This window comes from Sphaerotilus uruguayifluvii (assembly GCF_013294065.1).
In the GTDB taxonomy this organism is placed as follows: domain Bacteria; phylum Pseudomonadota; class Gammaproteobacteria; order Burkholderiales; family Burkholderiaceae_C; genus Sphaerotilus; species Sphaerotilus uruguayifluvii.
In genome coordinates this window covers 1-88217 of record NZ_JABSNM010000021.1, presented here as the reverse complement: position 1 = coordinate 88217, position 88217 = coordinate 1, and the positions used below count along the sequence as shown (strand labels likewise).

Below are 88217 nucleotides of genomic sequence, written 5' to 3'. Positions count from 1 at the left end.
TGAGCCCTGACAGCCGCGCGCGCGAGGCGCTGGCCTGTCGTGGGGTGCAAATCTGCACTCCATCCCCCCCCTGCCCGTGCGCGCGAGGCGCTGGCGGAAGGAGGTAGCGAATCACGCCCCCCCCTTTCACGACGTGCCCGCAAAACCCCGACGCTCCGGGGATTCCCGGAGCCGGCGCCGATGGCGATGGGGTGGCGATTCACCACCCCACGCACTGACAGCCGTACCCGAGGTGCAAAAAAGCACCTTTCCCGATTGATTCACCCGTTCTGGCGAATCAACGCAGCCGCCGCGCGCGAGGTGCTGGCGGGGGCTGCTCGCCGGTTTTGGTGAGCAGGTAGCCGACAGCCGTGCGCGCGAGGCGCTGGCCTGAGAAGTCAGGCGAGGCGCTGGCGAGCGGCATCACCGGCCCGGCATTGGCGGAAAAGTCCGCCGATGTCGTGCCATCGGGTCGAGGCGCTGGCGACTTCCTCAGCCTTAGGAAGTGTCCGCCGCCCCTGCGCGCGAGGCGCTGGCCTGTCGTGGGGTGCAAATGCTGCACCCCATCCCCCCCCCTGCCCGTGCGCGCGAGACGCCTGCCGAGAACAGCGCCAACCGGCGCAAGGTGCGCACGGATGCAGGCGAGGGGTACGCATACCCGGGGGTGCGCTACGTCGGCGACACGTCGCCCGCGATGCGCTGGCGCGTTCGGCACCACCTGCGCGGGCGGAGCGTCATCCGCCACGCTGCAACGCTGCTTGATGCTGTCGCGCTGAAGATGCGCCTACAGATGGGCGCAGAGCCGCCGCAGAGGCGACCCAGACGGGTGCCGTCTTTGCTGCCCGCACTGCTGTAGGGTCTTGCATCTTCGGGCGCTATCGGTCTACCATCCGTCCGCCGCTGCACATCAGCGGTGCGGGCGTAGCGGTCCGGCAAGCTTCGGCGCAGTAGCCGCGCCCGTCGCGGCTTTGTCCTTCCTGGACCTGCGCGCATGGTCACGTCTGTCTATGGCGGGCCGTGCAGGGAGGGGGAAACCCCTGCCGGTCCCGAAGCCCGGTCCGCTACCCCGCACGGTCTGCCACCCCTTTCGTAGCGGGGAGGGATGGCAGGTTCAAGACCTGTTGCTTCGGAGCCGTCATGGCTGACACCCTCATTGCGCCCGCATCGGGCCGCACCATCCTGCGCCTGCCTGCGCGCACCGATTCCCGTCCCTCTGCCCCTGTGGCCGACTACTGCCGCGCCTTCGTGCTGCGCCGTGCCCGCGAGCGTGCCGCCGTCAATGCCGCGCGCCGAGCCCTGCGCCGCGCCGCACTGCGCGCCAAGGCCACCGAGCTGGCCGCCGCCGACCGCCTCGCCATCGTCGGGGAGGTCTGAGCATGTCCGCCACCAACACCACCAGCCCCGCGCCGGCTGAGGCTGCGGCATGGCCTGCCCGCTCCAGTGTCGCGGCCCCGCGCAACCTGCGGCGGCTGGCCGCGCTGCTGGAAGATGACTGCCTGAAGCCCGACGCAGGCGACCACATCGCGGAAGCCGCTGAGGCGCTGCGTGAGCTGTCCGAGCCGCATGACACTGCGCCGGATGGCACGCTGGCCGCGCTGGCCCATCTGCTGCGGGTGCTGGAGTCCGACGCCCTCAGCATGCGCGAGACGCTGGCGAAGGCGACCCCTACCGCGCTGACCGATGTTGTCGGTGATGCCCTTGCTCTCATGTCCTGGCGCCTGGACTTCGCGGCGAAGCTGGCAGGAGGACCAGACCTGCACCAGATGCCCGACGAGGAGCGCTTGCTGCCTGGCTCGGCCCTGGCGCTTCTGGATGCCTCTGCGGCAGCAGCAGGGGGTGCAGCGTGAGCGCTCCCACCTTCCACGACCCGGACCACCCGGGGCGCCTGCTGGCGCTGGTGGCCGCCGTTCCCGGCCTTCCTGGCTGGGTGCTGGTGCGACCTGTCGGCGATGACCGGCCCGCCGCTGCGTTTCGTGCGCTGCTGGCCGACCTGACGCCGGCCACGTCGCCACCGTGACCCCTGCCCGGCGCTGACCGGGCACCCCTACCGACGACCGCCCGGCACCGACCGGGCACGCAGGCAGCGCCATCCATCGGCGCCGCTTGCCCGCGCAAGGCTTGCACGTCAGGCGCGGGGGGTCTTTGGACTTGTGACCCCCTGCCCAGCCTCCCGGCTCGGCCTGCGCGGTTCTGAAGGCGCCAGAGCGGACACCCTCCAAAGCGCCACCCAAAGGCGAAAGCTCGAACGGGGGAGGGCCGGCACCATGCGCCGGGAATCGAGCCGCTGCACGCTGCTGGCAGGCGTGCGGCCCGGATAAGCGTCCCATCCTGTCCCAGTGGCAAGAGCGACCGACCCGGCAAGCCCCGACCTGCTGCACTGCGGGTTAGGGGAAAGGCTTGCCGGAGTCACGAACCCTCCGAACCCGTAGCAATCCCGGCCGAAGGCACGGAATCAAGTCACCCGATGCGCAAGCGAGGGGAGGGGGTGTTGTCCTGGCTGAGAGATGGGGCCGAGTGGTCCAGACCTGAGGAAACCTGATTCCATCCGCGAGCGCAGCGAGCCTCCCCCGCCACGCCCCCGCGCGCCAACCTGGGCAGGTCACGGCATCCGGGGGACTCGCCGGCCTCAATGGATTCAAGGGCTTGGGGTCAAGAACAACCGTGACTCACGGATGTGCAACGGTGCGCCACGGATGCGCAGCGGTGCGGCTTTCAATCGAATGGCTCCGCGGTTCCTGCGGTGTAGATGCCATGAGCGCGCGAGCAGATGAGGCGCAGACCTGACCAGCGCGGACGGCTGCGGACAGTGAGCGGGGCTGGTGTGTCCTGGCCGCGCTTCCTCGGAACTCTCTTACATCCGCCGTTACATCGCCGGGAGCCGGGCAAGAAAAAAGCCCGGACTTGCCGGGCTTCTTTGCATCGCCAAGTGATTGATTCACAAGGCATTTTTGGCGGAGAAGGAGGGATTCGAACCCTCGATACGGGGGTACCGTATACCGGATTTCGAGTCCGGCGCATTCGACCACTCTGCCACCTCTCCTGGTAGCTTGCTGCTGAACCGTGGTCTGTTCAGCGAAGAATTCGATTATAGACGATCAGCAGCCCAGCTTGTCAAGGCCTCCGAGGTAGGGGCGCAGCACCTCCGGCACGGTGATGCTGCCGTCGGCGTTCTGGAAGTTCTCGAGCACCGCCACCAGCGTGCGGCCGACCGCCAGGCCCGAGCCGTTGAGCGTGTGGACGAACTCGTTCTTGCCCTGCGCGTTCTTGAAGCGCGCCTGCATGCGCCGCGCCTGGAAGGCCTCGCAGTTCGAGCAGGAGCTGATCTCGCGGTAGGTGCCCTGCGCCGGCACCCACACTTCCAGGTCGTAGGTCCGGGTCGAGCCGAAGCCCATGTCGCCGGTGCACAGCAGCATGACGCGGTAGGGCAGGCCGAGCTTCTGCAGGATCGCCTCGGCGTGGCCGGTCATTTCCTCGAGCGCGGCGTTGCTCTGCTCCGGGTGGGTGATCTGCACCATTTCGACCTTGTCGAACTGGTGCTGGCGGATCAGGCCGCGGGTGTCGCGTCCGGCCGAACCGGCCTCCGAGCGGAAGCAGGGGCTGTGCGCGGTGAGCTTGATCGGCAGCGCCTCGGCCGGCACGATCGTGTCGGCGGCGACGTTGGTGAGCGTGACCTCCGAGGTCGGGATCAGGTACCACTTGCTGCCGGCCGCCTCGCCGTCGCCCGAGGTGACGTGGAAGAGGTCCTGCTCGAACTTGGGCAGCTGGCCGGTGCCGCGCAGCGCGTCGCCCTGCACCAGATAGGGCGTGTAGCACTCGGTGTAGCCGTGCTCCTGGGTCTGAACGTCCAGCATGAACTGGGCGAGCGCGCGGTGCAGCCGCGCGACCGGGCCCTTCATGAAGGTGAAGCGCGAGCCCGAGAGCTTGGCGCCGGTCTCGAAGTCCAGGCCCAGAGGCGCGCCCAGGTCCACATGGTCCTTGACGGGGAAGTCGAAGGCCCGCGGCGTGCCCCAGCGGCGCACCTCGACATTGCCGGTCTCGTCCGGGCCGACCGGCACGTCGGCCTGCGGCAGGTTGGGCACCGACAGCACCAGCGCCTCGAGCCGGGTCTGGATCTGCCCCAGGCGCTCGGCGCAGCTCTTGAGCTCGTCGCCGATGCCGGCGACCTCGGCCATCAGTGCGCTGGTGTCCTCGCCCTTGCCGCGCAGGGCGCCGATCTGCTTCGAGAGGCGGTTGCGGGTGGCCTGCAGCTCCTCGGTGCGGGTCTGGACGGTCTTGCGCTCGGCCTCCAGCGCGCGGAAGGCGTCGGCGTCGAGAAAGGGCTGCGGGTTCTTGCGCGTCTGCAGCCGGGCGATCACCGCGTCGAGATCGCGGCGCAGCAGGTTGATGTCAAGCATGGGGATGGGAAGACTGGAGCTGTAAAGCGGGAAGGTTCAATTCTGGCGCTGCGTCGCGGCCTCGGCCATCGACTTGTCGCCCAGGCCCTTCGGCAGCGGGAATTCGATGTGTTCCTCGACGCCCGGCATCTTGCGCACCGCCAGCGCGCCGAGTTCGCGCAGCCGCGCGATGACCTGGTCGACCAGCAGCTCAGGGGCCGAGGCGCCGGCGGTCAGGCCCACGCGCGGGCGGCCCTCGAACCACTCGGGGCGCAGCTCGGCGGCGCTGTCGATCATGAAGCCGGGCGTGCCCAGGCGTTCGGCCAGCTCGCGCAGGCGGTTGCTGTTCGAGCTGGTCGGGCTGCCGACGACGATGACGATGTCGACCTCGGCCGAGAGCACCTTCACCGCGTCCTGACGGTTCTGGGTGGCATAGCAGATGTCCTGCTTCTTGGGTTCGCGCACCTGCGGGAAGCGGCGCTTGACGGCGGCGAGGATCTCCGCGGCGTCGTCCACGCTCAGCGTGGTCTGCGTGACCACCGCCAGCCGGCTCTCGTCGGGCACGACGACCCGGTCCACGTCCTCGACGTCCTCGACCAGGTGGATGCCGCCGTCGAGCTGGCCCATCGTGCCCTCGACCTCCGGGTGGCCCTTGTGGCCGATCATGATGAAGTCGTAGCCCTCGCGGCGCAGCTTGGCGACCTCGACGTGGACCTTGGTGACGAGCGGGCAGGTGGCGTCGAAGACCTCGAAGCCGCGCGCGGCCGCCTCGCGGCGCACCGCCTGGCTCACGCCGTGGGCGCTGAAGATCAGCGTGGCGCCCGCGGGCACCTCGGCGAGGTCCTCGATGAAGATCGCGCCCTTGGCCTTCAGGTCGTTGACGACGTAGGTGTTGTGGACGATCTCGTGGCGCACGTAGATCGGCGCGCCGAACTTCGTGATCGCGCGCTCGACGATCTCGATGGCGCGGTCGACGCCGGCGCAGAAGCCGCGCGGCTGCGCCAGCACCACTTCCTGCACCGGGCCGGTCGATGTCGTTGCGGTCGTCATCACAGCACCCCGATCAGCTGCACCTCGAAGCTCACCGGCTGGCCGGCGAGCGGGTGGTTGAAGTCGAACAGCGCCCAGTCCTTGCCGGTCGGTCCCAGCTCGCGCAGCACGCCCGCGAAGGCGCCGCGGCCGTCGGGCGTGGGGAACTGCACCACGTCGCCGACCTGGTACTGCTCGTCCGGATCGCCCATCTGGCGCAGCTCCGAGAAGGCGAGCTTCTGCACCATGTCCGGGTTGCGCGGACCGAAGGCCTCGCCGGCGGCCAGCTCGATCACGGTGCGCGTGCCTTCCTCCAGGCCGATCAGGCGCGCCTCGATGGCGGGGGCGAGCTCGCCGCTGCCGATCGTTAGCGTCGCGGGCTTGTCGTTGAAGGTGTTGACGATGTCGCCGCCGTCCGGGCCGGCGAGGCGATAGTGAAGCGTCAGGAATGAACCCGCTTGGACCTGTGGCACGTCAGTGATCCTGTTCTCGATAGACTGTCCGCGATTTTAGGTGTCCCCCGATGAAAGACCTGCCGCCCGAGCTGAGACCCCGCGAGAAGCTGCTGAGCCACGGCCCGGCCGCGCTGCAGGATGCCGAGCTGCTGGCGATCCTTCTGCGCACCGGCACGGCGGGCAACGGCGTGCTGCAGATGGCGCAGCAGCTGCTGGATCGCTTCCAGGGTCTGGGCGGGCTGCTGCGGGCCGACGGCGCGGCGCTGGCGGGCGTGAAGGGCCTGGGGCCGGCCAAGCGCGCCGAGCTGCTGGCGGTGCTGGAGCTGGCGCGGCGCACGCTGGCGGCCGAGATGGCGCGCCGGCCGGTCTTCGATTCGCCGCAGGCGGTGCGCGACTTCCTGCGGCTGGAGCTGGCCGAACTGGGCCACGAGGTCTTCGCGGTGCTGTTCCTGGACGCCCAGCACCGGCTGATCCGCTTCGAGCCGATGTTCCGCGGCACGCTGACGCAGACCAGCGTCTATCCGCGCGAGGTGCTCAGGCGCGCGCTGGCGCTGGAGGCGGCGGCGGTCATCCTGGCGCACAACCATCCCTCCGGCGTGGCCGAGCCGTCGAAGGCGGACGAGTTCCTGACGCAGTCGCTGAAGACGGCGCTGCAGATGATCGACGTGCGGGTGCTCGACCACTTCGTCGTCGGGCGCGGGCCGGTGGTGTCCTTTGCCGAGCGGGGGCTGCTGTGACGACCACGATGAAGGTGAATTCGCTGGGCGGCCTGGCCGCGGTGCAGCGGGTGCTGCGCGAGCGCCGTCGCCAGGCCGAGGAGGAGGCCGCGCGCCGCGCCGCCGAGGAGGCCGCGCGCCGGCGCGAGCACGAGCTGTTCGAGCGCACGGTGGGGCCGGTGGTGCGGCTGCGCCTGCAGGGGCGCGCCGAGCTGATGCGCCCGCGCCCGGGACCGCATCCACGCCAGCGCGAGCTCGACGAGGCCGAGGTGATGCGGGTGGCGCTGTCCGACGAGTTCGACCCCGAGTCGCTGATGGAGACCGACGACCAGCTCTCCTACCGCCAGTCCGGCATCGGCGACGACGTGCTGAAGAAGCTGCGCCGCGGCGTCTGGGTCACGCAGGGCCAGATCGACCTGCACGGCCTGACGCGCGATGCCGCGCGCGAGGCGCTGGCCGGCTTCCTGATCGATGCGGGCAAGCGCGGCTGGCGCTGCGTGCGCGTCGTCCACGGCAAGGGCCTGGGCTCGCCGGGGCGCCAGCCGGTGCTCAAGGGCAAGGTGCGCTCGTGGCTGGTGCAGCGCCAGGAGGTGCTGGCGTTCACGCAGGCACGCGGGCCCGATGGCGGCGCCGGCGCGCTGATCGTGCTGCTGGACTCGTCGCGGCGACCCGACGGCCGGCTGCGCTGACGGGTCAGCGGTTGCGCATCCAGTCGGCGGTGCCGAAGAAGCTCTCGGTCAGGCGCTCGATCAGCACCGGGTCGAGCTGCACCTCGTGCATCGCCTGGTGCATGCAGGCCACCCACTGGTCGCGCTCCCTGATGCCGATCGGGAAGGGCAGGTGGCGCGCGCGCAGCCGGGGGTGGCCGAAGCGCTCGATGTAGTGGTTCGGGCCGCCGAGCCAGCCGCTCAGGAACCAGTAGAGCTTGTCGCGCGCGTCGTCGAGCGTGGTGCCGTGCGCTGCGCGCAGCTCGCGGTAGGCGGGCTCCAGGTCCATCAGGTCGTAGAAGCGGTCGACCATCTCGCGCACGCGTGCGTCGCCGCCGACCCATTCGTAGGGCGTGGCCGGCGTGCCGGGCGCGGCATCGTTCGGGGTGGGGTTGTCGGTGTCGGTGCTCATGGCGGGGCACTGTAGCCGAGCCCGCCGGCGCGGGGGATGCGCGCGATCAGTCCGCCGGGCGTCAGGACGTGCTGCCGGCGGTCGTCTCGCCGGGGACGGCCGCGCCGGCCGCGTCCGGTCCGGGCGACGGCGTCTCGGTCGCCTCGCCGGGCGGCACGTCCGGCGCCGCCGGCGCAGGGGTCGGCGGCGCGACCAGCGTCATCTGCATGCCGGGGGGCATGGGCTGGCGTCCGGCCGGCGGGTGCAGCGTGGCCAGCCGCATCGCGATCGCGGCGATGCCCTGCGCCGCGTCCGAGCCGGGATAGGCCAGCGTCACGAGCTGGCGGCGCTGCACCGCCTGCCGCACCGCGGTGTCGCTGACGATCTCGCCGAGCGGGCTGAGCCGGATCGAGCCGCCGGCGGGCAGCGTGACGAAGCGGTCGATGACCGACTGCAGCTGCGCCGCGACATGGCGGCCCTCGCCGTGGCGATGGGTCTGGTTGACCACCAGCATCATCGAGGCGCGGCCCTGCTGCAGGCCCAGCACCTTGACGGTGGCATAGGCGTCGGCCAGCGCGGTCGGCTCGGGCGTGGCGATGACCAGCGTCTCGTCGGCCATCGAGATCGCGTACAGCACCACGTCGGAGATGCCCGCGCCGGTGTCGATCAGCACCCGGTCGTAGTGCGGGCGCACCGTGTCGATCAGCCGCGCGAACTGCTCGCGCACCGTCGGCGTCAGCCGCGAGTACTCGATCAGGCCGGAGCCGGCCAGCAGCACCTGGAAGTCGCCCGGCGCGGTCAGCAGCGCCTGCTCGAGCGTGCCGCGGCCGGTGAAGACGTCGTGCAGCGTGTGGCGTGGCTGCAGGTTCAGCACCACGTCGAGGTTGGCCAGGCCGAGGTCGGCGTCGATGACCAGCACCCGCTCGCCGCGGCGGGCCAGCGCGGCGGCGAGGTTGGCGGCGAGCATCGTCTTGCCGACGCCGCCCTTGCCGCTGGTGATCGCGAACACGCGCGGACGCTCGGCGCGGCCGGTCGCGGTCGGCTCGGGGCCGGGCGAGGTCGTCGGGGTCGTCGTGCTCATCGGGTGGAATCCAGTGTGTCGGGCATGAACGCCGACATGGTGCTGAACAGCATGTCGCGCTCCTCGTTGCTGACCTCCGAATGCGGCGGCAGCTCCATGCAGGTTCGGTTGCGGCCGGCGGCCTTGGCGCGGTAGAGCTGCTGGTCGGCGCGCTCCATCCACAGCCGGGCCGACGAGCGCACCCAGCGCGGCGCGAAGGCCCCGCCGACGCTTGCGGTCACGCTCAGGTGCACGCGGCGCGCGACCTCGATGCGGCAGGACTCGATGGCCAGGCGGATGCGGTCGGCCACCGCCTCGCCGAAGCTGGCCGGGCAGTTCGGCAGCACCGCGGCGAACTCCTCGCCGCCGATGCGCGCCACCGTGTCCATCGGGCGCACGCAGTCCTGCAGCGTGCGTCCGACGGCGCGGATCACCGCGTCGCCGGCGCCGTGGCCGTAGGTGTCGTTGACGCGCTTGAAATGGTCGATGTCGATCAGCAGCAGCATCGCCGACTCGCCCGAGCGCGCCACCCGGTCGATCTCGCCGTCGAGGCTGGCCTCGAACTGGCGGCGGTTGACCAGGCCGGTCATCGGATCGCAGCTCGACAGCATGCACAGGCCGTCGATCAGCGCCTGCAGCCATTCCGGCGAGCCGATCTCGTGGCCCGCCAGCGCGTGCAGCCCCTCGCGCTCGAGAAGCTGCAAGGCCAGATCGACCTGCAGCGGGCGGCCGCCGACGATCACGGTGCCCATCGCGGGGCGGGCCTCGGTCGGTGCGGCCATGGTGGGGCGTCGAAGTTGGAGGGCATGGGGCGGGGCGATGATTTTGCAGTCTAAGGCAGCCACCGCCGGCCGGCCGGGGGAAGAAGGGCGGGGATTGGCGGTTTTCTCGTGCCGTGGCGGCGATGACCTGCACGGCACAGTCCGACACAGTCAGGGAATCCGTCATGACCAACGCCCAGCGAGCCTCCTCCTCCACGACCGCCGATGCCCGCCGCCCCGCCGGGGCCAGGAACTCCGATGCTTCCTCGTCCGAAGCCCGCGTCGTGCCCGGCCGGATCGAGCGCATGCGCGCCGAGCGGCGGGCCTCCGGCGAGGCCTCGTTCTTCTATCGCGAGGTCGCCTTCAACGCCGATGCGGTCAAGGTCATGCCGGGCGAGTACTTCGTGCACAGCGAGGACCTGGTCATCACCACGACGCTGGGTTCGTGCATCGCCGCCTGCCTGTGGGACCGCCAGGCGGCGGTCGGCGGCATCAACCACTTCATGCTGCCGGGCGACGGCTCCTCCGACGACGGCGGCCGCTACGGCTCCTGCGCGATGGAGCTGCTGATCAACGCGCTGATCAAGCGCGGCGCGACCCGGCGCACGATGGAGGCCAAGGTCTTCGGCGGTGCGGCGCTGATCGCCGGCAACGGCGCGCTCAACGTCGGCCAGCGCAACACCAGCTTCGTGCTCGACTATCTGCGCACCGAGGAGATCCCGCTGGTGTCGCAGGACGTGCTCGGCCCCTATCCGCGCAAGGTCTGCTTCTTCCCGAAGACGGGGCGCGCGATGGTGCGCCGCCTGCCGCCGGCGCAGCGCGAGGCCGCGATCGCGCTGGACCAGGACGCGCGCCGCCGCGCCTCGGCCTCCGCCGCCGGCAGCATCGACCTGTTCTGATCCGCTTCCCGTGTCCTCCCGAGCCATGCCCGTGCCTTTCCTGCCCTCGCGCCCGCCGGCCGCACCGATCCGCATCATCGTCGTCGACGATTCCGCGGTGATGCGTGGCCTGATGTCGGGCATCATCGCCCGCCAGGCCGACATGGAGTGCATCGGCGCCGCCTGCGACGCGCTGCAGGCGCGCGAGATGATCCGCGAGCTCGATCCCGACGTGATCACGCTCGACATGGCGATGCCGAAGATGGATGGCCTCGACTTTCTCGAGCGCCTGATGCGGCTGCGGCCGACGCCGACGATCATGGTCACCTCGGCGGCGCAGCGCCAGCCCGACATCGTCAGCCGCGCGCTGGGCCTGGGGGCGGCCGCGGTGATCGACAAGGCCGCGGTCGGCGTGCCCGGGGCCTTCGAGATCTTCGAGCGCGAGCTGCTGACGGCGTTGCGCCAGGCGGCTCAGGGCCGGCCGGTGGCGCGTCGTGCGCCGGTGTCCGCCCCGGTCGTCACGCCATCGAGCGTCTTGGCCACGCCTGCGCCGGCGGCCCTGTCGCAGCCGGTGTCCGCGCCGCCCGCTGTCGTGCCCGGGGCTCCGGGCTCGGCGGCGGCGGAGGTCGGCGAGCGGCGCATCCGGCTGATCGCCATCGGTGCCTCCACCGGCGGCCCGGAGGCCACGCCGCACGTGATCCGCGCACTGTCGCCGCAGGTGCCGCCGGTGGTGATCGTTCAGCACATTCCCGGGGGCTTTTCCGCGCGCTATGCCGCACGGCTCGACACGCTGGGCACGCTGCGGGTCTGCGAGGCCCGCGACGAGATGGTGCTGCAGCAGGGCCACGGCTATGTGGCGCCGGGCGGACGGCATCTGTCGGTGGTCAAGGTCGGCGCCAGCCTGGTCGCGCGGGTCACCGACACCGAGCCGGTCAACCGGCATCGGCCCAGCGTCGACGTGCTGTTCCGTTCGGTCGCGCAGGTGGTGGGCGACCGAGCGCTGGGCGTGATGCTGACCGGCATGGGCGGCGACGGCGCCGAGGGCATGCGCCGCATGCGCGACGCCGGCGCCTGGAACATCGCCCAGGACGAGGCCACCAGCGCGATCTTCGGCATGCCCAAGGAGGCCATCCGTGCCGGCGCCTGCCAGGAGGTGCTGGCGCTGCAGGCCATCGGCCCGCGGCTGATGGCGATGCTGGGCCTGGTCGGCAGCGGCGCGGCCGGCGCGCTCAGGTCAGAAACATCGACTGCAGGTCGCTGAGGAAGTCGAAGCCGCGCGCGCTCGGGCGCACGATGCCGGCGCTGCGGTCGTGTTCGAGCAGGCCGCGCCGCTCGGCCTCGGCCAGCCCGGCCGCGACGGCCGAGGGCGGCAGCCCGGTGCGCTCGCCGAACAGCGCCAGCTCGAAGCCGTCCTTCAGCCGCAGCGTGTTGAGCATGAACTCGAAGGGCAGGGCCTTGCGCCCGACCTCCTCGTCGTTCGAGATCGCCCGGCCGGCCAGCGCGTGCTCCATGTACATCGCCGGGTCGCGCCATCGCACCTGGCGCACGACGCGGTTCGGGAAGCTCAGCTTGGTGTGCGCCCCCGCGCCGATGCCCAGGTAGTCGCCGAACTGCCAGTAGTTCAGGTTGTGCGCGCAGCGGTGGCCGGGCCGCGCGTAGGCCGAGACCTCGTAGCGCGCGAGTCCCGCCTCGCCGGTCAGCGCGGTGATCTGGTCGAGCATCTCGCTGGCAAGATCGTCGTCGGGCAGCGCCGCGGGCGGGCGGCTGGCGAAGACGGTGTTGGGCTCGATCGTCAGGTGGTAGACCGACAGGTGCGGCGGCGCCAGCGCCAGCGCGGTGCGCAGGTCGGCCTCGGCCTCGGCCAGCGTCTGGCCGGGCAGCGCATACATCAGGTCGAGGTTGAAGGTGTCGAAGGCCGCATGGGCCTCTTCGGCTGCGGCCAGCGCCTGCGCGCGGCTGTGCACCCGGCCGAGCGTCTGCAGCCGAGCGTCGTCGAAGGTCTGCACCCCGATCGAGAGCCGGGTCACGCCGGCCTGCCGGAAGGCGCGGAAGCGCTCGCGCTCGAAGGTGCCGGGATTGGCCTCCAGCGTGATCTCGCAGCCCGGCGTGAGCGGCAGCAGCGCGCGCACGTCGGCCAGCAGCCGCTCGATGCCCTCGGGCGAGAACAGGCTGGGCGTGCCGCCGCCGATGAAGATGGTCTGCACATGGCGGCCCCAGACCATCGGCAGCGCCCGCTCCAGGTCGGCGCGCAGCGCGTCCAGGTAGCGCGCCTCGGGATGGCCGCCGGCGGCCGCCTCGTGCGAGTTGAAGTCGCAGTACGGGCACTTGCGCAGGCACCACGGCAGGTGGATGTACAGGCCCAGCGGGGGCGGCGCGCCCAGCTGCAGCGTGCCCGGGCGCAGGTAGCGCGCCAGCAGCGCCTGGTGGTCGGACAGGTCGGCCGCGGGCGGCGGCGAGCGCTGATCCAGCGGCGAGAGAGGGATGCCTTCAGCCACGCTGCCAGACCTCCCGCATCAGCGCGAGCATCTGCGCGCAGGCGATCGCGCGGTGGCTGAGCCGGTTCTTCGTGTCGGCCGGCATCGCCGCGGCGGTGCAGCCCTCGGACGGGATGAACATCAGCGGGTCGTAGCCGAAGCCGCCCGCGCCCTCGGGCGCGGCGAGGATCTCGCCGTTCCAGCGGCCGAAGGCGATCAGCGGCTCCGGGTCGTCGGCCGAGCGCACCGCGACCAGCGCGCAGACGAAGCGCGCGCGCCGGGTCGAGGCGCCGTCGAGCGCGGCGAGCAGCTTGGCGTTGTTGGCCGCGTCCTGTCGGGCGCGCAGCGCCTCGCGGTCGGCGTCGGCCGCCGGCTCCAGCGCGGCGTAGTGCGCCGAGTAGACGCCCGGCGCGCCGCCGAGCGCGTCCACGCACAGGCCGGAGTCGTCTGCGATCGCGGCCAGGCCGGTGGCGGCCGCGGCGTGGCGCGCCTTGGCCAGCGCGTTCTCGATGAAGGTGTGGTGCGGCTCCTCGGCCTCGGCGACGCCGAGCGCGCCTTGCGTCACCAGCTCGACGCCGGCCGGCGCCAGCAGCGCGCCCAGCTCCTTGAGCTTCTTGGCGTTGTTCGACGCCAGCACCAGTCGCAGCGTGTCCATCGTGCGTGTCCCGTGTCCTGGCGGTTCAGTTCGCGGCCAGCGCCGCGCGCTGCAGCGCGATCAGCTCGCGGATGCCCTTGTCGGCCAGGCCGATCAGGCGGTCCATCTCCTCGCGGCTGAAGGGCACGCCCTCGGCGGTGCCCTGCACCTCGACGAAGCCGCCCGAGCCGGTCATCACCACGTTCATGTCGGTGTCGCAGGCCGAGTCCTCGACGTATTCGAGGTCGAGCAGCGCCGCGCCGTCGAGCAGGCCGACCGAGATCGCGGCCACATGGTCGCGGATCGGCGTCTCGGCCAGCAGGCCCTGCGCCAGCAGCTTCGACACCGCGTCATGCGCGGCGACGAAGGCGCCGGTGATCGAGGCGGTGCGGGTGCCGCCGTCGGCCTGCAGCACGTCGCAGTCGATGGTGATGGTGCGCTCGCCGAGCATCTTCAGGTCGAAGACGCTGCGCAGCGAGCGGCCGATCAGGCGCTGGATCTCCTGCGTGCGGCCGGTCTGCTTGCCCTTGGCGGCCTCGCGGCTGGAGCGGGTGTGGGTGGCGCGCGGCAGCATGCCGTACTCGGCGGTGACCCAGCCCTCGCCCGAGCCCTTCTTGTGCGGCGGCACCCGCTCCTCGACCGAGGCGGTGCACAGCACGCGGGTGTCGCCGAACTCGATCAGCACCGAGCCTTCGGCGTGCTTGGTGTAGCCGCGGGTCAGGCGGACGGGGCGCAGCGCGTCGGGCGCGCGGTCGAGGGGGCGGGAAGTGGTCATGTGCGGTCCTGGCCAAGCCGGGCGGTGCGTGGCGGCCCGCCTGCGCGGGCAGCACGGACGCCGGGAAGATGAAAAGGAAGGGAGAGAAGGAAAGCGGGGAGGGCGCCGGCCGCTAGCTGCGCTTCTGCGCGGTGCGGCGGATCGCCTCGTTGATCTCGCGGATCGAGCGCTCGATCTCCTCGTCGTCGAGCTGCCCGTCGTCGAGCCCGGGACCGCCGGCCTGGATGGTCGACTCGAACATGTCGTCGCCGAGCGCGGCGGTCTCGATGCCGGCCAGCGTGTCCTCGTCCTCGGCGGCCTCCCACTCGACGGCGATGACGGTGACGTTGTCGCTCTTGTCGCCGGCGGTGCGCAGCGCCAGCTCCACCAGCTCGGGCACCGCCTCGCCGATCGGCGCGGCGGCCAGCTCGCGGGTGATGGTCTCGTCGTCGATGACGCCCCACAGGCCGTCCGAGCACAGCAGCACCCGGTCGCCGGCCTGCAGCTGCACCGGGCCGACCAGGTCGACCACCGGCTTGCCCGGGCTGCCCAGGCAGGTGAACAGCACGTTGCGGTTGACCTTGTCGCCCAGCGGCACGACGCCGTTGAGCGTCTCCTGCAGCTCGGAGTAGGAATGGTCGCGGGTGCGCGCGATCAGCCGGCCGCCGCGCACCAGATACAGGCGCGAGTCGCCGCAGTGCGCCCACCAGGCCTCGCGGCCCTGCAGGATGCAGGCCACCAGCGTCGTGCGCGGCGTGTCGAGCAGCGCGCGCTCGACCGCGTAGCGCAGCAGCTGGTGGTGGCCGGCGAGAATGCCCTCGCTGAGAAAGCGCCGCGGCTCCTTCAGCATCGGCCGCGCCTCGGCCTGGTACAGCGAGGCCAGCGTCTGCAGCGACATCTGCGAGGCGACCTCGCCCTCCGGGTGTCCGCCCATGCCGTCGGCCAGCGCGAACAGGCCCGAGTCCCGCGTGTAGCAGTAGCCCATGCGGTCCTCGTTCTTCTCGCGGCCGCCGCGGCGGCTGATCTGGTAGACGGAAAAGCGCATGGACGGGGGTTCCGGGCTGGCGTCGGGCGGGTCTGCGGGCGGCGAAGCCGGGCTCACGCCTTCGCGCCCGACTTGATGTTCTCGAGCTGCAGCTTGAGCCGCTCGCTGAAGCTCAGCTTGGTGTAGCGCCGCTCGGTCTCGCGCGAGAGCTCCTTCTGCAGCGCGAACACGCTCTGCGGCCGCGCCAGCGGATCGAGCGACATGCACCACTCGGTCACCTCGATGAGGTTGTCCGAGTAGACGTTGCGCAGCCGGGACAGGCTCAGGCCGAGGCGGTCCTTCTCGATGCGCTGCGGCGCGTCGTTGGGCGGATAGCCCTGCATGCAGGCGTAGATGCACGCGCCGATGGCGTAGATGTCGGTCCAGGGCCCGAGGCTGCCGTCGCGGCGGTACATCTCGGGCGCGGCAAAGCCCGGCGTGTACATCGGCCGGATGAAGTTGCCTTCCTTGCTCAGCACCTCGCGCGCGGCGCCGAAGTCCAGCATCACCGCCTTGTTGTCGTTGGTGATGAAGATGTTGGCCGGCTTGATGTCCAGGTGCAGCATCTTGTGCTGGTGCACGATGCGCAGGCCGCGCAGGATCTCGTCGAAGAGGCTGCGGATCGTGGATTCGCGGAAGACCTTGTCGCGCTTGAGATCGCGCGCGGTGACGATGAAGTCCTGCAGCGTGTCGCCCTGCAGGTAGTTCATCACCATGTAGACGGTCTCGTTCTCGCGGAAGAAGTTCAGCACCGAGACCACGCTCGGATGGCTGATCTGGGCCAGCGAGCGGCCCTCCTCGAAGAAGCTCTTCAGGCCCAGGCGATAGAGCGGCTGCTTGTCCGGCTTGACGCGCGGGATCAGCTCGCCCGGCGCACGCTCGGCGAGCGACGACGGCAGGTACTCCTTCAGGGCCACCAGCCGGCGTTCCGCATCCTCCGCCAGATAGACCACCCCGAAACCACCCGCCGCCAGCTTTCGAATGACCTGGTAGCCTCCGACCACCGTGCCAGGGGGCAGCGGGGCGGGTTTCTGAGGCTTTGACATAATCGTGTTTTGCTTGGGCGAAGTCCGCGATGCCAGTTTACAGCATGACCGGTTATGCCAGTGCCAGTGCCGGCACCGGTAATCCGACCGGGGAAAACACCGAATCGGGCGCAGCCGGCGCCGGGGCCGTGACCGTCGAGCTGCGCTCGGTCAACAGCCGTTTCCTCGACCTGACGCTGCGCCTGCCCGACGAGCTGCGCGCGCTCGAGCCGGGCCTGCGCGAGCAGCTCACGCAGGCCTTCAAGCGCGGCAAGATCGAGCTGCGCCTGCATGGCGAGCGCGCCGACGCCGAGGTGCGCGCGCCCGCGGCCGGGCAGCTGGCCCGGCTGGGCGCGCTGCAGGCGGCGGTGCTGGCGGCGCTGCCGCAGTCCGCGCCGATGAGCGTGCAGGAAGCGCTGCAGTGGTGCCGCTCGACCGCACCGGCGCCGGTGCTCGACGAGGCGGCCACCGAGGCCGCGAAGCAGTGCGTGGTGCGCCTGCGCGAGGCCCGCGCCCGCGAGGGCGAGCGCCTGGTCGCCATCCTGATGGAGCGGGTCGAGGCGCTGCGCCAGCTCGCCGCGCAGGCCGCGCCGCTGGTGCCGCAGGTGGTCGAGCGTCAGCGCCAGCGCTTCCTCGAGCGCTGGAACGAGGCGCTGGTCGCCGCCGGGGCCTCGCAGGGCGTGCCGGCCGAGGCGCTGGCCGAGCGGGCGATGTCGGAGGCCGCGGCCTTCGCGATCCGCATCGACGTCGCCGAGGAGCTGGGCCGGCTGCAGGCCCACCTCGACGAGATCGCCCGGCTGCTGCGCCAGGGCGGCGAGCTGGGCAAGCGGCTCGACTTCCTGATCCAGGAGCTGCACCGTGAGGCCAACACGCTGGGCTCGAAGTCCGCCGCGCTCGAGCTCACCCGCATCTCGGTCGAGATGAAGGTCGCCATCGAGCAGATGCGCGAACAGGTCCAGAACATCGAATGAGTGCCGACAACTCCGCCATGAACACGCCGAATCCCGCCGCCGTGCAGCCTGACTATCCGGGCAACCTTTATGTCGTCTCCGCTCCGAGCGGCGCCGGCAAGTCCAGCCTGGTCAAGGCGCTGCTCGAGCTCGACGCCCGGCTGATGGTGTCGGTCTCGCACACCACGCGCGCGCCGCGCGGCCAGGAGCAGCACGGCCGCGAGTACTGGTTCGTCGGCCAGGACGAGTTCCAGTCGATGATCGACCGCGGCGACTTCTTCGAGTGGGCCCAGGTCCATGGCAACCGCTACGGCACCTCGCGCGCCGCCATCGAGCGCCGCCTGCAGGCCGGCGAGGACGTGGTGCTGGAGATCGACTTCCAGGGCGCGCTGCAGATCAAGCAGATCTTCCCGGCCGCGGTGCTGATCTTCATCCTGCCGCCGTCGTGGGAGGAGCTGCTGCAGCGCCTGCGCCGGCGCGGCGAGGACGCCGCCGAGGTCATCGAGCAGCGCATGATCAACGCCCGGCACGAGGTCGCGCAGGCGCGCCACTTTGACTACATCGTCGTCAACGCGCTGTTCGACACCGCGCTGTTCGACCTCAAGACCATCGTGCATGCCCAGCGGCTAAAATACTCGACCCAGCGTCGCAGCCGTCCGGCCGTGTTCGACGCCCTCCAACTCTCCTGAACTGCGGAAGAAAAGACCCACCATGGCACGCATCACCGTCGAAGACTGTCTGCAGAAGATTCCCAACCGCTTCCAGCTGGTGCTGGCCGCGACCTATCGCGCCCGCATGCTCAGCCAGGGCCATGCCCCGAAGGTCGAGACCAAGAACAAGCCCGGCGTGACCGCGCTGCGCGAGATCGCCGCCGGCCAGGTCGGCGTCGAGATGCTGCGCAAGGTCCCGACCTGAGCGCCGGTCCGGCCTGCTGCCCTTGATTCCCGTTCCGGCCCGGGACACGCTAGAGTGAAGCATGGTGTCCCGCACTGCTGATGTCCTGCGTCGCATGTTCTTCCCGTCGTGGCGACGGACGGGAGGCAAGGCCGGAGCGGCCGATCACGAGCTGTTCCCCGAGACCCAGCTGCCCGAGTCCGACGCGATCCCGATCGCCGAGGACACGCGGCTCGAGCTGGCCGGTCGCCAGCGCCTGCGCGAGCGTGTCGGCAAGCCGGTGGCACCGGTGATCGACGCCGTGCCGGGCGCGCATGGCGCCAGCACCGCCTCCTTCGCGGTGCTGACCGCCAAGCTCGACTACCTCGACGAGCACGACATCCGCCGCGTGCGCGAGGCCTACCGCTTCGCCGACGAGGCGCACCTGGGCCAGTTCCGCGCCAGCGGCGAGCCCTACATCACGCATCCCATCGCCGTCGCCGGCCTGTGCGCCGACTGGAAGCTCGATGCGCAGGCCATCATGGCCGCGCTGATGCACGACACGATGGAGGACTGCGGCATCACCAAGGCCGAGATGGTCGAGCGCTTCGGCGCGGCCACCGCCGACATCGTCGACGGCCTGACCAAGCTCGACAAGCTGCAGTTCTCGACCCGCGAGGAGTCGCAGGCCGAGTCCTTCCGCAAGATGCTGCTGGCGATGGCGCGCGACGTGCGCGTCATCCTGATCAAGCTCGCCGACCGCATGCACAACATGCGCACGATGGAGGCGATGGCCGCGAACAAGCGCGCCCGCATCGCGCGCGAGACGCTCGAGATCTACGCGCCCATCGCGCACCGGCTCGGCCTGAACCAGTGCTACCGCGAGCTGCAGGAGGCGTCGTTCCGCTTCCTGAGCCCGTGGCGCCACGCGGCGCTGTCCAAGGCCGTGGCGAAGGCGCGCGGCCACCGGCGCGACCTGGTCGAGCGGGTGCGCCAGGAGGTGGAGCTCGCGCTGACGCAGGCCGAGGTGCCCGCGCAGGTCTACGGCCGCGAGAAGACCGTCCACTCGATCTACACGAAGATGCGCGAAAAGCACCTGAGCTTCGCGCAGGTCAGCGACATCTTCGGCTTCCGCCTGGTGGTGGCCTCGCTGCCGGAGTGCTATCTGGCGCTGGGCGTGCTGCACCAGCTCTACAAGCCGGTGCCGGGGCGCTTCAAGGACTACATCGCCATCCCGAAGGCCAACGGCTACCAGTCGCTGCACACCACCGTCGTCAGCCCGCTGGGCACGGCGATCGAGTTCCAGATCCGCACCGCCGCGATGCACGCGGTGGCCGAGGCCGGCATCGCCGCGCACTGGATGTACAAGACCAGCCACGGCAGCGAGGCGCCCGACAACCGGCCCGACACCAAGCATCTGGGCACGATGTGGCTGCAGTCGCTGGTCGACATCCAGAGCGAGACGCGCGACTCGGCCGAGTTCCTCGAGCACGTCAAGATCGACCTCTTCCCGGATTCGATCTACGTCTTCACGCCGAAGAGCAAGATCCTGGCGCTGCCGCGCGGCGCCACGCCGGTCGACTTCGCCTATGCGATCCACTCGCGCGTGGGCGACCACTGCGTGGCTGCGCGCGTCAACGGCGAGCCGGTGGCGCTGCGCACCGCGCTGTCCTCGGGCGACGTGGTCGAGATCATCACCGCCCCGTCGGCCCGGCCCAATCCGGCCTGGCTCAACTTCGTGCGCACCGGCAAGGCCCGCTCGAAGATCCGCCATCACCTGAAGAACATGGAGGCCGAGGAGTCCTACGACCTCGGCCTGAAGCTGCTCGCGCAGGCGCTGCGCACCGAGGGCCTGCCGCTGCCCGGCGTCGACGACAGCGACCTCAGCGAGGCCGACGCGCAGCTCTGGCAGTCGCTGGTGCGCTGGAGCGGCAACCGCAACCGGCGCGAGCTGCTGGTCGACATCGGCCTGGGCCGCAAGATCGCCGTCATCGTCGCAAAGCGCCTGGCACGCCAGATGGTCGAGCAGGGCCGCCGGCCCGATGCGGTCACGCTGTCGATGGGCCGCTACGCGGTCGACAGCGAGGCGCCGACCCAGGGCACGATCGTCATCGACGGCAGCGAGAACGCGACGATCCAGCTCGCCACCTGCTGCCAGCCCATTCCCGGCGATCACATCGTCGGCTACCTCGGCCGCGGCGAGGGCCTGACGGTGCACACCGCCGAGTGCTCGGTCGGCAAGCGGCTGTTCGAGCGCGATCCGGAGCGCTGGCTCGGCGTCGAGTGGTCGGATCAGCCGGTGCGCGCCTTCCGCACCGCGGTCGGCGTCCTGGTGCGCAACGGCACCGGGGTGCTGGCCGAGGTGGCCCAGGCGGTGAGCCTGGCCGAGGCCGACATCGCCCACATCGACATGGATCCGACGCGCGCCGGCGAGACCTCCGAGCTGAAGCTGACGCTGGCGGTGCGCGATCGCCAGCATCTGGCCGACGTGCTGCGCGTGGTGCGGCGCAGCCCGTCGGTGATGCGCGTGGCGCGCATCCGGCCCTGAGCTTCAGCCCGCCTCGCCCGGGGCGGGATAGCGCACCTCCAGCACCTCGATGCGCTGCAGTCCGGCCGGGGTCATCAGCGTCACCTCGTCGCCCTCGCGGGCCTTCAGGAGCGCCCGCGCGATCGGCGCGATCCAGCTGACCTCGCCGTGCAGGCTGTCGGCCTCGTCGATGCCCTTGATCGTGATGGTGTGCTCGGTCCCTTGCGGGTCGGCATAGGTGACGGTCGCGCCGAAGAAGATCTGGTCCTTGCCGTGGTGCGCCGACGGATCGGCGACCTCGGCGATGTCGAGCCGGCGCGTCAGGTAGCGGATGCGCCGGTCGATCTCGCGCAGGCGCTTCTTGCCGTAGAGGTAGTCGCCGTTCTCCGAGCGGTCGCCGTTCTTCGCCGCCCAGGACACCGTGTCGACGACCTTCGGCCGCTCCACGTCGAGCAGCGTCATCAGCTCGGCGCGCAGCTGCCGCCACCCTTGCGGCGTCATGTAATTTCGTGTACCGGCAGGCAGGGGCGGCAGGCCTTGAAAATCGTCTTCGTCGTCGTCAGATGCCTGATTGCTGATGAATGCCTTGCTCATGTCGCGTCCCGGGGCGATTTTTCGCGCTTTTTTGGTACGATCCGTACCCGCAAATCAGGGGGTTTGTTGCAAATATTCATCATATTGGGTGCGCATAATTCGTAATTGAGCCGCGAAATACGTCACACTTTGAAACTTCCAGTCCTACAGCAGGGGAAGCGCGCTGCCGATGACCCGGGCAAGCCGCAAAAAGATGAGCTGGAGACTCGCGAACTCGGTCAGACGAGCTCGCCCGATCTGTGTTTTAGAGGGCCCCTGCCATGTCCCGTCCCCATTTTGCTCAAGATCCTCTGGATCCGTTGCTGACGACCCGCGAAGCCGCGCTGCGGCTCGGCGTGTCGCTGCGCACGGTCCAGCTGTGGGTCGAGGCCGGCACGCTGCCGGCCGGTCGAACCCCGGGTGGTCACCGCCGCATCCGCCTGTCCGCCGTCGAGGCGCTGGCGCAGCGCAGCGGTCTGCGTCCGGCGGCTCCGACCTCGCTGTCCTCGCCCTCGTCGGCCAACGCGCCGCTCGATGTCCTGCTGATCGCCTCCAGCGTCGATCAGCTGCAGCTCTGGCAGGAGGTGCTGCAGCCGCTCGGCCCGAGCGTGGCGCTGCGCGGAGCCAACAACGGCTACACCGGCCTGCTGCAGCTCGGCCGCAAGTCGCCGGACCTGCTGGTGACCGATCTGGCCATGCCTGACATCGACGGCTACGCGATGCTGCTGACGCTCTCCAGCCTGAACGAGTACGGCTCGCTGCGGGTGCTGGCGATCACCAGCCAGACGCCGCACCAGATCGCCGAGCGCGGCGGCCTGCCCGAGCGCGTGCGCGTGATCCACCAGCCGGCGCCGGCGATCGCGGTGCGTGCCTGGGTGGAATCGGAGATGATCCGCATGGGACGCAGCGTGCACGCCGAAGGCGTGCAGTGAGTCCGGTGCGCTGAGTCCGATCCGCATCCAGGGCCGGCACCGCCGGCCCTTCGTCCATCCAGTGACTGCAACGCTTCATCGCGCCACGAGGAAGAGATCCGGGCATGAGCATCCGCCGCATCCTGATCGTCGAGGACCAGATCGACATTCGCCGGTTCATCCGGATGACGCTGGAGATGGGCGAGCACGAGCTGCACGAGGCGGCCGACGGCGAGTCGGCGCTGGCGCAGGCGCAGGCGCTCCGGCCTGATCTGGTGCTGCTCGACGTGATGATGCCCGGCGCGCTCGACGGGCTGGAGGTCTGCCGACGTCTGCGCGCCGATCCGCGGCACGCCGGGCTGAAGGTGCTGCTGCTGAGCGCTCGCGGACGCAGCGAGGATCTGGAGGCCGGCCGTCAGGCCGGGGCCGATGCCTGTCTCGTCAAGCCGTTCAGTCCGATCGACCTGCTCGGCCGGGTCGAGGCGATGCTGGAGGCGGGCGGCTGAGGCGTGCCGGCCGGCACATCTTCTTTACAGCGGCTGCACGACCGGATGACGTCGGCGATCGACGATACTGCATGCTCCCCGAGACAGCCCGTTCCTCCGATTCCCCCATGAGCGCCCGAGTCCTCCTGATCGACGACGATGCCCGGCTGACCGGCATGGTCAGTTCCTACCTGAGTTCGGCCGGTCTGCAGGTGTCCGTGGCTGGCGATCTCGCGCAGGGGCGCGCACGGCTGCAGCGCGAGCTCTTCGACGTGCTGGTGCTCGACCTGATGCTGCCCGACGGCGACGGCTTGGACCTGACGCGCGAGCTGCGCGCCGATCCGCGCCTGCGCAGCCTGCCGCTGCTGATGCTGACCGCGCGCGGCGAGCCGATGGACCGCATCATCGGTCTGGAGCTCGGCGCCGACGACTACCTGCCCAAGCCCTTCGAGCCGCGCGAGCTGCTCGCGCGCATCAAGGCGCTGCTGCGCCGCGCCACGCCGCTGGGCGATGATGCGGTGCTGCGCTTCGGCCGGCTCGAGGTCGACGTCAACGCCCGCCAGGTGCGGGTCGATGGCCGCATCTGCGAGCTGACCAGCTACCAGTTCGACATCCTGCAGGTGATGGCGCGCAGCCCCGGCCGGGTCCTCTCGCGCGACCAGATCATGGATGCGCTCAAGGGCCACCCGATCGAGGCCTTCGACCGCAGCATCGACGTGCATGTCTCGCGCATCCGCGCCGCGATCGAGGACGATCCGAAGAACCCGCGCCGCATCCTGACGGTGCGCGGCTCCGGCTACGTCTTCGCGCGCAAGCAGGACGCCGACGCGGCCTGAGCGGCCGTCTCGCCGCCGCCTCCAGGAAGGTCTGTCCGTCATGCGCTGGCGCTGGCGTCGCGACACGGGGGTGCGCAGCCTCTATCTGAGCATCTACTTCACCGTCGTTGCGGTGCTGCTGGTGTTCGCGCTGATCGCCGCGGTGCTGTTCCGTCGCCATGCCGCGGCCGAGGAAGGGCGCATCGAGGCCGCGGTGCTCGACCGCACCCGGGCGATGTCCGCGCTGATCGAGAAGAGCCTGCCGGCGGCCGGTGCGCCCGAGGACGAGCAGCGCGATGCGCTGCTGGACTGGTCGCACCAGCTCAAGCTGCCGCTGGCGCTCGACGACGCCGGCGGGCGCCGCATCGCCGAATCCCCGGTCTACCGACGCATCGTCGACGAGCGCGGCCGGCCCGAGTCCGAGGTGGCGCTGGCCTCGCGCCTGCCCGACGGCCGGGTGCTGTGGACGCTGAAGATCAAGCTCAAGGGGGACAAGGGCGGCCGTCATGGCCCGGGGCATGGCCACGGTCCGCCCGGACCCGGTGGACCTGGCGGATCCGGCGGGCCGGACCAGGACGGTCGGCCGCCGGGCGGACGCCCCTTCGATCTCGGTCCGCCGCTGGGCGGGCCGGGGCCGCTCGACCGGCTCGGCCTGGGCGGGCCGGGCCTGCTCGACGAGGCCACCGGCGTGCTGCTGCTGCTCGGGGCACTGTTCGTCGCGGTGACCGCCGGGGCCTATCCGGTGGTGCGCCGGCTGACGCGCCGGCTCGAGATCCTGCAGCGTGGCGTCGAGCTCTTCGGCAGCGGCCGGCTGTCGCACCGCGTCGATGCCCGCGGGCGCGACGAGGTCGCTGCCGTGGCCGCGAGCTTCAACCAGGCGGCGCAGCGCATCGAGGACCTGGTGCGTTCGAACCGCTCGCTGCTGGCCAACGCCAGCCATGAGCTGCGCTCGCCGCTGGCGCGGCTGAAGATGGCCGTGTCGATGTTCGACCATGCCGATCCGGCCCAGCACGAGGAACTGCGCCGCGAGATCGACCGCGACATCCGCGAGCTCGACGAGCTGGTCGAGGAGGTGCTGCTGGCCAGCCGGCTCGATGCGCGCTCGGACATGCAGCCCGAGCTGGTCGATCTGCTCGGCCTGCTGGTCGAGGAGGCCGCGCGGGTCGGGGCCGAGGCCGGCGGCGAGGAGGTGCAGGTGCTCGGCGAGGAGCGGCTGCTGCGCCGCGCGCTGCGCAACCTGCTGGAGAACGCGCGCCGCTACGGCGGCGACGAGGTCTCGGCCGACGTCGGCACGCTGCCGGACGGCCGCATCGAGATCAGCATCCGCGATCGCGGCCCCGGCGTGCCGGCGGAGTTCCGCGAGCGCATCTTCGAGCCCTTCTACCGCCTGCCCGGCCATGCCGAGCGCGCGGGCGGCGTCGGCCTCGGGCTGTCGCTGGTGCGCCAGATCGCCGAGCGCCACGGCGGCAGGGTGCGCTGCGAGGGCCGCGAGGGCGGCGGCACCTGCTTCGTCATCACGCTGCCGAGTCCGATGCTGGGCGACGACGCTCCGGCGCTCGGTCGGCATAGCGGTTGAAGCGCCAGGCGCTGCCCTCGGCGATGATGCGGCGCCAGATGACGCGCTTCTCGCCCGGGCTCATCGCCGGCCAGTGCCGGACCTCCTCAAAGCTGCGCCCGCAGCCCTTGCAGACCGCGTCGCCCTGGGCAGTCGAGCAGATCGCGATGCAGGGCGCGTCGGGCGTGCTGTCGTACCAGGCCAGCCAGGCCTCGCGGGCCGGCGGCGGCAGCGTGTCCTCGTCGTGCGCGGTCTCGCGGAAGTAGCTCATCCGCGCGTAGACCTCGGCCAGCGCGCGCAGCGGCGCGCCGAGCTCGACGCCGTCGGGCGAGGGGCTGCGCCGGCGCCACCAGTTGATGGCGTTCTCGATGTCGGTGATGTGGATGTCGGCCATGGCCACGCGAGCATAGCGGCCGACGCCCGCCCCCGGCATCGTCAGGGGCGGGCCGGGCTCAGCGGCGGCTCAGCGCGCGCCGCCGAGCAGGCCGCCGAGGATCTGCGGCAGCATCGCGCCCAGGTCGGTGCCCTGCTGCGGCAGGCGGCCGTCCGGCGTCATCGCGTCGACCACCTGCGGCAGGATCTGCGCCAGCGCGCCACCGGCTGCGCCGCTGTCCATGCCGGCGCTGCGCGCGAGCTGGCCCAGCACGTCCGGGCCGAGCACCTGGCCGATCTGCTCGGCCGAGACCGGCAGGTTCTGGCCGGTCGACACCCAGGAAGAGGCCACGTCGCCCAGGCCGCTGCGCTGGAACTGCTCCAGCAGTCCGCCCAGGCCGCCGGCCGGCGCGCCGGCCTGGGCCGCGCCGCCGCCACCGAGGCCGCCGTTCATCAGCATGCCGATCAGTGCCTGGATCAGGGCGGCCTGGCCACCCTGCTGCGAGCCACCGAGCGCCTGGCTCACCACCGAGCCGACCAGAGAGTCGAGCAGTCCCATCTGTGTTCTCCTGTTGGAATCGAAACGAAGAAAGAAGATCGTGAATCGCGACAAGGTTCACGCTGCGCCGGGGGCGCGGGGGCTACTGTGACCGGTTTCCATGACCTTGTCATGCGACCAATGGCCGGGTCCTCTGCCGGGCGCCGATTACACTCCCGCACCCATGAAACGCATCGTGATCCTGATTTCCGGCCGGGGCTCCAACATGGAGGCCATCCAGAAGGCCTGCATGGCCGAGGGCTGGCCCGCCTCCGTCGTCGCCGTCATCAGCAACCGGCCGCAGGCCGGGGGGCTGGCCTGGGCCCGGGCGCAGGGCATCGCCGCGGTCGGCCTGGACCACCGCGCGCATGCCGACCGCGCCGCCTTCGACGCCGCGCTGGCCGAGGAGATCGACCGGCACCAGCCCGACCTGGTGGTGCTGGCCGGCTTCATGCGCATCCTGACGCCCGAGTTCGTCGCGCGCTACGCCGGCCGGCTGCTGAACATCCACCCGTCGCTGCTGCCGTCCTTCGGCGGGCTGCACACGCACGAGCGTGCGCTGCAGGCGGGCTGCAAGTTCGCCGGGGCCACGGTGCATTTCGTGACGCCCGAGCTGGATCATGGTCCGATCGTCGTGCAGGCGGCGGTGCCGGTGCGCCAGGGCGACACGCCCGACACGCTGGCCGAGCGCATCCTGCGCTGCGAGCATGTGATCTACCCGCGCGCGGTGCGCTGGTTCGTCGAGGACCGCCTCGCGGTCGATGAGTCGGGCGTCGTGCGCCATCTTGACGGCGCCGAGCAGTGGCTGTTCGATCCGCGCTGAGCCGTCCTTTCCTGTCCGATCTTCCGATTCCGTTCCCGAGGAGCCCTCGATGACCCCCAAGGCCCTGTTCGCCCTGTGCGACGAGCTGCTGCACGAGGTGCTGCGCTTCACCACGCCCGCCGATGCGGTGGTGTCGTCCTTCTTCCGCCAGAACCGTGCGCTGGGCGCCCGCGAGCGCCAGACGCTGGCCGAGACGGTCTACGAGGTGCTGCGCCGGCGCGCCAAGTACCAGTACCTGGCGCGCTCGGGCCACGGCTCGATCGAGCGCCGGCTGATCCTGCTGGCCTGGCAGGGCTCGGAGGCCTACCTCAACGCCGCGATCACCGAGGGCGAGCGCACCTGGCTGGACAACTGCCGCCAGTTCGACCCGATGAAGGCCTCCAAGGGCCACAACGCCGCGCTGGTGCACAACCTGCCCGAGTGGCTGGTCGAGCCGCTGAAGGCGCAGGTCGGCGAGGAGTTCGACGCGCTGGCCGAGGCGCTGCTGCAGCCCGCCGGGCTGGACCTGCGCGTCAACGCGATCAAGGTCAAGCGCGAGGCCGCGCAGGAGGCGCTGGCCGCCGAGGGCATCCGTGCGCAGCCGACGCCGTTCTCGCCGCTGGGCCTGCGCGTCGACGGCAAGCCGGCGCTCAACCGCACCGAGGTCTTCAACCGCGGCGAGGTCGAGGTGCAGGACGAGGGCAGCCAGCTGCTGGCGCTGCTGACCGAGGCCAGGCGCGGCGAGATGGTGGTGGACTTCTGCGCCGGCGCCGGCGGCAAGACGCTGGCGCTGGGCGCGATGATGCGCAACACCGGCCGGCTCTACGCCTTCGACGTGTCGGCGCACCGGCTGGCGGCGCTCAAGCCGCGCCTGGCGCGCAGCGGGCTGTCGAACGTCTATCCGGCGGGCATCACCCACGAGCGCGACGACCGCGTCAAGCGCCTGGCGGGCAAGATCGACCGGGTGCTGGTCGACGCGCCGTGCTCCGGCCTGGGCACGCTGCGCCGCAATCCCGACCTGAAGTGGCGCCAGAGCGAGAAGTCGGTGGCCGAGCTGACCGCCAAGCAGGGGTCCATCCTGGACAGCGCCGCTCGCCTGGTGAAGTCCGGCGGCCAGCTGGTCTACGCGACCTGCAGCGTGCTCGAGGCCGAGAACGAGGCCATCGTGCGTGCATTCACCGAGGCTCATCCGGATTTCGAGATGCTTGATGCCGCCGAGGTGCTCGAGCGCCAGAAGGTCGAGCAGGCCGCCTCGCTGTGCCACGACGGCATGCTGCGGCTGTGGCCGCACCGCCACGGCACCGACGGCTTCTTCGCCGCGGTCTGGCGCCGGCGCTGAACTGCCGCGGCCGGCCCGGGCTTGGCCCGGCCGCAGTGTGCGCATTCGGAGCGATGCCGGGGGCTTCAATGTCCCGTCTCGGGACTTGCCCTTGTCCCTGCGCACGACGGGGCGAATAGAATCCACGTCCCGCCTGTGCCTCGGACTTCCTCGTCGCGGATCTTCCGGAACGCTGGCGCCCCCCGCCTGCGCCCATGCCTGTCGCAGGCTCCGTTCCCCGCGTCTCCTGGAAGTCTCCGATGTCCGACCTTTCGACGATCTGGGCAGTCCTGCTGGACTGGCTGGCTCACGGCCTGCTGCATGCCTCATGGTGGCAGGTGCTGCTGTTCACGCTCGTGGTGACCCACATCACGATCGTCTCGATCACCGTCTTCCTGCACCGCAGCCAGGCGCATCGCTCGCTGGACCTCGGGCCGATCGCCTCGCATTTCTTCCGTTTCTGGCTGTGGATGACCTCCGGCATGGTGACGAAGGAATGGGTCGCGGTCCATCGCAAGCACCACGCCAAGTGCGAGACGGTCGATGACCCGCACAGCCCGGTCGCGCATGGCCTGAAGACGGTGCTGCTGCGCGGCAGCGAGCTCTATCGCGCCGAGGCCAAGGTGCCCGAGACGCTGAAGAAGTACGGCCACAACACGCCCGACGACTGGGTCGAGCGCCATCTCTACACCGGCCGTTCGGCGCTGGGCGTGTCGCTGATGCTGATCATCGACGTGGCGCTGTTCGGTGCGCTCGGCCTGACGGTCTGGGCGGTGCAGATGCTGTGGAGCCCGATCCATGCGGCCGGCATCATCAACGGCCTGGGTCACCACTGGGGATACCGCAACTTCGAGGCGGCCGACGCCTCGACCAACATCTCGCCCTGGGGCCTCTGGATCGGCGGCGAGGAACTGCACAACAACCACCACACCTTCCCGACCTCGGCCAAGCTGTCGGTCAAGCCCTTCGAGTTCGACATCGGCTGGGGCTACATCCGCCTGCTGGAAATGCTTGGCCAGGCCAAGGTGCGCAAGACCGCGCCGCAGCTCAAGCTGGGCGAGATGAAGGCGGTGGCCGACAGCCAGACGCTGGAGGCGCTGATCGCCAACCGCTACGAGATGATGGCGCAGTACGCCAACGGCCTGCGTCGCGCCTGCAACGAGGAGCTCGAGCGGCTGAAGCAGCAGGGCGCTCAGAATACCGAGCGCTGGGCGCAGATGCGCCTGGCGCAGCGCTGGCTGCACCGCGACGAGCAGAAGATCCCGGCCGAATTCAAGGCCAGCGTCGCGCAGGCCTGCGACCAGAGCCCGGCACTGGCGAAGCTGGTGACGATGCGCGAGGAGCTGCGTCAGCTCTGGACCCGCACCAACGTGTCGGGCGAGCAGCTGGTCAACGACCTGCAGGCCTGGTGCCAGCGCGCCGAGGCCAGCGGCATCGTCGCACTGCAGGACTTCGCCCGCACGCTGCGCTCGGTGCGCGCCTGAGCCCGGGTCAGGCCGCAAGCTCCCAGGCGGCCGCCCGATGCTGCGACACGCTGCCGCGGCGCAGCAGCAGCTCGTGCAGCATCAGCAGCTCCTCGAAGGCCGGAAGGTCGAGCTCCTCGACCGCGGTCGGCCTCAGCAGCAGCGTTTCCACGGCCGGTCCGGCCTGGTCCTCGTGTGACCACGCCGCGGTGACGCGCTCCAGCGTTTCCGGCTGCTCCTCGAGCGAGCGCCCGCCACCGGCCTGCACGGCGCCGTCCATCGGCGGCACCCGCACGTTGTAGAGCGCCTCCAGCTGGGCGGCGACGCGCTCGTGGTTCCAGGGCTGCTCCAGCTGTCGGTACAGCGCCAGCAGCCGCAGCAGCAGCCTTGGGCAGCGCCCCGGGCCCTCGAGCAGGCGCTGCTCGAGAATGACCACGCAGCCGAGCGGACAGTCGTCGCCCTGCGTCTCCAGTTCGCCCAGCAGGTCCCGGCTGGCCAGACAGCCCAGGTCCGGGCTGCCGAAGTTGCTGTCGCGCCAGCTGACACGGTCCTCGTCGCCGGCCGGCGCCGCCGGTGCGGGCGGGCTGGCGGCCTGGTGGGCGGCCTGATCCGGCGTGGCACGCAGGGCCTCGGACGTCGGATCGGCCATCCGTTCCGGCGAGGGCGTGAAGTCCGGCAGGATCGGCTCCATGATGCCGAGCGGGTCAGGTGCCTCGCGCGTCGTCGCGACCTCCCGTGTCCGTCGGCGTCGGCGCGACCGGGCGGACCGTGCCGGATCGGGGCCGGTGCTCCAGCGCGGCAGCAGCACCTCGGTGATCAGCCGCACCAGCAGCAGTCCGACCGCCAGCCCGGCCAGCGTCGAGCCGACCAGGACCGCGTCATGCCAGGTGGTGCGCTCGCTGCGCTCGATGCGCGCCTGCAGCGCAGCCAGCGTGGCGCGGGTCTGCTGCTGTTCCTCGTTCCATCCGGCCATCCAGGCGGGCCGCAGCCGCTCGTCCTCCGGGCGTTCGCGGGCGGCGGGCAGCATCGCTGCGACAGCCGCGGCGATGCGCAGCACGCGGGCCTCGTCGTCGTCGGCCGAGCGCGTGATCGGCGAGGGCCGTGCCGCGGTCACGGCCGGCTCGCGCGCCGGCGCCAGGGGCGCGCCTGCGGGATCGTGCCGAGGGGGTGCGATCCGGGCGGAGCGGGGCGTCGGTGGGGCGTGGCGCAGGCCGGCGCGGGCGCGCGGCGGGTCGGCCAGCACGGTGAACTCGCGGCCGTAGCGCGCGCCGCAGAGCAGCTCGATGCGGCCCTGTAGCACCGGCTCGCGCACGATCTCGTCGCTGCTGATGCGCACCTGCACCTGGTTGTCCTGGCCGGTCGCGACCAGGGCCAGATGCAGCGGAGCCAGCGGCTCGCCGCTGTCCGCGTGCTGCAGCCTCACCGTCAGGCAGTCGCCGAGCAGGTGCGAGGCCGGCCAGTCGAAGGCGCGCACCAGCAGCGTCATCGCGACCGGCTCCCCGATCACCGCGCCGGCCATCGAGGTGTCGATGGACTGGGCCGGTGCAGGGCGCACCAGCGCGGTCGCCAGCATCAGGCCGGCCAGCAGGCGACGAGGCAGCGTCGGCAGCATCGGGCATCCTCCCCGTTTTCCTGGCGCCGCGCACCGGAAGGCGGGAGCGGCGTGCTGCGGACTCTAGGCAGGGCAGGGGCGGGCGACCATCACCCGTCGGTGGGCCGCCTTTCGGGGGATGCGCAGGGTGTGTCGCCCACGGAGAGGCCACGAAGAAAAACCGCCGGGACAGTCGTCCGGGCGGGCTTGTCGCGAAGTCCGGTGGCGACCTCGAGGGCCGCCATCCTGACCGATCAGCGCAGCTTGACTTCCTTGTACAGGACGTGCTTGCGCGCCTTCGGGTCGAACTTCATGAATTCCAGCTTCTGAGGCGTGGTCTTCTTGTTCTTGCTGGTGGTGTAGAAGTGGCCGGTACCCGCGGTGGATTCCAGCTTGATCTTTTCGCGTCCGCCTTTGGCTGCCATGGTGTCGGTCTCCGATTACAGTTCGCCGCGAGCACGCAGGTCCGCCAGGACCACGTCGATGCCCTTCTTGTCGATCAGGCGCAGCGCAGCGTTCGAGATGCGCAGGCGGACCCAGCGGTTCTCGCTCTCGACCCAGAAGCGGCGGTACTGCAGGTTGGGCAGCCAGCGGCGCTTGGTTTTGTTGTTGGCGTGGGAAACATTGTTCCCGGTCATCGGGCCCTTGCCCGTGACTTGACAGACGCGTGCCATGACGCTTCTCCGATCTATGGTTACAGCAGCCAGCGCAGACCCGCCCGCCGGGAACTTGCGGCACTTGTGGTGCCTGGTCTGATGACTACCCCTCCGATGGCACCGTCCGGTGCCTCGGGTCTCTTTTGGCGGCAAAACGTCGATTGTAGCCTGAAAACGGGCAAAGCCCCAGGCGACGAGCTTCAGCCGTGGTTTTGTTCCAGGAAGCGCTGCGCGTCGAGCGCGGCCATGCAGCCGGTGCCGGCGCTGGTGATGGCCTGGCGGTAGACATGGTCCTGCACGTCGCCGGCGGCGAAGATGCCGGGAACGCTGGTCATCGTCGCGAAGCCTTCCGAGCCCGAGCGGGTGACGATGTAGCCGTCCTTCATCTCGAGCTGGCCCTGGAAGATGTCGGTGTTCGGGTGGTGGCCGATCGCGATGAAGCAGCCCTTGACCGCGAGGTCGCGGGTGCTGCCGTCCTCGGTGCTCTTCAGGCGAACGCCGGTCACGCCGCTCGAGTCGCCGAGGACTTCGTCCAGAGTCTGAAACAGATGTAACTCCATTTTTCCGGCGGCAACCTTCTCGTGCAGCTTGTCGACCATGATCGCCTCGGCGCGGAACTTGTCGCGGCGGTGGATCAGGTGGACCTTGCTGGCGATGTTCGACAGGTAGAGCGCTTCCTCGACCGCGGTGTTGCCGCCGCCGACGACGCAGACCTCGTCGCCGCGGTAGAAGAAGCCGTCGCAGGTCGCGCAGCCGCTGACGCCGCGGCCCATGAAGGCCTGCTCGGAGGGCAGGCCCAGGTACTTCGCGCTGGCGCCGGTGGCGATGATCAGCGTGTCGCAGGTGTAGGTGCCGCTGTCGCCCTTGAGCGTGAAGGGGCGCTGGCTGAAGTCGACCTCGTTGACGTGGTCGTAGACGAACTGCGTGCTGAAGCGCTCGGCGTGCTTCTGGAAGCGCTCCATCAGCTCCGGACCCTGCACGCCCATCACGTCGGCCGGCCAGTTGTCGACTTCGGTGGTGGTCATCAGCTGGCCGCCCTGGGCCATGCCGGTGACCAGCATCGGCTTCAGGTTGGCGCGTGCGGCGTAGATGGCGGCGGTGTAGCCGGCCGGGCCGGAGCCGAGGATGAGGACTTGGGCGTGCTGGACGGTGCTGGTCATGGCGTTCGGATCGGGTTCCGCAGGGCGCGCCGGGGGAGCGGCGCGCGGTTTCATTTCCGGGTCGGATCGCTGTTCAACGACGGGACGCATCGGTTAGAGTCGCGTCGCATCGGGCGTGTCGTGACGCGGTGCGATTCGAGAGCTTAGCGGTTCCCGATCGTCCCCGGTCGCCAGGGGCTGCCGACGCACACCATGCCCGGATCCCGATCTCAACGACAGAAACCAAACAAGGACAGGAGTGGCCCCCACATGGCGATGCTCTCGAATCTCGATCTGATCCGGCGCGTGCCGCTGTTCTCGATGCTGACCGTCGAGCAGGCCCAGACGATCGCCGATGGCGTGGTCAAGCGCCGCTACCGTCGCGGCGAGATCATCGTCGAGCAGGGGCGCAAGTCGGACGCGCTGTTCATCCTGCTGAGCGGCCGCGCCCGCGTGATCACCTCGGACGCGCGTGGCCGCGAGGTCATCCTGGCGGTGCTCGAGGCGGGCGACTATCTCGGCGAGATGAGCCTGATCGACAACGAGCCGCATTCGGCCACCGTGCGCGCCGAGGTCCAGACCGACGTGCTGGTGCTGGGCCGCAACGAGTTCGCGGTCTGCCTGCCCGACAACTCCAGCCTGTCCTACGCGATCCTGCGCGGCCTGGTCGCACGCCTGCGCAATGCCGACCGCCAGATCGAGTCGCTCGCGCTGCTCGACGTCTACGGCCGGGTGGCGCGCGCGCTGCTCGACATGGCCGAGGACGACGAGGGCCGCCGCGTCATCCGCTCCAAGGTCTCGCGCCAGGATCTGGCCAAGGTCGTCGGCGCCTCGCGCGAGATGGTCAGCCGCGTCATGAAGGACCTCGAGGAGCGCGGCCTGATCGAGACGCAGGAGAACGGCTGGGTCGTTCTGACCGAGCGCCTGGCCTCGCAGTGAGGTCCTGACCGGCGCGAGCCGGATCGGCGGGACGACACGACGCCGCGCACCCTTCCGGGGCGCGGCGTCGCCGTCTGTGCACCTGCCGGTGCGTCTGCTTGATCGAATCGGGCGGTTCGCGCCCCGGTTGTCGTTGCAAGGGCGTCCATGGCGATCGCGGACAATGCCGGCATGACTTACCCGCTCGGTTCGCTGCGCGGCGCGGCCGCCGCTCCGGCTCCCGCCCCATCCGCCCGTCCTTCCGCCCCCCGTCCGGTCTCGCGCTGGCGGCTGCAGCTCGGCATCACGCTCGGCGGCACGCTGCTGGTGCTGTGGCTGATCGCGATGCTCAGCCATCACCCCGGCGACGCCGCCTTCTCCACCTCCGGCGACGGCCATGCGCTGCGCAACCAGGCCGGCGTGATCGGTGCCTGGCTGTCCGACCTGTCCTTCGTGCTGTTCGGCCTGTCGTCGTGGTGGGTGCTGCTGTTCGGCGTGCGCGCCTGGCTGTCGGCGGTGGCGAAGCTGCTGCGCGCCGACCTGGCGCCGATGGAGCTGACCGGTCCGGTGCACTGGCGGCCGTGGTGGCTGGCCTGGGCCGGGCTGGCGATGCTGCTGCTGTCGAGCACCGCGCTCGAGTGGACGCGGCTGTATCAGCACGAGGGCCTGGTCGCCGGAGCCCATGCCGGCGGCGTCTTCGGCGCGATGCTCGGACCGCTGAGCATGCGCCTGCTCGGCTTCGTCGGCAGCGGCGTGCTGTGGATCATCGTGATGCTGCTGGCGCTGGCCTGGGCCTTCCGCTTCTCGTGGGTGGGGCTGTCCGAGCGCATCGGGGCGCTGTTCGACATCTGGCGCGAGCGCCGCGTCGAGCGCCGCGCCGAGGCCGAGGACAAGCGCATCGGCGAGCAGGCGCTGCGCGCCCGCGAGCGCGAGGTGACCGGCCATGGCGCGCTCGACGAGGTGGCGGTGCCGCCGCCGGTCGCCCCGGCCGCGGCGGCCGCCGCGCCGCGCCGCGCCCGCAAGGAGCGCGCCGCGGCGGCGGAGCCGGCGGTCTCGCCGGTCGAGCCGGTCTTCGGCGACATCGACGCGCTGGCCGCCGTGCCGCGACCGGCCGCGGCGGTGGCCGCGCCGGCGATGCACGAGCCGGACTTCGTCGACACGGTGCCGCAGGCCCCGGTCTTCCTGGCCGAGCCGGACGAGGCGCCGGTCTCGCGGCCGGTGCCGTTCAGCGTCGAGCCGGTAGCCGAGCTGCAGCCGGTGGCGCGGCGGCCGGCGCCGGTCGCCCCGCCCCCCTCGGTCACCCCGGCTGCGGCGACCGTCGCACCGGTCGCTGCCGCAGCGGCCCGTCCGGTTCCGCCCTGGGAAGACGAGGACGAGCCGCCGGCGCGTCCGCAGCCTGCGGCGATGCCGGCCGTGCCGGTGGCCGCGCCGCCGGTCTTCGTCGCGCCGCCGGTGCCGGCCCGTCCGGTCGCCGCGGCGGCCGTCGCCGGGGGAGAGCACGGTCTGCCGGCGGTCGAGCTGCTCGACGCCGCGCCGCCGCAGGCCGAATCCGCCACGCCCGAGGAGCTCGAGACCACCAGCCGGATGATCGAGCGCCACCTGAAGAACTTCGGCGTCGAGGTCACGGTGATCGCGGCGATGCCGGGTCCGGTGGTGACGCGCTACGAGATCGAGCCGGCGGTGGGCGTGAAGGGCTCGCAGATCGTCAACCTCGCCAAGGACCTGGCGCGCTCGCTGAGCCTGGTGTCGATCCGCGTCGTCGAGACGATCCCCGGGCGCAACTGCATGGCGCTGGAGCTGCCCAACCGCAAGCGCCAGATGATCCGCCTGTCCGAAGTGCTGGGCGCGCCGGTCTACCGCAACGCCGCCTCGCTGCTGACCATGGGCCTGGGCAAGGACATCGTCGGCCAGCCGGTGGTGGCCGACCTGGGCAAGATGCCGCACTGCCTGGTCGCCGGCACCACCGGCTCGGGCAAGTCGGTGGGCATCAACGGCATGATCCTGTCGCTGCTCTACAAGGCCGAGCCGGAGGACGTGCGCCTGATCCTGATCGATCCGAAGATGCTCGAGATGAGCGTCTACGAGGGCATCCCGCACCTGCTCGCGCCGGTGGTCACCGACATGAAGCAGGCCTCGAACGCGCTCAACTGGTGCGTGGCCGAGATGGAGCGGCGCTACCGGATCATGAGCCGGCTGGGCGTGCGCAACCTGGCCGGCTACAACGCTAAGATCCGCGAGGCCCATGAGCGCGAGGAGCTGATCCCCAATCCGTTCAGCCTGACGCCGGAGGAGCCCGAGCCGCTCGACCGCCTGCCGCACATCGTCGTCGTCATCGACGAGCTGGCCGACCTGATGATGGTCGTCGGCAAGAAGATCGAGGAGCTCATCGCCCGCCTGGCGCAGAAGGCGCGCGCGGCCGGCATCCACCTGATCCTGGCCACGCAGCGCCCGTCGGTCGACGTGATCACCGGCCTGATCAAGGCCAACATCCCGACCCGGCTGAGCTTCCAGGTCTCGAGCAAGATCGACAGCCGCACCATCCTCGACCAGATGGGCGCCGAGGCGCTGCTGGGCATGGGCGACATGCTCTTCCTGGCGCCGGGCACCGGCGTGCCGGTGCGGGTGCACGGCGCCTTCGTCAGCGACGACGAGGTGCACCGCGTCGTCGAGTACCTGAAGAGCCAGGGCGAGCCCAACTACATCGAGGGCATCCTGGAAGGCGGCACGCTCGAGGGCGAGGGCGGCGCGAACGACACCAACGCCGAGGGCGGCGGCGGCGACCCCGAGGCCGATCCGATGTACGACCAGGCGGTGGCCATCGTGCTGCAGAACCGCAAGGCCTCGATCTCGCTGGTGCAGCGCCATCTGCGCATCGGCTACAACCGTGCGGCACGGCTCCTGGAACAAATGGAGAAGTCCGGACTCGTATCGAGCATGTCCACCAACGGCAACCGCGACATCCTCGTCCCGGCGCGCAAGGAAGAATGAAGCTGCTCTCTCCTGAATCCTTCTCCGCCCTCTCGAGGAGGCTCTCCCGCCGTCATGTGCTGCCGGTGCTGGCGCTGGCCGCGGTGGCCGGTGCGTTGCCCGCACGTGCCGCCGACGCGGTCGACACGCTGCGCGGCTTCGTGCAGACGGTGCAGTCGGGCCGCGCGGCCTTCACGCAGGTCGCCACCTCGCCCGACGGCGCGAAGAAGAAGACCTCCAGCGGCGAGTTCGAGTTCCAGCGCCCGAACCGCTTCCGCTTCGACTATGCCAAACCCTACGAGCAGCAGATCGTCGCCGACGGGCAGAAGGTCTGGCTCTTCGACGTCGACCTGAACCAGGTGACGGTGCGTCCGTTCGATCAGGCGCTGGGCGCCACGCCTGCGGCGCTGCTGGCCGGCGGCAGCCTGGAGCGCGACTTCACGCTGTCGGCCGAGCCCGACCAGGGCGGCCTGCAGTGGGTCGCCGCCCAGCCCAAGGCGAAGGAGAGCCAGATCCGCCAGCTGCGGGTGGGCTTCCGCGGCAAGGACCTGGCGGCCATCGAGCTGACCGATGCGCTGGGCCAGCGCTCGCGGCTGGACTTCGCGCGCTTCGAGGCCAACCTGAAGCTGCCGGCCGAGCGCTTCCGCTTCAGCGCGCCGGCCGGCGCCGACGTGCTGCAGCAGTGAGCGACCTCTTCGGCGACCTGCCGGACGGAAATCCGTCGACCGTCGATCCGGGCGCTGCCGGGGATCTGTCGACGCCGGAAGCTCCGCTGGCCGAGCGGCTGCGCCCGCGCCACATCGACGAGGTGATCGGCCAGACCCACCTGCTGGGGCCGGGCAAGCCGCTGCGCGCGGCCTTCGTGTCGCGCCGGCCGCATTCGATGATCCTGTGGGGTCCGCCGGGCGTGGGCAAGACGACGCTGGCGCGGCTGACCGCCGAGGCCTTCGACGCCGACTTCGTGCCGATCTCGGCGGTGCTGGGCGGCGTGAAGGACATCCGCGAGGCGGTCGAGCGCGCGCAGCGCTCGCAGGCCCGGGGGCGGCGCTGCATCGTCTTCGTCGACGAGGTGCACCGCTTCAACAAGGCGCAGCAGGATGCCTTCCTGCCGCATGTCGAGTCGGGCCTGTTCACCTTCATCGGCGCGACGACCGAGAACCCGTCCTTCGAGGTCAACTCGGCGCTGCTGTCGCGCGCGACGGTGCATGTGCTGGAGCCGCTGGGCGAGGCCGAGCTGCTCGCGCTGCTGGTGCGCGCCGGCGAGGCGCTGCCCGCGCCCGCCCCGGAGCCCGCCGCGGCGCAGCGCCTGGTCGCCTACGCCGACGGCGACGCGCGCCGGCTGCTCAACACCTTCGAGAACGTGGTGCGCATGGCCGGCACCGAGCGGCCGCTGGACGAGGCGGCGCTGGAGCGCTGCCTGGGCGCGCAGCTGCGCCGCTACGACAAGGGCGGCGACCAGTTCTATGACGCCATCTCCGCGCTGCACAAGGCGGTGCGCGGCAGCAGTCCGGACGGCGCGCTGTACTGGTTCGCGCGCATGGTCGACGGCGGCGTCGATCCGCGCTACATCGCCCGGCGCCTGGTGCGCATGGCCAGCGAGGACATCGGCCTGGCCGATCCGCGCGCGCTGCGCATCGCGCTGGATGCCTCGGAGACCTACGAGCGGCTCGGCTCGCCCGAGGGCGAGCTGACGCTGGCGCAGGCGGTGCTCTACCTGGCCGTCGCGCCGAAGTCCAACGCCGCCTATGTCGCCTGGAAGGCGGCGCAGGCCTTCGTGAAGCAGGACGGCTCGCGGCCGGTGCCGGCGCACCTGCGCAATGCGCCGACCCGGCTGATGAAGGACCTGGGGCACGGACGGAATTACCGGTATGCCCACGACGAGCCGGACGGATATCCGTCCGGCGAGAACTATTTCCCGGACGGGCTGGCGCCGGCCCCGCGCTTCTACCAGCCGGTCGACCGGGGACTCGAGATCCGCATCGGCGAGAAGCTCGAGAGATTGCGTGAACTGGACGAAGAGGCGAGAAAGAATCGCTGATCGGGCGTGACGGCCGCATCTCTTGCGGCAGGGGTGGCGTGGCGCCGGATCCGATCCGGCCGGGCCGGGCGCATGGCCGCGAGGGCGGCCTGCCGCGGCAGGATGTCACGATCCGGGAATCCCCTGGCGGGGGCCGGGTTTGCGGAAGTCTGGCAAGGCTGGCACGGGCCTTGCGATTTCCGACCCAGCCACAGGAGATCTTGGAATGGACATCTTTGTACAGCAGATCATCAACGGTCTGGTGCTCGGGAGCATGTATGCCCTCGTCGCGCTGGGCTACACGATGGTCTACGGCATCATCAGCCTGATCAACTTCGCGCACGGCGAGGTGCTCATGGTCGGCGCCATGGTCAGCTGGACCGTCGCGACCGCCTTCCAGGAGGCGGGGTCGACCCTGCCGGGCTGGCTCATCATGCTGATCTCGGCGATCGCCGCGATCGTCGCGTGCGCCGCCCTCAACTACTCGATCGAGAAGATCGCCTACCGCCCGCTGCGCAACGCGCCGCGCCTGGCCCCGCTGATCACCGCGATGGGCATGAGCCTGCTGCTGCAGACGCTGGCGATGATCATCTGGAAGCCGAACCCGAAGCCGTACCCGCAGCTGCTGCCGGTCGAGGTGTTCTTCCTGTGGGAGGACGGCCCGGTCATCACGCTGACCCAGGTGCTGATCCTGGTGATCACCGCGGTGGTGCTGACCGGCCTGCTGTGGCTGGTCAACAAGACCAAGCTCGGCCGCGCGATGCGCGCCACCGCCGAGAACCCGCGCGTGGCCGGCCTGATGGGCGTGCGCCCCGACCACATCATCAGCGCCACCTTCGTGATCGGCGCGGCGCTGGCGGCCATCGCCGGCATCATGTGGGCGGCCAACTACGGCACGCTGCAGCACAGCATGGGCTTCATGCCCGGCCTGAAGGCCTTCACCGCGGCCGTGTTCGGCGGCATCGGCAACCTGACCGGCGCGATGGTCGGCGGCGTGCTGCTGGGCCTGATCGAGGCCATCGGCGCCGGCTACCTCGGCGACCTGACCGGCGGCCTGTTCGGCAGCCACTATGTCGAGATCTTCGCCTTCCTGGTGCTGATCCTGGTCCTCACGCTGCGCCCGAGCGGCCTGATGGGCGAACGTGTCGCCGACCGCGCCTGACGCCGCCCGAGGAGAGACTCTCATGCAACACATGGACAAGACCAAGCAGATCGTCGTCTTCGTGCTGGCGGCGGTCGCGCTGCTGGCGCTGCCGCTGGTGGCGGCGCAGTTCGGACAGGGCTGGGTGCGCATCATGGCGCTGGCGCTGCTGTACGTGATGCTGGCCCTCGGCCTGAACATCGTCGTCGGCTACGCCGGCCTGCTCGACCTGGGCTATGTCGCCTTCTACGCCGTCGGCGCCTACCTGTACGCGCTGGTGGCCTCGCCCCACCTGATGGAGAACTTCGAGTCCATCCGGGCGGCCTATCCGAACGGGATGCATTTCCCGATCTGGGCGGTCGTGCCGATCGCCGCGGCGGTCGCGGCGCTGTGCGGCATGCTGCTGGGCGCGCCGACGCTGAAGCTGCGCGGCGACTACCTGGCGATCGTGACGCTGGGCTTCGGCGAGATCATCCGGGTGTTCATGAACAACCTGGAGCACCCGCTCAACATCACCAACGGCCCGCGCGGCATCAGCCAGATCGACCCGATCAGCATCGGCGGCCTGAACTTCGGCAAGCCGCTGGAGCTCTTCGGCCACAGCTTCCCGTCGGTGACGCTGTACTACTACCTGTTCCTGATCCTGGTGGTCTTCACCGTCATCATCTGCCATCGCATCGAGCTGTCGCGCATCGGCCGCGCCTGGATGGCCATCCGCGAGGACGAGATCGCCGCCAAGGCGATGGGCCTGAACACCCGCAACCTGAAGCTGCTGGCCTTCGGCATGGGCGCCACCTTCGGCGGCGTGTCGGGCGCGATGTTCGCGTCCTTCCAGGGCTTCATCTCGCCGGAGTCGTTCACGCTGGCCGAGTCGGTGATGATCGTCGCGATGGTGGTGCTGGGCGGCATCGGCCACATTCCCGGCGTGATCCTGGGCGCGGTGATGCTGGCGGCGCTGCCGGAAGTGCTGCGTTATGTCGCCGGCGACATCCAGGCGATGACGGGCGGCCGCCTCGACGCCGCGATCCTGCGTCAGCTGCTGATCGCGCTGGCGATGATCGTCGTGATGCTGATGCGCCCGCGCGGTCTGTGGCCGGCGCCCGAGCACGGCAAGGCCGCCCCGGCCGCGAAGTGATCCCCAGGAGAAGCACCTCATGAGCAACAGCACGCAATCCGAGATCGTCCTCGAGGTCAAGGGCGTCTCCAAGCGCTTCGGCGGCCTGCAGGCCCTCTCCGACGTCGGCATCACCATCCGCAAGGGTCAGGTCTACGGCCTGATCGGACCGAACGGCGCCGGCAAGACGACCTTCTTCAACGTCATCACCGGCCTGTACACGCCCGACGGCGGCACCTTCCAGCTCGGCGGCGCGCCCTACACGCCCACCGCCGTGCACGAGGTGGCGGCCGCCGGCATCGCCCGCACCTTCCAGAACATCCGTCTCTTCCCCGAGATGACCGCGCTGGAGAACGTGATGGTCGGCCGCCATGTGCGCACCTCCAGCGGCCTGATCGGCGCGATCTTCCGCACCCCCGGCTTCAAGGCCGAGGAGGCCGCGATCGCCCGGCGCGCACAGGAGCTGCTCGACTACGTCGGCATCGGCAAGTACGCCGAGTTCAAGGCGCGCACGCTGTCCTACGGCGACCAGCGTCGCCTGGAGATCGCCCGCGCGCTGGCCACCGACCCGAAGCTGATCGCGCTCGACGAGCCGGCCGCCGGCATGAACGCCACCGAGAAGGTGGTGCTGCGCGAGCTGATCGACCGCATCCGCAAGGACGGCCGCACCATCCTGATCATCGAGCACGACGTCAAGCTGATGATGGGCCTGTGCGACCGGCTGACGGTGCTCGACTACGGCAAGCAGATCGCCGAAGGCACCGCCGCCGAGGTGCAGCGCAACGAGAAGGTGATCGAGGCCTACCTCGGCGCCGGCCACAAGGCCCACTGAGACCGGCCGAACCGCACAGGAACAGACCATGTCGAGCAATGACAAGAAGAGCGGGCAGGTCCTGCTCAGCATCGAGAACGTCAAGGTCGCCTACGGCGGCATCCAGGCCGTCAAGGGCGTCAGCCTGGAGGTGCGCGAGGGCGAGCTGGTCTCGCTGATCGGCGCCAACGGCGCGGGCAAGACCACCACGCTGAAGGCGGTCACCGGCCTGCAGCCGATCGGCAGCGGCGACGTGAAGTACCTTGGCAAGAGCCTGAAGGGGCAGGGGGCCTGGGATCTGGCCAAGCAGGGCCTGGTGATGATTCCGGAAGGTCGCGGCACCTTCACCCGGATGACCATCACCGAGAACCTGCAGATGGGCGCCTACATCCGCGACGACAAGGCGGGCATCCTGGAGGACATCGAGAAGGTCTTCTCGATCTTCCCGCGCCTGAAGGAGCGCCGCGACCAGCTCGCCGGCACGATGTCGGGCGGCGAGCAGCAGATGCTGGCGATGGGCCGCGCGCTGATGGCCAAGCCGAAGGTGCTGCTGCTCGACGAGCCGTCGATGGGCCTGTCGCCGATCATGGTCGACAAGATCTTCGAGGTGGTCAACGACATCCACAAGCAGGGCGTGACCATGCTGCTGGTCGAGCAGAACGCCAGCCGCGCGCTGGCGGTGGCCGACCGCGGCTACGTGATGGAGTCCGGCCTGATCACCATGACCGGCGCCGGCCGCCAGCTGCTCGAGGACCCCAAGGTCCGCGCCGCCTACCTGGGCGAGTGAGTCGTCCGGCGGGGAGGGCCGGTCCAGATGAAGATCTTCCGCAACGCCCTCCACCGCCGCCACGACGCGCGCCTGGAGATGTACCGCGGGCGCCTCGTGCCCTGCCACGAGACGCCGGCGCGGCTGGACCATGTGCTGGCCGAGCTGGCGCGCCGGCCGGTCGGCTCGCTGCACGATCCCGCGCCGGATGACGCCGCGCTGGACGCGGCGCTGGCGGCGATCCACGCGCCGCGCTACCTCGACTTCCTGGCCGGTGCCTGGGACGAGTGGGTGGCGCTCGATCCGGCCAACGCCGACCTCGACATCCTGCCGGCGGTCTGGCCGGTGCGGGGCTTCCGTGCCGACGTGCTGCCCGAGAGCTTCGCCGCGCGCATCGGCCTGTTCTCCTTCGATGCCGGCAGCCCCGTCATGGCCGGCACCTGGGCGGCGGCCCGCGAGGGCGCGGCCTGCGCCCGCTCGGCCGCGCTGGCGGTGTCGGGCGGCGAGCGCGCCGCCTTCGCGCTGACCCGGCCGCCCGGCCACCACGCCGGGCCGGACTTCTTCGGCGGCTACTGCTTTCTCAACAACGCCGCGCTGGCGGCGCAGACGCTGCGCGACCACGGCGCGGCGCGGGTGGCGGTGCTCGATGTCGACTACCACCACGGCAACGGCACGCAGACGATCTTCTACGGCCGCGACGACGTGCTGACGGTGTCGCTGCACGGCGATCCGCGCACCGAATACCCCTTCTTCCTCGGCCACGCCGACGAGCGCGGCGAGGGCGCCGGCCTGGGCGCGAACCTGAACCTGCCGCTGCCGCGCGGCACCTCGGTCGCGACCTGGTTCGAGGCGCTGGAGGCGGGCCTGGCCGCGGTGGCCGCCCACCGCGCCGAGGCGCTGGTGGTGGCGCTGGGCGTCGACACCTTCGAGGGCGACCCGATCTCGGGCTTCCACCTGCGCGCCGACGACTACCTGCGCCTGGGCGAGCGCCTGGCGCGCGCCGGCCTGCCGGTGGTGCTGACGATGGAGGGCGGCTACGCGGTCGCCGAGGTCGGCGGCAACGTCGTCAACGTGCTCGAGGGGCTTGTCGCGTCCCTGCCGCGCCCCTGATCCTGTCACCCCTGTCGCGCATCTTTCGGACGAGAATGGCCGCTCGATCCGCTTTTCGTTCGAGGGAGATGCCATGTCGAAGATGAATCCTGCCGGCCGTCCGGCGCCCTGGGTCGGCCTGTCGCTGCTGGCGGCGGCCAGCCTGCTGATGTCGGGCTGCATCGCCACCGGGGCCCGTCAGGAGGGCGAGTCCGCGGCGAATGCACCGGCGCCGGCGACCGCCCCCGCGCCGGCCGGCGCCCGCGCGAAGGTCGGCCCCGGCATGAATGCCGCCGGCGAGGTCGTCGACGCGAGCAAGGTCGAGGCCGGCCATGGCCAGCAGGTCAAGGGCCTGGGCGGATGGGAAGGCGAGATCACCGGCAGGCCGGCCCCGGGCAGCCGCTTCACGCGGCTGCAGATCGGCATGTCGATGAAGCAGGTCACCGATCTGGTCGGCCAGCCGACCGACCAGGGCGCCTACATGACCGGCAAGGCCTGGATCCCGTTCTACTTCGGCAGCGACCGTCACCGCTACGAGATGGCCTACAAGGGCCAGGGCCGCCTGATCTTCGCCGGCGGCAGCCTGGGCGACTTCACCGGCGGCAACCTCATCTGGATCATTCACAGCGCCAGCGAGAGCGGCTACCGCTGAGGTCGCCGCCCGCGCCTGATCAGGGCGTGGCCCGGCTGCGCACCAGGATGCGGCCGGTCTGCGGGACCGAGCCCTCGCGCAGCGTGCCCAGCGTGGCCGGATCGCCGAGGTTGTCGTAGTCGATCACCGGCGAGCCCTGCCGGTCGGCATGCCAGATGCGCAGGTGCAGCCGGCCGCGGCCCAGCGCGCCCGGGGTGCGTGCATCGAGCGCGGTGATCGCGAACCGGTAGCCGTCGATGCCGTTCATGCGCCCGGTGCCGCTCCAGGAGGCGCGTGTGCCGTTCAGGGTCACGCTGCCCTGGGGCTGGCCACGGAAGGTCAGCTCGGTGCCGCGCAGCGCGAACACCATCCGCCCTGGCGGATCGCTCTCGCCGGGCTGGTAGCGGGTGACCAGCGCGAACACCGCATTTCCCTCGGCCTTCGGATGGGTCCTGAACGCCCCGGGTGGTGACATGAAGCTGCCTGCGCCGACGATGTGGCCTCGGCTCTGATCGTAGACGCTGATGTCGCGGCTGGTGCTGTCGCTTCTGCCGGTGCTGTCGGTCAGCGTCAGCGTCACCGTGTAGGTTCCCGGAGCGCCGAAGGCATGGCTGGCGGTGACCGTGCCACGGCCGCCGCCCTCGTTCACCGTGCCGGCGACGGGGCGGCTGCCGTCACCCCAGGACCAGGTCGCCGTGTGGGTGTCGGCCTTGTCGGCATCGGTGAAGGCCGCGCTCAGGTCCAGCGTCCGTCCGGTCGCGACCGGGTCGGCCGCCTCGATCGTGCCCAGCACCGGCGAGGCCGCGACGACCGGATTCGCGCTCAGCAGGGCCAGACCTTCGTTCGTTGCGGCGAGGATGTTGCCGTTCTCGGCGATGGACTTGCCATTGAGCAGCAGCAGGCCCGCGGGCAGGTCGATCACTTGTCGCTGCAGATCGACCATGCCGGTCGAGGCGTGCCAGACGAAGGCCGCGGACGTCCCGCCCTCGACGAGACGATAGTTCCCGACCACCTGCCCGGCGCGGTTGACCGTCTGATGGATGGACGTGGTGACCGAGCCGTCGGGGCCGCCTGGATTGCCCAGGTCCACGGGGCCGGTGGCTGCTGTCCACGAGAAAGCTCGGAGCGCGCCAGCGACGGTGAGGCGGTAGCCGCCGACCACCTGCCCGCTCTGGCTGATGCCCCAGGACCAGGACTCCTGCCAGGTGCTGGACCCGATATCCACCAGGCCGGTGCCCGGCGACCAGAGCTGGGCCAGCCTCCTTTGCTGGACCCATCCCCAGACATCCACCTGACCCGCATCGGTGAGATGCTGGGGGTAGAGCGGCAGTTCGGTCCAGCCCCCGCTGCGTGTCCAGAGGAAGGCGCCTTCGCTGCCGTCAGCCCGCAGGTGCCTGCCCAGGACCTGGCCGCTGGCATTGATGTCCATGGCCGTGGAACTGAGGCTGCCCGGCGGGGTGATGTCGATCATGCCGGTCGTGCTTGACCAGAAGAAGGCGTGCTCCATGCCTGCGGTGGAGCGGGCGTTGCCCACCACCTGTCCGGATGCATTGATCGCGACCGCCGAGGCGGTCTCATATCCCATCGAACCGAGGTCGACCAGGCCGCCAGCGCGGCTCCACAGCACTGCATGCGTCAGGCGTGTGCCTGCGGGCAGCAGGACGATGCCGAGATCCGCCTCGCCGACGACCTGTCCGGCGTCGTTGACGGCATGAGCCTCTGAACGCGTGCCTGCATTCAACAGGCCGATCCGATGGGTCGTCGTGCCATCGTAGAAAGCGCCCTGGCCGGGATCCGAGGATCCCTGGCGGTCCTGGAAGATCACCTGACCGAGGCTGTTGAACGGCTTGGCGGCAATCGCGTTGGCGTACTGTGTTCCCAGTCGGGTCAGGCGATAGGTCTGCTGCGCCTGTGCAGCCGGGGTGGTGCACAGCAGCGCCAGCACCACGAAGAGGGAAGAAAAGGGCCCGCCGACCGGACGGGCCGGTCGGCGGAAAGCGGCATTCAGCATGATGGGCACTCCCTGTCGTCTGCCGGGCCACCGCAGGGAGGGGCCCGGTCATGGTGTGGCGACGAGAATGCGCTGCAGGTTCGGATGTGTCAATTTGTAATTAATCTGCGCATCAGCCGGTGTTGCGCAGGCCCGCGGCCACCCCGTTGATCGAGATGTGGATGCCGCGCTGCAGGCGCTCGAGCGTCGGGTCGCCCGCGGTCTTGGCATCGGCCGGGCGCTGGCGGTAGCGGCGCATCAGCTCGACCTGCAGGTGGTTCAGCGGATCGAGATACGGGAAGCGGTGCTCGATCGAGCGCGCCAGCGTCGGGTTGGCCGCCAGGCGCTGCGCGTCGCCGGTGATCTGGTTCAGCACGTCGTTGGTGCGCTGCCATTCGGCCTCGATCGCGGCGAAGATCTTCTTGCCCAGCTTCTTGTCCTCGACCAGGTCGAGGTAGCGCGCGGCGATGCGCAGGTCCGACTTGGCCAGCACCATGTCCAGGTTGGACAGCAGGGTGCGGAAGAAGGGCCATTCCTGGTACATGCGCTGCAGCAGCGCCAGGCGCTCGGCCTGGGCCTTGTCGCCCTTGGCGCCGGCCAGATAGGCCGTCACCGCCGAGCCGAAGCCGCACCAGCCCGGCAGCGCCACGCGGCACTGGCCCCAGCTGAAGCCCCAGGGAATCGCGCGCAGGTCCTCGATCGCGCGGGTGGCCTTGCGCGAGGCCGGGCGCGAGCCGATGTTGAGCTCGGCGATCTCGCGGATCGGCGTGGCGCTGAAGAAGTAGTCGGTGAAGCCCGGGGTCTCGTAGACCAGCGCGCGGTAGGCGGCCATGCTCGCGCCCGAGATCTCGGCCGCCGCGTCCAGGAAGGCCTTCGGCGCGCTCTTGGTCGGGTGCAGCAGCGTGGCCTCCAGCGTCGCGGCCACCAGCGTCTCCAGGTTGCGCAGGCCGATCTCGGGGTTGGCGTACTTCGAGGCTATCACTTCGCCCTGCTCGGTCAGGCGGATCTGGCCGTTCACCGTGCCGGGGGGCTGCGCCAGGATGGCCTGGTAGCTCGGACCGCCCCCGCGGCCCACCGTGCCGCCGCGGCCGTGGAACAGGCGCAGCGTGATGCCGTGGGCGCGGCCGAGCTGCTCGAACAGCTCCACCAGCGCCAGTTCGGCCGCGTACAGCTCCCAGTTGCTGGTGAAGAAGCCGCCGTCCTTGTTGCTGTCCGAGTAGCCCAGCATGATGTCCTGCTCGCGGCCCGAGCGCGCGACCATGCCGGCGATGCCGGGCAGCGCGTAGAACTGCGCCATGATCGGCGCGGCGTTGCGCAGGTCGCCGATGGTCTCGAACAGGGGCACCACGATCAGGTCGTTGACCGCCGCGCCGCTGTCGAGCGTGCCGCGCATCAGGCCGACTTCCTTCTGCAGCACCAGCACTTCCAGCAGGTCGCTGACATCCTCGGTGTGGCTGATGATGTAGTGGCGCAGCGCGTGGCGGCCGAAGCGGCCCAGCATCTCGCGCGCGGTCTCGAAGATGGACAGCTCGCTGCGGGCATGGTCGGAGTAGTCGGCGCCGATCACGCGCAGCGGGCGCGCGTCGTCCAGCACCTTCAGCAGCAGCGTGCGCCGGCCGGCCTCGTCGAGGCTTGAATAGTCGGCCTCGATGCGCGCCACGCGCAGCAGCTCGGCGACCACCTCCTCGTGCTTGTCCGAGCTCTGGCGCAGGTCGACCGTGGCCAGGTGGAAGCCGAAGACCTCGACCGCGCGCATCAGCGGCGCCAGGCGGGGCGCGATCAGCGCCTGCGCGTGGTGGAACTTCAGCGAGGCCTCGATCACGCGCAGGTCGGCGAGGAACTCCTCGGCCGAGGCGTAGGGGTTCTGCGGCGCGACCGCGTGGCGCAGCGCCTCGGTGCCGGTCAGCTCGTGCAGCGTCGCGGCCAGGCGCGAGTAGATGCCGATCAGCGCGCGGCGATAAGGCTCGTCCTGGCGGTGCGCGTTCTGGTCGGGCGAGCGCGCGGCCAGCGCCGTCATCTCGGGCGTGACCGGGCACAGCAGCAGCGACATCGACAGCTCGGCGCCGAGCTGGTGCACCTCGGTCAGGTAGTGGCGCAGCGCCGTCTCGCTCTGGCGCGAGAGCGCCAGCTTCAGCGTCTCGGCGGTCACGAAGGGGTTGCCGTCGCGGTCGCCGCCGATCCAGTTGCCCATGCGGAAGAAGTTGGCGATGTCGCGGCCGGGCAGCGAATGCTCGATCTCGCGGTACATCTTCGGGATCTGGCGCAGGAAGGTCGAGCGGTAGTAGGACAGCGCGTTCTCGATCTCGTCCGAGACGGTCAGCTTGGTGTAGCGCAGCATGCGCGTCTGCCACAGCTGGGTCACGCGGGCGGCGAGCTGCTCCTCGTTCTCGGCCCGGTCGCGTGCGGTGTGCAGGTGGTCGCGCTGGTTGATCAGCTCGGCCACGGCGCGCTCGGCGTCCAGGATGGACTTGCGCTGCACCTCGGTCGGGTGGGCGGTCAGCACCGGCGAGATGTAGGCGCGCGAGAGCGTGCCGGCGATGTCGTCGGCGCGGATGTCGGCCTCGGCCAGGCGCTCGAAGGCCATCGCGAGCGACCCCTCCTGCAGGTGGCCCTGGCGCTCGTGGACCTCGCGGCGGCGCACATGGTGGCGGTCCTCGGCGATGTTGGCCAGGTGCGAGAAGTAGCTGAAGGCGCGGATCACGCTCACGGTCTGGTCGACCGAGAGGTTCTTGAGCAGGCGGTCGAGCGACTTGCCGGCGCCCGCATCCTGCTTCAGGCGGTAGGCGACCGAGAGCTGGCGGATCTTCTCGACCAGCTCGTAGGCGGCCTTGCCTTCCTGTTCGCGGATGACGTCGCCGAGGATGCGCCCGAGCAGGCGGATGTCCTCGACCAGCGGTCGGTTCTTCTCGGCCGCATCGGCGGCGGACCCGGTCTCGACGACCGGGGTTTCAGGAGCGGGGGCGGAAGCGGCGTTCTTCTTGGGACGGGCAGCGCGGGGCATTGAAACCTCGATGGCGATGGAGTGGTAACCGGGTTACGCGGCGCATGTTAGCACCCGAAACCCTGATCCAGAGCAGCTTCCGGACCAGGAAAGGTCCATGAAGCCGGTCACGCCGATGAAGGACAATCGCGGCATGAACACACTGTCGTCACCGTGCATCATCGCCACCCGCGAAAGCCGCCTGGCCCTGTGGCAGGCCGAGCATGTCCAGTCCCTGCTGCGCCAGCGCTTCGGCTGGAGCGTCGAGCTGCTGGGCATGACGACGAAGGGTGACCAGATCCTGGATCGCGCACTGTCCAAGGTCGGTGGCAAGGGCCTGTTCGTCAAGGAGCTGGAAGTCGCGCTGGAGGAGGGCCGCGCCCACCTGGCGGTGCATTCGCTCAAGGACGTGCCGATGGAGATGCCCGAGGGCTTCTCGCTGTGCACCGTGCTGGAGCGCGAGGACCCGCGCGACGCCTGGGTCTCGCCCCGTTTCGAGTCGGTGCAGGCGCTGCCGCAGGGCGCGCGCGTCGGCACCTCGAGCCTGCGCCGGGTGGTGCAGCTCAAGGCGATCCGGCCGGACCTGGACGTGCAGCCTCTGCGCGGCAACCTCGACACCCGGCTGCGCAAGCTCGACGAGGGCCAGTACGACGGCATCGTGCTGGCCGCCGCGGGCCTGAAGCGCCTGGGCCTGGCCGCGCGCATCCGCGCGGTGATCGATCCGGACGTGATGCTGCCGGCGGCCGGGCAGGGTGCGCTGGGCCTGGAGGTGCGCACCGATTCGACCGCGCTGCGCGAGGCGCTGGAATCGCTGACCGACGCGCCGACCTGGCTGGCGGTGCATGCCGAGCGCGCGGTGTCGCGTGCGCTGGGCGGCAGCTGCAGCATGCCGCTGGCCGCCTGGGCGCACTGGCAGGGCGGAACGCTGGTGCTGCAGGCGCGGCTGGGCCATCCGGTCGAGGCGGCATATCCGCTGCATGTGGTGAACGTGTCGGCCGCGGTGACCGACACCGCCGCGGCCGAGGCGCTGGGCCTGGAGGCCGCGCGCCAGCTGCGCGCCGCCGGCGGCCAGGTCTGCCTGGACGCGGCCGCCGCGCTGTCGGCCGGCGCATGACGCCAGCCGCCGCGCTGCCGACGGTGCTCGTCACCCGGCCGCAGCCGCAGGCCGACGACTGGGTCGCGCGGCTGCAGGCGCTGGGCGCGCCGGCGCAGGCCCTGCCGCTGATGCGCATCGTGCGCCGCGAGGGCTTCGACGCGGCGGTGCGTGCGGCCTGGAGCGATCTGGCGCGGCACCGGCTGGTGATGTTCGTCAGCCCGAACGCGGTGCTGGCCTTCTTCGCCGGGCGACCCGAGGGCGCCGCCTGGCCGGCGCAGACGCTGGCCGGCGCGACCGGTCCCGGCACGATCGCGGCGCTGCGCGCGCAGGGCGTCGAGGCGCGCTCGATCGCCGCGCCCCCCGAGGATGCGGCGAGCTTCGATGCCGAATCGCTGTGGCGCCATGCGCTGGCCGGGCTGGACTGGTCCGGCCAGCTCGTGCTGATCGTGCGCGGCGAGGACGGCCGCGACTGGCTGGCCGCGACGCTGCGTCAGGCGGGCGCGCGCGTCGACTGCCTGGCCGCCTACGCGCGTGCCGAGCCGGCCTGGACCGCGGCGGAGTGCGCCGCGCTGGCTGCGGTCGGGCGCGATCCGGCTGCGCATGTCTGGCTGTTCAGCAGCTCGCAGTGCATCGCGCACCTGCTGGCGGCGCCGCTGGAGGCCGGTGCGACGTCGGCCCTGCGCCGCGTGCCGGCGCTGGCCACCCATCCGCGCATCGCCGAGACCGCCCGCGCGGCCGGCTTTGCCGCGGTCGTGCCGGTGCGTCCGGATCCGCTTGAGGTGCGTCAGGCGCTCGACCCCTCGCAGGAGCCGCAGGCGTGATGCGTCGCACGCAGGCGCGGTCCGCTCTATACAATCTTTCCGGAGGGAGGTCCCTCCTCCCGGATCCGCATTGCCCGTGAACGATCAATCCTCTCCCTCCAGCAGTCCGGTTCCGCAGTCCGGCGCCGAGGCGCCGACCGAGGTCGTGGCCGCTTCCGCGCCGGCAGCGCCGCCCCCCGCCGCTGCGCCGGCGCCTGTTTCCGCCCCGGCCCCTGCACCCGCGCCTGCGCTGGCTCCCGCGCCGGTGGTGGTCCATGCGGCAGCGGCCGCGCCGGCGCTGCCGGGCTGGGCGATGCCGCTGGGCCTGGTGCTGGCGCTGCTGGCCGCCGGCGGCGCCTGGACCAGCTGGCAGACGCAGCAGCGGGTGCATTCGCTGGAAATGGAGCTGGTCAAGCGCCAGCAGGGCAGCAGCGAGCAGTCCTCCGAGGCGCGCGTGCTGGCCCGCCAGGCCGACGAGGTCGCGCGCGACGCGGCGGCCAAGGTCGCGCTGATGGAGGCGCGGGTGTCCGAGGTCGCGCTGCAGCGTGGCCAGATCGACGAGCTGCTGCAGTCGCTGTCGCGCTCGCGCGACGAGAACGCGGTCTCCGACATCGACGCGGCGGTGCGCGTGGCGCTGCAGCAGTCGACGCTGACCGGCAGCGCCGAGCCGCTGATGGTGGCGCTGCGCAGCGCCGACGAGCGCCTGGCGCGGCTGAGCCAGCCGCGGCTGGAGCCGCTGCGTCGAGCCATCGCGCGCGACATGGACCGGGTGCGCTCGGTGGCGGTGCCCGACATCGGCTCGCTGCTGATCAAGCTCGACGAGTCGGTGCGCCTGGCCGACGAGCTGCCGCTGGTGTCGCAGTCGGCGACCTCGGGCCGCGCGGTCGCTGCCGCGCAGCAGGCCCGCGCCGCCGCTCCGGCCGCGCGGGCCTCGATGTCCGCCGAGGGCGCCTCGTCGGTCTGGCCGCAGTGGCTGCTCGACTGGGACGTGCCGCTGCAGCGGGTCTGGACCGAGATCGGCAGCCTGCTGCGGGTGACGCGCATCGACCACCCGGAGGCGATGCTGCTGTCGCCGGAGCAGGGCTTCTTCCTGCGCGAGAACCTGAAGCTGCGGCTGCTCAACGCCCGGCTGTCGCTGCTGTCGCGCCAGCCCGAGGCGGCCTCGGCCGACCTGCAGGCGGCGCAGCGCTCGCTGGTGACCTATTTCGACATGGGGGCCCGGCGCACGCAGATCGCCGCCGAGCTGCTGCGCCAGGTCGCCTCGCAGAGCCGCCTGGTCGGCATCCCGCGTCCGGATGACACGCTGGCCGCGACCGCGGCCGCGCTGGCCGGCCGCTGAAGGAGGATCCACGATGCGTCAGGTGGTGTGGCTGCTGGCGATGTTCGCCGTCGCGGTGCTGGCGGCGAGCACCTTCGGTGCCAACGACGGACTGGTGTCGGTCTACTGGGCCCCGTGGCGGGTGGACCTGTCGATCAACGTGTTCGTGCTGCTGCTGCTGGCCGCGGGCTTCGTCGGCCATGTGCTGGTCGGCGCGGTCTCGAGCCTGATCGACCTGCCGCAGCGCGCACGCCAGTGGCGCACGCAGCAGCGCGAGCAGGCGGCGCAGAAGTCGCTGCGCGAGGCCATCGCCCAGCTCTTCGCCGGCCGCTACGGCCGCGCGCACAAGGCCGCGCAGCAGGCGCTGGAGATCCGCGCGCAGTCGCCGGACCTGAAGCTCGAGCCTGACTTCCCGGTGCTGGCCCATCTGCTGTCGGCCAGCGCGCTGCACCGGCTGCAGGACCAGGTCCGCCGCGACGAGCAGCTCTCGCGGGCGCAGGCGCTGCTGTCGGACATGCCCTCGGGCACCGCGGTGGGCGAGGGCGCGCGGATGCTGGCGGCCGAGTGGGCGGTCGACGACCGCGATGCCGAGCGTGCGCTCGACCAGCTCGCGCAGCTGCCCGCCGGCGTGGCGCGCCGCACCCATGCGCTGCGCCTGAAGCTGCAGGCCACCCGGCTGGCGCGCCAGCCGCTCGAGGCGCTGAAGACCGCCCGCCTGCTGGCCAAGCACCAGGGCTTCACGCCGGTGGCCGCGCAGGGGCTGCTGCGCTCGCTGGCGGTCGAGGCGATCGACACCGCGCGCGACGCCGATCAGCTGCGCCGCATCTGGCTGCAGCTCGATGCGGCCGATCGGCGCGATCCGTATGTCGCCGCCCGCGCCGCGCGCCGTGCGGCCGAGGTCGAGGCGCTGTCCGATGCGCGCGGCTGGCTGCGTCCGCACTGGGAGCGCCTGGCCGAGCTGGGCGAGCGCGAGCGCAGCGACGTGCTCGAGGCCTTCGTCGAGGTGCTGCCGGGTCTGCCGGCCGACTGGCTGCCGCTGCTGGAATCGAGCGTCGAGGCGCTGCCGCGCGACGCGCATCTGGCCTACGTGGCCGGCCGCGCGATGGCCGAGCGCCAGCTCTGGGGCCGGGCGCACCGCCTGCTCGAGTCGGCCGCGACCTCGTCCGAAGCCCATGCCGCGCTGCGCATGAAGGCCTGGCGCGCGCTGGCCGAGATCGCCGAGAGCGAGGGCGACGAGGCGCTGGCGCAGCGCTGCTATCGCGAGGCCGCGCGCAGCCTCTGAGCGGCGCGAAGAAAAAACTTCGACAAAAGGCTTGCGTTCTTTTTTTGCCCTGTGCCATAATTGCTTTCTCAGCGAAATTCGCATGGCGGCTGTAGCTCAGTTGGATAGAGTACTTGGCTACGAACCAAGGGGTCGTGGGTTCGAATCCTGCCAGCCGCACCATAAAGACGAATTCGCCGAGATGATCGAGAGATCGATGCGGCTGTAGCTCAGTTGGATAGAGTACTTGGCTACGAACCAAGGGGTCGTGGGTTCGAATCCTGCCAGCCGCACCAGACATCAAGGGACTGCTCGACGAGCAGTCCCTTTTCTTTTTCCGGCTTCCGGTCGGGCTCCGTCAGCGGATGGTGCGCCGATCCAGCCCGGCGCGCAGTGCCAGGTCCACCAGCGGCTGCTCGCGCTTGTTGGCGCGGCGGCAGTGGTCCTTCTGGAACAGGTCGGTGAGGCGGATGACCAGGCGCGCCCAGCGCTTGTGCTCGCGCACCCGCCAGGCGTGCGACGAGATCGATTCCCAGGCATGGCCGTCGAAGACGGTCGCGTTGACGAAATGGTCGAGCGCGCGCACGCCGGCACGCCCGCGCCGGTTCGGGCCGAACAGGCCGATCCAGACCAGCATCAGATAGCCGATCACCGCCAGCGGCACGATCGCGCACATCAGCAGGATGCCTGCCGAACGCTCCTTCATCCGGCTGCCACCTCCGCACGCCGGCGCAGGCGCAGGCGCACGCCGTTGGCCGAGCGGATCGTCAGCCGGCCGACCGGGCGCGGCTCGTGACCGTCGACCGCCTCGAGCTGCCAGCGCCCGATCAGCCGCGCCAGGATCAGCGTCGCCTCCTGCAGCGCGAAGGCCGCGCCGAGGCAGACCCGCGGGCCCATGCCGAAGGGCAGGTAGCCGGCGCGGGCCTGGCCGGGTTCGTCGTCGCGGGCGTGGCGGTCGGGATCGAAGGCGTCCGGGTCGTGCCAGCCGTCGCGGTGGCGGTGGATCAGCCAGGGCGAGACGACGACGGTCGAGCCGGCCTCGACCCGCTTGCCGCGCATCGGGCAGCCGGTGCGCGCCTGCCGGGCCATGAAGCCCACCGGCGGGAAGAGCCGCAGCGTCTCGCGGAAGACGTTGCGCGTCAGCGTCAGGCTCTTCATGTCGGGCACGCCGGGCGCGCGCGCGCCGAGCTGCACGGCGACCTCGTCATGGACGCGCTGCTGGATGTCGGGCGCACGCGCCAGCAGGTGGCAGGCCCAGGTCAGCGCGCTGGCCGAGGTCTCGTGTCCGGCCAGGAAGAGCATCGCGACCTGGTCGACCAGCTCCTCGAAGCCGAAGGCGCGCCCCTGCTCGTCGCGTGCGTCGAGAAAGGCGGCGAGGATGTCGGCCTGCGGATGCTCGGCGCCGGCGCGGCGGGCCTCGAAGCGCGGGCGGATCAGCGTCTCGAGCAGGCCGCGGATCTCGCGTGCGGCGCGGCGCGCGCGCCAGGCGTCCCAGGGCCAGACCAGCCAGCGCAGCCCGAAGATCGACGGCAGCACCAGCCGCGGCACCAGCGCCTGGTAGCGGGCGAAGGCGTCGAACACGCGCCGCGCGTCCTCGCCCTCCATCGGCACCGAGAAGATGGTGCGGAAGATGATGTCGGCGGTGACATGGGTCATCTCGACCTCGATGTCGTGCTCGGCGCCCTCGGCAAGCTGCTCCAGCCGCGCCAGCATCGCCTCGGTCGCGGCGGCCATGACCGGAAAGGCCACCTGCAGCCGGGCCTGCGCGAAGGCCGGGTCCATCATCGCGCGCTGGCGCCGCCACTGCTCGCCGCTGGTGGTGAAGATGCTCTCGCCCAGCAGCGGCGCCAGCGCCTGGCCGAGCAGTTCGCTCTTGGGGAAGTCCTCGGCCTGCTCGACCAGCACCCGGCGCACCAGCGCAGGCTCGTTGACCATGTAGAGGTCGAGGCCGGGCAGGCGCACCTCGCCCATCTGCATCCGGTAGCTGCGCTCGTACAGCGCATCCAGCCAGGAGTGGCGCGCGCTCAGGAACATCAGCAGGCCCGAGGCGCGCTGGCGCCGCGGGGCAGGGTAGGCAGGGCAGAAGCGGGACATGGCGGATCCTCAGGGCGGGCCGCGCCAGGCGCGGCCGGGGCTCAGCGTCGGCGCGAATCGGCGAACTGCTGTTCGAACGGGCGCGGCCCGTAGAGCATCGCGAACAGGTCGAAGTTGCCCGCGCGGTCCGGCGTCATCAGGTACAGGAAATGCGCCTGCAGCTTGTCGCGGCGGATGGCGGCCCAGTGCAGCGGGTCGTACATCTGGAAGAAGCTCGCGGCGCGCTGGCGCGGCAGCGGCCCGGCCTGCGGCGCCAGCTCGGTGCCGGCCAGCGGCGCGGTGCGCACGAAGCACATCGGATCGATCGCCGCGCTCACGTCCAGCCAGACCAGGTCCGGGTGGCGCGACAGCCGCAGCAGCGCCTCGCGGAACGCGCCGGCGCCGGGCAGCAGCGTCAGCGCCGGATAGCACTGGCCGAGCGTCAGCATGCCGGTGCGCCGGCCGGCCTGCAGCGCCTGCCAGCGCGGATCGCGCATCAGCGCGTCGACCGCCTCGACCATGACCAGCGTGCCGACGCTGTGGCCGGCGAGCACCACCTCGTCGACCGGATCGGCCTGCTGGCGCTCGATGACATGCTCGACCCATTCCCGGATGCGGCCGTCGAGCCCCTCGACCTCGCCGCGGCCCAGGCACAGCGTGAAGTGGTAGATGCGCATCAGCCAGAACAGCCCGGCCTGCGCGCCGATCGAGACCAGCATGCCCACCAGCGCCAGGCCGACGCCGGTGGCCACGGTGCGCAGCCCGGTCTGGCCCAGCGCGGTCAGCGGCAGCGCCGCCACCGCTGCGGCGACGAAGCCGCCCACCAGCAGCGTCGCCAGCAGGTAGAGCAGCGGCAGCAGCGCGGTCAGCAGCGCGGTCGGGCGCAGCGCATGCATGCGGCGCAGGCCGACGTCGCGCAGCATCGCCACATGCACCCGCGCGAACTCGCGCAGCAGCGCCAGCGGCTGGCGGCTCCAGTGGCGCCGGATGATGTCGTCCCAGCTCATGAAGACCTGTTCGGTGCGCACCGGCGTCGCCGGCACGTCGCCCGCGACGCCGTCCTGCGGCGACCAGTCGACGGTCCACTGGTGGAAGCGCTCGCCGGCGCGCTGGCGCTCGCCGGTGACGATGCGTCCGCCGCCGGGCTGGGGGCGTTCACCCTGCTGGCTGAACAGGCGGTGGTAGTGGCCGGCGCCGCGCGGGTCGAAGCCGCTGAAGTAGTGCACCCGGCGGCGGCGTACCGCAGGAGTGGCCGGGACGCTGGCGCGAGAACGGGCGGACGGGATGGGGGAGGGCATGGCATGCACCGGACGGACGGTCGCGGCGGGTCATCTGGGGACCGGTGCATGATGCGCCGCCCGCTCCGGCCGTGATCGGCGGAACTCGAGCGGCAAAGGACGGCAAAAGAGGTAGGCCCGCGCGGGGCGGCGCGTCGCGGGCGTTCAGCCCTTCTTCGGGGGATCCGGGATCAGGCAGGCTTCCATGACCTGCAGGTCGTTGTCGCGGGCGAAGTTCATCACGAAGTCCCAGGCCATCGGCTCGAGGTCCTTCAGCGCCTCGCTGACGACCACGCACTTGGTGCTGCCGATGACGGTCGGGATGCAGTAGGGCGAGTAGCCGATCGCCGAGCCGATGCCCGAGCGGGTGTTTCCGCCCGGGCGGAAGCATGACATCGCGCCGGCCAGGCGCTCGGCCCAGTCGCTCGGGCGGAAGGTGCGGCCGTCGCGGGTGATGCCCTGGATGAAGACTTCGCGGGGTTTGGGTTTCGAGTTGTTCGTCACGGGCTGCTGCCTTGTTCTGCTTGCGGTGACAAGCGCATGCGGCTGCCCCGTCAGGCCGGTATTGTGCTGCAGCGCAGCAGCCGCTCGGGCATGACGGAACAGCCGTGGAGTCAGGGCAGATATCGGCCGGCACCGCGGACGGCGTCGGGTCTCTGCGTCTCGTTCTGTGCGGTTCTTGCGCGTCGGCACTGGCGCGCGGGGAGCGAGTATCGCTCAGGCGTCTGTCGGCGTGCTGTCGTCGGCTTTCCTTACAATGGGTCGGGCGCCGTCCTCGTGCGGCGCCTTCTGCATTTTTCCCGACTGGATTCCACCCCCCTCCACGGAGCGCCCCAAGATGACCGCCGAGTCCGCGACGATCGCCGAACCCCACGTGATGACGACCTACGGCCGCCTGCCGATCGCGCTGGTGCGAGGCCGAGGCTGCCGCGTCTGGGACTCGGCCGGCCGCGAGTACCTCGACGGCCTGGGCGGCATCGCGGTCAACACGCTGGGCCACGCGCACCCGAAGTTCGTCGCGGCCCTGCAGGAGCAGGTCGCGACCCTGATCCACTGCTCGAACTACTACCACATCCCCGGCCAGGAGCAGCTCGCGGCCAGGCTCGTGGAACTGTCGGGTCTCAGCAACGCCTTCTTCTGCAGCACCGGCCTGGAGGCCAACGAGGCGGCGCTGAAGCTCGCGCGCAAGTTCGGCCACGACAAGGGGATCGAGCGCCCCGAGGTGATCGTGTTCGAGAAGGCCTTCCACGGCCGCTCGATCGCCACGCTGTCGGCCACCGGCAACCCGAAGGTGCAGGCCGGCTTCGGCCCGCTGGTCGAGGGCTTCGTGCGCGTGCCGCTCAACGACATCGACGCGATCCGCGCCGCGGTCGAGTCCAACCCGAACATCACCGCGGTCTTCCTGGAGACCATCCAGGGCGAGGGCGGCATCCACGCGGCGCGCTGGGACTACCTGCGTGCGGTGCGCGCGCTCTGCGACGAGCACGACCTGCTGCTGATGCTCGACGAGGTGCAGTGCGGCATCGGCCGCACCGGCAAGTGGTTCGCGCACCAGTGGGCCGGCATCCGGCCGGACGTGATGCCGCTGGCCAAGGGCCTGGGCTCGGGCGTGCCGATCGGCGCGGTGGTGTGCGGCCCGCGGGCGGCCCACATCTTCAAGCCCGGCAACCACGGCACCACCTTCGGCGGCAACCCGCTGTCGATGCGCGCCGGCGTCGAGACGCTGCGCATCATGGAAGAGGAAGGCCTGCTGGAGAACGCCGCGGCCGTCGGCGCGCACCTGAAGGCGGCGCTGGAGCGCGAGCTCGCCGGCGTGGCTGGCGTGACCGAGATCCGCGGCGCCGGCCTGATGCTGGGCATCGAGCTGGATCGCCCGTGCGGCGTGGTGCTGACCCGTGCGCTCGAGGCCGGCCTGCTGCTGAGCGTGACCGCCGACAGCGTGGTGCGCCTGGTGCCGCCGCTGACGCTGAGCGTGGCCGAGTCCGACGAGATCGTCGCGATCCTGGTGCCCGTGATCAAGACCTTCCTCGCCGAGTCCGCCGCAGCATGAAACCCGGAAACAGCCTGATGAAGCACTACCTGCAGTTCAAGGACTTCCGCGCCGAGGAGTACGCCTACCTGTTCGAGCGCGCGCGCCTGATCAAGCGTCGCTTCAAGAACTACGAGCGCTACCAGCCGCTGGCCGACCGCACGCTGGCGATGATCTTCGAGAAGGCCAGCACCCGCACCCGCGTCAGCTTCGAGGCCGGCATGTACCAGATGGGCGGCTCGGTGGTGCACCTGACCACCGGCGACAGCCAGCTCGGCCGCTCCGAGCCGATCGAGGACTCGGCGCGCGTCATCAGCCGCATGACCGATCTGGTCATGATCCGCACCTTCGAGCACACCAAGATCGAGGCCTTCGCCGCGCACAGCCGCGTGCCGGTCATCAACGGGCTGACCAACGAGTTCCACCCGTGCCAGATCATGGCCGACCTGTTCACCTACCTGGAGCACCGCGCGCCGGTCGGGGCGAACGGCTACGACCTCGGCTGCCTGAAGGGCAAGGTGGTGGCCTGGGTGGGCGACGGCAACAACATGGCCAACACCTGGCTGCAGGCGGCCGAGACGCTGGGCTTCACGGTGCATGTCAGCACGCCCAGCGGCTACGAGGTCGATCCGAAGGTCGCCGGCGTGCGCTCGAGCGACTGCTACAAGGTCTTCACCGATCCGCGCGAGGCCTGCCGCGGCGCCGATCTGGTCACGACCGACGTCTGGACCAGCATGGGCTACGAGGCCGAGAACGAGGCCCGCCGCACCGCCTTCGCCGACTGGTGCGTCGACGCCGAGATGATGGCGGTGGCCCGGCCGGACGCGCTCTTCATGCACTGCCTGCCCGCGCACCGCGGCGAGGAGGTCACCGCCGAGGTGATCGACGGCCCGCAGTCGGTGGTCTGGGACGAGGCGGAGAACCGCATGCACGTCCAGAAGGCGCTGATGGAGTATCTGCTGCTGGGCCGCATCGGCTGACGCGACCCGCCTGTGCGCCGGCTCAGGCCGGCGGCAGGCCGAACAGGGCGCGCACGTCCAGCCCGTCGGCGCCCGGCGCGAAGCCGTGGCGCGCCATCTCGGCCTCGACGTCGAGCAGCATCTCGCCGGCGGCCACCGGGCCGAACTCGTCGACGCAGCGCTTCTCGAGCTCGCCGCGCAGCAGCAGCAGGCCGCGCAGCTCGGTGCGGGTCTCGGCTTCGCGCCGCTCGGCGCTGCCGCAGGGCAGCGTGCCGGGCGAGGGCACCGGATGGTCGATCACCCGCGCGAGCTCCTCGGGCTTCTCCAGCGCGACGCCGAGCACCATCGCCAGCCGGGCGATGCGCAGGTTGAGGTCCTCGCAGACCTGTTCCATCTGGGCGACCCAGTCGGAGTCCGGGCGGGATCGGAGTTCGGGTGACATGGCGTGACGGGCATGAATCGGGATGGCCCATGATACGGCCGGCCTGCGTCAGGTTGCTGCGTTGCAGCAAATGTCCCTGGTGCGCCGCTCAGCCGCGTGCGCGGTACTCCGAGAAGATCCCGAGCTCGACATGGCGGTCGACCTCGGCCAGGCCGTGCGCGGCCAGCGTGCGCATGACCTCGGCCGGCGGCACGCAGGCCTCGATCGTGTCCCAGTAGTAGCGCCAGAGCATCGGCGTGGCCTCGGCCTTCGAGACGGCGCGCGCCAGCAGCGGCACCGCGCCGCGCATGTAGGCCTTCAGCAGCGCATTGCCCCAGCGGCTCTCGGCCCGGGTGATCTCCAGGATCAGCAGCCGGCCGCCGGGCCTGAGCACGCGGCGGAACTCGGCCGCGGCCGCCGCGAAGTCGGCGATGTGGCGCAGCGCGTAGCCCATGACGACGAAGTCGGCGCTGGCGTCGGGCACCGGAATCGCCTCGGCGCGGCCGACGCGGCACTCGACCGGCACGTCGAAGCGGGCCTGGCCCATCATGCCCGGGCTCGGGTCGACGCCGACGAGCCGCGCCGGCTCGCCGGTCAGGCGCAGGATCTCGCGCGAGACCAGGCCGGTGCCCATGCCGACGTCGACCACCTGCATGCCGCGGCGCAGGCCGGCGCGCTGCAGCGCCTGGCGGCGGTACCAGGAGCCGGTGCCCAGGCCGAGGATCTTCTCCAGCCGGTCGTAGTCGACCGCGGTGTCGTCGAAGGTGCGGCGCAGGAAGCGCTCGCGCTCGGCCTCGTCGTCGCTGCGGTAGTAGTCGGGCAGCGGCGCATGCGGCAGGTGGACGAGGCCGGCGGGGGCGCCGGCACCGGGCGTCGGCAGGGCGGAGGAGCGGGAGGCGGTGGGCGGCGGCATGGCGGATCGGTGTCGGACGCGGAGACGGGGGGCTCGCGGGCCCTCATCCTAATTCCGTCGAGTTCTTGTCGACCCTGATCGGGTGCAGGGGCTGGTTAAAATCTGGGGTTGATCCTGATGCCTGATCCAGGTTTCCGACCTTCAACGACACCGGCGCCGGCCCCGTCACCGGCCTCCCCACAAGGACAGACCCCGAATGAGCACTGCCGACAACACGCTTCGCCTGGAGGTGGCCGCCCTGCTGGTGGAGGCGCTGAATCTCGAGATGGCCCCGGAGGAGATCGATCCGCAGGCTCCGCTCTACGGCGACGGCCTCGGCCTGGACTCGATCGACATCCTGGAGGTCGCGCTGGTCGTCTCGAAGCGCTATGGCTTCCAGCTGCGTTCGGACGACGAGAACAACGTGCGCATCTTCGCGTCGCTGGCCAGCCTGGCCGACCACATCGCGGCGCATCGCACCGCCTGAGTCCGGCCCTGGAGTGGATCGCGTGCAACTGCTGCGTCCGGCCACGATCGCCGCGGCGGCCCTGGCCGTCGCCTTCGGCTCGCACTGGCTGATCACCCGCACCGCCGAGAGCGGCGGCCTGCTGGCGGTCGCGCTGCAATGGGCGGTGCTGGTGCAGCACGCCGGCGTGCATGCCGCGCTGGCGCTGGGCTTCGCGCTGACGCTGCGCCGCGGGCAGCAGCCGCTGATCTCGCAGCTGGCGCGGCGGGTGCACGGCCGCACCGGCTTCACGCCGGCGATGGCGGCCTACACCCGCCGGCTCACCCAGGTCTGGGTGCTGTATTTCCTGACGATCGCGCTGCTGTCGCTGGCCCTGCATGGCGCCGGGTGGGTCGAGGCCTGGTCGCTGCTGGTCAACGCGGTCACGCCGCTGTCGCTGCTGGCGATGTTCGCCGGCGAGCACCTGCTGCGCTACCGGCTGCATCCGGAGTTCGAGCGTGTCGGCCTGATGGCGTCGGTGCGGGCCTGGCGGGCGCACCAGGCCGACGGAAGTCCGCGATGACGATGACGACGATGCCGGCGGCACGGCTGCCGCTGCTGGCCGCCGACGTGCCGCTCGAGGCGCCGCTGGCCTGGCGGGCCGGGAAGCCGCTCGACCGCCGCACCTATCTCGCCGAGGTCGCCGCGCTGGCGCCGCGCCTGCCCGAGGGCGGGCCGGTGCTGGCGATGACCTCGGACCGCTGGCGCTTCGCGCTGGCGCTGGGCGCGGCGCTGTGCCGCGGCCAGGCCGGGCTGATGCCGCCCAACCACACGCCGGACATGATCGCGCGGCTGCGGGCGCTGTTCCCGCAGGCCTCGGTGCTGGCCGACGACGAGGCGCCGGCGGTGGACCTGCCGACGGTGCGCTTCGACGAGGGGGCGGGCGCGGCTTGCCGCCCGCGCGGGAACGACGCGGCAGGCAGCGCGGCGATGCCGATGATCGCCGGCGCGCACGAGGCGGCGCAGGTGCTCACCTCCGGCTCGACCGGCCAGCCGATGCCGCATGGCAAGCGCTGGGACCTGCTGCATGTGAACCTGCGCGCCGAGGCCGCGCGTCTGGCCGAGGTGCTGGGGCGGCCGGACCTGCAGGGCGTGACCCTGGTCGGCACGGTGCCGGCGCACCACATGTACGGCTTCGAGTCGACGGTGCTGGTGGCGATGCTGGGCGGCGCGGCCTTCGCCGCCGAGCGGCCCTTCTTCCCGGGCGACATCGCGCAGGTGCTGGCTTCGGTGCCGCGGCCGCGGGTGCTGGTGACCACGCCCTTCCACCTGAAGACGCTGCTCGACGCCGGCCTGCCGCCGGACGCGCTGCCGCCGGTGGACCTGACGGTGAGCGCCACCGCGCCGCTGTCGCCGCAGCTTGCCGCGCGGGCCGAGGCCGCGCTGCAGGGGCCGCTGATCGAGATCTACGGCTGCACCGAGGCCGGCCAGGTCGCGACCCGGCGCCCGACGGCCGGGCCGGAGTGGCAGACCTTCGACGGCCTGCGCCTGGACGGCGACGGCGACGCGGCGGTGGTCCGCGGCGGCCATGTGCCCGAGCCGACCCGGCTGGCCGACGTGCTCGAGGTGGAGTCGCCGACGCGCTTCCGGCTGCTCGGGCGCTCCAACGACCTGATCAACATCGCCGGCAAGCGCAGCTCGCTGGCGCACCTGAACTACCACCTCAACAGCCTGCCCGGCGTGCGCGACGGCGCCTTCTGGCTGCCGCCCGAGCCCGAGGACGGCGTGGTGCGCCTGGTCGCGCTGGTGGTGGCCGAGGCCGGCGTGAGCGCCGAGCAGCTGCGCGCGGGCCTGCGCCAGCGGGTGGATGCGGCCTTCGTGCCGCGGCGGGTGCTGCGGGTCGAGGCGCTGCCGCGTGATCCGAGCGGCAAGCTGCCGGCCGGGCGGCTGGCCGAGCTGGCTGCGCAGCTGCTGGCCGAGGCGGCGCGCGGCGCCGGAGGTGGCCATGGCTGAGGGCTGGATGGAGCGCGTGCGCTGGACGGTGCCGCCGGATCATCCGTCCTTCGCCGGCCATTTCCCGGGGCGGCCGCTGCTGCCCGGCGTGGTGCTGCTCGGCGCGGTGCTCGAGGCGCTGCAGGACGACGCGCAGACGGCTGCCTGGATGGGCGCGGCGCCGCGCTGCAGCAGCGTCAAGTTCGTCGCGCCGGTGCTGCCGGGCGCACGGCTGTCGATCGGCTGGAGCGCGCCCGAGGCCGGCCGGCGGCTGAACTTCGAGCTGCGCCGCCACGAGGCGGGTGATCCGCCCGAGGGCCTGCCGGTGGCGCTGGGCCAGATCGAGCCGACGCCTGCCCGATGAGCACGCCGGCCTGGACCGCGCAGCGCGAGCGCAGCAACGCGCTGGCGCTGACGCTGATGCGCTGGATCGCGGTGCTGCTGGGCCGGCGCGTCTCGCGGGCGGTGCTGCATCCGATCACGCTGTATTTCCTGGCCTTCGGCGGGGCGGCGACGCGCGCCTCGCGCGCCTACCTGGCGCGGGCGTGCGGTCGCGCCCCCGGCTGGCGCGAGCGCTACCGCCATGTGCACCACTTCGCCGCGACCATCCTGGACCGCGTCTACCTGCTGCGCGGGCGCTTCGATCTGTTCGACGTGAAGGTCACCGGCGTCGATCACCTCGACCAGGTGCTGCTCGACGGCCAGGGCGTGCTGCTGGTGGGCGCGCATCTGGGCAGCTTCGAGGCGCTGCGCGCGCTCGGCCAGGCGCGGCGCGGCCTGAAGGTCGCGATGGTGATGTACGAGGACAACGCGCGCCAGATCAACGCCGCGCTGCGCGCGATCGCGCCCGGGGTGGAGCTGAAGGTGATCGGCCTGGGCCGGCTCGAGGCGATGCTGGAGCTGCGCGAGTGGCTCGACGCCGGCGGCGTCGCCGGGCTGCTGGCCGATCGCACGATCGCGCCGGGTGGCGCCGGGGGCACGCCCGCCGGCGGCCGCGGCCGCACGCTGCGGCTGGACTTTCTCGGCCAGCCGGCGTCCTTCTCGGACGGACCGTTCCGGCTCGCGGCGATGCTGCGCCGGCCGGTGGTCTTCATGACCGGGCTCTACCATGGCGGCCGCCGCTACGAGCTGCGCTTCGAGACGCTGGCCGACTTCCGCCAGCGCCCGCCGCGTGGCCCCGGTGCGCAGGCCGCGCTGGACGCGGCGGTGCACGAGGCGATGCGGCGCTATGTCGCGCTGCTCGAGCGGCTGTGCCGCGAGACGCCGTGCAACTGGTTCAACTTCTTCGATTTCTGGGCGGACGCCAATGAAGCAGCCGATGCAGCCGATGCGAACGACGCCGACGGCACCCCTGACCGGCCGACGCCGCCTGATGGCGGCGCTGGCGCTTCTGCTGGTGCTGCCGACGGGCGGGCCGGCGCACGCGGCCGGCTTCGACCTTGACGCGCTGATGGCGCGGCTGACGCAGGTGCGCGCCGGCGAGGCCACCTTCGTCGAGCGCCGGGAGGTCTTCCAGAACGAGCGCGGCTCGCCGCTGGCGCTGGAGTCGAGCGGGCGGCTGAGCTTCGCCGCGCCGGACACCTTCGTGCGCGAGACGCTCAAGCCGCGCCAGGAGCGCCTGGCGGTGCAGGGCAACCAGCTGACGATGAGCCAGGGCGGGCGCAGCCGCACCACGACGCTGGACTCGGTGCCGGAGGCGGTGGTGATCGTCGAGGCGATCCGCGGCACGCTGACCGGCAACCGCGAGCTGCTCGAGCGCCTGTTCGTGCCGCGCCTGTCGGGCGAGGCGGCGCGCTGGACGCTGGAGCTGGTGCCGCGCGACGCGCGGCTGCGCGGCCAGGTCGCGCAGCTGCGCATCCTGGGCGCGCAGGCGCAGCTGCGCGAGGTGCAGATGACGATGAGCGACGGCGACCGCACCCAGCTGCGCATCGAGCCGGTGGCGCCCTGATGCGCCGCGCCGCCGCCTGGACGCTGGCGATCTGGCTGGCGCTGATGGCGCTGGCCGGGCTGGTCGCGGCCCGCGCCAGCTATGTCGCCGACCTGTCGGCCTTCCTGCCCTCGGCGCCGACGCCGGGCCAGCGCGTGCTGATGGAGCAGCTGCGCAACGGCGCCACCGCCCGCGTGCTGCTGATCGGCGTGCGCGGCGGCGAGCCGGCCGCGCGGGCCGAGGCCTCGCGCCGGCTGGCGGCGCGGCTGCGCCAGAGCGGCGCCTTCGACGCGGTCCACAACGGCGAGACCGGCGGGCCGGAGCAGCAGGCGCTGGGCCGGCTGCTGTTCGAGCGGCGCTATCTGCTGAGTCCGGCGGTGGACGCGGCGCGCTTCCAGCCGGAGGGCCTGCGCGCGGGCATCGACGAGACGCTGTCGCTGCTGGGCACGCCGGCCGGCGCGATGATCAAGCCGATCCTGATGCGCGACCCCACCGGCGAGACGGTGCGCATGGCCGAGGCCATGCTGCCGGCGGTCGCGCCCCGCGTCGAGGACGGCGTCTGGGTGTCGCGCCGCGAGCCGCGCGCGCTGCTGGTGGCCACCACCCGCGCCGACGGCGACGACCTGGACGCGCAGGCCGCCGCGCAGCAGCAGGTGCGCGCGGCCTTTGCGGCGGTGGCACCGCAGGCCGGGCCGGGCCTGCAGCTCGAGCTGTCGGGGCCGGGCGTGTTCGCGGTCGAGTCGCGCACGCTGATCCACGCCGAGGTCGATCGGCTGGCCAAGGCGGGCGGCGCGGTGATGCTGGTGCTGCTGCTGATCGCCTTCGGGCGGCCGCAGGCGCTGCTGCTGGCGGCGCTGCCGGTGGGCGCGGGCGTGCTGGCGGGCATCGTCGCGGTCGATCTGCTGACCGGCACGGTGCACGGGCTGACGCTGGGCTTCGGCACCACGCTGATCGGCGAGGCGGTCGACTACGGCATCTACTACCTGATCCAGGCGCGCGCGCTGGGCGCCGCGGGCTGGCGCCGGCAGCACTGGCCGACGGTGCGCCTGGGGCTGCTGACCTCGCTGGCGGGCTTCGCGGCGCTGGCCTTCTCGGGCTTCGCCGGGCTGGTGCAGCTCGGGCTGTTCTCGATCAGCGGCCTGGTCGCCGCGACGCTGACCACCCGCTTCGTGCTGCCGGTGCTGGCGCCGCAGGGCAGCCCCGGCCTGGGCCTGCGCGGGCCGCTGGGCCGCGCGACCGGCCGGCTCGCCGGCGCGCTGCCGCGGCTGGCGCGGCCGCTGGCGCTGCTGGCGGCGGGTGCCGCGCTCTGGCTGGCGCTGCAGCCTTCGCCCTGGCGCGGCACGCTGGCCGCGCTGAGTCCGGTGCCGGCCGAGGCGATGGCGCTCGACGCCTCGCTGCGCGAGGACCTGGGCGCGGCCGAGGCCGGCGTGCTGGTCGCCATCGAGGCGCCCGACGAGGCGCAGGCCCTGCAGCGTGCCGAGCAGGCCGGCGCGCGGCTGGAGGCGCTGGTCCAGGCCGGCGTGCTGGCGGGCTACGACTCGCCGGCGCAGCGCCTGCCCAGCCCGTCGACCCAGCTCGCGCGCCGCGCCGCGCTGCCCGAGGCCGCGGCGCTGCGCCAGGCGCTGGCGCAGGCCACCGCCGGCGGGCCGCTGCCGGCCGGGTCGCTGCAGGCCTTCGTCGACGATGTGCAGGCGCAGCGCCGCGCGCCGGTGCTGACCCGGGCCGGTCTGGCCGGCACGCCGCTGGCCTCCGCGCTGGACGCGCAGCTGGTCGCGCCGCGCCAGGCCGGCGCGCCGTGGACCGCGCTGCTGAGCCTGCGCATGACCCCGGCAGCCGCGGCCGACCCGGCGGCGGCCGCGCGTCTGGACCGGGCGCTGGCCGGGCTGCCCGACACCCGGGTCGTGCGCATCCAGCCCGAGCTGGACGCGATCTACGCCGGCTACCTGACGCAGGCGCGCTGGCAGGCCGGACTGGGCGCGCTGGCGGTCGTCGCGCTGCTGGCCTGGCATCTGCGCTCGGGCCGGCGGCTGGCGCGGGTGCTGTGGCCGCTGGCGGCCAGCGGCGTGCTGGTGCTGGCCGGGCTGACCGCGTCGGGCCAGCCGCTGGGCGTGCTGCACCTGGTCGGGCTGCTGCTGGTGGTGGCGGTCGGGTCGAACTACGCGCTGTTCTTCGACCACCTCGCCGCGACCTCGGGCACCGCCCCGGCCGACGGCGACGACGCGCAGGCCGGGGCCGACCTGCTGGCCTCGCTGCTGATGGCCAATCTGACGACGGTGGCCTCCTTCGGCCTGCTCGCCACCGCGCAGGTGCCGGCGCTGGCGGCGGTCGGCCAGACGGTCGCGCCGGGCGCGCTGCTGGCGCTGCTGCTGTCGGCGGCCTTCATCCGTCAGCCCCGCAGGGCGGCGGCTGTGTGAAAATCCCGCCGCCTGCCCGATCCGTCACCGTGACCCAGACGCTGTACCGCCCCGAAGACGACACCGCGGCCCGTGCCTCCGCCACGACCGCCGCGACCCCGTGGACGATGCCGCCGCTGCTGCGCGCCAGCGCGGCCCTGCATGTCGGCGCGGCGGTGGCCTTTGCCGCCCGGCCCGACCTGTGGCCGGCCTGGCTGGGCCTGCTGGCGGCCGACCATGCGCTGCTGACCTTCGCCGGCCTGTGGCCGCGCTGCGACTGGCTCGGCCCCAACCTGACGCGGCTGCCGGCCGCGGCGGTCGCGCGCGGCGAGGTCGCGCTCACCATCGACGACGGTCCCGACCCCGAGGTCACGCCGCAGGTGCTCGACCTGCTCGACGCCGCCGGCGCGAAGGCCACCTTCTTCTGCATCGCCGAGCGCGCGCGCGCCCACCCCGAGCTGCTGCGCGAGATGCTGCGCCGCGGCCACAGCGTGCAGAACCACAGCCGCCACCACCGCCACACCTTCTCGCTGCTCGGCCCGGAAGGCTTCCGGGACGAGATCAGCCAGGCGCAGGCCATCTTCACCGCGCTGACCGGCCAGACGCCCGCCTTCTTCCGCGCGCCGGCCGGGCTGCGCAATCCCTTTCTCGAGCCGGTGCTGCACCGCCTGGGCCTGCGCCTGGCGAGCTGGACGCGCCGCGCCTACGACACCCGCGAGGGCGATCCGGCGCGGGTGCTGGCGACGCTGACCGCGGGCCTGGCCGCCGGCGACATCCTGCTGCTGCATGACGCCAACGCCGCGCGCGGCGCCGACGGGCGGCCTGTCATCCTGGCGGTGCTGCCCGAGCTGCTGGCGGCCTTCGAGCGCGCCGGGCTGCGCGCGGTCACGCTGCCCGAGGCGATGAAGGAGGGCGCATGAGCGTGCCCGCTCCCGCCACGATCGCGCCGGCCGATGCCGGCTGGCGCCGCCTGCTCGACCGCGCGGCCGCCCCGTACCGCGGTGCCGGCCGCTTCGCCTGGCATTTCGCGCGCGGCAAGCTCGGCATGGACCCGGTGTTCCGCCATCTGCTCGGCCACGGCCTGATCGGGCCGCGGGCGCGGGTGGTCGACATCGGCTGCGGCCAGGGCCTGCTGGCCAGCCTGCTGCGCGCCTGCGGCGAGCTGGCGCGCGAGGGCGGCTGGCCGGCGGAATGGCCTGCGGCGCCGGCGGGCGCGCGCGTCACCGGCATCGAGCTGATGTCGCGCGACGTGGCGCGGGCCCGCGCCGCGCTGGGCGGGCAGGCGCCGGACGCCGTCTTCATCGAGGGCGACATGCGCGAGGTGCCGCTGCCGGCCTGCGACGTGGTGGTCATCCTCGACGTGCTGCACTACGTGCCGATCGACGCGCAGGACCGGCTGCTGGCGCGCGTGCATTCGGCGCTGGTGCCGGGCGGGCGGCTGCTGCTGCGCGTGGGCGACGCCAGCCAGCGCCAGGGCTTCGCGGTCAGCCAGTGGGTCGACCGGGTGGTCACGCGCATCCGCGGGCACCAGGTGCCGCCGACCTGGGGCCGTCCGCTCGAGGCCTGGATCGCCGCGCTGCAGGCGCTGGGCTTCGCCGTCGAGCCGCGTCCGATGAGCCAGGGCACGCCCTTCGCCAACGTGCTGCTGGTGGCCGAGCGGTCCCGGCGCTGATCTCCTTTCTTCTGCTGATGTTCCTGCTGTCATGACTCCGCTGCCGATCACGCACGCCACGCTGACGACCGCGCTCGGCGCCGGCCTGCAGGCCCACCGCGAGGCGGTGGCCGCCGGCCGCAGCGGCCTGCGCCCCTGCCGCTTCGAGGACGTCGAGCTGCCCGGCTGGATCGGCGTCGTCGACGCGCTCGACCGGCCCGGCGAGACCGCGCTGCCGCCGGCGCTGGCGCGCCACGACTGCCGCAACAACCGCCTGGCCTGGCTGGGCCTGAACCAGGACGGCTTCGCCGAGGCGGTGGCCGCGGCGCATGCGCGCTGGGGCGCCGGCCGCGTCGCGGTGCTGCTGGGCACCAGCACCTCCGGCATCCTGCAGACCGAGCACGCCTACCGCCGCCGCGGCCCCGACGGCGCGCTGCCGGCCGACTTCCGCTACGCCGAGACGCACAACACCTTCTCGCTGGCCGGCTTCGTGCGCGAAGCGCTGGGTCTGGACGGCCCGGCCTGGGTGGTGTCGACCGCCTGCTCGTCCAGCGCCAAGGTCTTCGCCGATGCCGCGCGGCTGATCGAGGCCGGCTGGGTCGACGCGGCGGTGGTCGGCGGCGTCGACAGCCTGTGCCTGACGACGCTGTACGGCTTCCATGCGCTCGAGCTGTTCTCGCCCGAGATCTGCCGGCCGTGGGACGCCGGCCGGCGCGGCCTGTCGCTGGGCGAGGCCGCGGCCTTCGCGCTGCTCGAGCGCGAGGCGCGGCCCGGACAGGCGTCCGTCGGCCGGCTGCTGGGCACCGGCGAGAGCAACGACGGCCACCACATGAGCACGCCGCACCCGGAAGGGCGGGGCGCGATCGCCGCGATGCGCCAGGCGCTGGCCGCCGCCGGCCTGGCGCCCGAGGACATCGATCACATCAACCTGCACGGCACCGCCACGCCCAACAACGACGCCTCCGAGGACCGCGCGGTCTTCGCGGTCTTCGGCGACCGGGTGCCGGCCAGCTCGACCAAGGGCGCCACCGGCCACACGCTGGGCGCGGCCGGCGGCGTCGAGGCGGTGCTCTGCCTGCTGGCGCTGCAGGACGGCCTGATGCCCGGCGGGCTGAACCTGCGCGAGCGCGATCCGACGCTGCGCATCGACTACCTGGCCGAGAACCGCGCCGCGCCGCTGCGCCGGGTGCTGAGCAATTCCTTCGGCTTCGGCGGCTCCAACGCCAGCCTGATCCTGGGACGATGATGACGACCTCCGTGACGGGTGCGACGATCCGCGCCGACCTGCTCGGCCTGGGCCTGATCGGGCCGGGCCTGCCCTCGTGGGACGCCGCGCAGGCGGTGCTGCGCGGCGAGGCCGCGGCCGACACCGCCGAGCGCACCGTGGTGCCGGTGCCGATGCGCCTGCCGCCGGCCGAGCGCCGCCGCGCCGGCGCGGCAATCCGCATCGCGCTGGCCGCCGCCGAGGCCGCCTGCGCGCATGCCGAGGCCGATCCGGCCACGCTGGCCACCGTCTTCGCGTCGTCCAGCGGCGACGGCGCCAACTGCCACGCGCTGTGCGAGACGCTGGCGGCCGAGGACCCGGCCGCGCGCCTGGTCTCGCCGACGCGCTTCACCAACTCGGTCCACAACGCCGCCTCGGGCTACTGGCACATCGCCGTGGGCAGCCCCGAGGCGTCCACCAGCCTGTGCGGCTTCGACGGCAGCTTCGCCGCCGGCCTGGTCGCGGCGCTGACGCAGCTGCGTCCGGATGCCGCGCCGGTGCTGCTGGTGGCCAGCGACACGCCGTACCCCGAGCCGCTGCACGCCACCCGGCCGCTGCCCGACACGATGGGCGTGGCGCTGCTGCTGGCGCCGGCCGGCCCCGGCGAGGCGCGCTGCTGGCTGGGCGCGGCGCTGCTGCCGGCCGAGCGTGCGGGCGTGCCCACCCGCTGCCGCGACGCCGGCCTGGAGGCGCTGCGCCAGGCCATTCCCGCCGCGCAGGCGCTGCCGCTGCTGGAGGCGCTGGCGCGCCGGCTGCCGGCGGTGGTGGTGCTGCCGGTGTCGCCGGCGCAGTCGCTGAGGCTGGTGCTGGAATTCCCGGCATGAGCGGCGGGCTCGATCACGCCGGGATCGCCGCGCGCATTCCGCACCAGGGCACGATGTGCCTGCTCGACGCGGCGCTGGGCTGGGACGCGCAGGCGATCCGCGCGCGCGCCGTCTCGCACGCCGATCCGCTGAACCCGCTGCGCGGCCGCCACGGCCTGCCGGCGGCCGCCGCGATCGAATACGCCGCGCAGGCCGCGGCCCTGCACGGCGGTCTGCTGGCCGAGGCCGACGGCGCCACCGCCGCGCCCGGCTACCTGGCCAGCGCCCGCGCCATCACCTTCCACCGCCTGCGGCTCGACGACCTGCCCGGTCCGCTCGAGATCGAGGCCGTCCGCCAGGCGGGCGACGCGCGCCAGCTGCTCTACGGCTTCGCCGTGCGCCATGCCGGCGAGGTCGTCGTCGAGGGCCGGCTGGCGGTGGTGCTCGACGCGCTGGCCGGCACGACGCCCGCCCCGGAGACCCGACAGCCATGACCGCCGCTTCCTCTTCCCCCGTCTCCGCCGCGGCCGCGCCCGCCGCCGCGCCGCGCCGCGCACTGGTGACCGGCGCCAGCGGCGACCTCGGCCGCGCGATCGCGCTGCGGCTGGGCCGCGCGGGCTTCCATGTGCTGTGCCACGCCCATTCGCGGCTCGATGCCGCCGAAGCGGTCGCGGCGCAGGTCCGCGCCGAGGGCGGCTCGGCCGGTGCGCTGGCCTTCGACGTCACCGATGCCGAGGCCAGCCGCGCCGCGCTGGAGGCCTGCGTCGAGACCGGCGGCCCGGTGCAGGTGATCGTCAACAACGCCGGCCTGCACGACGACGCGGTCTTTCCCGGCATGAGCGCGGCGCAGTGGCACCGCGTCATCGACGTGTCGCTGCACGGCTTCTTCCATGTGACGCAGCCGCTGACGATGCCGATGATCCGCACCCGCTGGGGCCGCATCATCTCGATCAGCTCGGTCGCGGCGGTGGCGGGCAACCGCGGCCAGGTCAACTACGCCGCGGCCAAGGGCGCGCTGCACTCGGCCTCGAAGTCGCTGTCGCTGGAGCTGGCCAGCCGCGGCATCACCGTCAACGTGGTGGCGCCGGGCATCATCGCCTCGGCGATGGCCGACGCGGTCTTCGACGCCAAGGCCGTCGCGCAGATGGTGCCGGCCCGGCGTGCCGGCACGCCCGAGGAGGTCGCCGCGCTGGTGGCCTTTCTCGCCGGCGACGAGGCGGGCTACATCTCCGGCCAGGTCATCTCGGTCAACGGCGGGATGATCTGAGCCGGGCCGGCCCCGGCCGCCTCAAGCCGCCTCAAGCCGCCTCAGGCCGGGTCGGGCGACGCGCCGGGCAGCGCACGCGCCGGGCCGCGCGCCACGCCGGCGAACTGCGTGCCGCCGAGGTCGGCCGCCTTCAGGCCGCGGTTGATGTCCAGCCCGGTGAGCTGCCAGTCGTGCACCGGCAGGCGCGGGATCGGCCGGCGCAGCCGCTCGTGGAAGCGCGTCGGCCACTCGATGCCGTGCATGTTCTGGAAGTCGAAGGTGTCGACCTCGGCCAGCGCGCCGCGCGTCGAGGCCAGCCCGTCCATCGTGAAGCGAACGCGGCGCATCAGCCGGGTGCGCCGGTCGATGCACAGCACCAGCTGGTCCACCGGCGACAGCCCCAGGCCGGGCGCCAGCCGCACCATCAGCCGCTCGCAGGCATGCTCGCCGACCTGCTCCAGGCCGGCCAGGCGCAGCGTGTGGCCGCCGTCGACCAGCGCCATCGGGCCGAGCAGGAAGAGGCGGTAGCCGTCGGCCACCAGCGCGCTGGCCTGGCGCAGCGGCTCGTCGGTGGTGGGCACGCCGTTGTAGGCGACCGTGACGCCGCCGGTGTCGGCGCTGCCGCCGCGGCCCGACTGGCGCACCACATGCTTGTGGCCGCCGGGGCCGGTGTGCGACTGCGCGATCAGGCCTTCGCCGGGAATCAGGCGCTCCTCCGAGGCGACGCGGAAGCGCGCGTCGACCAGCTCGGGCTGCAGCCGGTCGATCAGCGGGCGCCATTCGCCCCGGTAGGACACGCTCAGGTCGCGTACCCGGCGCCAGGCCGGCAGGCCGTGCGCGGCGGCGGATTCGGCCAGCAGCGCGGCGGCTTCCGGCTGCGTCCGCTCGTCGGACGGAATCGGCGCCAGCGGCGGCGTGCTCGCGCAGCCGCCCAGCAGCAGCGGCGACGCCGCCAGCGGCACCAGCGCCGCCGCTCCCAGCAGACGGCGGCGCTGCAGATCGTGCTTCGATCGTTCGTGGCTCATTCGGCCTCCTTGGTCCAGTCTCCCAGTGTGCCCACGCTGCACGGCGACCGCCAGTCACCCTTGTGAAGAACCGCTTCTTCCGCGGACGATCCCGACGAAGATCAGGAATCGAGCATCTGGAAGGGCGGGCGGCGCAGCAGCCGGCGCACCAGCAGCAGCGGCAGCCGCAGCAGGAACTCCAGCACCAGCCGGGTGTGCATCCAGGTCAGCAGCACGTTGTCGCGCAGGTAGTTGAAGTGCGAGACGCCGCCGTCCTCCGGGCGCAGGTACTTCACCGGCGCGGGCAGGTTCAGCGGCGCCACGCCGCGCCAGGCCAGGCGCACCACCGCCTCGGTGTCGAAGTCGAAGCGGCGCATCCAGGGCTGGCGGCGCATCACCGCGATCAGCGGATGGATCGGGTAGACGCGGAAGCCGTAGAGCGAGTCGCCGATGCCCGCGCCCAGCGTCTCCAGGTCGGTCCAGGCGTTGGAGATGCGCCGTCCGCGCACCCGCAGCAGCGGCGCCGACGCGTCGAAGACGGGCTTGCCCAGGATCATCGCGTCGGGCTGGGCCTGCGAGCGGCGCATGAACAGACCGATCAGGTCGGCCGGATGCTGGCCGTCGGAGTCCATCGTCAGCGCGTGGGTGTAGCCGGCGTCGCGCAGGGCCTGCAGGCCGGCGAGCACCGCGCTGCCCTTGCCCCGGTTGTGCGGCAGCACGATCAGGTGCAGGTCCGGATCGGCCTCGGCCAGGCGGCGCAGGCCCTCGGGCGTGCCGTCGGTGCTGCCGTCGACGACGACCCAGACCGGCGCCCACTGCGCGCGGGCGGCGGCGACCGTCTCGTAGACCTTCGGGCCGGTGTTGTAGCTGGGGATCAGCAGCGCATGGGTGCGCGAGCGCGGCGGGGCGGGGCGGGCGTTCATTCGCCGAGCTCCTTCCTGAAGTAGTCCTCGAGCCGCGCGAGCAGCGCCTCGTGGTCGGCCTCGGGCGGGAAGCGTTCGCCCAGCCGGGCCCGGAAGACGATCGGCAGCGGCGGCAGCCGCCACAGCGGCCAGCCCTTGCCGAGGTAGGGCGAGTCGGTCTCGATCAGCACCGTCTGGATCGGCACGCCGGCGCGCTGCGCGATCAGCGTCAGGCCCGGACGCAGCGGGTGCAGCGTGCCGCCGGGCCCGGGGCTGCGCGTGCCCTCGGGAAAGACGATCAGCTGGCCGCCGGCCTGCAGGCTGTCGACCGCGGCGCGGATCATCTGCCGCGGCGAGTCGTTGACGATGTAGCCGGCCAGCCGCGCGCCCGCGCCGAGAAAGACGTTGCGCATCAGCGCGCCCTTCATCACGCAGACGCTGCGCGGCAGCCGTGCCACCAGCATCAGCGCGTCGAGCAGGCTGGGATGGTTGGCGGCGATGATGACGCCGCCGGGATCGTCGCGCAGCGCGTCGAGCGCGTCGGCCTCGAGCCGCATCAGGCCGCTGGCGCGCGCGCAGGCCCAGTAGAAGCGGTAGCCGTAGGCGATGCCGGCGCGGCCGATCGCGTGGCGGCGCGTCGGCGGCAGCGGCAGCCACTGCAGCAGGAAGGCGGTCGCGTTCCAGCTCAGCGAGATCAGTCCGAGCCAGACCAGCAGCACCAGCATCCAGGCCGACAGCAGCGGCCGCAGCAGCGCCGGCGGCAGGGCCTGGGCCGGCAGCGGCGCGCGCCGGCGTGGCGCCCGGGCAGGCTCATTCGCCACTGCGGGCCTCCTCGGAGGAGCGCGCCAGCACCCAGGCCAGCGCGAAGCCGCCGGAGACGGCGCTGTGGCGGCGCACCAGCGGGCTGTCGGCGAAGGCGGCGCCGTCGAGCCGGTCGACGCGCAGGAACAGGCCCGCCCAGAGGTCCGGATGCAGGCGGCGCGAGGCCGCGGCCAGCGCATGCCAGCCGCCGTAGCCCGCGCGGGCGCTCCAGGCCGGGCGGGTGGCCTCGGCCTGGGCCGCGTCGACGCCGTACAGATGCTGGTGCAGGCCGCGCGAGCCCCAGCTCGCGCCGACCTGCACGCCCAGGTTCCAGCCCTCGACCCGCTTCGGCAGCGACAGGTCCAGCGTCGGCGTGAACACCGTGCCGACCCAGCGCGGCGAGCGCTGCAGCGTCATGACCGCGCGCAGCGGCGCCTGCGCCTCCAGCTCGGCCGAGCCGTCGGCGGCGCGCCAGAGCCGGTGGCCGATCCTGGGCCCGAGCTCGACGGTGGCGGGCAGGTCGGCCATGCCGCGCCGCGCCGGGTTGTCGCGGCTGCGTGCCGGCGCCGAGGCATGGGCGCTCAGGTTCAGCTCGGTGTCCGTGCTCTCGAGCAGCACCGCACGCGCGCCCTCGCGGTCGGCGCGCAGCCAGCGGCCGCGGTAGATCAGCCAGGGCAGCGGCAGCAGGTAGTCGTGCGAGACATCGGCGCCGCGGTAGTCGGGCAGGTGCACGCCGGCCAGGCCGACGCCGAGCTCCCACAGCGGCCGCTGCGGTGCCGGATCGGACTCGGCCGGCGCGCCGAGCGCGGCCGGCGGCAGCAGCAGCGCGGCGCCCAGCGACAGCAGGCCGGCGGCGGCGGGCAGGGCTCTCATGTCGGTGCGCTCCCCTGGGCCTCGATCTCGACGAGCAGGTCGGTGCGGCAGATGTCGGCATGCAGCCACAGCGCGCCGCGCAGGCCGGGCGCGTCCGCGCCGAGCGAGGCGGCCAGCACCGCCTCGACCGCGGCGCGGTCGGCCGGATCGCGCAGGTAGACCGTCAGGTCCATCGTGCGCAGGTCGAACCGGGCCGAGGTCTGCGCGTGCGCCGAGGCGATCACCGCCTCGAGGTTGCGCAGCGTCTCGGCGGTCTGCGCGCCGACGTCGCCGGCATGCAGCGTGCGGTGGCCGACGATGCTGGCGGTTCCGGAGATGAACAGCGTCTCCTCGCCCGGCGCCAGCGAGACCAGCGCCGCGCGCGAGAAGGTCGGGCTGCGCGGGCCGTAGCTCGACGGATAGTGGTAGGCGCTGACCTGGCGCGGGTTCTCGATCGGGCGCGGCGCCTGGCGGCCGGCCAGGAAATGCACGCTCAGCGGGCCCTCGTGGTGCCCGAGCGCGCAGGCCGCGGGCGCGCCCTCGAAGGCACGCTGGCCGGCGTCGAGAAAGGCCTGCTGGCGGCCGATGTTGAAGTGCCGGTAGACCTCGAGCCCGTCGAGCTCGGCGTTGATGTGCGGCAGGTAGTTCCAGACCTTGAGCAGGTGCAGGTCGCCGCGCTGGCGCAGCACCTCGAACAGGTCGGCGTAGAGCGCGCGGGTGTCCTCGCGCAGCCGCGCGCCGCCGCTCACCTCGATGCAGGCGCTGCCGTGCAGCCAGCGGCCGTCGTCGTGCCAGCTCACGTGGCCGGTGCGGCCCTCGGTCCGCGCCGCGGCCGGTGCCTCGCTCAGCCAGCGCTCGGCGCAGGCCGGCTCGCCGGCGAGAAGCCGCGGCGCACCGGCGGCGCGCCCGTCGTCGAAATGGCCGCGCTCGGCGAGCACGGCGGCGGCAGGGAACGCGGAGAAGCCGGCCGGGCCGGGCGGCTGTCGCTCGAATCTCAATGTCACGGGGTCGCGGCGATCTCGAGGTCGCGGATGTTGTCGCGGCGGCGGCTCCATGCGCGCCAGGTGCGCAGCGGATGGGCCATCGACACCAGCCAGTACAGGGTCTTGAAGGCCTGCAGCGGACGGCGGTAGGGCGTGCTGCCGTAGATGTCCCCGGCCAGCACCGTCAGCAGCGCCTCCTTCATGCGCAGCGGATTCTGCGGCGCCATGAAGAACTCGCGCATCGTCGGGTTGGTGACGCGGAAGATGAACCAGGAGAACTCGCGCGGGCCGGCGCGCATGAACTTCTCGAAGTCCGCGCGCTCGACGGTGCACGACGAGGGCGCCTTGTCCAGCGAGGCCTCCACCAGCGGCACGGCCGCATAGGCGCTCTGCATCGCCAGGTAGACGCCCGAGGAGAACACCGGGTCGATGAAGGCGAAGGCGTCGCCCAGCATCGCGTAGCGCTCGCCGGTGCAGTGCGTGCCCAGGTAGGAGTAGTTGCCGGTGGCGTGCACCTGGTCGTCGACCAGCTCGGCACCCTGCAGCCGCTCGGCCAGCTGCGGGCACATCGCGATGGTGTCCATGAAGAAGTCGCGCAGCGGCTTCGTGCGCGACTTCAGGTAGTAGGGCCAGCAGACCGCGCCGATGCTGGTGGTGCCGTCGGCCAGCGGGATGAACCAGAACCAGCCGTGCGGGTACCAGAAGATGGTGATGTTGCCCTCCAGCCTGCCCTCCAGCCGGCGCGCGCCGCGGAAGTGGCCGAAGACGGCCGAGCTGGCGTGGTCGGGGTGCCGGCGCTTGGAGCGCATCTGGCCGGCCAGCAGCGTGTCGCGGCCGCTGGCGTCGACGACGTAGCGTGCGCGCCAGGTCTCGCGGCGGCCGTCGTCGATGTCGATGTCCACGTCGGCGCCCTCGGCGTCGAAGCGCACCTCGCGGGCGCGGTGGCCCTCCAGCGCGGCGGCGCCGGCCTTCGCGGCGTTGCGGAACAGGATCTCGTCGAGATCGGCGCGGCGCACCTGCCAGGCGTAGGGCTGCGACTTGTCGAGCGCGTCGCCGAACTCGAGGTAGCTGCGGTGGTCGTGGTCGGGCGAGACGAACTCGACGCCCCACTTGGGCATGCCGATCGCCTCGACCTCGGCGCGCACGCCCAGGTCGTCGAACAGCGGCACGTTGGCCGGCAGCAGCGACTCGCCGATGTGGAAGCGCGGGTGGTGCATCTTCTCGATCATCGTGACGCGGCGGCCGCGCCGGGCCAGCAGCGTGGCCAGCGTCGAGCCGGCCGGGCCGCCGCCGATGACGAGCACGTCGCAGTCACGGCTGCGGACGCGGGTCGGGGTGTCGTGCGTGTTCATCGCCTGGGGCCTGCCTGAGGTGCGGGATGCTGATGCTGATCGTGCGGAAGTTGCGGAATCCGGGGCACGCGGCGATTCTAGGCGAGGTGCGTGACGCGACCTGACACGCCGGGCGCACCCCAGGACGGCACTCAGGCAGACGGCAGCCCGGCGCTCTACACTGGGTCGCGACAAGGAGACGAAGACCGATGAAGCTCGCGCTGATCACCGACATCCACGCCAACCGGGAGGCCTTCGAGGCCTGCCTGGAGCAGGCGCACCTGCACGGGGCCGAGCGCATCGCGCTGCTGGGCGACTTCGTCGGCTACGGCGCCGATCCGGCCTGGGTGGTCGAGCGCGTGCAGGACCTGGTCGCGCAGGGCGCCATCGCTGTGCGCGGCAACCATGACGACTCGGTCGCCAGCGAGCCCAATCCGAACCTGGTCGAGGACGCGCGCCGCGCGGTCGACTGGACCCGCTCGCAGCTCTCGCCGGCGCAGCTCGAGTTCCTCGCCGGCCTGCCGATGCGCCGCGAGGAGTTCGGCTGCCTGTTCGTCCATGCCAACGGCTGGGCGCCGTCGGGCTGGGAATACATCCTCGGCCGCAACGAGGCGGTGCGCAGCATGATGGCCACCGACTGCCGCCACACCTTCTGCGGCCATGTCCACCAGCCCGCGCTCTACCACCTCTCCAGCACCGGCAAGATCGCCAACTTCTCGCCGGTTCCGGGCGTGGCGGTGCCGGTGCCGGGCCACCGGCAGTGGCTGGCGATTCCCGGCTCGGTCGGCCAGCCGCGCGACGGCAACCCGGCCGCCGCCTGGGCGATGTTCGACCTGGGTCGCCAGACGCTGACCTTCCACCGCGTGCCCTACGACCACGAGGCCACCGCCGCGAAGATCATCGCCGCGGGCCTGCCGCGCGCGCTGGGCGAGCGGCTGCTGGTGGGCGCCTGAGCGGGGAGGGCGGCGATGGACAGCGACGCGTTCGGCGTGCGCTTCGGCGTGGGCGATCTGGTCGACGGCTTCCTGCTCGAGGAGCGGGTCCACCAGGGCGGCATGGCCAGCCTGTGGCGGGTCAGCCATCCCGGGCACGCCCTGCCGATGCTGATGAAGGTGCCGCGCATCAAGGGCGGCGAGGACCCGGCCACCATCGTCGGCTTCGAGGTCGAGATGATGATCCTGCCGATGCTGCGCGGCGTGCATGTGCCGCGCTTCATCGCCAAGGGCGACTTCGCGACGCGGCCCTACATCGTCATGGAGGGCATCGCCGGCGATTCGCTGCGCCCGCGGCTGGAGGCCGCACCGCTGCCGATCGACGAGATCGCCTCGGTCGGCGCGCGGGTGGCCACCGCGCTGCACGACCTGCACCGCCAGAACGTCATCCACCTCGACATCAAGCCGAGCAACATCCTGTTCCGCCCGGGCGGCGAGGCGGTGCTGGTCGACTACGGCCTGAGCCGGCACGATCACCTGCCCGACCTGCTCGACGAGGAGTTCAACCTGCCGATGGGCACCGGGCCCTACATGTCGCCCGAGCAGGTGCAGTTCCTGCGCAGCGAGCCGCGCTCGGACCTGTTCGCGCTGGGCGTCATCCTCTACCACCTGACGACCGGCGCGCGGCCCTTCGGCGCGCCCACCAGCGTGCGCGGCCTGCGCGAGCGGCTCTACCAGGCGCCGGTGCCGCCGCGCCGGCTGCGGCCGGACTGCCCGCCGTGGCTGCAGGAGATCATCCTGCGCTGCCTGGAGGTCAAGGCCGAGGACCGCCATCCGAGCGCGGCCCATCTGGCGCAGGACCTCAGCCATCCCGACCAGATGCCGCTGACCGGGCGCGCCACCCGCGAGGACACGCCCGGGCGGTTGCAGACCTGGCGGCGCTGGCTGGGCGCGATCGGCAGCGAGCCCTCGGCACGGCTGTCGGTCGGCGAGCAGCTCAAGCGCGCACCGATCATCATGGCGGCGGTCGACGTCACCAACGCCACCGAGCCGCTGCTCGACCAGCAGCGCGAGACGGTGCGGCGCATCGTCGCGGCCGAGCCGGGCGCGCGCCTGGCCTGCGTCGGCGTCATGAAGACCAACCGCATCGGCATGGACGAGCTGACCGACCGCTCCGGCAACAGCCTGCACGTCAAGCAGCTCGTCGGCCTGAAGCACTGGGCACGGCCGATCGCGCAGTCGCTGGCGCTGGGCACCGGGCGGCTGACCTTCCATGTGCTGGAGGCGCCCGATGTCGCCGGTGCGCTGCTCGAGTTCGCCCGGCGCACCCAGGTCGACCACATCGTCATGGGCGCGCGGGCGCGCTCGACGCTGCGGCGCTACCTGGGCACCGTCTCGTCCGAGGTGGTGGCCGATGCCGGCTGCACCGTCACCGTGGTGCGCCAGCCGGCGGCCCAGGGCGACGACGACGGCGCCTGACCCGTCCCGACCGGATTGCCCCAGCTTCAGGATCGACAACTTGCGCACTATTGCCGGATGTGCGCAGAATTCGCGCCGGAGGCGGTCCGGCCGGAGCCGGCCGCGGTCGCCCCATCCAGGGGAGGAGTGCCGGTGACGAGCCAGTCCGCATCACGACAGGGCCAGGCGACGCGGGTCGCGGCCATCCTGCTGCCGCTGCTGATGGCAGCGCTGCCCTCGGGCGCCGAGCCGGGCAGCAGCGCCGCGGCCGCGAGCCGCGCGCTCCAGGCGCGGCTGCCGCTGTGGGTCGAGCATGCGCAGCTGCGCCGGCTGGTGCTCGGCCGCGAGCCCGGGACGATCTGGCAGGTGCGCCACCGGGGCCGCGTCGCCTACCGGGTGCGCCCGCTCGCCCAGACCGACGAGACGCTCGACCGGCTCTACGACGAGCGCGGGCAGCCGCTGTGCCCGGCCGGGCCGGACTGCGTGCAGGCGGCGGGCGAGTCCGGTGCCGGGCTGGCCGGCCTGATGGTCTGGCAGGCGCCGCCGATGGCCACCGGGCCGCTGCCGGCCGGCCTGCGCGGGCTGATGCGCACCCGCCTGATGGCCTCGACGGACTGATCCGGCGCATCGACGCCCGGGCACGGCTGCGCCAGACTGCGCGCCATCATGCTGAAGATCCTCTTTCACGGCCTGGCCATCCTGCACCTCGGCCCCGGCATCGCCTTCGCGCTGCTGTCCTTCGGCTGCGAGCCCGGCCAGGCCTGGCTCGGCCGCCACTGCGAGATCGACGGGCTGCGCGCCTTCGCCGAGCTGACGCTGGCGGGCTGGCTGGCCTGCCTGCTGCTGTGGGGCGCGGGCTGGGTGCTGATGCGCCGCCGGCCCGGCTGAGACGTTCAGGCGCGCTCGCGTTCGCTTTCGCTTTCGCGGGTGCGTTCGTGGTCCTGCAGCAGCCGCCACATCACCTTGCCGGTGCCGGACTTGGGCAGCGTCTCGACGAACTCGACCTGGCGCGGCGCCTTGTAGGCGGCCATGTGCTCGTGCGCCCAGGCGATGATGTCCGCCTCGCTCACCTGGCCGCGGGCCTCGGCGCGCAGCACGATCACCGCCTTGACCGTCTCGCCGCGGTAGGCGTCGCGCGCGCCGATCACGCAGGCCTCGGCCACTGCCGGATGGCGGTAGAGCAGCAGCTCCACCTCCGACGGCCAGACCTTGAAGCCGCTGGCGTTGATCATGCGCTTGAGCCGGTCGGTGAGGAAGAAGTAGCCCTCCTCGTCCATGCGGCCGAGGTCGCCGGTGCGGAAGAAGCGCCGGCCCGGCACGCCGGGCAGCTCGACGAAGGCCGCCTCGGTCGCGGCCGGGTGCTTCCAGTAGCCGGTGAACAGCATCGGCCCGCAGGTGACGATCTCGCCGACCTCGCCGGCGGGCAGCTCGGCCAGCGTGACCGGATCGACCACCCGCGCGTCGGTGCCGAACAGCGGCAGGCCCAGGCACTGCAGCTTGGCCCGCTCGGGCGGATTGGCGTGGCTGGGCGCGGCGGTCTCGGTCAGGCCGTAGCCCTCGGCGAAGGTCAGGCCGAAGTCGCGCTGCAGCCGCTCGGCCACCGCCTGCGGCATGGCGGCGCCGCCGCCGCTGAGAAAGCGCAGGCTCGAGAGGTCCAGGCTCGCCGCCTCCGGGCTGGCGAGCAGGTCGATGATCATCGTCGGGATGCAGGTCCAGTGGCTGACGCGGTGGCGCGCGATCAGCCGCCCGGCCAGCACGCGGTCCCAGCGCGGCATCACCACCACCGTCGCGCCGCTCCAGGCCGGCGCCAGCACGCCGTAGACCATGCCGGTGATGTGGAAGAAGGGCACCACGCCCAGCGTGACCGACTCGGCGCCGACATGGCTCCACAGCGAGCCGCCGACGATGTTGGGCATCAGCGTGCGGTGGGTGTGCATGCAGCCCTTGGGCAGGCCGGTGGTGCCGGAGGTGTAGGGCAGCAGCACCAGGTCGTCGGGCCGGGCGAGGTGCGGTCCCGGCGCCAGGCCGGCGGCCAGCGCGTCGGCCCAGCGGGTGGCGCCCTCGGGCAGGGGCGGCTCGGCCTGCAGCAGCGCCTGCATCGCCGGCGGCACCGCCAGGTCCGGATCGATCCGGCGCTCCGGGCCGAGCACGTCGTCCCAGCCGGTCACCAGCAGCGCGCGCAGGCGCTGCGCCTCGGGCAGGCGCGCGTCGGCCTGGCGCACCACCTCGGCCAGCTCGGCCGCGCAGATGACCACCTTCGTGTCCGGATCGGTGATGTAGTGGCCGAACTCGTCGGCGCGGTTCATCGGGTTGACCGGCACCACCACCGCGTCGGCGCGCACCACCGCGTACAGCGCGACGACGAACTGCGGGCAGTTCTGCATGAACAGCGCCACCCGGTCGCCGCGGCCCACGCCCTGCGCCTGCAGCCAGCCGGCCAGCGCCTCGGCCTGGCGCCGCACCTCGCGCCAGCTCCAGTCGTGGCCCAGGCAGCTCCAGGCGGGCCGGTCCGGCCAGCGCTGCGCGGCGACCTCCAGGTTGAACCACAGCGTGGTGTCGGGCACCGCCAGCTCGCGCGGCAGGCGGGCGGGCCAGTGCTTCAGGTGCGGACGGTCGGCGGGAATCGGCATCGTGAACCTCGCGCTCGGTCGGGTCGTTCCAGGGGGAGCAGGCCTGCAGCGTAGGCGCGGGCGCGGCCGGCGGGCATCGGGGCGTCCCGGAGGCGCTGTCGCGGCCGGGACAGGCGCGTGCCGCCTAGAATCCGCGGCTGCAATCCCGCATCGCTTTCCCCTTGCTGTCCGCCGCCCGGCGGCTTCCACGATGAGCATCACCGCACAGCTCGACGGCGTCGCCGTCTCGACCCAGGCCAATGTCTACTTCGACGGCCGCTGCGTCTCCCACACCGTCACCTTCGCCGACGGCACCCGCAAGAGCGTGGGCGTCATCCTGCCGGCGCAGCTGAGCTTCGGCACCGGCGCGCCGGAGATCATGGAGACGGTGGCGGGCTCGTGCAGCGTGCTGCTGCCCGGCGCGAGCGAGTGGCAGACCTTCGGCCCCGGCGAGAAGTTCAGCGTGCCCGGCAACGCCCGCTTCGAGATCCGCGTCGAGGGCGAGCCCTACCACTACATCTGCCACTTCGGCTGAGCATCAGCGCCTTGCCTCGTGCCATCAGCACGAGGTAACTTCGGGTTCCTCGGGCATCATCGCCGCCACCGCGCCGCACGCGGGACCGATGATGGATGCCGAGGAGCCGACATGACCACACGCCGCCACCTGCTCGCCACCGCTGCCGCGCTGGCCGCCCTGCCTCTGGCCTCCCGGGCCGCGCTGTCCGAACCGAAGGGGCGGGTGGTGCTGACGGTGAGCGGGCGCATCGGCATCCGCAACGCCGGCGACGCGGCCCGCTTCGACATGGACATGCTGGCCGCGCTGCCCCAGCACAGCTTCTCGACGAAGACGCCCTGGTATCCGCAGGCGCACAAGTTCACCGGGCCGCTGCTGCGCGACGTGCTGGCCGCCGTCGGCGCGCAGGGGCGCACGCTGCGGGCGATCGCGCTGAACGACTACAAGGTCGAGCTGCCGGTCGAGGACGCCACCCGCTATCCGGTCGTGCTGGCGCGCCTGCTCGACGACCGGCCGATGTCGGTGCGCGACAAGGGGCCGCTGTTCATCATCTATCCCTTCGACTCGGACGAGTCGCTGCGCAGCGAGCGCTACTACAGCCGCTCGGCCTGGCAGCTCAAGATGCTCGAGGTCGAGTGACCGGCCTCGCGACGACGCCCGCCTCCGGCGGACCGACCCGAGTCGGGCGGCTGCTGCTGGCCATGGCGCTGCTGCTGGCGCTGGTCTTCGGCGGCATCGCCTGGCTGCAGGCGCAGTCGCTGCGGCTGCTCAGCGCCAAGGTCGTCTACCAGGGCGACAACATCGTCTGGAGCTTCTTCCAGCTCGAGACCGAATACCTCCGGCTCGACCGCCAGATGCACGACTTCGTGCGCGAGGTGCCGGCGCTGCCGGCGCCCGAGCGCCGCGGCCGCGAGGAAGCGCTGCGCGAGCGCTACGACATCTTCGTCAGCCGCATCAGCCTGGTCGATCCGGTGCGCACCCGCGAGGTCATGCCCGACCTGCCCGAGCACCGCCGGGTGCTCGGGCAGCTCAACGCGGTCGTCGCCCGCGTCGACCCGGTGCTCGGGCCGGACGCGCCCTCGCCGGTGGACGTGGTGGCGCTGCGCGCGGTGCTGGCCGACGTGGACGCGCTGGCGCCGGCGGTGCGCGACCTCTCGCTGCTGTCGAACCAGGCCGTCGGTGCGGGCATCGTCAGCCGCAACGAGGGCGTGCGCCAGCAGAACCGCATCGGCATCGGCCTGACCATCTTCCAGTGCCTGCTGATCCTGGTGTTCGCGATCATCGTGGTGCGCCAGGTGCGCGCGCTCGAGCAGCGCCGCGTCGAGCTCGAGCAGCTCGCCTCGCGGCTGCAGGAGGCCCGGCTCGAGGCCGAGCAGGCCAGCCGCGCCAAGAGCGCCTTCCTGGCCAACATGAGCCACGAGCTGCGCACGCCCTTCAACGGCCTGCTGGGCATGATGTCGCTGCTGGACCGCTCGGCGCTCGATGCGCAGCAGCGCGAGCACTTGCAGATCGCGCGCCAGTCCGGCGAGCACCTGCTGCACATCCTCAACGACGTGCTCGACCTGTCCAAGCTGGAGTCCGGCCGGCTCGAGCTCTCGCCCCATCCGCTCGACCTGAACCAGCTCGTCGAGGACGTGCGGGCGCTGATGCAGCCGCAGGCGCGCTCGCGCTCGCTGCTGTTCGAGGTGACGCTGGCGCCGGACCTGCCGACCTGGGTCGAGGCGGACGCGAAGCGGCTCAAGCAGGTGCTGTTCAACCTGATCGGCAACGCGATCAAGTTCACCGACCGCGGCGGCGTGCGGCTGCTGATCGACCCGGTGCCGGCGAAGGACGGGGCCGCCGGGGCGGCGCTGACGCGCATCCGCGTCATCGACACCGGCATCGGCATGAACGAGCAGACGCTGCAGCGCCTGTTCCAGCGCTTCAGCCAGGGCGACGACAGCATCGGCCGGCGCTTCGGCGGCACCGGGCTGGGGCTGGAGATCTCGCGCGAGCTGGTGCGGATGATGGGCGGCGACATCCAGGTCGTCAGCCAGCCGGGGCAGGGCAGCGAGTTCAGCGTGCTGCTGCCGCTGCGTGCGCTCGACGCGGCCGAGATCGCCGCGCAGCAGGCGGCCGCGGCGCCGCCGGTGCCGCTGCCGCCGCCCGGCGCGGTGCCGGCCGGCGGCCAGCTGCGCGTGCTCGTCGCCGACGACCATCCGGTCAACCGCAAGTACATGCAGGTGCTGCTCGAGCGCCTCGGGCACCGGGTCAGCCTGGCCGGCGACGGGGCCGAGGCGCTGCAGCGCCTGCAGGCCGCCCGCTTCGACCTGGTGCTGATGGACGTGCACATGCCGACGATGGACGGGCTGGAGGCGACGCGCCAGATCCGAGGGATGCCGGAGCCGGACGCGCGTGTGCCGGTGATCGCGCTGACGGCCGACGCCTTCGCCGAGTCGCGCGAGCGCGCCAGGCAGGCCGGCATGGACGACTTCCTGGCCAAGCCGGTGCAGCTGCACGACATCGAGAACATGCTGCGCCGGCATTTCGGCGCGCGTGCGCTGGTCAGCCTGCCGCCCGCTCCCGCGCCCGAGCCGCCGGCGGCCGCCGCGGCTCCGGAGCCTGCGCGCGGCGCCCGGCCCGGGCGCGGCGAGGCCGCGCGTCATCTCGATCTGGACCTGATGTCGGACAGCTGCGCGCTGCTGGGCGTGGGCAGCCTGCGCAGCCTGCTGGGCAGCTTCTTCGAGGACGGCAGCCGCACGCTGGCCGATCTGGTCGACCGGCTCGAATCCGGCGAAGGGCACACGCAGGACCTGAAGTCCGCGGCGCACCGCCTGAAGGGATCGGCCGGCACGCTCGGCCTGAGGCAGGTCGCCGATCTGGCGCGCAGCCTCGAATCCGGCGAGCGCGAGGCCGATGCGCAGGCGGCCCGTCAGCTGCAGCAGCTGATGGCCGCGGCCCGCCAGGCGTGCGCCCGGCTGGGCTGGGTGGCTGGCGACGCGGGCTGAATGCCGCGCTGCGGTGCCGGGCCGTGTCCGTTCGCGGCGGCTCAGGCCGCGGCAGCGGTCGGCAGGGTCTTGGCGGGAACGCCGGCGGCAGGCGCCGAGCTGTCGGTGCGGGTCGCGGCCCAGCGTTCGACGCCGCCGCGGCGGAAGGTCACGACGATCTGGTTGCCGTAGCTGTCACGCCACATCCAGTCGCCGTTCGTGCCTTCGACGCGCTGGCCCAGGCTGTTGGAGATGGCCAGCACGTCGGCCATGCTCATGCCGTGACCGAGCCTGGACTGCAGCGCGATGACGCTGTCGACCATGCCCTTCGGCCGGTCGGCGACATTGCGCAGCTGGCGGCTGGCCCGGTTGAACTGGAGCACCATCCAGAAGGCGATCACCGTGACGGCCAGCACCAGACCCAGCCACTTCATCGACATCCATCCTGCCATCAGGGCCGCAACGGCCAGGGACGCGTTGAGGACGCGTTGCATCGGAACTTTCATGTACCTGATCTTATGCCGGAGGAATTGAGTCGTTTCTCTGTCGGCAGCCCTGACGGAAGCTCCGACCCTCGAATCAGGGGTGAGGCCGGCCGAGAATGTGGAAAGTGCGGAAAGTGTAGTACCGGACGCAATTTCCTGAGAAATTCGAAACAACTGGTAATCCTTCTAAGAGCGTGTTCACGATCTCCTGAGGAGCAAGGCCAGAAAGGCGAGATGGACGAACTGCAGGCTGGTGTTGAGCCAGCGCTCGCAGTTCTTCC

Annotated in this window: 89 protein-coding genes and 3 tRNA genes; 56 read left to right on the top strand and 36 right to left on the bottom strand. The window is 72.0% G+C overall.

Annotated features, from left to right (window positions below):
• Positions 1-1116 precede the first annotated feature (1116 nt).
• The 3 genes from HNQ01_RS18820 to HNQ01_RS18810 are packed head-to-tail and all read left to right on the top strand — an operon-like array spanning position 1117 to position 1996.
• Positions 1117-1353, top strand: a complete 237-nt coding sequence (locus HNQ01_RS18820; protein ID WP_173807026.1) for a hypothetical protein — start codon at positions 1117-1119, stop codon at positions 1351-1353.
• 2 nt (positions 1354-1355) lie between these two features.
• Positions 1356-1826, top strand: a complete 471-nt coding sequence (locus HNQ01_RS18815; RefSeq protein ID WP_173807025.1) for a hypothetical protein — start codon at positions 1356-1358, stop codon at positions 1824-1826.
• Complete coding sequence (locus HNQ01_RS18810; protein ID WP_173807024.1) at positions 1823-1996, top strand: hypothetical protein; 174 nt, start codon at positions 1823-1825, stop codon at positions 1994-1996. The genes HNQ01_RS18815 and HNQ01_RS18810 overlap by 4 nt, the downstream gene beginning before the upstream one ends.
• 932 nt (positions 1997-2928) lie before the next feature.
• Here HNQ01_RS18810 and HNQ01_RS18805 read toward each other — a convergent pair.
• From HNQ01_RS18805 to HNQ01_RS18790, 4 genes are all read right to left on the bottom strand, one after another.
• A tRNA-Ser gene (locus HNQ01_RS18805) sits at positions 2929-3019 on the bottom strand.
• A gap of 55 nt (positions 3020-3074) precedes the next feature.
• Positions 3075-4373, bottom strand: a complete 1299-nt coding sequence (gene serS / locus HNQ01_RS18800; protein WP_173807023.1) for a serine--tRNA ligase — start codon at positions 4371-4373, stop codon at positions 3075-3077.
• A gap of 36 nt (positions 4374-4409) precedes the next feature.
• Positions 4410-5402, bottom strand: coding sequence for a 4-hydroxy-3-methylbut-2-enyl diphosphate reductase (gene ispH, locus HNQ01_RS18795; RefSeq protein WP_173807022.1), 993 nt, complete (start codon positions 5400-5402; stop codon positions 4410-4412).
• Positions 5402-5854, bottom strand: a complete 453-nt coding sequence (locus HNQ01_RS18790) for an FKBP-type peptidyl-prolyl cis-trans isomerase (protein WP_173807021.1) — start codon at positions 5852-5854, stop codon at positions 5402-5404. Before HNQ01_RS18790 ends, ispH begins: the two co-directional genes overlap by 1 nt.
• Positions 5855-5904: 50 nt before the next feature.
• Here HNQ01_RS18790 and radC point away from each other — a divergent pair, with 50 nt between their 5' ends.
• Positions 5905-6573 carry a RadC family protein gene (gene radC / locus HNQ01_RS18785; protein WP_173807020.1) on the top strand — a complete coding sequence of 223 codons (669 nt, stop codon included), beginning with the start codon at positions 5905-5907 and terminating at the stop codon, positions 6571-6573.
• A gap of 8 nt (positions 6574-6581) precedes the next feature.
• A complete protein-coding gene (locus tag HNQ01_RS18780; protein WP_173807019.1) occupies positions 6582-7241 on the top strand; it encodes a Smr/MutS family protein in 660 nt (219 codons plus the stop codon).
• Between the two features lie 4 nt (positions 7242-7245).
• On the opposite strand, the gene HNQ01_RS18775 is transcribed toward HNQ01_RS18780, so the two are convergent.
• The 3 genes from HNQ01_RS18775 to HNQ01_RS18765 form a co-directional block, all read right to left on the bottom strand.
• Positions 7246-7671: a group II truncated hemoglobin gene (locus tag HNQ01_RS18775; RefSeq protein ID WP_173807018.1), complete on the bottom strand. Its 426-nt coding sequence runs from the start codon at positions 7669-7671 to the stop codon at positions 7246-7248.
• A gap of 61 nt (positions 7672-7732) precedes the next feature.
• A complete protein-coding gene (locus HNQ01_RS18770) occupies positions 7733-8731 on the bottom strand; it encodes a MinD/ParA family protein (protein ID WP_173807017.1) in 999 nt (332 codons plus the stop codon).
• On the bottom strand, positions 8728-9492 hold the full coding sequence (locus HNQ01_RS18765; RefSeq protein WP_286180968.1) for a GGDEF domain-containing protein: 765 nt from the start codon (positions 9490-9492) through the stop codon (positions 8728-8730). The genes HNQ01_RS18770 and HNQ01_RS18765 overlap by 4 nt, the downstream gene beginning before the upstream one ends.
• Before the next feature lie 164 nt (positions 9493-9656).
• Here HNQ01_RS18765 and cheD point away from each other — a divergent pair, with 164 nt between their 5' ends.
• Together cheD and HNQ01_RS18755 are read left to right on the top strand one after the other, a co-directional pair.
• On the top strand, positions 9657-10370 hold the full coding sequence (gene cheD, locus HNQ01_RS18760) for a chemoreceptor glutamine deamidase CheD (protein ID WP_173807016.1): 714 nt from the start codon (positions 9657-9659) through the stop codon (positions 10368-10370).
• A gap of 25 nt (positions 10371-10395) precedes the next feature.
• On the top strand, positions 10396-11610 hold the full coding sequence (locus HNQ01_RS18755; protein ID WP_173807015.1) for a protein-glutamate methylesterase/protein-glutamine glutaminase: 1215 nt from the start codon (positions 10396-10398) through the stop codon (positions 11608-11610).
• On the opposite strand, the gene hemW is transcribed toward HNQ01_RS18755, so the two are convergent.
• From hemW to HNQ01_RS18730, 5 genes are all read right to left on the bottom strand, one after another.
• Positions 11579-12784 carry a radical SAM family heme chaperone HemW gene (gene hemW, locus HNQ01_RS18750; RefSeq protein ID WP_173807038.1) on the bottom strand — a complete coding sequence of 402 codons (1206 nt, stop codon included), beginning with the start codon at positions 12782-12784 and terminating at the stop codon, positions 11579-11581. The two genes, HNQ01_RS18755 and hemW, sit on opposite strands and share 32 nt — an antisense overlap.
• A gap of 52 nt (positions 12785-12836) precedes the next feature.
• Positions 12837-13469 (bottom strand): RdgB/HAM1 family non-canonical purine NTP pyrophosphatase, encoded by a 633-nt coding sequence (gene rdgB, locus HNQ01_RS18745; protein WP_173807037.1) that lies wholly within the window; start codon positions 13467-13469, stop codon positions 12837-12839.
• A gap of 34 nt (positions 13470-13503) precedes the next feature.
• Complete coding sequence (gene rph, locus HNQ01_RS18740; RefSeq protein WP_173807014.1) at positions 13504-14232, bottom strand: ribonuclease PH; 729 nt, start codon at positions 14230-14232, stop codon at positions 13504-13506.
• A 112-nt stretch (positions 14233-14344) separates the two neighbouring features.
• Entirely contained in the window at positions 14345-15256 is a 912-nt protein-coding gene (locus tag HNQ01_RS18735; RefSeq protein ID WP_173807013.1) for a PP2C family protein-serine/threonine phosphatase, read from the bottom strand.
• 53 nt (positions 15257-15309) lie between these two features.
• On the bottom strand, positions 15310-16281 hold the full coding sequence (locus tag HNQ01_RS18730) for a serine/threonine protein kinase (RefSeq protein WP_173807012.1): 972 nt from the start codon (positions 16279-16281) through the stop codon (positions 15310-15312).
• Between the two features lie 29 nt (positions 16282-16310).
• Between HNQ01_RS18730 and HNQ01_RS18725 the strand changes: the two genes are divergently transcribed.
• The 4 genes from HNQ01_RS18725 to HNQ01_RS18710 all read left to right on the top strand — a co-directional run bounded on the left by HNQ01_RS18725 (position 16311) and on the right by HNQ01_RS18710 (position 20631).
• The gene (locus HNQ01_RS18725; RefSeq protein ID WP_173807011.1) at positions 16311-17231 is read left to right on the top strand and encodes a YicC/YloC family endoribonuclease; all 921 of its coding nucleotides are present in this window, start codon (positions 16311-16313) and stop codon (positions 17229-17231) included.
• Positions 17232-17248: 17 nt separating this feature from the next.
• On the top strand, positions 17249-17899 hold the full coding sequence (gene gmk, locus HNQ01_RS18720) for a guanylate kinase (RefSeq protein ID WP_173807010.1): 651 nt from the start codon (positions 17249-17251) through the stop codon (positions 17897-17899).
• Between the two features lie 22 nt (positions 17900-17921).
• Complete coding sequence (rpoZ, locus tag HNQ01_RS18715) at positions 17922-18125, top strand: DNA-directed RNA polymerase subunit omega (protein WP_037483929.1); 204 nt, start codon at positions 17922-17924, stop codon at positions 18123-18125.
• Positions 18126-18219: 94 nt separating this feature from the next.
• Positions 18220-20631 (top strand): RelA/SpoT family protein, encoded by a 2412-nt coding sequence (locus HNQ01_RS18710; protein ID WP_286180970.1) that lies wholly within the window; start codon positions 18220-18222, stop codon positions 20629-20631.
• Between the two features lie 3 nt (positions 20632-20634).
• On the opposite strand, the gene greB is transcribed toward HNQ01_RS18710, so the two are convergent.
• Positions 20635-21204: a transcription elongation factor GreB gene (gene greB, locus HNQ01_RS18705; RefSeq protein WP_173807009.1), complete on the bottom strand. Its 570-nt coding sequence runs from the start codon at positions 21202-21204 to the stop codon at positions 20635-20637.
• Between the two features lie 260 nt (positions 21205-21464).
• On the opposite strand from greB, the gene HNQ01_RS18700 reads away from it, so the two are divergent.
• The 4 genes from HNQ01_RS18700 (at position 21465) to HNQ01_RS18685 (ending at position 24970) form a co-directional block, all read left to right on the top strand.
• On the top strand, positions 21465-22115 hold the full coding sequence (locus HNQ01_RS18700) for an excisionase family DNA-binding protein (RefSeq protein WP_173807008.1): 651 nt from the start codon (positions 21465-21467) through the stop codon (positions 22113-22115).
• A gap of 110 nt (positions 22116-22225) precedes the next feature.
• Positions 22226-22600, top strand: coding sequence for a response regulator transcription factor (locus tag HNQ01_RS18695; RefSeq protein WP_353621740.1), 375 nt, complete (start codon positions 22226-22228; stop codon positions 22598-22600).
• A 107-nt stretch (positions 22601-22707) separates the two neighbouring features.
• On the top strand, positions 22708-23415 hold the full coding sequence (locus HNQ01_RS18690) for a response regulator (protein WP_173807006.1): 708 nt from the start codon (positions 22708-22710) through the stop codon (positions 23413-23415).
• Positions 23416-23455: 40 nt separating this feature from the next.
• A complete protein-coding gene (locus HNQ01_RS18685; RefSeq protein ID WP_217427614.1) occupies positions 23456-24970 on the top strand; it encodes a sensor histidine kinase in 1515 nt (504 codons plus the stop codon).
• Here the strand turns inward: HNQ01_RS18685 and HNQ01_RS18680 are convergent.
• Positions 24909-25343 (bottom strand): DUF3717 domain-containing protein, encoded by a 435-nt coding sequence (locus tag HNQ01_RS18680; protein ID WP_173807005.1) that lies wholly within the window; start codon positions 25341-25343, stop codon positions 24909-24911. The two genes, HNQ01_RS18685 and HNQ01_RS18680, sit on opposite strands and share 62 nt — an antisense overlap.
• 69 nt (positions 25344-25412) lie before the next feature.
• Positions 25413-25880, bottom strand: coding sequence for a YidB family protein (locus HNQ01_RS18675; protein WP_173807004.1), 468 nt, complete (start codon positions 25878-25880; stop codon positions 25413-25415).
• A gap of 163 nt (positions 25881-26043) precedes the next feature.
• On the opposite strand from HNQ01_RS18675, the gene purN reads away from it, so the two are divergent.
• The 3 genes from purN to HNQ01_RS18660 all read left to right on the top strand — a co-directional run bounded on the left by purN (position 26044) and on the right by HNQ01_RS18660 (position 29463).
• Positions 26044-26682 (top strand): phosphoribosylglycinamide formyltransferase, encoded by a 639-nt coding sequence (gene purN, locus HNQ01_RS18670; protein WP_173807003.1) that lies wholly within the window; start codon positions 26044-26046, stop codon positions 26680-26682.
• A gap of 49 nt (positions 26683-26731) precedes the next feature.
• A complete protein-coding gene (locus HNQ01_RS18665; RefSeq protein WP_173807002.1) occupies positions 26732-28000 on the top strand; it encodes an RsmB/NOP family class I SAM-dependent RNA methyltransferase in 1269 nt (422 codons plus the stop codon).
• 239 nt (positions 28001-28239) lie between these two features.
• On the top strand, positions 28240-29463 hold the full coding sequence (locus HNQ01_RS18660; protein WP_173807001.1) for a DesA family fatty acid desaturase: 1224 nt from the start codon (positions 28240-28242) through the stop codon (positions 29461-29463).
• A gap of 7 nt (positions 29464-29470) precedes the next feature.
• On the opposite strand, the gene HNQ01_RS18655 is transcribed toward HNQ01_RS18660, so the two are convergent.
• From HNQ01_RS18655 to trxB, 4 genes are all read right to left on the bottom strand, one after another.
• A complete protein-coding gene (locus HNQ01_RS18655; RefSeq protein ID WP_173807000.1) occupies positions 29471-31054 on the bottom strand; it encodes a type IV pilus assembly protein FimV in 1584 nt (527 codons plus the stop codon).
• A gap of 233 nt (positions 31055-31287) precedes the next feature.
• Positions 31288-31458, bottom strand: coding sequence for a 50S ribosomal protein L33 (rpmG, locus tag HNQ01_RS18650; protein WP_173806999.1), 171 nt, complete (start codon positions 31456-31458; stop codon positions 31288-31290).
• Between the two features lie 15 nt (positions 31459-31473).
• On the bottom strand, positions 31474-31707 hold the full coding sequence (gene rpmB, locus HNQ01_RS18645; RefSeq protein ID WP_037483668.1) for a 50S ribosomal protein L28: 234 nt from the start codon (positions 31705-31707) through the stop codon (positions 31474-31476).
• Between the two features lie 182 nt (positions 31708-31889).
• On the bottom strand, positions 31890-32849 hold the full coding sequence (gene trxB / locus HNQ01_RS18640) for a thioredoxin-disulfide reductase (RefSeq protein WP_173806998.1): 960 nt from the start codon (positions 32847-32849) through the stop codon (positions 31890-31892).
• Between the two features lie 249 nt (positions 32850-33098).
• Here trxB and HNQ01_RS18635 point away from each other — a divergent pair, with 249 nt between their 5' ends.
• The 10 genes from HNQ01_RS18635 (at position 33099) to HNQ01_RS18585 (ending at position 44303) form a co-directional block, all read left to right on the top strand.
• Positions 33099-33767, top strand: a complete 669-nt coding sequence (locus HNQ01_RS18635; RefSeq protein WP_173806997.1) for a Crp/Fnr family transcriptional regulator — start codon at positions 33099-33101, stop codon at positions 33765-33767.
• A gap of 171 nt (positions 33768-33938) precedes the next feature.
• Complete coding sequence (locus tag HNQ01_RS22500) at positions 33939-36734, top strand: DNA translocase FtsK (protein ID WP_286180966.1); 2796 nt, start codon at positions 33939-33941, stop codon at positions 36732-36734.
• A gap of 56 nt (positions 36735-36790) precedes the next feature.
• Entirely contained in the window at positions 36791-37399 is a 609-nt protein-coding gene (gene lolA / locus HNQ01_RS18620; RefSeq protein ID WP_434801526.1) for an outer membrane lipoprotein periplasmic chaperone LolA, read from the top strand.
• A gap of 65 nt (positions 37400-37464) precedes the next feature.
• A complete protein-coding gene (locus tag HNQ01_RS18615) occupies positions 37465-38751 on the top strand; it encodes a replication-associated recombination protein A (RefSeq protein WP_217427616.1) in 1287 nt (428 codons plus the stop codon).
• Between the two features lie 205 nt (positions 38752-38956).
• Positions 38957-39892, top strand: coding sequence for a branched-chain amino acid ABC transporter permease (locus tag HNQ01_RS18610; RefSeq protein ID WP_173806994.1), 936 nt, complete (start codon positions 38957-38959; stop codon positions 39890-39892).
• Positions 39893-39914: 22 nt separating this feature from the next.
• The gene (locus HNQ01_RS18605; RefSeq protein ID WP_434801525.1) at positions 39915-41006 is read left to right on the top strand and encodes an ABC transporter permease subunit; all 1092 of its coding nucleotides are present in this window, start codon (positions 39915-39917) and stop codon (positions 41004-41006) included.
• A gap of 19 nt (positions 41007-41025) precedes the next feature.
• Entirely contained in the window at positions 41026-41817 is a 792-nt protein-coding gene (locus HNQ01_RS18600) for an ABC transporter ATP-binding protein (RefSeq protein ID WP_173806993.1), read from the top strand.
• Between the two features lie 28 nt (positions 41818-41845).
• A complete protein-coding gene (locus tag HNQ01_RS18595) occupies positions 41846-42583 on the top strand; it encodes an ABC transporter ATP-binding protein (protein ID WP_173806992.1) in 738 nt (245 codons plus the stop codon).
• Between the two features lie 27 nt (positions 42584-42610).
• The gene (locus tag HNQ01_RS18590) at positions 42611-43672 is read left to right on the top strand and encodes a histone deacetylase family protein (RefSeq protein WP_173806991.1); all 1062 of its coding nucleotides are present in this window, start codon (positions 42611-42613) and stop codon (positions 43670-43672) included.
• 73 nt (positions 43673-43745) lie between these two features.
• On the top strand, positions 43746-44303 hold the full coding sequence (locus HNQ01_RS18585) for a hypothetical protein (RefSeq protein WP_286180965.1): 558 nt from the start codon (positions 43746-43748) through the stop codon (positions 44301-44303).
• Between the two features lie 19 nt (positions 44304-44322).
• Here the strand turns inward: HNQ01_RS18585 and HNQ01_RS18580 are convergent, their stop codons facing one another.
• Together HNQ01_RS18580 and ppc are read right to left on the bottom strand one after the other, a co-directional pair.
• A complete protein-coding gene (locus tag HNQ01_RS18580; RefSeq protein ID WP_173806990.1) occupies positions 44323-46293 on the bottom strand; it encodes a PKD domain-containing protein in 1971 nt (656 codons plus the stop codon).
• A 112-nt stretch (positions 46294-46405) separates the two neighbouring features.
• On the bottom strand, positions 46406-49273 hold the full coding sequence (gene ppc / locus HNQ01_RS18575; protein ID WP_173806989.1) for a phosphoenolpyruvate carboxylase: 2868 nt from the start codon (positions 49271-49273) through the stop codon (positions 46406-46408).
• 133 nt (positions 49274-49406) lie between these two features.
• Between ppc and hemC the strand changes: the two genes are divergently transcribed.
• The 6 genes from hemC (at position 49407) to HNQ01_RS18545 (ending at position 54023) form a co-directional block, all read left to right on the top strand.
• Positions 49407-50366: a hydroxymethylbilane synthase gene (hemC, locus tag HNQ01_RS18570; RefSeq protein WP_286180963.1), complete on the top strand. Its 960-nt coding sequence runs from the start codon at positions 49407-49409 to the stop codon at positions 50364-50366.
• Positions 50363-51169 carry a uroporphyrinogen-III synthase gene (locus HNQ01_RS18565; protein ID WP_173806988.1) on the top strand — a complete coding sequence of 269 codons (807 nt, stop codon included), beginning with the start codon at positions 50363-50365 and terminating at the stop codon, positions 51167-51169. Before hemC ends, HNQ01_RS18565 begins: the two co-directional genes overlap by 4 nt.
• 76 nt (positions 51170-51245) lie before the next feature.
• Positions 51246-52487 carry a uroporphyrinogen-III C-methyltransferase gene (locus HNQ01_RS18560; RefSeq protein ID WP_353621737.1) on the top strand — a complete coding sequence of 414 codons (1242 nt, stop codon included), beginning with the start codon at positions 51246-51248 and terminating at the stop codon, positions 52485-52487.
• Between the two features lie 13 nt (positions 52488-52500).
• Positions 52501-53748: a heme biosynthesis HemY N-terminal domain-containing protein gene (locus HNQ01_RS18555; protein WP_173806987.1), complete on the top strand. Its 1248-nt coding sequence runs from the start codon at positions 52501-52503 to the stop codon at positions 53746-53748.
• 85 nt (positions 53749-53833) lie between these two features.
• A tRNA-Arg gene (locus tag HNQ01_RS18550) sits at positions 53834-53910 on the top strand.
• Between the two features lie 36 nt (positions 53911-53946).
• Positions 53947-54023, top strand: a tRNA-Arg gene (locus tag HNQ01_RS18545).
• A 62-nt stretch (positions 54024-54085) separates the two neighbouring features.
• Here the strand turns inward: HNQ01_RS18545 and HNQ01_RS18540 are convergent.
• The 4 genes from HNQ01_RS18540 to HNQ01_RS18525 all read right to left on the bottom strand — a co-directional run bounded on the left by HNQ01_RS18540 (position 54086) and on the right by HNQ01_RS18525 (position 57581).
• A complete protein-coding gene (locus tag HNQ01_RS18540) occupies positions 54086-54433 on the bottom strand; it encodes a hypothetical protein (protein WP_173806986.1) in 348 nt (115 codons plus the stop codon).
• The gene (locus tag HNQ01_RS18535; protein ID WP_173806985.1) at positions 54430-55821 is read right to left on the bottom strand and encodes a cytochrome P450; all 1392 of its coding nucleotides are present in this window, start codon (positions 55819-55821) and stop codon (positions 54430-54432) included. Before HNQ01_RS18535 ends, HNQ01_RS18540 begins: the two co-directional genes overlap by 4 nt.
• A 41-nt stretch (positions 55822-55862) precedes the next feature.
• Positions 55863-57098: a hypothetical protein gene (locus HNQ01_RS18530; RefSeq protein WP_173806984.1), complete on the bottom strand. Its 1236-nt coding sequence runs from the start codon at positions 57096-57098 to the stop codon at positions 55863-55865.
• A 144-nt stretch (positions 57099-57242) separates the two neighbouring features.
• Positions 57243-57581, bottom strand: a complete 339-nt coding sequence (locus HNQ01_RS18525) for a DUF3579 domain-containing protein (RefSeq protein ID WP_173806983.1) — start codon at positions 57579-57581, stop codon at positions 57243-57245.
• A 334-nt stretch (positions 57582-57915) separates the two neighbouring features.
• Between HNQ01_RS18525 and HNQ01_RS18520 the strand changes: the two genes are divergently transcribed.
• Both HNQ01_RS18520 and argF read left to right on the top strand, forming a co-directional pair.
• A complete protein-coding gene (locus HNQ01_RS18520; protein ID WP_173806982.1) occupies positions 57916-59127 on the top strand; it encodes an aspartate aminotransferase family protein in 1212 nt (403 codons plus the stop codon).
• Complete coding sequence (gene argF, locus HNQ01_RS18515; protein ID WP_173806981.1) at positions 59124-60086, top strand: ornithine carbamoyltransferase; 963 nt, start codon at positions 59124-59126, stop codon at positions 60084-60086. The genes HNQ01_RS18520 and argF overlap by 4 nt, the downstream gene beginning before the upstream one ends.
• Positions 60087-60108: 22 nt before the next feature.
• Here the strand turns inward: argF and HNQ01_RS18510 are convergent, their stop codons facing one another.
• A complete protein-coding gene (locus HNQ01_RS18510) occupies positions 60109-60507 on the bottom strand; it encodes a hypothetical protein (RefSeq protein ID WP_173806980.1) in 399 nt (132 codons plus the stop codon).
• 88 nt (positions 60508-60595) lie between these two features.
• Entirely contained in the window at positions 60596-61399 is an 804-nt protein-coding gene (locus tag HNQ01_RS18505; protein ID WP_173806979.1) for a class I SAM-dependent methyltransferase, read from the bottom strand.
• 196 nt (positions 61400-61595) lie between these two features.
• On the opposite strand from HNQ01_RS18505, the gene HNQ01_RS18500 reads away from it, so the two are divergent.
• From HNQ01_RS18500 to fabG, 13 genes are all read left to right on the top strand, one after another.
• A complete protein-coding gene (locus tag HNQ01_RS18500) occupies positions 61596-61865 on the top strand; it encodes a phosphopantetheine-binding protein (protein ID WP_173806978.1) in 270 nt (89 codons plus the stop codon).
• Between the two features lie 22 nt (positions 61866-61887).
• Complete coding sequence (locus HNQ01_RS18495) at positions 61888-62406, top strand: COG4648 family protein (RefSeq protein ID WP_173806977.1); 519 nt, start codon at positions 61888-61890, stop codon at positions 62404-62406.
• Positions 62403-63836, top strand: coding sequence for an AMP-binding protein (locus tag HNQ01_RS18490; protein WP_286180962.1), 1434 nt, complete (start codon positions 62403-62405; stop codon positions 63834-63836). The genes HNQ01_RS18495 and HNQ01_RS18490 overlap by 4 nt, the downstream gene beginning before the upstream one ends.
• Positions 63829-64179 (top strand): ApeI family dehydratase, encoded by a 351-nt coding sequence (locus HNQ01_RS22495; protein WP_286180961.1) that lies wholly within the window; start codon positions 63829-63831, stop codon positions 64177-64179. Before HNQ01_RS18490 ends, HNQ01_RS22495 begins: the two co-directional genes overlap by 8 nt.
• Entirely contained in the window at positions 64176-65258 is a 1083-nt protein-coding gene (locus tag HNQ01_RS18480) for an LpxL/LpxP family acyltransferase (protein ID WP_173806976.1), read from the top strand. The genes HNQ01_RS22495 and HNQ01_RS18480 overlap by 4 nt, the downstream gene beginning before the upstream one ends.
• The gene (locus HNQ01_RS18475; RefSeq protein ID WP_173806975.1) at positions 65188-65763 is read left to right on the top strand and encodes a LolA-related protein; all 576 of its coding nucleotides are present in this window, start codon (positions 65188-65190) and stop codon (positions 65761-65763) included. The genes HNQ01_RS18480 and HNQ01_RS18475 overlap by 71 nt, the downstream gene beginning before the upstream one ends.
• A complete protein-coding gene (locus tag HNQ01_RS18470; protein ID WP_173806974.1) occupies positions 65763-68156 on the top strand; it encodes an MMPL family transporter in 2394 nt (797 codons plus the stop codon). Before HNQ01_RS18475 ends, HNQ01_RS18470 begins: the two co-directional genes overlap by 1 nt.
• 107 nt (positions 68157-68263) lie before the next feature.
• On the top strand, positions 68264-69055 hold the full coding sequence (locus HNQ01_RS18465) for a polysaccharide deacetylase family protein (RefSeq protein WP_173807028.1): 792 nt from the start codon (positions 68264-68266) through the stop codon (positions 69053-69055).
• Positions 69052-69807 (top strand): SAM-dependent methyltransferase, encoded by a 756-nt coding sequence (locus tag HNQ01_RS18460; RefSeq protein WP_173806973.1) that lies wholly within the window; start codon positions 69052-69054, stop codon positions 69805-69807. The genes HNQ01_RS18465 and HNQ01_RS18460 overlap by 4 nt, the downstream gene beginning before the upstream one ends.
• 31 nt (positions 69808-69838) lie before the next feature.
• Complete coding sequence (locus HNQ01_RS18455) at positions 69839-71032, top strand: beta-ketoacyl-[acyl-carrier-protein] synthase family protein (RefSeq protein WP_173806972.1); 1194 nt, start codon at positions 69839-69841, stop codon at positions 71030-71032.
• A complete protein-coding gene (locus HNQ01_RS18450; RefSeq protein WP_173806971.1) occupies positions 71032-71874 on the top strand; it encodes a beta-ketoacyl synthase chain length factor in 843 nt (280 codons plus the stop codon). Before HNQ01_RS18455 ends, HNQ01_RS18450 begins: the two co-directional genes overlap by 1 nt.
• Positions 71871-72347 (top strand): ApeP family dehydratase, encoded by a 477-nt coding sequence (locus HNQ01_RS18445; protein WP_173806970.1) that lies wholly within the window; start codon positions 71871-71873, stop codon positions 72345-72347. Before HNQ01_RS18450 ends, HNQ01_RS18445 begins: the two co-directional genes overlap by 4 nt.
• Positions 72344-73120: a 3-oxoacyl-ACP reductase FabG gene (gene fabG / locus HNQ01_RS18440; protein ID WP_173806969.1), complete on the top strand. Its 777-nt coding sequence runs from the start codon at positions 72344-72346 to the stop codon at positions 73118-73120. The genes HNQ01_RS18445 and fabG overlap by 4 nt, the downstream gene beginning before the upstream one ends.
• A gap of 41 nt (positions 73121-73161) precedes the next feature.
• Here fabG and HNQ01_RS18435 read toward each other — a convergent pair whose 3' ends face one another.
• The 6 genes from HNQ01_RS18435 to HNQ01_RS18410 form a co-directional block, all read right to left on the bottom strand.
• Positions 73162-74124 carry a hypothetical protein gene (locus HNQ01_RS18435; RefSeq protein WP_173806968.1) on the bottom strand — a complete coding sequence of 321 codons (963 nt, stop codon included), beginning with the start codon at positions 74122-74124 and terminating at the stop codon, positions 73162-73164.
• 101 nt (positions 74125-74225) lie between these two features.
• A complete protein-coding gene (locus tag HNQ01_RS18430; RefSeq protein WP_173806967.1) occupies positions 74226-75026 on the bottom strand; it encodes a glycosyltransferase family 2 protein in 801 nt (266 codons plus the stop codon).
• A complete protein-coding gene (locus HNQ01_RS18425) occupies positions 75023-75826 on the bottom strand; it encodes a lysophospholipid acyltransferase family protein (protein ID WP_353621736.1) in 804 nt (267 codons plus the stop codon). Before HNQ01_RS18425 ends, HNQ01_RS18430 begins: the two co-directional genes overlap by 4 nt.
• Entirely contained in the window at positions 75816-76679 is an 864-nt protein-coding gene (locus HNQ01_RS18420) for a MipA/OmpV family protein (RefSeq protein ID WP_173806966.1), read from the bottom strand. The genes HNQ01_RS18425 and HNQ01_RS18420 overlap by 11 nt, the downstream gene beginning before the upstream one ends.
• Complete coding sequence (locus HNQ01_RS18415; RefSeq protein WP_286180957.1) at positions 76676-77596, bottom strand: chorismate transformation FkbO/Hyg5 family protein; 921 nt, start codon at positions 77594-77596, stop codon at positions 76676-76678. Before HNQ01_RS18415 ends, HNQ01_RS18420 begins: the two co-directional genes overlap by 4 nt.
• 62 nt (positions 77597-77658) lie before the next feature.
• Positions 77659-78993: an NAD(P)/FAD-dependent oxidoreductase gene (locus HNQ01_RS18410; protein WP_173806964.1), complete on the bottom strand. Its 1335-nt coding sequence runs from the start codon at positions 78991-78993 to the stop codon at positions 77659-77661.
• A 188-nt stretch (positions 78994-79181) separates the two neighbouring features.
• Between HNQ01_RS18410 and HNQ01_RS18405 the strand changes: the two genes are divergently transcribed.
• From HNQ01_RS18405 to HNQ01_RS18390, 4 genes are all read left to right on the top strand, one after another.
• Positions 79182-79925 carry a metallophosphoesterase family protein gene (locus HNQ01_RS18405; RefSeq protein WP_173806963.1) on the top strand — a complete coding sequence of 248 codons (744 nt, stop codon included), beginning with the start codon at positions 79182-79184 and terminating at the stop codon, positions 79923-79925.
• A gap of 15 nt (positions 79926-79940) precedes the next feature.
• Positions 79941-81383 carry a bifunctional serine/threonine-protein kinase/universal stress protein gene (locus HNQ01_RS18400; RefSeq protein ID WP_173806962.1) on the top strand — a complete coding sequence of 481 codons (1443 nt, stop codon included), beginning with the start codon at positions 79941-79943 and terminating at the stop codon, positions 81381-81383.
• A gap of 132 nt (positions 81384-81515) precedes the next feature.
• Positions 81516-81980 (top strand): hypothetical protein, encoded by a 465-nt coding sequence (locus HNQ01_RS18395; RefSeq protein ID WP_173806961.1) that lies wholly within the window; start codon positions 81516-81518, stop codon positions 81978-81980.
• Positions 81981-82028: 48 nt separating this feature from the next.
• Positions 82029-82250 carry a hypothetical protein gene (locus tag HNQ01_RS18390; RefSeq protein ID WP_173806960.1) on the top strand — a complete coding sequence of 74 codons (222 nt, stop codon included), beginning with the start codon at positions 82029-82031 and terminating at the stop codon, positions 82248-82250.
• A 5-nt stretch (positions 82251-82255) separates the two neighbouring features.
• On the opposite strand, the gene HNQ01_RS18385 is transcribed toward HNQ01_RS18390, so the two are convergent.
• Positions 82256-83992 carry a long-chain-fatty-acid--CoA ligase gene (locus HNQ01_RS18385; RefSeq protein WP_173806959.1) on the bottom strand — a complete coding sequence of 579 codons (1737 nt, stop codon included), beginning with the start codon at positions 83990-83992 and terminating at the stop codon, positions 82256-82258.
• Between the two features lie 190 nt (positions 83993-84182).
• Between HNQ01_RS18385 and ppnP the strand changes: the two genes are divergently transcribed.
• From ppnP to HNQ01_RS18370, 3 genes are all read left to right on the top strand, one after another.
• A complete protein-coding gene (ppnP, locus tag HNQ01_RS18380; RefSeq protein ID WP_173806958.1) occupies positions 84183-84506 on the top strand; it encodes a pyrimidine/purine nucleoside phosphorylase in 324 nt (107 codons plus the stop codon).
• A 111-nt stretch (positions 84507-84617) separates the two neighbouring features.
• On the top strand, positions 84618-85124 hold the full coding sequence (locus HNQ01_RS18375; RefSeq protein ID WP_173806957.1) for a putative pterin-binding protein: 507 nt from the start codon (positions 84618-84620) through the stop codon (positions 85122-85124).
• Complete coding sequence (locus HNQ01_RS18370; RefSeq protein ID WP_173806956.1) at positions 85121-87472, top strand: response regulator; 2352 nt, start codon at positions 85121-85123, stop codon at positions 87470-87472. Before HNQ01_RS18375 ends, HNQ01_RS18370 begins: the two co-directional genes overlap by 4 nt.
• Positions 87473-87513: 41 nt before the next feature.
• Here the strand turns inward: HNQ01_RS18370 and HNQ01_RS18365 are convergent, their stop codons facing one another.
• Positions 87514-87945 carry a hypothetical protein gene (locus tag HNQ01_RS18365; RefSeq protein ID WP_173806955.1) on the bottom strand — a complete coding sequence of 144 codons (432 nt, stop codon included), beginning with the start codon at positions 87943-87945 and terminating at the stop codon, positions 87514-87516.
• An 85-nt stretch (positions 87946-88030) separates the two neighbouring features.
• The coding region (locus tag HNQ01_RS22225; RefSeq protein WP_217427613.1) for a hypothetical protein at positions 88031-88217 on the bottom strand (187 nt) is incomplete at its 5' end.

Excerpts from the sequence above, each read along its gene's own strand:
- HNQ01_RS18820 (WP_173807026.1), top strand. The coding sequence starts at position 1,117 with ATGGCTGACACCCTCATTGCGCCCGCATCGGGCCGCACCATCCTGCGC.
- HNQ01_RS18815 (WP_173807025.1), top strand. The coding sequence starts at position 1,356 with ATGTCCGCCACCAACACCACCAGCCCCGCGCCGGCTGAGGCTGCGGCA.
- serS (WP_173807023.1), bottom strand. The coding sequence starts at position 4,373 with ATGCTTGACATCAACCTGCTGCGCCGCGATCTCGACGCGGTGATCGCC.
- ispH (WP_173807022.1), bottom strand. The coding sequence starts at position 5,402 with ATGACGACCGCAACGACATCGACCGGCCCGGTGCAGGAAGTGGTGCTG.
- radC (WP_173807020.1), top strand. The coding sequence starts at position 5,905 with ATGAAAGACCTGCCGCCCGAGCTGAGACCCCGCGAGAAGCTGCTGAGC.
- HNQ01_RS18780 (WP_173807019.1), top strand. The coding sequence starts at position 6,582 with ATGAAGGTGAATTCGCTGGGCGGCCTGGCCGCGGTGCAGCGGGTGCTG.
- HNQ01_RS18775 (WP_173807018.1), bottom strand. The coding sequence starts at position 7,671 with ATGAGCACCGACACCGACAACCCCACCCCGAACGATGCCGCGCCCGGC.
- HNQ01_RS18770 (WP_173807017.1), bottom strand. The coding sequence starts at position 8,731 with ATGAGCACGACGACCCCGACGACCTCGCCCGGCCCCGAGCCGACCGCG.
- HNQ01_RS18765 (WP_286180968.1), bottom strand. The coding sequence starts at position 9,492 with ATGGCCGCACCGACCGAGGCCCGCCCCGCGATGGGCACCGTGATCGTC.
- cheD (WP_173807016.1), top strand. The coding sequence starts at position 9,657 with ATGACCAACGCCCAGCGAGCCTCCTCCTCCACGACCGCCGATGCCCGC.
- HNQ01_RS18755 (WP_173807015.1), top strand. The coding sequence starts at position 10,396 with ATGCCCGTGCCTTTCCTGCCCTCGCGCCCGCCGGCCGCACCGATCCGC.
- rph (WP_173807014.1), bottom strand. The coding sequence starts at position 14,232 with ATGACCACTTCCCGCCCCCTCGACCGCGCGCCCGACGCGCTGCGCCCC.
- HNQ01_RS18735 (WP_173807013.1), bottom strand. The coding sequence starts at position 15,256 with ATGCGCTTTTCCGTCTACCAGATCAGCCGCCGCGGCGGCCGCGAGAAG.
- HNQ01_RS18730 (WP_173807012.1), bottom strand. The coding sequence starts at position 16,281 with ATGTCAAAGCCTCAGAAACCCGCCCCGCTGCCCCCTGGCACGGTGGTC.
- HNQ01_RS18725 (WP_173807011.1), top strand. The coding sequence starts at position 16,311 with ATGCCAGTTTACAGCATGACCGGTTATGCCAGTGCCAGTGCCGGCACC.
- gmk (WP_173807010.1), top strand. The coding sequence starts at position 17,249 with ATGAACACGCCGAATCCCGCCGCCGTGCAGCCTGACTATCCGGGCAAC.
- rpoZ (WP_037483929.1), top strand. The coding sequence starts at position 17,922 with ATGGCACGCATCACCGTCGAAGACTGTCTGCAGAAGATTCCCAACCGC.
- HNQ01_RS18710 (WP_286180970.1), top strand. The coding sequence starts at position 18,220 with ATGTTCTTCCCGTCGTGGCGACGGACGGGAGGCAAGGCCGGAGCGGCC.
- greB (WP_173807009.1), bottom strand. The coding sequence starts at position 21,204 with ATGAGCAAGGCATTCATCAGCAATCAGGCATCTGACGACGACGAAGAC.
- HNQ01_RS18700 (WP_173807008.1), top strand. The coding sequence starts at position 21,465 with ATGTCCCGTCCCCATTTTGCTCAAGATCCTCTGGATCCGTTGCTGACG.
- HNQ01_RS18690 (WP_173807006.1), top strand. The coding sequence starts at position 22,708 with ATGAGCGCCCGAGTCCTCCTGATCGACGACGATGCCCGGCTGACCGGC.
- HNQ01_RS18685 (WP_217427614.1), top strand. The coding sequence starts at position 23,456 with ATGCGCTGGCGCTGGCGTCGCGACACGGGGGTGCGCAGCCTCTATCTG.
- HNQ01_RS18680 (WP_173807005.1), bottom strand. The coding sequence starts at position 25,343 with ATGGCCGACATCCACATCACCGACATCGAGAACGCCATCAACTGGTGG.
- HNQ01_RS18675 (WP_173807004.1), bottom strand. The coding sequence starts at position 25,880 with ATGGGACTGCTCGACTCTCTGGTCGGCTCGGTGGTGAGCCAGGCGCTC.
- purN (WP_173807003.1), top strand. The coding sequence starts at position 26,044 with ATGAAACGCATCGTGATCCTGATTTCCGGCCGGGGCTCCAACATGGAG.
- HNQ01_RS18665 (WP_173807002.1), top strand. The coding sequence starts at position 26,732 with ATGACCCCCAAGGCCCTGTTCGCCCTGTGCGACGAGCTGCTGCACGAG.
- HNQ01_RS18660 (WP_173807001.1), top strand. The coding sequence starts at position 28,240 with ATGTCCGACCTTTCGACGATCTGGGCAGTCCTGCTGGACTGGCTGGCT.
- HNQ01_RS18655 (WP_173807000.1), bottom strand. The coding sequence starts at position 31,054 with ATGCTGCCGACGCTGCCTCGTCGCCTGCTGGCCGGCCTGATGCTGGCG.
- rpmG (WP_173806999.1), bottom strand. The coding sequence starts at position 31,458 with ATGGCAGCCAAAGGCGGACGCGAAAAGATCAAGCTGGAATCCACCGCG.
- rpmB (WP_037483668.1), bottom strand. The coding sequence starts at position 31,707 with ATGGCACGCGTCTGTCAAGTCACGGGCAAGGGCCCGATGACCGGGAAC.
- trxB (WP_173806998.1), bottom strand. The coding sequence starts at position 32,849 with ATGACCAGCACCGTCCAGCACGCCCAAGTCCTCATCCTCGGCTCCGGC.
- HNQ01_RS18635 (WP_173806997.1), top strand. The coding sequence starts at position 33,099 with ATGGCGATGCTCTCGAATCTCGATCTGATCCGGCGCGTGCCGCTGTTC.
- HNQ01_RS22500 (WP_286180966.1), top strand. The coding sequence starts at position 33,939 with ATGACTTACCCGCTCGGTTCGCTGCGCGGCGCGGCCGCCGCTCCGGCT.
- HNQ01_RS18610 (WP_173806994.1), top strand. The coding sequence starts at position 38,957 with ATGGACATCTTTGTACAGCAGATCATCAACGGTCTGGTGCTCGGGAGC.
- HNQ01_RS18605 (WP_434801525.1), top strand. The coding sequence starts at position 39,915 with ATGCAACACATGGACAAGACCAAGCAGATCGTCGTCTTCGTGCTGGCG.
- HNQ01_RS18600 (WP_173806993.1), top strand. The coding sequence starts at position 41,026 with ATGAGCAACAGCACGCAATCCGAGATCGTCCTCGAGGTCAAGGGCGTC.
- HNQ01_RS18595 (WP_173806992.1), top strand. The coding sequence starts at position 41,846 with ATGTCGAGCAATGACAAGAAGAGCGGGCAGGTCCTGCTCAGCATCGAG.
- HNQ01_RS18590 (WP_173806991.1), top strand. The coding sequence starts at position 42,611 with ATGAAGATCTTCCGCAACGCCCTCCACCGCCGCCACGACGCGCGCCTG.
- HNQ01_RS18585 (WP_286180965.1), top strand. The coding sequence starts at position 43,746 with ATGTCGAAGATGAATCCTGCCGGCCGTCCGGCGCCCTGGGTCGGCCTG.
- HNQ01_RS18580 (WP_173806990.1), bottom strand. The coding sequence starts at position 46,293 with ATGCTGAATGCCGCTTTCCGCCGACCGGCCCGTCCGGTCGGCGGGCCC.
- ppc (WP_173806989.1), bottom strand. The coding sequence starts at position 49,273 with ATGCCCCGCGCTGCCCGTCCCAAGAAGAACGCCGCTTCCGCCCCCGCT.
- hemC (WP_286180963.1), top strand. The coding sequence starts at position 49,407 with ATGAACACACTGTCGTCACCGTGCATCATCGCCACCCGCGAAAGCCGC.
- HNQ01_RS18565 (WP_173806988.1), top strand. The coding sequence starts at position 50,363 with ATGACGCCAGCCGCCGCGCTGCCGACGGTGCTCGTCACCCGGCCGCAG.
- HNQ01_RS18555 (WP_173806987.1), top strand. The coding sequence starts at position 52,501 with ATGCGTCAGGTGGTGTGGCTGCTGGCGATGTTCGCCGTCGCGGTGCTG.
- HNQ01_RS18540 (WP_173806986.1), bottom strand. The coding sequence starts at position 54,433 with ATGAAGGAGCGTTCGGCAGGCATCCTGCTGATGTGCGCGATCGTGCCG.
- HNQ01_RS18535 (WP_173806985.1), bottom strand. The coding sequence starts at position 55,821 with ATGTCCCGCTTCTGCCCTGCCTACCCTGCCCCGCGGCGCCAGCGCGCC.
- HNQ01_RS18530 (WP_173806984.1), bottom strand. The coding sequence starts at position 57,098 with ATGCCCTCCCCCATCCCGTCCGCCCGTTCTCGCGCCAGCGTCCCGGCC.
- HNQ01_RS18520 (WP_173806982.1), top strand. The coding sequence starts at position 57,916 with ATGACCGCCGAGTCCGCGACGATCGCCGAACCCCACGTGATGACGACC.
- argF (WP_173806981.1), top strand. The coding sequence starts at position 59,124 with ATGAAACCCGGAAACAGCCTGATGAAGCACTACCTGCAGTTCAAGGAC.
- HNQ01_RS18510 (WP_173806980.1), bottom strand. The coding sequence starts at position 60,507 with ATGTCACCCGAACTCCGATCCCGCCCGGACTCCGACTGGGTCGCCCAG.
- HNQ01_RS18505 (WP_173806979.1), bottom strand. The coding sequence starts at position 61,399 with ATGCCGCCGCCCACCGCCTCCCGCTCCTCCGCCCTGCCGACGCCCGGT.
- HNQ01_RS18500 (WP_173806978.1), top strand. The coding sequence starts at position 61,596 with ATGAGCACTGCCGACAACACGCTTCGCCTGGAGGTGGCCGCCCTGCTG.
- HNQ01_RS18490 (WP_286180962.1), top strand. The coding sequence starts at position 62,403 with ATGACGATGACGACGATGCCGGCGGCACGGCTGCCGCTGCTGGCCGCC.
- HNQ01_RS22495 (WP_286180961.1), top strand. The coding sequence starts at position 63,829 with ATGGCTGAGGGCTGGATGGAGCGCGTGCGCTGGACGGTGCCGCCGGAT.
- HNQ01_RS18480 (WP_173806976.1), top strand. The coding sequence starts at position 64,176 with ATGAGCACGCCGGCCTGGACCGCGCAGCGCGAGCGCAGCAACGCGCTG.
- HNQ01_RS18475 (WP_173806975.1), top strand. The coding sequence starts at position 65,188 with ATGGCGGCGCTGGCGCTTCTGCTGGTGCTGCCGACGGGCGGGCCGGCG.
- HNQ01_RS18470 (WP_173806974.1), top strand. The coding sequence starts at position 65,763 with ATGCGCCGCGCCGCCGCCTGGACGCTGGCGATCTGGCTGGCGCTGATG.
- HNQ01_RS18465 (WP_173807028.1), top strand. The coding sequence starts at position 68,264 with ATGCCGCCGCTGCTGCGCGCCAGCGCGGCCCTGCATGTCGGCGCGGCG.
- HNQ01_RS18460 (WP_173806973.1), top strand. The coding sequence starts at position 69,052 with ATGAGCGTGCCCGCTCCCGCCACGATCGCGCCGGCCGATGCCGGCTGG.
- HNQ01_RS18455 (WP_173806972.1), top strand. The coding sequence starts at position 69,839 with ATGACTCCGCTGCCGATCACGCACGCCACGCTGACGACCGCGCTCGGC.
- HNQ01_RS18450 (WP_173806971.1), top strand. The coding sequence starts at position 71,032 with ATGACGACCTCCGTGACGGGTGCGACGATCCGCGCCGACCTGCTCGGC.
- HNQ01_RS18445 (WP_173806970.1), top strand. The coding sequence starts at position 71,871 with ATGAGCGGCGGGCTCGATCACGCCGGGATCGCCGCGCGCATTCCGCAC.
- fabG (WP_173806969.1), top strand. The coding sequence starts at position 72,344 with ATGACCGCCGCTTCCTCTTCCCCCGTCTCCGCCGCGGCCGCGCCCGCC.
- HNQ01_RS18435 (WP_173806968.1), bottom strand. The coding sequence starts at position 74,124 with ATGAGCCACGAACGATCGAAGCACGATCTGCAGCGCCGCCGTCTGCTG.
- HNQ01_RS18430 (WP_173806967.1), bottom strand. The coding sequence starts at position 75,026 with ATGAACGCCCGCCCCGCCCCGCCGCGCTCGCGCACCCATGCGCTGCTG.
- HNQ01_RS18420 (WP_173806966.1), bottom strand. The coding sequence starts at position 76,679 with ATGAGAGCCCTGCCCGCCGCCGCCGGCCTGCTGTCGCTGGGCGCCGCG.
- HNQ01_RS18410 (WP_173806964.1), bottom strand. The coding sequence starts at position 78,993 with ATGAACACGCACGACACCCCGACCCGCGTCCGCAGCCGTGACTGCGAC.
- HNQ01_RS18405 (WP_173806963.1), top strand. The coding sequence starts at position 79,182 with ATGAAGCTCGCGCTGATCACCGACATCCACGCCAACCGGGAGGCCTTC.
- HNQ01_RS18400 (WP_173806962.1), top strand. The coding sequence starts at position 79,941 with ATGGACAGCGACGCGTTCGGCGTGCGCTTCGGCGTGGGCGATCTGGTC.
- HNQ01_RS18390 (WP_173806960.1), top strand. The coding sequence starts at position 82,029 with ATGCTGAAGATCCTCTTTCACGGCCTGGCCATCCTGCACCTCGGCCCC.
- HNQ01_RS18385 (WP_173806959.1), bottom strand. The coding sequence starts at position 83,992 with ATGCCGATTCCCGCCGACCGTCCGCACCTGAAGCACTGGCCCGCCCGC.
- ppnP (WP_173806958.1), top strand. The coding sequence starts at position 84,183 with ATGAGCATCACCGCACAGCTCGACGGCGTCGCCGTCTCGACCCAGGCC.
- HNQ01_RS18375 (WP_173806957.1), top strand. The coding sequence starts at position 84,618 with ATGACCACACGCCGCCACCTGCTCGCCACCGCTGCCGCGCTGGCCGCC.
- HNQ01_RS18365 (WP_173806955.1), bottom strand. The coding sequence starts at position 87,945 with ATGCAACGCGTCCTCAACGCGTCCCTGGCCGTTGCGGCCCTGATGGCA.